Origin of the sequence: Parapedobacter koreensis, from assembly GCF_900109365.1 — a bacterium.
GTDB lineage: Bacteria > Bacteroidota > Bacteroidia > Sphingobacteriales > Sphingobacteriaceae > Parapedobacter > Parapedobacter koreensis.
The window spans coordinates 1-104,007 of the sequence record NZ_FNZR01000013.1; the positions used below are offsets into that span (position 1 = coordinate 1).

General features: G+C 47.0%; 92 protein-coding genes, 2 tRNA genes and 1 CRISPR repeat array. Of the genes, 57 read left to right on the forward strand and 37 right to left on the reverse strand.

The genetic code is table 11. From position 1 onward, the window contains the following. Positions 1-90 precede the first annotated feature (90 nt). The 9 genes from BMW65_RS22120 to cas2 all read left to right on the forward strand — a co-directional run bounded on the left by BMW65_RS22120 (position 91) and on the right by cas2 (position 10,151). A complete protein-coding gene (locus BMW65_RS22120) occupies positions 91-441 on the forward strand; it encodes a hypothetical protein (RefSeq protein ID WP_143053977.1) in 351 nt (116 codons plus the stop codon). Between the two features lie 212 nt (positions 442-653). Next, positions 654-2,552 carry a type 1 periplasmic-binding domain-containing protein gene (locus BMW65_RS22125; RefSeq protein ID WP_090609011.1) on the forward strand — a complete coding sequence of 633 codons (1,899 nt, stop codon included), beginning with the start codon at positions 654-656 and terminating at the stop codon, positions 2,550-2,552. Between the two features lie 25 nt (positions 2,553-2,577). After that, entirely contained in the window at positions 2,578-3,516 is a 939-nt protein-coding gene (locus BMW65_RS22130; RefSeq protein ID WP_090609012.1) for a type I CRISPR-associated protein Cas7, read from the forward strand. A gap of 5 nt (positions 3,517-3,521) precedes the next feature. Continuing rightward, on the forward strand, positions 3,522-4,298 hold the full coding sequence (gene cas5b / locus BMW65_RS22135) for a type I-B CRISPR-associated protein Cas5b (protein ID WP_090609139.1): 777 nt from the start codon (positions 3,522-3,524) through the stop codon (positions 4,296-4,298). 2 nt (positions 4,299-4,300) lie between these two features. Next, positions 4,301-7,066 (forward strand): CRISPR-associated helicase/endonuclease Cas3, encoded by a 2,766-nt coding sequence (locus BMW65_RS22140; protein ID WP_090609014.1) that lies wholly within the window; start codon positions 4,301-4,303, stop codon positions 7,064-7,066. 144 nt (positions 7,067-7,210) lie between these two features. Beyond that, positions 7,211-8,365: an ATP-binding protein gene (locus tag BMW65_RS22145; RefSeq protein ID WP_090609015.1), complete on the forward strand. Its 1,155-nt coding sequence runs from the start codon at positions 7,211-7,213 to the stop codon at positions 8,363-8,365. Beyond that, entirely contained in the window at positions 8,362-8,874 is a 513-nt protein-coding gene (cas4, locus tag BMW65_RS22150) for a CRISPR-associated protein Cas4 (protein WP_090609017.1), read from the forward strand. The genes BMW65_RS22145 and cas4 overlap by 4 nt, the downstream gene beginning before the upstream one ends. 6 nt (positions 8,875-8,880) lie before the next feature. Continuing rightward, a complete protein-coding gene (cas1b, locus tag BMW65_RS22155; RefSeq protein ID WP_090609019.1) occupies positions 8,881-9,888 on the forward strand; it encodes a type I-B CRISPR-associated endonuclease Cas1b in 1,008 nt (335 codons plus the stop codon). Next, complete coding sequence (gene cas2 / locus BMW65_RS22160; protein ID WP_090609020.1) at positions 9,888-10,151, forward strand: CRISPR-associated endonuclease Cas2; 264 nt, start codon at positions 9,888-9,890, stop codon at positions 10,149-10,151. The genes cas1b and cas2 overlap by 1 nt, the downstream gene beginning before the upstream one ends. A 211-nt stretch (positions 10,152-10,362) precedes the next feature. Further along, positions 10,363-11,119: a CRISPR direct-repeat array (repeat unit 30 nt; unit sequence CCTTTAATCGAACCATACAGGTATTGAAAT). Positions 11,120-11,467: 348 nt separating this feature from the next. Here the strand turns inward: cas2 and BMW65_RS22165 are convergent. The 4 genes from BMW65_RS22165 to BMW65_RS22180 form a co-directional block, all read right to left on the reverse strand. After that, positions 11,468-12,571, reverse strand: coding sequence for a phytase (locus tag BMW65_RS22165; protein ID WP_090609022.1), 1,104 nt, complete (start codon positions 12,569-12,571; stop codon positions 11,468-11,470). A 24-nt stretch (positions 12,572-12,595) separates the two neighbouring features. Beyond that, positions 12,596-13,624, reverse strand: coding sequence for a hypothetical protein (locus tag BMW65_RS22170; protein WP_090609023.1), 1,029 nt, complete (start codon positions 13,622-13,624; stop codon positions 12,596-12,598). A 27-nt stretch (positions 13,625-13,651) separates the two neighbouring features. Next, positions 13,652-16,360, reverse strand: coding sequence for a TonB-dependent receptor (locus BMW65_RS22175; RefSeq protein ID WP_090609024.1), 2,709 nt, complete (start codon positions 16,358-16,360; stop codon positions 13,652-13,654). A 242-nt stretch (positions 16,361-16,602) separates the two neighbouring features. Next, a complete protein-coding gene (locus BMW65_RS22180) occupies positions 16,603-18,099 on the reverse strand; it encodes a tetratricopeptide repeat protein (protein ID WP_177181264.1) in 1,497 nt (498 codons plus the stop codon). A 313-nt stretch (positions 18,100-18,412) separates the two neighbouring features. Between BMW65_RS22180 and BMW65_RS22185 the strand changes: the two genes are divergently transcribed. Further along, entirely contained in the window at positions 18,413-19,333 is a 921-nt protein-coding gene (locus BMW65_RS22185; protein WP_090609027.1) for a PfkB family carbohydrate kinase, read from the forward strand. A gap of 24 nt (positions 19,334-19,357) precedes the next feature. Here BMW65_RS22185 and BMW65_RS22190 read toward each other — a convergent pair whose 3' ends face one another. From BMW65_RS22190 to murB, 3 genes are all read right to left on the reverse strand, one after another. After that, entirely contained in the window at positions 19,358-19,612 is a 255-nt protein-coding gene (locus BMW65_RS22190) for a cytochrome b5 domain-containing protein (protein WP_090609028.1), read from the reverse strand. Then, positions 19,599-20,114, reverse strand: a complete 516-nt coding sequence (locus BMW65_RS22195; RefSeq protein ID WP_090609140.1) for an RNA polymerase sigma factor — start codon at positions 20,112-20,114, stop codon at positions 19,599-19,601. Before BMW65_RS22195 ends, BMW65_RS22190 begins: the two co-directional genes overlap by 14 nt. 202 nt (positions 20,115-20,316) lie before the next feature. Next, positions 20,317-21,339 carry a UDP-N-acetylmuramate dehydrogenase gene (gene murB / locus BMW65_RS22200; RefSeq protein ID WP_143053979.1) on the reverse strand — a complete coding sequence of 341 codons (1,023 nt, stop codon included), beginning with the start codon at positions 21,337-21,339 and terminating at the stop codon, positions 20,317-20,319. A 110-nt stretch (positions 21,340-21,449) separates the two neighbouring features. Here murB and BMW65_RS22205 point away from each other — a divergent pair, with 110 nt between their 5' ends. Beyond that, positions 21,450-22,073 carry a TetR/AcrR family transcriptional regulator gene (locus BMW65_RS22205; protein ID WP_090609030.1) on the forward strand — a complete coding sequence of 208 codons (624 nt, stop codon included), beginning with the start codon at positions 21,450-21,452 and terminating at the stop codon, positions 22,071-22,073. Positions 22,074-22,088: 15 nt separating this feature from the next. On the opposite strand, the gene BMW65_RS22210 is transcribed toward BMW65_RS22205, so the two are convergent. Next, positions 22,089-23,078 (reverse strand): YpdA family putative bacillithiol disulfide reductase, encoded by a 990-nt coding sequence (locus tag BMW65_RS22210; RefSeq protein WP_090609032.1) that lies wholly within the window; start codon positions 23,076-23,078, stop codon positions 22,089-22,091. Between the two features lie 52 nt (positions 23,079-23,130). Continuing rightward, on the reverse strand, positions 23,131-25,308 hold the full coding sequence (locus BMW65_RS22215; protein WP_090609034.1) for an FUSC family membrane protein: 2,178 nt from the start codon (positions 25,306-25,308) through the stop codon (positions 23,131-23,133). Positions 25,309-25,457: 149 nt separating this feature from the next. On the opposite strand from BMW65_RS22215, the gene BMW65_RS22220 reads away from it, so the two are divergent. The 11 genes from BMW65_RS22220 (at position 25,458) to BMW65_RS22270 (ending at position 38,487) form a co-directional block, all read left to right on the forward strand. Further along, positions 25,458-26,138 (forward strand): hypothetical protein, encoded by a 681-nt coding sequence (locus tag BMW65_RS22220; RefSeq protein ID WP_090609035.1) that lies wholly within the window; start codon positions 25,458-25,460, stop codon positions 26,136-26,138. A 33-nt stretch (positions 26,139-26,171) separates the two neighbouring features. Then, positions 26,172-26,942: a hypothetical protein gene (locus BMW65_RS22225; protein WP_090609036.1), complete on the forward strand. Its 771-nt coding sequence runs from the start codon at positions 26,172-26,174 to the stop codon at positions 26,940-26,942. A 274-nt stretch (positions 26,943-27,216) separates the two neighbouring features. After that, complete coding sequence (locus tag BMW65_RS22230; protein ID WP_177181265.1) at positions 27,217-29,343, forward strand: ATP-binding protein; 2,127 nt, start codon at positions 27,217-27,219, stop codon at positions 29,341-29,343. A 123-nt stretch (positions 29,344-29,466) separates the two neighbouring features. Next, entirely contained in the window at positions 29,467-30,108 is a 642-nt protein-coding gene (locus tag BMW65_RS22235; protein ID WP_090609039.1) for a response regulator transcription factor, read from the forward strand. A 169-nt stretch (positions 30,109-30,277) separates the two neighbouring features. Next, positions 30,278-32,854, forward strand: a complete 2,577-nt coding sequence (locus tag BMW65_RS22240) for a phosphoenolpyruvate carboxylase (RefSeq protein ID WP_090609041.1) — start codon at positions 30,278-30,280, stop codon at positions 32,852-32,854. A gap of 102 nt (positions 32,855-32,956) precedes the next feature. Next, the gene (locus BMW65_RS22245; RefSeq protein ID WP_090609043.1) at positions 32,957-33,514 is read left to right on the forward strand and encodes a hypothetical protein; all 558 of its coding nucleotides are present in this window, start codon (positions 32,957-32,959) and stop codon (positions 33,512-33,514) included. 16 nt (positions 33,515-33,530) lie between these two features. Continuing rightward, entirely contained in the window at positions 33,531-34,562 is a 1,032-nt protein-coding gene (locus tag BMW65_RS22250; RefSeq protein ID WP_090609044.1) for a Gfo/Idh/MocA family oxidoreductase, read from the forward strand. Between the two features lie 150 nt (positions 34,563-34,712). Further along, positions 34,713-36,776 (forward strand): polyphosphate kinase 1, encoded by a 2,064-nt coding sequence (ppk1, locus tag BMW65_RS22255; RefSeq protein ID WP_177181266.1) that lies wholly within the window; start codon positions 34,713-34,715, stop codon positions 36,774-36,776. A 6-nt stretch (positions 36,777-36,782) separates the two neighbouring features. Further along, entirely contained in the window at positions 36,783-37,679 is an 897-nt protein-coding gene (locus BMW65_RS22260; protein ID WP_090609046.1) for a Ppx/GppA phosphatase family protein, read from the forward strand. A gap of 121 nt (positions 37,680-37,800) precedes the next feature. After that, positions 37,801-37,883: transfer RNA gene (locus tag BMW65_RS22265), tRNA-Leu, on the forward strand. A 187-nt stretch (positions 37,884-38,070) separates the two neighbouring features. Then, the gene (locus BMW65_RS22270) at positions 38,071-38,487 is read left to right on the forward strand and encodes an SRPBCC family protein (RefSeq protein WP_090609047.1); all 417 of its coding nucleotides are present in this window, start codon (positions 38,071-38,073) and stop codon (positions 38,485-38,487) included. 5 nt (positions 38,488-38,492) lie between these two features. Here the strand turns inward: BMW65_RS22270 and BMW65_RS22275 are convergent, their stop codons facing one another. Further along, positions 38,493-38,924 (reverse strand): hypothetical protein, encoded by a 432-nt coding sequence (locus tag BMW65_RS22275; protein ID WP_090609049.1) that lies wholly within the window; start codon positions 38,922-38,924, stop codon positions 38,493-38,495. A 78-nt stretch (positions 38,925-39,002) separates the two neighbouring features. Further along, on the reverse strand, positions 39,003-39,467 hold the full coding sequence (locus tag BMW65_RS22280) for a hypothetical protein (protein ID WP_090609050.1): 465 nt from the start codon (positions 39,465-39,467) through the stop codon (positions 39,003-39,005). A 175-nt stretch (positions 39,468-39,642) separates the two neighbouring features. Here BMW65_RS22280 and BMW65_RS22285 point away from each other — a divergent pair, with 175 nt between their 5' ends. Beyond that, a complete protein-coding gene (locus BMW65_RS22285; RefSeq protein WP_090609052.1) occupies positions 39,643-39,855 on the forward strand; it encodes a dodecin family protein in 213 nt (70 codons plus the stop codon). Here BMW65_RS22285 and BMW65_RS22290 read toward each other — a convergent pair whose 3' ends face one another. The 4 genes from BMW65_RS22290 to BMW65_RS22305 form a co-directional block, all read right to left on the reverse strand. Next, positions 39,856-40,650, reverse strand: coding sequence for a carboxypeptidase-like regulatory domain-containing protein (locus BMW65_RS22290; protein WP_090609053.1), 795 nt, complete (start codon positions 40,648-40,650; stop codon positions 39,856-39,858). 22 nt (positions 40,651-40,672) lie between these two features. Continuing rightward, the gene (locus tag BMW65_RS22295; RefSeq protein WP_090609055.1) at positions 40,673-42,646 is read right to left on the reverse strand and encodes a M1 family metallopeptidase; all 1,974 of its coding nucleotides are present in this window, start codon (positions 42,644-42,646) and stop codon (positions 40,673-40,675) included. 21 nt (positions 42,647-42,667) lie between these two features. After that, positions 42,668-43,015 (reverse strand): ArsC family reductase, encoded by a 348-nt coding sequence (locus BMW65_RS22300; protein WP_090609056.1) that lies wholly within the window; start codon positions 43,013-43,015, stop codon positions 42,668-42,670. Between the two features lie 61 nt (positions 43,016-43,076). Continuing rightward, positions 43,077-45,521: a TonB-dependent receptor gene (locus BMW65_RS22305; protein WP_177181267.1), complete on the reverse strand. Its 2,445-nt coding sequence runs from the start codon at positions 45,519-45,521 to the stop codon at positions 43,077-43,079. A gap of 182 nt (positions 45,522-45,703) precedes the next feature. Between BMW65_RS22305 and BMW65_RS22310 the strand changes: the two genes are divergently transcribed. The 4 genes from BMW65_RS22310 (at position 45,704) to BMW65_RS22320 (ending at position 50,766) form a co-directional block, all read left to right on the forward strand. Further along, positions 45,704-47,527 carry a DNA polymerase III subunit gamma/tau gene (locus BMW65_RS22310; RefSeq protein ID WP_090609059.1) on the forward strand — a complete coding sequence of 608 codons (1,824 nt, stop codon included), beginning with the start codon at positions 45,704-45,706 and terminating at the stop codon, positions 47,525-47,527. Between the two features lie 66 nt (positions 47,528-47,593). After that, positions 47,594-48,217 (forward strand): endonuclease Q family protein, encoded by a 624-nt coding sequence (locus BMW65_RS23985; RefSeq protein WP_143053980.1) that lies wholly within the window; start codon positions 47,594-47,596, stop codon positions 48,215-48,217. 2 nt (positions 48,218-48,219) lie between these two features. After that, positions 48,220-49,896 carry a UvrD-helicase domain-containing protein gene (locus BMW65_RS22315; RefSeq protein WP_177181268.1) on the forward strand — a complete coding sequence of 559 codons (1,677 nt, stop codon included), beginning with the start codon at positions 48,220-48,222 and terminating at the stop codon, positions 49,894-49,896. Positions 49,897-49,899: 3 nt separating this feature from the next. Continuing rightward, positions 49,900-50,766 (forward strand): 3'-5' exonuclease, encoded by an 867-nt coding sequence (locus BMW65_RS22320; RefSeq protein WP_090609063.1) that lies wholly within the window; start codon positions 49,900-49,902, stop codon positions 50,764-50,766. Here BMW65_RS22320 and BMW65_RS22325 read toward each other — a convergent pair whose 3' ends face one another. The 14 genes from BMW65_RS22325 to BMW65_RS22390 form a co-directional block, all read right to left on the reverse strand. Continuing rightward, positions 50,767-52,509: an ABC transporter ATP-binding protein gene (locus BMW65_RS22325; RefSeq protein WP_090609064.1), complete on the reverse strand. Its 1,743-nt coding sequence runs from the start codon at positions 52,507-52,509 to the stop codon at positions 50,767-50,769. After that, positions 52,506-53,249: an LOG family protein gene (locus BMW65_RS22330; protein ID WP_090609066.1), complete on the reverse strand. Its 744-nt coding sequence runs from the start codon at positions 53,247-53,249 to the stop codon at positions 52,506-52,508. Before BMW65_RS22330 ends, BMW65_RS22325 begins: the two co-directional genes overlap by 4 nt. A gap of 4 nt (positions 53,250-53,253) precedes the next feature. Beyond that, positions 53,254-54,090 carry a restriction endonuclease gene (locus BMW65_RS22335; RefSeq protein WP_090609067.1) on the reverse strand — a complete coding sequence of 279 codons (837 nt, stop codon included), beginning with the start codon at positions 54,088-54,090 and terminating at the stop codon, positions 53,254-53,256. Between the two features lie 93 nt (positions 54,091-54,183). After that, positions 54,184-54,921: an HAD family hydrolase gene (locus BMW65_RS22340; protein ID WP_090609069.1), complete on the reverse strand. Its 738-nt coding sequence runs from the start codon at positions 54,919-54,921 to the stop codon at positions 54,184-54,186. A 159-nt stretch (positions 54,922-55,080) separates the two neighbouring features. Beyond that, positions 55,081-56,199, reverse strand: a complete 1,119-nt coding sequence (locus BMW65_RS22345; RefSeq protein WP_090609070.1) for an ABC transporter permease — start codon at positions 56,197-56,199, stop codon at positions 55,081-55,083. Next, positions 56,196-57,302: an ABC transporter permease gene (locus tag BMW65_RS22350; protein ID WP_090609072.1), complete on the reverse strand. Its 1,107-nt coding sequence runs from the start codon at positions 57,300-57,302 to the stop codon at positions 56,196-56,198. The genes BMW65_RS22345 and BMW65_RS22350 overlap by 4 nt, the downstream gene beginning before the upstream one ends. A 1-nt stretch (position 57,303) precedes the next feature. Continuing rightward, the gene (locus BMW65_RS22355; protein ID WP_090609074.1) at positions 57,304-58,050 is read right to left on the reverse strand and encodes an ABC transporter ATP-binding protein; all 747 of its coding nucleotides are present in this window, start codon (positions 58,048-58,050) and stop codon (positions 57,304-57,306) included. After that, positions 58,040-58,963 carry an ABC transporter ATP-binding protein gene (locus BMW65_RS22360; RefSeq protein WP_090609075.1) on the reverse strand — a complete coding sequence of 308 codons (924 nt, stop codon included), beginning with the start codon at positions 58,961-58,963 and terminating at the stop codon, positions 58,040-58,042. Before BMW65_RS22360 ends, BMW65_RS22355 begins: the two co-directional genes overlap by 11 nt. A gap of 15 nt (positions 58,964-58,978) precedes the next feature. Next, positions 58,979-59,869 (reverse strand): HlyD family secretion protein, encoded by an 891-nt coding sequence (locus BMW65_RS22365; RefSeq protein ID WP_090609077.1) that lies wholly within the window; start codon positions 59,867-59,869, stop codon positions 58,979-58,981. Between the two features lie 43 nt (positions 59,870-59,912). Further along, entirely contained in the window at positions 59,913-61,184 is a 1,272-nt protein-coding gene (locus tag BMW65_RS22370; RefSeq protein ID WP_090609078.1) for a TolC family protein, read from the reverse strand. A gap of 67 nt (positions 61,185-61,251) precedes the next feature. Then, positions 61,252-61,866, reverse strand: coding sequence for a TetR/AcrR family transcriptional regulator (locus BMW65_RS22375; RefSeq protein WP_090609080.1), 615 nt, complete (start codon positions 61,864-61,866; stop codon positions 61,252-61,254). Positions 61,867-61,986: 120 nt separating this feature from the next. Further along, the gene (gene crcB / locus BMW65_RS22380) at positions 61,987-62,364 is read right to left on the reverse strand and encodes a fluoride efflux transporter CrcB (protein WP_090609082.1); all 378 of its coding nucleotides are present in this window, start codon (positions 62,362-62,364) and stop codon (positions 61,987-61,989) included. Between the two features lie 11 nt (positions 62,365-62,375). Next, positions 62,376-62,933: a helix-turn-helix domain-containing protein gene (locus BMW65_RS22385; protein WP_218145496.1), complete on the reverse strand. Its 558-nt coding sequence runs from the start codon at positions 62,931-62,933 to the stop codon at positions 62,376-62,378. Between the two features lie 28 nt (positions 62,934-62,961). Continuing rightward, the gene (locus BMW65_RS22390; RefSeq protein ID WP_245747720.1) at positions 62,962-63,777 is read right to left on the reverse strand and encodes a sulfite exporter TauE/SafE family protein; all 816 of its coding nucleotides are present in this window, start codon (positions 63,775-63,777) and stop codon (positions 62,962-62,964) included. Positions 63,778-63,855: 78 nt separating this feature from the next. Here BMW65_RS22390 and BMW65_RS22395 point away from each other — a divergent pair, with 78 nt between their 5' ends. From BMW65_RS22395 to BMW65_RS22440, 10 genes are all read left to right on the forward strand, one after another. Next, the gene (locus tag BMW65_RS22395; RefSeq protein ID WP_090609086.1) at positions 63,856-64,224 is read left to right on the forward strand and encodes a YgaP family membrane protein; all 369 of its coding nucleotides are present in this window, start codon (positions 63,856-63,858) and stop codon (positions 64,222-64,224) included. 51 nt (positions 64,225-64,275) lie between these two features. Beyond that, positions 64,276-65,850, forward strand: coding sequence for a lipopolysaccharide biosynthesis protein (locus BMW65_RS22400; protein WP_090609088.1), 1,575 nt, complete (start codon positions 64,276-64,278; stop codon positions 65,848-65,850). Next, complete coding sequence (locus tag BMW65_RS22405; protein WP_090609089.1) at positions 65,843-66,790, forward strand: glycosyltransferase family 2 protein; 948 nt, start codon at positions 65,843-65,845, stop codon at positions 66,788-66,790. Before BMW65_RS22400 ends, BMW65_RS22405 begins: the two co-directional genes overlap by 8 nt. 7 nt (positions 66,791-66,797) lie before the next feature. Continuing rightward, a complete protein-coding gene (locus BMW65_RS22410; protein ID WP_090609091.1) occupies positions 66,798-67,868 on the forward strand; it encodes a glycosyltransferase in 1,071 nt (356 codons plus the stop codon). Next, complete coding sequence (locus BMW65_RS22415; RefSeq protein ID WP_090609092.1) at positions 67,865-69,070, forward strand: glycosyltransferase family 4 protein; 1,206 nt, start codon at positions 67,865-67,867, stop codon at positions 69,068-69,070. Before BMW65_RS22410 ends, BMW65_RS22415 begins: the two co-directional genes overlap by 4 nt. Then, on the forward strand, positions 69,054-70,247 hold the full coding sequence (locus BMW65_RS22420) for an O-antigen ligase family protein (RefSeq protein ID WP_245747721.1): 1,194 nt from the start codon (positions 69,054-69,056) through the stop codon (positions 70,245-70,247). Before BMW65_RS22415 ends, BMW65_RS22420 begins: the two co-directional genes overlap by 17 nt. Next, positions 70,232-71,233 carry a glycosyltransferase family 4 protein gene (locus BMW65_RS22425; protein WP_245747722.1) on the forward strand — a complete coding sequence of 334 codons (1,002 nt, stop codon included), beginning with the start codon at positions 70,232-70,234 and terminating at the stop codon, positions 71,231-71,233. The genes BMW65_RS22420 and BMW65_RS22425 overlap by 16 nt, the downstream gene beginning before the upstream one ends. Before the next feature lie 15 nt (positions 71,234-71,248). Further along, positions 71,249-72,802 (forward strand): right-handed parallel beta-helix repeat-containing protein, encoded by a 1,554-nt coding sequence (locus tag BMW65_RS22430; RefSeq protein WP_090609097.1) that lies wholly within the window; start codon positions 71,249-71,251, stop codon positions 72,800-72,802. A gap of 6 nt (positions 72,803-72,808) precedes the next feature. Continuing rightward, on the forward strand, positions 72,809-73,717 hold the full coding sequence (locus BMW65_RS22435) for a glycosyltransferase family 2 protein (protein WP_090609098.1): 909 nt from the start codon (positions 72,809-72,811) through the stop codon (positions 73,715-73,717). Between the two features lie 163 nt (positions 73,718-73,880). Continuing rightward, complete coding sequence (locus tag BMW65_RS22440) at positions 73,881-74,606, forward strand: sugar transferase (protein ID WP_090609100.1); 726 nt, start codon at positions 73,881-73,883, stop codon at positions 74,604-74,606. A gap of 3 nt (positions 74,607-74,609) precedes the next feature. Here BMW65_RS22440 and BMW65_RS22445 read toward each other — a convergent pair whose 3' ends face one another. Further along, positions 74,610-76,565: a sialate O-acetylesterase gene (locus BMW65_RS22445; protein WP_090609101.1), complete on the reverse strand. Its 1,956-nt coding sequence runs from the start codon at positions 76,563-76,565 to the stop codon at positions 74,610-74,612. Positions 76,566-76,647: 82 nt separating this feature from the next. Between BMW65_RS22445 and BMW65_RS22450 the strand changes: the two genes are divergently transcribed. After that, positions 76,648-77,916: an MFS transporter gene (locus BMW65_RS22450; RefSeq protein ID WP_090609103.1), complete on the forward strand. Its 1,269-nt coding sequence runs from the start codon at positions 76,648-76,650 to the stop codon at positions 77,914-77,916. Between the two features lie 20 nt (positions 77,917-77,936). Here the strand turns inward: BMW65_RS22450 and BMW65_RS22455 are convergent, their stop codons facing one another. Together BMW65_RS22455 and BMW65_RS22460 are read right to left on the reverse strand one after the other, a co-directional pair. Further along, positions 77,937-79,655, reverse strand: coding sequence for a tetratricopeptide repeat protein (locus tag BMW65_RS22455; RefSeq protein ID WP_090609104.1), 1,719 nt, complete (start codon positions 79,653-79,655; stop codon positions 77,937-77,939). 198 nt (positions 79,656-79,853) lie between these two features. Next, positions 79,854-79,928: transfer RNA gene (locus BMW65_RS22460), tRNA-Arg, on the reverse strand. A 138-nt stretch (positions 79,929-80,066) separates the two neighbouring features. On the opposite strand from BMW65_RS22460, the gene BMW65_RS23990 reads away from it, so the two are divergent. Continuing rightward, on the forward strand, positions 80,067-80,210 hold the full coding sequence (locus tag BMW65_RS23990; RefSeq protein ID WP_143053981.1) for a cation-transporting P-type ATPase: 144 nt from the start codon (positions 80,067-80,069) through the stop codon (positions 80,208-80,210). A gap of 2 nt (positions 80,211-80,212) precedes the next feature. Here BMW65_RS23990 and BMW65_RS22465 read toward each other — a convergent pair whose 3' ends face one another. Continuing rightward, positions 80,213-80,797 (reverse strand): class I SAM-dependent methyltransferase, encoded by a 585-nt coding sequence (locus BMW65_RS22465; RefSeq protein ID WP_090609106.1) that lies wholly within the window; start codon positions 80,795-80,797, stop codon positions 80,213-80,215. A gap of 147 nt (positions 80,798-80,944) precedes the next feature. Between BMW65_RS22465 and BMW65_RS22470 the strand changes: the two genes are divergently transcribed. Continuing rightward, positions 80,945-81,766 (forward strand): alpha/beta fold hydrolase, encoded by an 822-nt coding sequence (locus tag BMW65_RS22470; RefSeq protein ID WP_245747723.1) that lies wholly within the window; start codon positions 80,945-80,947, stop codon positions 81,764-81,766. A gap of 80 nt (positions 81,767-81,846) precedes the next feature. Here BMW65_RS22470 and BMW65_RS22475 read toward each other — a convergent pair whose 3' ends face one another. After that, entirely contained in the window at positions 81,847-83,748 is a 1,902-nt protein-coding gene (locus BMW65_RS22475; protein WP_090609109.1) for a M14 family metallopeptidase, read from the reverse strand. 176 nt (positions 83,749-83,924) lie between these two features. Continuing rightward, on the reverse strand, positions 83,925-85,025 hold the full coding sequence (ychF, locus tag BMW65_RS22480; RefSeq protein WP_090609111.1) for a redox-regulated ATPase YchF: 1,101 nt from the start codon (positions 85,023-85,025) through the stop codon (positions 83,925-83,927). 123 nt (positions 85,026-85,148) lie between these two features. Between ychF and BMW65_RS22485 the strand changes: the two genes are divergently transcribed. Next, entirely contained in the window at positions 85,149-86,954 is a 1,806-nt protein-coding gene (locus tag BMW65_RS22485) for a serine hydrolase (protein ID WP_090609112.1), read from the forward strand. Between the two features lie 98 nt (positions 86,955-87,052). Here the strand turns inward: BMW65_RS22485 and BMW65_RS22490 are convergent, their stop codons facing one another. Both BMW65_RS22490 and BMW65_RS22495 read right to left on the reverse strand, forming a co-directional pair. Next, positions 87,053-87,262: a helix-turn-helix domain-containing protein gene (locus BMW65_RS22490; RefSeq protein ID WP_090609114.1), complete on the reverse strand. Its 210-nt coding sequence runs from the start codon at positions 87,260-87,262 to the stop codon at positions 87,053-87,055. A 3-nt stretch (positions 87,263-87,265) separates the two neighbouring features. Then, entirely contained in the window at positions 87,266-87,745 is a 480-nt protein-coding gene (locus tag BMW65_RS22495; RefSeq protein WP_090609115.1) for a DUF2975 domain-containing protein, read from the reverse strand. 156 nt (positions 87,746-87,901) lie between these two features. Between BMW65_RS22495 and BMW65_RS22500 the strand changes: the two genes are divergently transcribed. The 16 genes from BMW65_RS22500 (at position 87,902) to BMW65_RS22575 (ending at position 103,921) form a co-directional block, all read left to right on the forward strand. Further along, positions 87,902-88,114 carry a DUF2683 family protein gene (locus tag BMW65_RS22500; protein WP_090609117.1) on the forward strand — a complete coding sequence of 71 codons (213 nt, stop codon included), beginning with the start codon at positions 87,902-87,904 and terminating at the stop codon, positions 88,112-88,114. A gap of 291 nt (positions 88,115-88,405) precedes the next feature. After that, complete coding sequence (locus BMW65_RS22505) at positions 88,406-88,657, forward strand: hypothetical protein (protein WP_143053982.1); 252 nt, start codon at positions 88,406-88,408, stop codon at positions 88,655-88,657. Positions 88,658-88,672: 15 nt separating this feature from the next. Beyond that, entirely contained in the window at positions 88,673-89,305 is a 633-nt protein-coding gene (locus BMW65_RS22510) for an ATPase (protein WP_090609119.1), read from the forward strand. A gap of 240 nt (positions 89,306-89,545) precedes the next feature. Further along, on the forward strand, positions 89,546-89,791 hold the full coding sequence (locus tag BMW65_RS22515) for a hypothetical protein (protein ID WP_090609121.1): 246 nt from the start codon (positions 89,546-89,548) through the stop codon (positions 89,789-89,791). A 496-nt stretch (positions 89,792-90,287) separates the two neighbouring features. After that, positions 90,288-90,674 (forward strand): hypothetical protein, encoded by a 387-nt coding sequence (locus tag BMW65_RS22520; protein ID WP_143053983.1) that lies wholly within the window; start codon positions 90,288-90,290, stop codon positions 90,672-90,674. Positions 90,675-90,699: 25 nt separating this feature from the next. Next, entirely contained in the window at positions 90,700-91,179 is a 480-nt protein-coding gene (locus BMW65_RS22525; RefSeq protein ID WP_090609124.1) for a helix-turn-helix domain-containing protein, read from the forward strand. Further along, positions 91,179-91,667 carry a hypothetical protein gene (locus BMW65_RS22530; protein ID WP_090609125.1) on the forward strand — a complete coding sequence of 163 codons (489 nt, stop codon included), beginning with the start codon at positions 91,179-91,181 and terminating at the stop codon, positions 91,665-91,667. The genes BMW65_RS22525 and BMW65_RS22530 overlap by 1 nt, the downstream gene beginning before the upstream one ends. A 148-nt stretch (positions 91,668-91,815) precedes the next feature. Continuing rightward, positions 91,816-92,112 (forward strand): helix-turn-helix domain-containing protein, encoded by a 297-nt coding sequence (locus BMW65_RS22535; RefSeq protein WP_090609126.1) that lies wholly within the window; start codon positions 91,816-91,818, stop codon positions 92,110-92,112. A 256-nt stretch (positions 92,113-92,368) separates the two neighbouring features. Beyond that, positions 92,369-92,548, forward strand: a complete 180-nt coding sequence (locus tag BMW65_RS22540; protein WP_090609128.1) for a type II toxin-antitoxin system HicA family toxin — start codon at positions 92,369-92,371, stop codon at positions 92,546-92,548. Positions 92,549-92,588: 40 nt separating this feature from the next. Next, positions 92,589-92,990: a type II toxin-antitoxin system HicB family antitoxin gene (locus BMW65_RS22545; RefSeq protein ID WP_090609129.1), complete on the forward strand. Its 402-nt coding sequence runs from the start codon at positions 92,589-92,591 to the stop codon at positions 92,988-92,990. Positions 92,991-93,479: 489 nt separating this feature from the next. Continuing rightward, on the forward strand, positions 93,480-93,725 hold the full coding sequence (locus BMW65_RS22550; protein ID WP_218145497.1) for an endonuclease Q family protein: 246 nt from the start codon (positions 93,480-93,482) through the stop codon (positions 93,723-93,725). Positions 93,726-93,830: 105 nt separating this feature from the next. Further along, positions 93,831-95,084, forward strand: a complete 1,254-nt coding sequence (locus BMW65_RS22555) for an exonuclease SbcCD subunit D (RefSeq protein WP_177181269.1) — start codon at positions 93,831-93,833, stop codon at positions 95,082-95,084. After that, on the forward strand, positions 95,081-98,815 hold the full coding sequence (locus BMW65_RS22560) for an AAA family ATPase (RefSeq protein WP_090609132.1): 3,735 nt from the start codon (positions 95,081-95,083) through the stop codon (positions 98,813-98,815). Before BMW65_RS22555 ends, BMW65_RS22560 begins: the two co-directional genes overlap by 4 nt. Before the next feature lie 46 nt (positions 98,816-98,861). Beyond that, positions 98,862-101,090 (forward strand): AAA family ATPase, encoded by a 2,229-nt coding sequence (locus tag BMW65_RS22565; protein WP_090609134.1) that lies wholly within the window; start codon positions 98,862-98,864, stop codon positions 101,088-101,090. Between the two features lie 31 nt (positions 101,091-101,121). Beyond that, on the forward strand, positions 101,122-103,251 hold the full coding sequence (locus BMW65_RS22570; RefSeq protein ID WP_090609135.1) for an ATP-dependent nuclease: 2,130 nt from the start codon (positions 101,122-101,124) through the stop codon (positions 103,249-103,251). 4 nt (positions 103,252-103,255) lie between these two features. Then, entirely contained in the window at positions 103,256-103,921 is a 666-nt protein-coding gene (locus tag BMW65_RS22575) for a UvrD-helicase domain-containing protein (RefSeq protein ID WP_090609137.1), read from the forward strand. Positions 103,922-104,007: the final 86 nt, after the last annotated feature.

Genomic DNA, 104,007 nt, shown 5'->3' on the forward strand with positions numbered 1-104,007 from the left:
ATGGGACTACGTATGTCTCGACCCCAGAGAGAAAAATGTAAACTGCTCCGAAAAAAAAGTGGCCTGAAAACTTGTAATTCATTAGAGTATATGAATGAGGAGATAGCATTAGCCATCCGTTTTCGGGTGGATGACGAAGGACTTGATAGGGTATTTGAGATGTTGGAATCAAAGTCCATGCAATTTACCGGGGGAGGACGCGGCAGGATCATATTGGGTTACGATAACGAGAATGAAGAGATTCCACCTGTTTTGGAGCCTTTACTGCTGGGTCTGATGAAGGGCGACTTGGATTTCGGGCAGGATATGGTGGGGTACATACGCAACAAAAACCGGGAATCCGTAACCACAGAGCAGGCGAAAGCTGTTGAAAGTTGGTTTGCCGTGAACGTGGAGAGTTTTGAGGTAGGGAATTTGGTGGGTTTGTGGGAGGTGGAGTAATGAAAAAGCCGCAAGCGGTTTGAAATCGTTTTTATCGCATCAGACGGCTCGGGATTAATAGAAGATGACATCAGAAGCAACATGTTGTATTTAAGACAACAAGAGTTCAGTTTTGAATACTGGTTTCCAGAAGATGATTTTCTTAATAAATTGAGTTATAAAAAGCTAAAACAGGAATATGAATCATTATTTACTGTGAAGGAGGAGATATTATGATAAAAGAAATATCAAATTTTATTGATGCCTTGGACACGGATATAAAAGCGCTTGGCATGAAAGCGAAAGATGGTTTGCATGTGCTTTTAAGTCTTAGCCAAGGGAACGAGCAGCTTAGCTTCGAAAAGCTCACGTTGAAACAATATGCTTATACGAAAACAAAAGACCAGACACCAGCGGATATAGAATTTTTGAGTAAAGTCCCTGTTTTATCGCAGCTTTCATGGTGCGTCAATACCAACAAGTGCTTTGACCTGCCTATAAAAGCCATTCACTCGTGTTCACCCTATTGTATTGCCGTGAAGCGGGAAAATCTCACGGATGGGGAGAAGTATAGAGCCAATACTAAATCGCAGGTATATGAACGCATAGATAGCTACTTCGCAAAAGCCCTTGAACTTCTGTCGGACGAAAAAGAAAAAAAAATAGCAGAAATGTTCAGGAACGCTATAAACTCCGAAGAAAAATTCAACTATTGGCTCAATCTAATTCCGGCGTATGGCGATGTGAAAGATTCAGAATATGTGATTTTCTATTTGGATGTTCCCATAGAAAAATACGAGGAGACAAGCAATAGATATCTCGCTGACAAATTATTCAACACGAATGAATTCAATACGGCAATCGGGGACGAGGTGTATGGAACCAGCGACTTCTTTAACGGTTATCCCTCCAAAAAACCATTCCTAACACATCGCTCTGCAGCATTTGATATTGCCGGCAGGGTTTCATCAAAAGAGGCGAAAGCGTTGTTTGAATTTCAGGATATCATGAGCAGAAACATTCTGCCGAAGCCATTGCCCATTTTTATCCATCAGGATGAAATCAGGCAAAAAAGAGGAGCAGATATCAGAACATCCGCTATTAAGATTTTCAAACGAGAGGCCGAAAACGGAACCCGTATTGGTTATCAAGAGATTATGGAGGAATTGTATGAGACACATAATGAAGAGTTGGGCAATTACTACCTATTATTTTATGACCGAGGCATCATTAAAGATTTTGATTATGTGTCCAAATTTGAATACCAATTAAAGGATGATAGGGGAGAGAAATGGGAAATCACGGACCTATTCAACGGTGGCAACGGACAGACCATTAAAAATGTATTTCATCTCCAACAAACTGTTTTAGTACCCATCTTTAACAATGCTTTGGTGACCAAGACCAAATCGGATACGTTTCAATACAAGTATTTCGACGAGATAGACAGCAGATACTGTAAGTCTGACGTTACATACATACAGGTGTTGCAGTATAGAAAGGCTTTTTACGACTTTATTTACAAATCCAAACGCCAGTCTGTGACAGCTCACATGTTTCACAACATATTGCGGGACGCTGTTTTGGAGGATATCAGGCTGGATGAAATAAAAAACGGCTATCATACACAGGACCGTGCCATCAGGCAAAAACTGAATATTTGGTTCAGCGTTACCGAGAATTTCAATAAAACTAAAACCCAAAATAATGAAACCATGGCAAACAAGTTATTAGCAAACCGTGAGTTTATCACAAAATTAGCTAAAGGAAAGGTGGATATTTCATCCGATGATGAATATGCTTTTGCCGTAGGGCAGGTCATCTACTACCTGTTGTCGAAAAGCAAAACCGCAGACCGGAGCTACAAACGGTTAGAACCGTTTATGCAGCAAGTGCAATCCAAAGAACTTAACAAAGCGATTGCCCGCCTGTTCGACTCGTACAAACACGAGAATTTTTCGGGAAATTTCAAGAACCCTTTTGCACAGGTAATGGCCTACGAAGCGAAGACCAGTATAAGGGAACTGATACCTACGATACTATCGGGTGTGTTCTCGAAAAATGAACTCTTTAGCGATAAGGAAGAACAAGAAGATACTGAAACATTGGAAGAATCAGCAACTGAAAATTAAATCATTCAATAAATAAATCTATACCATGAGCAATTCATTTAGTAATCGTGTTTTTGGCTGTGTTATAATCAAGACGATAAATGCCAATTATAATGCAGATTTCACTCACCAGCCCAGAACGCTCCCGGACGGGACAGTATATGCTACGGACAAAGCCCTCAAATACACGGTGCGGAATTATTTGGCCAAAAACTTCCCTGAAGAAAAGGTATTCTATTTCAAAAGCCTGAATGCGGAGATGCAGCCCCGGGACCTAGACCAGTCTTATGTAAAGTATTTTGGAGAGTTTCCGAAGACGGACAAAAAAGAAGCCGTAAAAGCAAGAAAGACGATATTGGGCAACCTACTTACCTGTATTGATGTCCGCCTTTTTGGGGGTACTTTTGCCAGCAAAGATGCCAACCTGTCGCTCCACGGTACTACCCAAATCACTCACGGGGTAAACCGCTTTGACGAAGGTGTTATCTATTCTGAACAAATCTCATCGCCTTTCCGTAACTCCAACGAAAAAAGCGCAGATTCCATGCAAACAACACTTGGAACGCAGTTTAAACTCAAAGAAGGGCACTATGTGCACCACTTTTCCATCAATCCACGCAACTTGGAAGACATGTGCAAAGCTGCCGAAACGGAAGGTCTTTCTGATGGCGATATCGAAAAACTGAAAGAAGCATTGCGAAACGGGGCAACCTTCTATGATTCGGCCGCAAAGGCGGGTGTGGAAAACGAACTGTTGTTTTGGGTACAACTAAAGGAGGGTTCTAAGTTGGTGTTGCCATCGTTCGTCGAACTGGTTTCCATTGCCAATAATGACCAAAGGGAAATTGATTTTGCAAAAGTGACTGCATTATTGGAAAAAGACACTGTGAAGTCCGAAATCGAGAAGGTTGAAATTTACTATAACCGTGCGACCACTACCGTAATAAACCTACCTGTCAATGGGACAATTTTTGAATTAAACTAATGGCTATGGCCCATTGGAAATTAATATCGTTTGACCTTAAAGCCAATTTTGCGTTCTTTAAGAAGCCGGACTACAACGACGGTTTGCAGCTATCTTATAACATGTTGCATAAACCTGGGTTGTTGGGTATATTGGGGGCAATCGTCGGCCTTGAAGGTTATAAGCAGAAAGGTGAACTGCCGATGTATTATCAACAATTTAAGCACTTGTTGGTGAGCATAGAACCATTAGGACATGAGAAAGGCAATTTTCAGAAAACATCGGTGAAGTACACCAACGGTGTAGGCTATGCCAACGCTGATGGCAATCTTCTTGTAGAAGAAACCATGTTGGTAGCTCCGGCTTACCGCTGTTATGTATTACTTGACACCGGTAATGAACTTGAGGCCAAACTGCATGACTATATCATACAAAGAAAGGCAGAATTTATTCCCTATTTGGGGAAGAATGAATTTCAGGCATGGCTAGCTGACATACATGAATGGGACTATTCCCCATTGAACAGTGATCGACCATTCGCCGTCGACAGTCTGTTTGTCAAGTCCGGTAGCATAAAAAACCAAATAGTTGAAACGGAAATAAGTTTTGATTTCAGTGTCCAGTCGGGTTCTTTTACCTATTTTGAGCGGCTGCCGATTGGGTTTGACGAAAAGTTGATGCAATATCAACTGAACGACTTTGCCTACACGGACTGGCGCCTTAAATCATCATCTAAAATCGCCAACCTCTATACCCTTAAGGAGAAGAAAAATGAATTACTGAAAAACATCCAATTGTTTTAAGTTTGAGAACATTTCGTGAAATAGGAACCCAAGCGCCTAACATCGTTGATAATCTCGCCAACTATGAAAAGTATTGGGCACATATCCACGTATCGAAACCGCCAGAATCATTACAAGAGCATATCTTATTGGTCAATGAATACGCGGCAAGATTGGTCGAGGTCCATGGTTTGGACAAGATTATCGACAAACTGCTATTAACCTATGTTGACGGTTGGGGGGATGAAGAAGATGCCGACTTTCTTAAGATGCTGTTTGTACATACGATCGTGTTCCACGATTTTGGAAAAATCAATGAAAACTTCCAAACGGCAAGGTTGCAAAACAACGCTTTTACGGCATTCAGAAACACATCTTTAAAACCACCACATGGGCATTCCTTTTTGGGTGCTTTTATTTTTCTGAGCTACCATATCCATTGGCTTCTCAAAAATGACTGGAAGCAGGAACGGAAAATAACGTTGATTTGCCATTGTTTCTTCCTTGCATATACCATTATGCAACACCACAGTCCGGCATTGTATGACATACAGCAAAAAGAAGGATTCATGTCGCAATTCCGACATTCGGTGAATGAGTTAAGGCGTTTTATTGCAAGCTATTCCATTGTCATTGACGAACCGGTGCTTACAAAGGTATTTGCCAATGTGGAAGACATGTGGCACAAAGCAGTAAAAAACAAATTACCCTACACGCCATTCCCGCTTTTCGCGCTTATCAAACTTAATTTTTCACTGCTTACGGCTGCCGACTATTTGGCTACGCATGAATATATGAATGGCAACGAAAGCAACGAGGCAAAAACAACAGATTTCGGTTTGCTTAATGACCGTAATCGGGTTAATGAAATAATTGGCCATTTACAGAAGCATAAATATAATGCCGATACGTTCAACAGTTTGCACAACTATCAGTTTGTACATCCGACAACCAGATCCAGTAAAAACCTGAACCTGTTGCGTAAGGAAATGTCCATCGAATTGGTTCGCGAAATCCGAGGCCACTTAAGCGAACATCTGTTTTATTTGGAGGCTCCAACCGGTGGAGGTAAAACCAATCTTTCCGCAATTGCCATTGCTGAATTGCTAAGGGCGCATGAGGATATTAATAAGGTCTTTTATGTGTTTCCATTCACTACGCTGATCACTCAAACTTTTGGTGCCTTAAAAGAAAGCATGGGGCTTCATGACGATGAAATCATCGAATTGCATTCAAAAGCGGCTTTTGCCAGTAAAACGGAAGCGCTCGAAGACGGTCTATTTGGTGGCAGCAAGAAGGATTTTATTGACAATCTGTTTGCATTGTATCCTATAACACTGGTATCGCATGTTAAATTCTTCGAGATACTCAAAACCAATCGGAAAGAAGTTAATTATTTGTTGCATCGCTTGGCAAACGCGGTTGTGGTTATCGATGAAATACAGTCGTACAATCCCGCCATTTGGGATAAGATGCTTTATTTTATTAGTAACTCTGCACGTTTTTTTAATATCCGCTTTATCTTAATGTCTGCCACCTTGCCCAAGATCAGTGAACTCAAAGTCGGTCTCACGCAGACATTGCCTTTTGTAGAGTTGCTGCCTAATGCACGTAAGTACATGACCAACCCAAACTTCTCGGATAGGGTATCCTTTAACTTTGAATTGTTTGAACAAGGGGAGATATCACTGGAAACACTTGCGGCATCGGTGTTGGAGAAGTCCGAAAATTATGCACAGCAACACGGTGCGGTCCGGACAATTGTTGAATTTATTTATAAGAGATCAGCATCCGCATTTCAGCGGCTGTTTGAAAACAATGGCTTTTTTGATGAGGTGTTTGTCCTTTCAGGAACCATACTCGAATCCCGTAGAAGAGAAATCATCAATTTCATCAAACGGACGACCAAACAATCCAAGAATATTTTGCTCATCACCACTCAGGTAGTGGAAGCGGGTGTGGACATTGATATGGATTTGGGTTTTAAGAACGTGTCTCTTTTGGATTCGGACGAGCAATTGGCTGGCCGAGTAAATAGAAATGCAAGTAAAGATGGATGTGAAGTGTACTTATTCCGGGTAGATGATGCTCATGTGCTCTACGGGAAAGACTATCGTTATGCAAAAACAAAAGAATATATTAATCAACAGTTGTATCAGGAAATTCTGAAGACAAAAGATTTCAAACAGCTTTATGAAAAGGTCTTATTGTACATTGATGATTCAAACAATCCGTTGTTCAAAAATTCCATCAGCGATTATGAAAACTGTGTCGATGCACTCCGTTACACAGATGTAGATAAAGGATTTCAAATTATCGACCAGGAGAACAGTCTGGTGTTTGTACCGTTGAAAGTTCCAATTCTGATTGATGGAATGGATAGCGATGCAGTTGATGAGATTTTCACGCCCGATGATTTGCGTTTTTTGGAGCGATTCGGTGTATTGCCGCAAGAAGATGTATGCCATGGCAAACAAAGAGGATTCATTGATGGGGAAAAAGTTTGGGACATTTATCGGCAACTTATTGAACAACAGGTAAAAGAACACGTTGGTTTTAACATTAATCGCAAAATTGATTTTAAGGTGTTGCAGTCAATTATGGCTAAGTTCAGTTTTTCACTGGTTTCTTATTCAAAAGATTATAGGAAAATACAAGAAGGTTTTGGCGTGGAAGAATATGGCTTCATGTATTTTTCCCATTGGAACGAAGAAAGGGAAAAGGGAAAACCATATGACTATGTAACTGGCTTGAATAGTGAGGCGTTTAGTGATTCATTTTTTATTTAACTACGGAGCAAGAGTTCTTAAAAAGTAATACAACTCATAAAATTAATCTCAGGCCAATGCGTGAAGAATTATCGATGCTTACAATATGGAATCAAATTATTGTTTAATTTACCATGAAAATCGTAAATTTGATTTTCGTTTTTCATGGAAATAAAGAGAAATATCACGGAGCCGTTCGAGGAATATAGGCAGATATTCCCCGCCGTTGGCTTATTAGGGCCTCGGCAAGTAGGCAAAACGACATTTGTAAAGGGGCTTACCAAGGTGGATGATTTTATTTATCTGGATTTGGAGCGCTTGGCCGATCGGGAGAAGCTTAAAGACCCCGGGTTTTATTTTTCGCAGTACCCAAATAAATGCTTCATTTTGGATGAAGTGCAGTTCATGCCGGAGATTTTTGCGGAATTGAGAGGAATTATCGATGCCGATCGCAAACCGGGCAGGTTTTTATTACTGGGATCGGCTTCACCGGATTTAATCCGCAATGCCTCGGATTCGCTCGCCGGAAGAATTGGATACTTGCAATTGACACCCTTTACAATGCCAGAAGTGGATAATAATGCGCAACAGTTGTGGTTGCGAGGCGGTTTTCCGCTCGCCTACTTAGCAACATCCCAACGAGCAAGTGTTTTGTGGCGAAGAAATTTCATCCAAACGTATATTAACAGAGATTTGGGATTGCTGGGCCTGCAAGCCGATCCCCAATTGATGGAGCGCTTTTGGCGGATGTTGGCCTCCGTACATGGGAATCTGTGGAATGCGGAAGGCTTCGCCCGCTCCTTGGGGATTACACGTCCCACGGTAAACCGATATCTTGATTTTATGGAAGGGGCTTTTATGGTCCGTGTGTTACAACCATGGTTCAGGAACATCAAAAAGCGCTTGGTCAAATCGCCTAAAGTTTACATTAGAGATAGTGGCCTGCTACATACTTTACTTGGGCTGGATGACTTAGGAACGCTAATTAATCATATTCAGGTAGGCGCTTCGTGGGAAGGATTTGTATTGGAGCAGATTATCAACTCATTGGACGACAATACACATCCTTGGTTTTATCGAACACAGCAAGGTGCAGAATGCGATCTCTTACTCGAGAAGAATGGTAAAATCGTAGCTGCTGTAGAGATTAAATATGCAGCTGTGCCGAGCATCAGTAAAGGATTCCGGATTTCTATGGAAGATACTGAAGCCCTTAAGGGATACATTATAGCTAATGTGGATGAAGCATATACTCCGGAAGCAGGGATAACTGTAGTTGGTATTGCTGCATTTATTAGGGAAGAATTACCAAAGCTATGAACATCACCGCCACCCATATCAATCTTTATCATGTATGTCGCCGCGAATTGTGGCTCCATGCCAACGGCATCCGAATGGAACATACATCAGACGTGGTGGCAGAAGGCAAGCTCATCGGCGAATTGTCTTATCCTGAACGGGCTGAGCGGTATACGGAAATCGAGATTGACGGCGTGAAGATAGACTTCTATGATGCCCGCAACAAAGTGGTTCACGAAGTAAAGAAATCTGATGGCGTAGAAAATGCGCATATCGCACAAGTGAAGTACTACCTGTATAAACTGCAACAACATGGAGTGGTTGATGCGACAGGCATTATTGAATATCCAAAGTTGCGACAGCGGGAATTGGTGGAATTAAAAGAAGAAGATATTAATGCTATAAAAGGATGGGAAGCCGATATTACTGATATTGTGTCGGCAAACACGTGTCCGCCTGTTATCCATTCCAGGATATGCCGCCGATGCAGCTATTACGATTTTTGCTATGTGGGTGAAGCAATCGATTGAATAATCATGAAGAAGACCTATTACCTCTTCAATCCCGGCCGCATGAGCCGAAAGGACAATACGCTTAAATTTACCCCTGTGGATGAACAGGGTAGGGAAGGGATGCCCAAGTATATCCCCGTTGAGGGCGTTTCGGATTTGTTTTGTTTCGGCAGTCTTGATGCAAACAGTGCGTTGTACAACTTTTTAGGAAAGGCAGGGATTGCTGTCCATTTTTTCGATTATTACGAGCATTATACCGGTTCGTTTACCCCAAAGGAGTACCTGTTGGCTGGAAAGATGCAGATTGAGCAGACGAAACAATATATCGATAAAAGAAAGCGGCTGGCATTGGCACGGAAGTTTGTTTTGGGTGCTGCATTTAATATGACGAAAAATCTCCGCTATTATATCAATAGGGAGAAGGATCTGACAATGGCGTTAGCCGCTATTGAGCAATATGCTTTGCTGATAGATGGTGCCACTGCCGTTGATGAACTTATGGGCGTCGAAGGCAATATCCGGCAGGCGTATTATGATGCTTTTGATGGCATCATCGGAGCAGACTTCGCTATGGGTAATCGCAGTAAACGACCTCCGCAGAATGAAATCAATGCGTTGATCTCCTTTGGCAATATGATGTGCTACACACTCTGCCTGAGCCAACTATATCACACACAACTCAATCCTACAATTAGTTTTTTGCACGAGCCGGGCTATCGCCGCTATTCGCTGGCGCTTGATTTGGCGGAAATATTTAAGCCTGTGCTGGTAGATAGGCTGATATTCCGCGTATTGAATAAAAAGGAAATCCAAGCGAAAGATTTTGACCGCCAGCTCAATGGCTGTCTGCTGAAGGAGTCGGGGAGAAAGACGTTTGTAAGGATATGGGAAGAACGGGTGAATGAAACATTTAAGCATCCGGTGCTGAAACGGCATGTGAGTTATAAGCATTTAGTGAAATTGGAGTGCTACAAATTGAGCAAGCATATCTTGAGCATGGAAGAGTATAAACCTTTTAAAGCGCGCTGGTAATGTATGTGATCCTAGTATATGACATAGGGGAAAAGCGTGTTGGAAAGATGCTTAAATTATGTAGGCGATACCTGCACTGGATACAAAATTCCGTGTTTGAGGGCGAAATTACTCCGGTAAAGCTAAAAGAGTTACTTGCGTTTGCCAAGGAAATTATGGACTTAGAAGATGATAGCATAATCGTATTCAAAAGTCGGGAGGAAAAGTGGCTGGATAAAGAAGTGATGGGCAAAGAACGGAATGAGCTGGGAAATTTTCTTTAACACGTCGTCGATGAAGACGAAAACGTAGGTTCTTTGACATCTTAGGCCTGACATGGTGCCGTAAATTCCGTTTAAAACTCCATTGAAGAGGGTTGTCGATCCCCAAGGGTTTTCGGCTTATTGACGGTCGACTAATGTCACGGCCAATTTCATAGGCAAAAGTTTCGCTATTCGGTCCAAAATAGGCATATTTGTATGCCGTTTATTACGGCCTTTAATCGAACCATACAGGTATTGAAATTTTCTTTAGTGCTTTTTGAACATACTTTATACCCTCCCTTTAATCGAACCATACAGGTATTGAAATACATAAATGTGATGTGTTTTTACTTCCATTGGCCGACCTTTAATCGAACCATACAGGTATTGAAATTGTATTTTATTTAGTCGGCCTTTATAGTTGTCGAAATCCTTTAATCGAACCATACAGGTATTGAAATTGAACTCCGTTGACTTATCCATTACGTCGCAGTACCCTTTAATCGAACCATACAGGTATTGAAATGGCGTTTTTACGGCTATTCGTTGGTAAACGCCTATCCTTTAATCGAACCATACAGGTATTGAAATACTGGAGGCGGGGGGATATCCGTTGTTGAGGATAACTCCTTTAATCGAACCATACAGGTATTGAAATTGGTTACCTATACTGCCGGACATGATCGCCGTGGCCTTTAATCGAACCATACAGGTATTGAAATCGGAGGAGTCAAGCCCGCTGTTCACGGAGTAGTTGTTCCTTTAATCGAACCATACAGGTATTGAAATTCTTATTTGCCTCCAATTATTTTCCCCAACAATAAGCCCTTTAATCGAACCATACAGGTATTGAAATCATATGAGCCAAAAACAAGACAGGCTCATGTGGCTAACCTTTAATCGAACCATACAGGTATTGAAATATTAGGTACATGGCCTTTTGCATCTGATATTCGATGCATTTAATCGCACCATACAGGTATTGAAAATGTCTTTACGATTGTAAATATAAATGCGTTAGTGGCTTTTAATCACACCATACAGGCATCGGACTTCCTATAACACTTGGCGTTATTAACATCCTGGTGCATCGCCCGAAACATTGCATATCCACCCGATATGCACATGTAAAGCACCACCTAAGCACATATAAAGCACGGTCATGAATTAGTGAATATCATACCTTATACGCGCTTTTTCCCGCCTTTCTTCTGCCGTAATGCGGGGTTTATCCGTAAGTAATGCGATACTGATCTTACTTTTTCCCGGATACACCCTGGATTAGCTCCGTATCACGCACGGGAGATGGCAGAAGAAAGGCAGAAGAAAGTGGCCAATTAATCCGGTTGATTTATCGTCAATTTGTCCTTAGCCAAATCTTCCCAACGGTAGTATTGGAATGTTTTATCATCGCTCATCGCTACAAAGAAGCCGTGTTTGAAATCGTTATTCAAGGGGATAGAAACAATATCCGAGCCGTCGCTCTCGCTGGTGGATGTGCGGATACTGGTGATGAGGGGGTGATCGTGTGGATTTCCCGCCGTTCCTTCCCGACTATAGACGTTAAAACGGTTTGCCGCTTGGTCTGATACCAAGATGTAACCTGTACTATCGGAGGTCTTATAGATACTAATTCCTTCGTTGTCGTCCGTGAATCCTTCGGTAGCAAATAGAGCAAGTTGTTCGTTTCCTTTAGCCGGGTCTGCATGATATTTTCGCACCCCTACCTGTTCGTCGGAATAATAAACATAACCCAATTCGTTGTCTACAGCAATGGATTCAATTTCCTTGTGGCCGCTGTATTGACCAAATTTGCGTGTAAGGGTAGCTTTTACGGTACCACTGCCATCGTCTTCCAGCAGGTATTGCCATAGGTACGTGCCGTCCGTAGGGCCGTTTTTCCGGCCCACTATGGCATAAATATGTTTGGCAGAATCCGTGTATAAAGCAATTCCCATCAAGTCGCGGTATTCTGGGCCGCTTTCGCCTTCAAAGACCGCTATACCAACACCATCTATCGCTTTCATGTCTGGCAATGCGAAAATACGGAGTTTGTGCGTCATCCGTTCGGTAGCGACCACAATGTCTACCGTACGGCCGCCCAACTGAAGACCGTAAGCGATATCCACATTATTCGGCCTTTTCAATCCCTTGATGGTCTTTTCGGGAATGATTTTTCCTTTAAGGTCATATACATATAAGCCGCCGTCTTCATCTTTATCGGTACCGATGATGAGCGATTGTGCAGGGTCTGCCGGATTTATCCATATTGCCGGATCATCGGTGTCGTGTTCGACGGGTTCGGTGACGTATAGGGGCACGGCAACACTATCCCCGCTTGCCGAGGTGACTGGCGTTTGTTGGGTGTTGCGATTCATGCATGCTGTAAAGAGGGTAAATGTGACAGCAACTGCTGCGATAGGTTTGATGACGCTGTTCATGGTGTTCTTATTTTGTTTGTCTGGTTATTTATTCAATATCAGGGTGATTTCTTCCGTTTCTTCTCCATCAAATTCACCCTGTAAAATCAATGTCAGCCGGTCGCCGTCCAGTTGGAAGGTGCCTTGGTAGGTAAATTCTGCCTCTGCACCGCTTTCGAGTTCTACATCGCCAACAAATTCGAGTGCGCCTTCCAGTTGGTCGTCTTCCAGTTCTTCAAATTCGCCCTCGATTTCGATTTCTTTATTTACCGTTTCAATTTCTCCGCATTCGTCTATCTCTTCTGTTTCCTTTAATACAACGACTGCCTTAAATTCTCCGTATTCGACTTCGATCTCAATGGCTTCTACGTCAGCTACGGACAATCCTGCCACGTCTTCGTTGACCAGGCCAAAGAGGGATATGAAATGTGCAAACTGCTCAGCGTCCGTAATAGCCAATTCGTATGCGCCATAAATGCCTTCATCATCAAGTGCTTGGTATTCAAATGTGTTAGCCGTATTTATCACTACGTTTTGCGTACCAGCATCAACCGATACCAAGCGTATTTCCAAGCCGCGCGCAGTCGTGTTAAATTCGTCATCGTCGAATAAATCCGGGCTGGTCTCAAAAACGACTTCTACTTCTTCCACACCCTGTGGGAACGTGACACTCCCCAGTCCAGTGCCGGGATCAAAGACCAAGTTGAGGTCTACATCGGTATCTTCGGAAGTCGTGCAATCGTCTAGCTCGTAGAATGCTGTAGCACCCAAGACATAGGCAGGTAGCTCATCGAAACCTTCGAGATTGCCTACTTCGAAATGGACGGTCACATCTGCCGTCAGCGGAACGATTTTCCCGCCAAGTTCTTCCCGGTCGGGATCTATGCGATCAGCGAGCGTAATGACAAAACTGAATTCCTCTTCGTCTTCCAATTCGCCGTCTCCTTCGTCTGCAAGGAGGAGGATTTGTGGGAAATCATTCTCCACGACAGGGGAAATCACGTTATCGTTTTTCTTGTCGCATGCTGCCAACATTATCAGCAAAGCACATGCATAATATTTCAGTGTATTCATTGTCTGTAAGCTAAGTTAATAGGTTGGCTACAAATTGAACTTCAGTCCGAAGCGTGCCCAAAATGAGTAAAATTCCTTTTGGATGGTTTGTGATTGATTGCCTTGGTACACCTCCAACGGTTGGTCGGTGAGGTTCATCAATTCAACGAACAACCTCATCCTGCTGATGACGGCGTAGCTGGCGCTGACATCCAGTTGCAGGCGATTCTGCACGTACAAGTCGTCTGCTTTGCTACCACCCACTTCTGAAAGGTATGCCCCATTGAAGTTCAACGATGGCCGGATGGTGAATCGACGCCCTTCGTACGCCAGTGAAACGTTGCCCATGTGCGTGGTTTGCCCGGGTAGTTTGATGGACTCTGTGGCGTTGGCGTTGTCCTCATCGGCATCGCGGCTTTGGATATTTGCCTTGGAGTGGGTATATGTATAGTTGAGGTATAGGCTGAAATCTTTCAAAGCCGGGATGAAATTGAGCCTCCGTTGGAAAGCAAATTCCACGCCGGTGAGGTTGGCGTTGTCGCCGTTTTGTGCCTGCACGACATCAATGTCGTTGATGACGGGCGTGCCGGTCAGCGGATAGGGAGAGTTGAAGAGGATACGCCGGTAGATAAAATCATCCAACCGTTTATGAAACACGCCAGCAGAGACGATACCCACGGAGCCGAAGTAATGCTCAAACATCAAGTCATAGTTAATCGCACTTACGGGACGTAGTGCCGCATTGCCGACAGTGGCTACGCGATCTTCACGGTTGATTTCCTGCGCCGGAATGATTTCCGAAAAATTGGGCCGTGCGTAGGAGTATGTGGCTGCAGCCCTGATGTTGGTAAAATTGTCCAACTCGTATTTGATGTTGAGTTGCGGCAGTATAAAGTCATAATTGCTGCTGCCCCTCACCGGAAGAATGGCATCGAGGTCACCGGCTTCGTTGATAATGACATCGCTGGAGCGGTAGTCTACGTTGGTGCGCTCGTACCGGACACCACCCAACACCATCAACCGCCTGATTTGCTGACGTGCCATAATATAGGCGGCAATCACGTCTTCACTTGCTTCAAAAGATTCCAATGCTTCATCGATGGCTTTGTCTTCTACTTGCAATTCGAATTGTGCCGGATTGGCGTTGTAATAGCGGATGAGTTTGGAGACATCCAAGGGCCTTCCTAAGGTATATTCTCCCGACAAAAAATCGTCTTTGACCGGATTGCCATCAAATGAATCAAGGTTGGGCACGCCACCGAGGTTTTCGTAGGTGTTTTGCTGGATGTCGAAATCTTTGTTTTTCGAACGCACTTTTGCCCCGAATTTTATCAGTCCGTCATTGCCGTTTATTTTATAGGGGATGCCTACATTGAATTTGGCGGTCAGGTTTCGATCTTTGGCGAGTGTTTTTCCATACCCGACAGCGTCAAATTCGTATAATGTATTGTTGGTATAGTCTCCTGCATCTAAGCGTGGGAAACGGGGCGTATTGAAGTCTATCGTGCTTGGTAAGCCTGCGATAAATCCACCTTCATTGTCATAAGGCGTATCCTGCTCGCCGTAGCTGTATTGTGCCTCATAATCCAGGAAGAAGGAGCGAAACGTATGTTTTGCCCCCGCATTGAGTGTCAATACCGATTGCGATTCGAAACGATCCTTGGTTTGCCGCTCGATTTCCTCATCTTCGGGCTTAAAGACAAAAGCTCTGCGCCATTCGCGGTCGGTAAACCGGGAATAGAGCCCTTTGAAGTATACTTCATGGTTGGTGTTAAATTCATAGTCAAGCGTGGAACTCAATCCCATGCGTGTGCGCGTAAGCTCGTAATCTCGCAACTCCAATTCATTGTCGTCGACAGCGCGTTCATAATTGTCCGAACCCAAATCATTATGGTAATAATTTCCATTGAGCAGCAAACCCAGCTTTTCGTTACTTCCGAAGCGCTGTCCGTATTGGAGCTGCCCTTGTAGGTTGGCCCGGCCCATCAGCCGATTATATCCGCTGCCCAACGAGCCGATAATTTCGGGCGTACGGCTATGGGCCGTGCGTGTTATCAAGTTGATGGAACCGGCAATCGCATCTCCATCCATATCGGGGGTCAATGCCTTGCTCACTTCGATGGAAGCCAACTGGTCCGACGGTATGGCGTCCAATGCCACGAAGCGTACGTCGGCCTCCGGTGATGGGATCTGCTCGCCGTTGACACTGATGTTGGTAAACTGGGGGGCCAGCCCCCTGACCAACACATAGCGCCCTTCTCCTTGATCCCTTTCGATATTCACACCGGGGACACGTTGCAGGGCTTCAGCGGCATTCGGGTCGGGAAAGCGGCCTATTTGGTCTGCGGCGATGATGTTTTTAATGTTATCGGCATTCTTTTGCTGATTGAGGGCCCGCGCTTGGCCTTGCGTGTACCCGGTGATGACGACATCACTGAGCGTTTGTTGACGGCTCGCAAGCTGGATATTAATGGTCTTGGATTCGCCGGCAGCGATTTGTATGCTGACAGTGGTATCCTGGAAACCAAGGTACCTCACCGTCAAGCTGATGCTGCCGGTATTGACATAAAGCAGGTATTCGCCACTGAGGTCAGTCGATGTGCTATTGTTCGTGCCGGAAATGGAAATGACGGCACCGGCGAGCGGTTCTTGGTTTTCCTGTCCCATGATTTTGCCGCTGATGATTCCACGCTGCGCCATTGCTGAAGTGGCAAGGAACGTGAGCGGCAAACAGAAAAGTAAAGTAATCAGTCTCATAGAAATTCTGTTTTTGTTTTGCTGGGACAAAGATTGCCGCAGATGGGTCGTTCGCCAAGTTAGGGGCGTATACAAAACATATACAGCGGAGATGATAGCATAGACAGGAGGGCAACATGCTCGATTTTTGCTTTGTAATTTGTTTGTTTATAGGTGATTAATAGTTTTTTTGATAGCCATTAAGTTTGTGTTATCCCGACGTTACGTCAAGCTTAAACAGCGGAGCTTGAATCAACGGGGCTTTAAAGCCGTTGGATGAAGGCACCGAGGTTTTCGCCTTCTTCGAGCTCCAGTTTTTTTCGGAGCCGGTACCGGGATATCCGCAGGCTATCTTGGGAGATTCCCAGCATCGTCGCGATATCAGCTGAATTGAGGTTCATCTTTAATAAGGCGGCCAGCCGGAAGTCTGCAGAAGTGAGTGTATTGCTGTATTTTTTGAGGCTGTCAAAGAAATGTTCATGTACCCGTTCGAATACAATCCGGAAATCGTCCCAGTTTTTGTCTTGATTGCTGTTGAAATTGATAAGGCTGATGAGCTGTTTCAATTCCTTCCGTTGATCCCTTTTGTCATCCTTAATCATTCGATTAAGCTTGTCTTTCAGGTCTTCGAGAAGCTGGTTTTTTTGGATGAGGTGCAGGGTATGGGCGGTGAGCTCCTTGCTTTTCAGCTCCAATTCTCCCTTTAGGTTTTCTTCTTTAAGCTGTTTATTGTGTAAATCGGCTTCCAAGGCTTTTTTTTGTGCCTCATAAAGCATGTTGTTTTGTTCATTGAGCTTTTGCTCGTTTTTTAGCTTCAGGCGCTGGCGACTGATGATGCTGAAGCCCAGGCTGATTAATAGGATGATGATGAGGACGGAACCGGCCGTCAGAATACCGTATGTGCGGCGATCTTTTCGAAACTGGTTAATGGCATCGTCTTTTTGTTCCATCTCAAAAAGTGTCTGCAAGATGGTAAGCTGTTTCTTGTTTTCTTCTGAAAAAATATTGACGAAGATTTCCCTTCCCGCTTCACTGTAGTAATACGCACTATCGTGCTGCCCCATTAAATTGAATGTCAGTGAAATGTCTCTGTAAGCGCTGGCCAATTGGTAGTGTTCGTTCATAGCCTCGGCCAACTGGGCAGCTTGACGGGTATATTGCAGGGCCGGTGCATACCGCCCTGTTTTTCGGTATACATCGCCGAGGTTGTTGATGATTTCGATTTGGGCCATCTGGTTGTTATCTCGTTTGTTCAACTCCAACGCCAAGTTGAAATAATGCAATGCGGTATCCAATTGGAGTTTGTCTTCATAAATGCTGCCGATATTTTCATAGATTTTGGCGATGCCCGACTGGCCTTCCACATGGCTGAGCTGTTGCAGGGCAAGGTTCTGGAAATAGGTGGCTTGTTCATAATTTTGGCTTTTCTCGTAAGTTTGGCCGATATGGCCGTAAGCATCGGCCATCCCCTGAGGACGGTTTAAATCTGCATAAATGGCCAGCGCTTCCTGGAAAATTTCCAATGCGGCTGGATATTGGCGATTGTAATAATGGGTTTCGCCAATTTTGATCAGGGTGTTGGCCAATTCAGCGGGGTGTTTTTCTCGCCCGAAGATCTTTACCGCTTTGTAATAATTATCTAAAGCCTGGGAATAAGCCGCCTGGTAATAGTATACCTCGCCGATTTGCTCATAACACATGGCCATGATGTAATCGTCTTGGTCTTCCAGCGCTTCATTCAGTATTCGTTTAATTTGCAAAAAGGCTGCATCGGGATTTTGCCTAATTAGGGTACGTGTATGCTCCAACGGATTACGGTTACTTTTCTGAGCAAGTGTCGCTAAAGGAACACATACCCAAAATAGTAAACATATTTTTGGGAAAAAAGGAGGCATAAGTCCCGATAACGCTAATTTAGCTGCCAAATAAAAGCGATCAAAGCTAATACTCAGTTATTAAGTGTATGTTAAGTTTAGGTTGGCTTGGTGTCAATATTCTCGTCAAATACCCGGAGGAAGTTTTATATGCCCTTTAAAAGCCATACCTTTGCGCCCAAAATTGATAAATAACACTATGAGCTTAGTCATCATCGGAACCATTGCGTACGACGCAATAGAAACACCTTTCGGAAAAACAGATAAAATAGTAGGCGGAGCGGCCACTTTTGCAGGACTGGCTGCAGCTTATTTATACGATCAGGTGAAATTGGTTGGTGTCGTTGGCGACGACTTTGGTGATGAAAACTTGAATGTATTGAAGTCCAGGGGTATAAGTCTCGATGGCGTACAAGTCAAAAAAGGGGAAAAGACCTTTTTTTGGTCGGGCAGGTACCACAACGACATGAATAGCCGCGATACCTTAGCTACCGAACTGAATGTGTTGGCCGATTTCGATCCGATAGTTCCCGACAGTTACCAGGATTGCCAATACCTCCTTTTGGGCAATCTCACGCCGCAGGTACAGCTCACCACGCTTAGCCGATTGCGCCACAAACCGAAATTGGTGGTACTGGATACCATGAATTTTTGGATGGACACGGCATGGGATGATTTGATGCAGGTATTAAGCAGCGTAGACGTACTTACCATCAATGATGCGGAAGCCAGGCAGCTATCCGGAGAGTATGGCCTGGTGAAGGCAGCGGAGAAAATCTTACAGCTTGGCCCAAAATACCTCATCATCAAAAAGGGTGAACATGGTGCATTGTTGTTCGGTGACGGCCGGATTTTTTCAGCTCCCGCCCTTCCGCTTACTGATGTTTATGACCCAACTGGGGCAGGAGACACCTTTGCAGGTGGCTTTATCGGCTACTTGGCTAAAGTGGGAACCTTGACATTCCACAATATGAAAAACGCTGTCATTTTTGGCTCTGCTTTAGCCTCCTTCTGCGTGGAAAAATTCGGCACCGAACGGTTGAAAGAACTGGATAGTGCATTGATAAGCGAACGCCTTAGCCGCTTTACTGAACTTACCAAGTTTGACATTGAGGATTAAGACTCCTTAAACGCATAAATAGCCTTACCGTAGCGTACCGATAATTTCAAATCGCGAGAATACGCTATCAGTGTGCGGGGCACCCACCAGCTCATCGGTAAGGTCTTGCCCTGCCCAATGCTCGTAATGTGTGCCTTTGAACCATAAGCGACTTTTGGAAACATCGTAGATGTATCCCTGGTAAGCTACCCAGACTTCCGGCTTATCCTGGCCGTTTCTCAACGCTAATTGTGATTTTGAATACGTGGGAAGATCCGGAGGCCTATTATGCCCGCTCATATTTGTAGGCGTTCAATGCTTTTTTCATGATGCGCCGCGCCACATGGATACGCGTTTTTACGGTGCCTATCGGGATTTGCAAATGATCGGAAATCTCATGGTATTTGTAGCCTTCAAAATACATGCTGAAGGGGATGTAATACTCATCGGCTAACCTAGTCATGGCATCTTTAATATCCTCCATGATGAACTTGCTTTCTCCGGCATTCGTTGCTGCGCTATGGGCGAGGTGCGCACTTGGAATCTCCGTAGATTGAGACACCAATGCGTTTGTTTTTACAAACCGCCTATAGTTGTTGATGAAGGTATTTTTCATGATGGTATACAACCACCCTTTCAGGTTAGTGCCTTCTTTAAATTTACCGTGATACGTGACCGCTTTGAGCACGGTATCCTGTACAAGATCATTGGCATCCTCATCGTCACGGGTAAAATGCAATGCGTATCCCCTTAAGGATTCTGTGTGCTGTACCACTAATGTGTTAAATTCAAATCTCGTCATTTTTTTACGGTTTAAGGGGGTCCAGGTTACGGCCTGAATCTCCAAGTTAAACAATTTTATGATACAAATAAGTGTATGCTTAATGAAAGAACCTGACGTTTGCTTTAGTTTATTAGTGTCACGGCAATTGCTGCAAGTATCGTGCTAAAAGAATAATTGGTCGTTTAATAGTATGCTAATGTATAATAATTTTTTGATAATTTTATATAATATTTACTTCCCGCTCCAAGGTGATACCGAATCGCTCTTTTACGTCTTGGATGATTTGCTCTGAAAGGTTGTAAACTTCTGTGCCTGAGGCGTTTTTGTGATTTACAAGTACGAGTGCTTGATTTTTCCATGTTCCGGCGTCACCCACTTTTTTCCCCTTCCATCCGCATTGTTCGATAAGCCAGCCAGCGCCCATTTTTACCCGTCCTTCGTCGACCGGATAATAGACGAAGTTCGTGTCCGGTAAAGTAGACTGCAACTGCTTTAAATACTGTACGGACACAATGGGATTTTTGAAAAAACTCCCTGCATTGCCAATGGTTGATGGATCAGGCAGCTTATCGGTACGAATGGCCGATACAACCTCAGCAATGTCCTTAATGGTAGGCTGTGTGATGTTTCGCGCGGACAGTTCGGCATTGATTGCACCATAAGATGTGTTAATGGTTGGTTTTAACGGCAGTTGGAGTGTCACAGATGTAATGATATAGCGACCTTTTTCTTCATTTTTAAATATGCTTTCACGATAAGAAAATTTACATGCCGTTTTATCGAATGTAGAAATCTTTCTACGTAATGTATCAAATGCGCGACAGCTTACAAATACATCTTTTAGCTCTACGCCATAGGCACCTATATTCTGGACGGGCGCAGCCCCTACTGTACCCGGGATGAGTGCCATATTCTCCAAACCTGAAAATTGGCGATCCACACAGTAGCTTACCAAATCATTCCACACGACACCCGCTCCGGCTACTACCGTGGCAGTGGTTTCGGAAATCACATGGCTTATGCCTTGAATATTCATTTTGATGACCAATCCTTCAAAGTCTTTGGTAAACAGCATATTGCTGCCACCCCCCAGTACGAGGATGGGCTGCCGGACGATATCTCGGCTAAATAAAAAGGCGAGCTCCTCTTCGGTATGGATTTCCACAAACTGGCGGGCAAATGCCACTACACCAAACGTATTGTAATGCTTTAATGAGAAATGTTCCTTAACCGAAAGTTCCATAGAATTTTGACCCAAGTTTTCAATTATTCAAACAAATGTGTACCTTTAGCGTATTAACTTCAGCGACCAAATATAAGTGATTGACCTGACAGCATCGTTAAATTGATTGTATGATTAATGCAGATAAAAAGCGCACGCAGATATTAGAAGCAGCCACCCGCCGGTTTGCCCATTTCGGTTTGGCGAAAACTACCATGTCAGAAATCGCCCAGGATCTTTCATTTTCCAAGGCTTTACTCTATTATTATTTTCCCGATAAAAACACCTTGTATGCGGCTGTATTGGAGCATGTGATCAATCAATCGTTTGAAGAAATCGAGGAGGCGTTAGCCACGATTGGCAATTGCCAGGAAGCCGTGATGTTTATATTGGATAGGCGAATTGCATTCATAACCAAATATTATAATTTGTTGGAGCATTCCATATCCGCAGTACAGCAGATGCCTGATGAGATGGCCTGTGTGATGGCGGAGTCTAAGGTAAAGGAAATAACGATTATCAGCAAAATATTGCAAAAAGGCGTCGATACCGGCCAGTTATATGTCGAGCATGTCGAGGAGACCGCAGAAATCATGTTATTCGCGTTGGTGGGCATGCGGTTTAGCATCCTGAAAGACCTCAATGGCATGTTGTTTCCTACAAAAGAAGAATTTGACCGGATATTGAACTTGCAGAAGAAAATGGCAACCATATTTTTGAAAGGGCTGGAGGTAGAAAAGGCACCAAGCCACTGAGTCAATACCGTACGGCTACTGTTCGGATTTTTCCATCGCTAAAATCCGCTTGACCACCTGCGTGGCATGTACGCGGGAGTTTTCGATAAACCAAAGGTGTGTATTCATGCCCCCGCATACGACTCCGGCGAGAAAAAGACCGGGAATGTTGGTTTCCATCGTCTCCGGATTGTGATAGGGTTCCCGCGATGCGTCTTCGGCCAATGTAATGCCTATCTTTTCCAAAAAAGTAAAGTTAGGTTGGTAGCCAGTGAGCGCCAGCACGAAATCATTTTCAAGGGTAATGAGGCCATCCGGCGTCTGGATATCTACTTCCGTGGGCCGTATTGCCGTCAGCCTGCTGTTGAATAATGCCCTTACTTCACCCGCAGCAATGCGGTTTTCCATATCGGGGCGAACCCAGTATTTGACCCGGGGACCGATGCTTTCCTTGCGCACCACAAGCGTGACGTCCGCACCTTTGCGATAAGTTTCCAACGCTGCATCGACCGACGAATTGCTGGCACCTACGACGACCACTTTTTGCCCGGCATAGTAGTGAGGGTCGTTGTAATAATGGCTCACTTTGGGTAGGTCTTCTCCCGGAATATCCATCAGGCAAGGGATATCATAAAACCCTGTGGCAACAACCACATACCGGGAGTGATATGTTGATTTTGATGTGGTGATTCCAAATCCAGGGTCTTGCTGGCGTACCATGGTCACCTCCTCAAATAAATGAATGTTCAACGTAAATTTCTGCTGTATGCGCCGGTAATATTCCAAGGCTTCTGCACGTTTGGGCTTTGGATTGGTAGAAACGAACGGTACGTCGCCTATTTCCAAGCGCTCTGACGTGGAAAAGAATGTCATATGCTGGGGATAATGATATAGGGAATTGACCAGGCATCCCTTTTCGACGATGAGGTAGGTCAGCCCCGCTTCCTGGGCCGCAAGGCCACAAGCCAGCCCAATAGGGCCGCCACCGATAATGAGTAAGTCGTACTGTGTTGAAGGAAGTTCCATGTGGCACAAAGATACAAGACAGCCGGTTCAAAACAGCAACTAACGTTGGATTTTACGGCGAATTGACGTTTTCAGGCTGGAGCTGGTTCATCAGCCGCTCGCAGGTCTTGTTTAAATCAATGACAATCCGATTCAGGAAATGAAGCTGTTCGGTAATCAACCGGGATTCTTCAGAGTCAATATTGTTATTATCAAGATCGGAAGGTGTGCTTCGTTCTATTTCCTTAAACTCGTCTTCTTCATCTTCCGGTTCGAAGAGCCTGATGGTTTGTGCCAGCAGGAACAGGGTTTTCCGGATGACACGCACGTGCTCACCCGTAAGGGACGCATTATCAGCCCCCATGACGTTGTTGAGCAACGTGACAGAATAGGAGGAAAGGATGTGATTAAAAACGACGAATTTATTCACTTCCTTTGCGTCCTTTTGCTTGCTTTTGGGTTCGGTGATCATCCGCTGGAATGCGGAGGCCATATTGGCCGTGGTGATGTATACTTCTTTCCGAGCCAGCTTATAGTCGGTCACGCTCAAGGATTGGCCGGCGATGATTTTCAATGCTTGCGCAATGTAATTATAGTTGGCGATGAGCAATTTGCGCATAGTGCCATGTACCTGCGTGCTTTCCCAATTGGGCAATACAACATAGTTGGAAAAGAAGGCTAGTCCCGATCCGATGAGCGTATCAATGATGCGTTCCCTGAGAATAGACAAGGTATTCATATCAAGGAAACTGAACATGATGAGAATATAAGGCGTCATAAACATGACGCTGACAATATAATTGATGCGGATGAGGCTATAGGTGGCCACCATGAATAGTAGCAGGAGAATGAAAAGTGAAGTTTCATCCTTGACCAATATCAGGATGAGCGCACCGCCGATGCCACCAATGATAGTGCCGATGAGCCGTTGGAAATTCCGTTGTTTGGTCAGGCTGAATCCGGGTTTGAGGATGACCATGATGGTCAGCAGTATCCAATAGCTGTGGTTGCCCACATTGATGGCCAACGATAGCAAATAGCCGATGCCCATGACGGCAGCCATCCGTACCGCATGTCTGAACAGGGTAGATTTCAATGTCAGGTTTTCGCGCAGCTGTTTTAAATCAATTTCTTTATGTTCAACAAAGCGGCTATGATCCGGCTCTTCCTTCTTGAAGGAGTTTTTGGGCTCCATTTCAAAATATCCGTAGATGTTATTGATGCGTTGGATAAGGCTACGTATGTTTATCAGGACTTTTTTCAAGGCAAGCGTGTTGATTTGATGGGTTTTTTCCACCTTGTCAATCGCCGTTCGTATTCGTTCCAAATCGGTTTTGAAGTTGTATAACGCTCTTGGCCTTTTGTTTGCATTGACTTGATAAGCAAGGTGATCCAATTCATTGCTTATTCGCTGTATCGTCAAGTTGAAATGCTGTAATATCCCAGTGGCTCCAAACTGTTCCCGGATGGAATTATAGTCATAGTGGGTAGCCATGCTCTGTTCGAATAGGTCGACAACATCGGTGAAAATCAGAATGAGCAGCCGACCGATTTTGGTGGTGTCTTTGATGATTTTCTTGCTCCGGAACAGTTGGTCACGTACATTATCCTGGTGCTCGCTCACCACAATTTGCTGCTCAATCAGGTCGCGGTAATTTTTTTCGGTATCTGATTTGGTATCATAGAACCTGGCTTTAATACGGATATAGTCCGCTACATTATGGATAGATTCCGCCAGCTCCTGCTGGGCTTGCCGGTAAGGCCTTACCTGATAGAGTGATAAGCTTAGCAGCATGTACCAAATACAGCCTGCTAAAATATAAGCAATATGTACGATGACATCCAGTGAGGTATGGTCTGCGGCATCGATATTCAGCACCATGATGAGGATGCCCAGTGTACCCACAGATGATGCGCGGGCGCCATACACGGCAAACATCGAAAAAAAGAAGCTCAACAGGATAATGACCAAGGTAAGTAGCCACGGTATACCATTGACCAGGTTGGTGATAAGTGCTGAAATCAGCACCGCAGCCGTGCATATCAGCATGCCGTTCCTACGATGGCTTGGTGGACCGGGTGTATCGGATAAGCCCACGACCATCGCGCCCAATGAAACGGTGATGCCCAACTGGAGATTGCCAAACCAGGAGAAAACCAAGGCTGGAATTATCGTGCCGAATGTAATGCGCAAGCCATCTGTAAAATACTGGCTGTATAAAAAATTCTGGATTTCTTTCGCCTTGTTCATGCACAGCAGGATGGTAACTGCAAAGATACACAAAAGATTTTGCCGCTTTTGGCCAGGTAAAATTTTTTGAAAAATACCGACAAGTGAGTATTTGAGGGTACCTGTCCGCTGATTAGGTTTGTGCCTGTCAATATTTTAATTTAATTACCATGAAACAACAGCTACTATGCATTATCGCCATCATTGCAGCGATCACTTCGGCAACAACATGGCCTCTTTATGGCCAAAAGGCCAAAAACCGAACCATCACCATCAACACAGAGAGCGGATCGAGTATGTATGTGGATGGTAGTCAAGTGACTGCCCCTGCCAAAATCAAGATCCCTAAGCATGCCACGGTAAATATACGTGTGGAGAAGGTAGGTTTTGTGACCGAAATCCGTAACTATGAAAACAACGGTATTAATATTATTCCCAAAACCGATTTTATCCAATTGACGAAGGATGAAGCCTATGAAAATTCTTTTGTGACAAATCTGGCCAACCAAGATATTGATATCAGGCCGTCCAGAAGCAACGATGAATCCTGGATATTGCTCAACCGTATCGTGACCGGCTCTTTCGATGTTATTGCCATTATGGACAAGGCTACAGGATATATGGCTACCGCTTGGTCTGCAAAATCATTTAATTCAGGCGTGGTACGTACGCGTTTGATCGTCAAAACCAGCAACACCGATCCCTTGGAATACAAAGCGAAACTGGTCTCAGAAATCGCCCCCCCGGGTACCAGCGTAAACGCGGATGAGTCTTTCCGCAGGTGGGATCGCATTTTGCGCACGTACGAAAATGTGGTGCCTGACTTGCAAAGCCGATTGGGCGTCAATTAACCAAACTTTTTTTAGGATAACGACCATCTAGCTATGAAAATCATTAAATGTTGCATCGCAGCCTATCTGGTGTTTGCGCTTGGCCAGGCTTATGCCCAACAAGCTTCGGTAGCAGGCCAGGGCTATTACGATGAATCTGATTTTGGTAAATTCTACCTCAGGATTGGAATCAACCTTCCCCAAGGACACCTCAAAAACAAATTCGACCCTGCTATCCCAGTTTATGAAAATATGGGGAAGAATGGGGGAATGCAGGCCAGCACCGGGTTCAATTTTGAATTGGGAAGGTATTTTTTCTTTCACGAAGATCCCATTCATGATCTATTCAAGGTGGGGCTGGATGCGACCTTCCTTTCGCTGGGCTATAATGCGTTTGAATGGCCCGCCTTACCGAGCTCATCGGGGTCGGGCAAGTACGACCTGACGACCATTGCCGTGAAATTCGGCCCAGTGGTTTCGTTCAATGTATTCGAAGACGTTTATGCTGACGTCTTTGCCAAGTTTGCACCTACCGTGGTATCGTCTTTTGAGGCACCGGATTTTTATATTGAAGATGGCAGCGGAAATTATACAGAATTTAGTTTTTATAGTGACAATCCCATTTTATTTGGTTGGAAAGGCGATTTTGGTGTCAATCTACGTTACAAGAAAGGTACGCTTACATTGGGCTATGAGTCTGGTTCCTTTAATACCAAGTCGTACTACTATGTGTCTGACGGAGCGGGGACAGAGGATGGTGGCATTTTTGAGCAGAAAATGCCGATGGGGATTTTTCAAGTGAGGCTGGGCGTACAATTCCAGTGATAACTTTTTGCGGCAATAAATCGTATTCCTTTAACACGTTATAACATTCAAGAAGGTGCGCGCCTTTAGTGGCGCGGCCTTTTTGTAGGTAATTGATTTTGTCTTCGCAAAGTCTTATTATTACGCAAAAATATAGCTGTAAGGTGCAACTTACTAATCTCTTGAATCTCCTATGTCCGTTTTCAAAAAAATTGCGTTCGTTTTTGTTTTAACCCATGTTGTTTTTAACCTAAGTGTCGGTCAAACGAATGGTACAAAAAGCGTTGTTGATAGCTTGAACGAGCTTTTACAAAAAGAGAAGAATACCAATGTACATTGGCGGCTGTTGCTTGAGCGGGCGGTACAACGACCTGCCAGTAATTATGAGCAGGCCGTCATGGAAGCGACGAGCGTTTTGGATCATTATCGCGAGGAAAATGACGAAGAAGGAACAACCGACGCCTACATTGCATTAGGAAACATCCATAACCAACAGAAGGACTACAAGAAGGCACTGCATTACGATTCGTTAGCTTTGGCGCTGGCGGAAAAAGCAAATTTTGCCAAAGGAAAAGTATTGGCATACCGGAATCTGGGGCGGGAATCCGTGGCTGCGGGAAATATCTTGGAGGCAAAAACGAACTACGAGAAAGCGCTTGAACTGGAACTTACCTTTAACGATAAAGACAGCGATTTAGAACGCCTGCTTTCCTATTATAATCAACTTGGCATCACCAATCGTATCCTTGGGAAATTTGAAGCATCAGCAACGTACTTAAATGAAGGAATACGGTTGGCAGAAAAGAACGGCCGAGATCGCGCATTAGCGCAACTATATATGAATTTGGGCAACACCTTCAGCGAAACATCGCGGTATGAAGAAGCAGTAACGATGCACCTTAGAAGTGTAAAAATAAAGGAGCACCTAAATGATAGCTTGGGACTGGGCCAATCATTTACTAATCTTTCGATTGTTTTCCGCGCCGCTAAGGAGTTTGACAAAGCCATAGCCTATTTGCGCAAAAGCCAGCAAATCAATTCGGCCTTCAAAAACCATAAAGGATCCGGACTTAACGCTGCCAACCTCGCCGTCATTTATATTGAAAAAAAGGAGTTGGATTCTGTCCCGGTGTTTTTTGAGCAGGCAATTGCCAATTTTAGTCGTGCATCGGATAACCGGGGTTTAGCATTAGCTTTTCATAACTACGGAAAGTTTTTGTTTGATATGAATAGACTGGATACCGCGGAAATCATGATGGAGAAAGCATTGGCGCTAAGGAAAAAAGCGGGATCGGACACGGAAATCAGCACCACATTGGCCAATCTGGGCCAGCTCGAAATGAGCCGTGGTAATTTTGCCAAAGCTGAGCATTACTTGCTTGATGCACAGCATCGCATCGATACGACTAAGACGACACGGGCGCTTTCGGATTTGTACACCTATTTGAGTGAACTGTATCGTCATCAAAAAAATTACGAGAAAGCATTTGCCTACTTGAAAAAGGTATTGATGCTCGAAAAGAATAGCTTTACGGAGAACGAACGGGTAGCTCTCCTAAAAGCTGAATCCAAATATGAATTGGAAAAACGCGATCTTGAGCTGGCATTGGAAAGAGAAAAGCAGCGTGATCATCAGTTTAGGCTATTCCTTATTGGCGTGTTGATTGCCATGGCGTTGATAGCCATAATAAGTGTCCTCTGGATCCGCCGCAAACAAGTCAAAGAACGCCATCAATCCCAATTGCAGCAACTTACCCAAACGCATCGGATAGCGACGGCACAGGCGCTACGGAAAGTGGAAGAGGAAGAACGGAAAAAAATCGCCAATAAATTGCATGACGAGGTGGGTGCCTTGCTTTCCATCGCCAAACTCAATGTCGATCAGCTTGAAGCAGATGTTTTTGCCAAAGACAGCGAGGCTGTTCTGAAACTCCAGACAGCAAAGAAATTATTGGGCGATATGGGAGAGACGGTCAGAGCGATAAGCCACTCGCTTGTACCGGTAGCCTTGGAAAAATATGGTCTTAAACCAGCAATCCTTGATTTGATAAATGCCGTGAATATTTCGGGTAAAATTAAAGTGGAAGAAGTCATCGAAGGGCTGGATCGGGCGGATGATTGGAGCGATGAATTTCGCTTCGGTTTATACCGTATCCTGCAAGAAGTACTTAATAACATTATCAAACACGCACAGGCCACTCATGTATTGGTGCAGCTGGTGGAACTTGAGCGGTCGCTCACCATCTATGTGGAAGACAATGGCAAGGGGCTCGATATGGCTACGGGGGCTAATGGGATGGGGCTCAACCTGCTGAAACGTAACATTGAATATTTTAATGGGGTTATCGAAATCAACGGCCGCCAAAATCAGGGAACATTTGTGTTGATTGAATTGCCGTTGGATACGGCTTCGGCGCATTAGGAAGTTTGTTTTAGAAGCTCAAAGTTGCTGCTTGCTTTTCAATTTGCCTAATAAACAATTGTGGTATTTATAAAAAAAAGTTAGTATTGCGAAACGATACTAACACTACCAGTCTATCATACCATGAAAACACGCGTAATTATAGCCGACGACCACCCGGTAGTTATACAAGGCATCAGGGATATCTTAGAAAAAAATGGGCAGTTTGACGTGATTGCTACGTTTAATGATGGAAAATCATTGCTGCGATCTCCCTTATTGGCGAAGGCCGACGTGCTACTGCTGGATCTGAATATGCCTGCTGTCGATGGATTACAAACGTTGGAAAGGTTGAATAGGACTGAGCTCTCCTGTAAAATCATTGTCATTACCAGTTACTTATCCTCCCAGCTTGCCGAGCAATGCAAACAAGCGGGTGTGCATGGCTATTTGGTTAAATCCGAAGATTTGTATCTGCTGGTCAAACGTATACAAGATGTGTTGGCCGGTGAATCGCCGTTTCCTGATTTTTCCCAGCCTGACCAACCTATGGGAAACGATTTTTCATACTTTGACGAATTCCTGAAAAAATACAAACTGACCAAACGCGAGGTGGAGATCATCCGCATGGTGTGCAACGATTACAGTTCCAAAGAAATAGCCGATAAATTGTATCTTTCTACGTTTACCATCCAGACCCATCGGCGCAATATCATCAAAAAATTAGGCTTAGACGATTCAAAAATCTCGTTGTACCGGTTTGCGATGGATAATGGGGTGATTTGAACACGCTAATCGGTGTTGACTTGGGCGATTGTCTTATTTTTAATTTTTTGCTTAAATTATTGTTATTATTTCAATAAATAACGAATTTTTTAGCGGAATGTTTATATATTTGACAGCCTTCCGTTAATAGGCAATAAATCCTATATTCGTTTCTTTATTTTTCCGTGGCATGAAATTAAGTAAAAAACAAGCAGCCTTTGAAAATGAAGTGCTTATGCGCTTTGAGTTGTTCAACAGCCTGTTTATGACATTGCCGTTTTACCAAGTGAAACATACAGGCACATTGCTGCCTTTTTTCACCACACATTGTGAACGCGGCGTTGCTGAAAAGCTCGATCCGGAAGCGATTATTGAAAGTTTTTTCGGGCAGTATGAACAATATGTGGGGGAGTCGGATCGAACAGACTTGCTCTTCCGCATCATCCAATATATCGAGCGGCAAGTGGTGCTGTTTGACGCGGTAGAAGATGCTGCTTTCCGCAAAACCGGCCGTTCGGATGAAGCGGGCTTACTGGATTCAGTTTTTAAGCAGACGGAAAACAACAAAGAGCTTCGGGACAAGCTGGTTAAGAAATTGAATGATTTTTCATTAAGGCTGGTTTTGACAGCCCATCCCACGCAGTTCTACCCGGGGCCTGTTTTGGCGATTATCACGGATTTGACGGAAGCATTGAAGAAGAATGATATCCACAACATCCACCTGCTGCTGCAGCAATTGGGCAAGACACCGTTTATGAAGAAGAATAAACCGACACCGGTTGATGAAGCAAATAGCTTGGTGTGGTTTCTTGAAAACGTGTTTTATCCGGTGGCGTCGGCTATTCAATCGAAAATCGACGATGAGTTTGACTTTCCTATTGATGAGAATAAGCAATTGGTTGAACTGGGGTTTTGGCCGGGCGGCGATCGTGACGGGAATCCCAATGTAACCGTAGACAGTACCCGGCGCGTGGCGCTCTTGCTGCGTACCATTCTATTCCGCTGTTATTACCGGGACTTCCGGATGCTCAGAAGGCGGATTACATTCTCCGGCGTTGAGAAATATATGGATGTGCTGCAAGATCTGTTTTACGAAAACAGCTTCAACCCTTCGGACAGCCCTGAAAATGAAAAGCCCGCAATCATTTACAACTTGAAAGAAATCAAGCGTGTACTGAACGAGTATCACGATGGGTTGTTCGTAGAGTTGGTAGATGACTTGCTTCGCAAAGTAAAGACCTTCGGTTGCTTTTTCGCCACATTGGATATCCGGCAAGACAGCAGTGTCATCCGGCAAACACATGCTTACTTTCGCGAGAAATATGCGACAACCATTGGCATTGCCGATGGGTTCGAGCAACTGGATGAAGAGGCCAAGCAACGGGCGTTTAAATTTGAGGCGCATGATTTGCTGCATGGTGAAGATGCCCATGCCCTTGTTGCGGATACCCTTGGTGTCATCCGCCTAATTAAAGCGATCCAGCGGTTTGGTGGTGAACGCGCTGCCCAGCGCTTTATCATCAGTAATTGCCAGCAGGTTTCAGATATTTTGGCATTGATGGAATTGTTTTTGTGGAGCGATTGGGATCCCCAATCGTTGCATATCGATTTTGTGCCGCTATTTGAAACCGTGGATGATCTCACCCGTGCCGCAGCTGTGATGCAGGCGCTATATACCCATCCTTATTACATGGCACACCTGAAACGTCGGGGAAACAAGCAGACCATCATGCTCGGTTTTTCAGACAGCACGAAAGACGGGGGATACTTGATGGCCAATTGGTCCATTTACAAGGCAAAAATAGAGTTGACAACCATTGCACGTCAATATGATGTTGATTTGGTGTTTTTTGATGGCAGGGGCGGCCCACCCGCACGTGGGGGAGGGAAGACCCAACGCTTCTATGCGTCCATGGGAAAAGAGATTGCCAATGACCATATCCAGTTGACCATACAGGGGCAGACCATCAGCAGCCAGTACGGATCATTAGACACCGCCCGCTATAACATCGAGCAGTTGCTTCATGCGGGGCTCACTTCGCACATCGGTCAGAAAGATGGGGATACGCTATCCACAGAGAAAAAACAACTAATTGAATACATGGCACATGTAAGCCATGAACAGTTTTTGGCACTGCGGAAAGACCCTTTGTTTCTTAAATATCTCGAACGGTTCAGTCCCCTTAAATTGTTGTCACAGATAAATATCAGCAGTAGACCTGTGAAGCGAAATTCGGATAAGGAACTGCGTTTGGAAGATCTGCGAGCAATTAGCTTTGTTACCGCTTGGAGCCAGCTGAAGCAGAACATACCTGGGTTTTACGGTGTGGGATCGGCCCTTAAGCAAGCTGAAGAAGCGGGTAAATGGGAGCAGGTGAAGGAGCTGTATGAAACCTCAGGGATGTTCAAAACGGTCATTGACAACTGCATGATGTCCATGTCCAAATCAAACTTTGATCTGACTTCTTACATCCAAAGCGATGAGGTTTTCGGGGATTTCTGGAAAAAAATGCGCAGCGAGTACGAGCGTACCAAGCAGTACGTGTTAAAACTGAGCGGAAGCAGGGTGTTAATGGAAAATTATCCCGTAGAGCGGGAGTCAATCGCGGTGCGTGAGAAAATTATATTGCCTCTTTTGATTATCCAGCATTATGCCATCAGAAAGTTGCAAAAGGGCGGGCTGGGAGAACAGGATAGCGAGGTGTTTTCCAAACTGGTGACACGGACCATCTACGGGGTAGTAAATGCCGGTAGAAATTTGGCTTAATTAGGTGTTTGATATGACAAAATTGTTGATGGACATCACATTTTTAACTATGTTTGTTGCATGAAATAAACAGCTAAATAGCCTTTTAAAAAAATATAACATATGAATTTTAAGCATATTTCCTGGGTTGTAGCATCGTTGTTGGTTGTGGGCCTGAGCTCGTGTTCAAGGCATGCCGGTGAAGAAGTAAGTAGAAACAAGCTCTATAGCAATGCAACAGATGTAGACGCCGAAGGGTTTACGTTCTTTAAGTCTGTATATACAAAAGCGGTATTCGAGACGCAATTGGCCGAGTACGTTCAATCCGCTCCGGCTTCACCGGCAGCGAAGGAACTGGCAGGGAATGTGGTCGCAACTTATGAAGAAGCCATTCCCGAGTTGGAAAACCTTGCTACGGCATTTTACGTCATCTTGCCTGATCCTGGGGCACCGGTGTTTGCGGTACCGCATCACTTTACTACCGACAGCTTGGGAAGTTTCAACAGCGAAGCGTATATTGCACATGTGCAGCACGAGCAAGGGGCGATCTTGGAACAGCTTGGTCGCGCAGAGCGGAATACCGTTAAACCGTTGAGGGCATATGCCCACGAAAAGCTACCCGCAGTTGAAGAACTCTTCGCACTTGCAGGTGGCGAAGCGGATCACGGCGCACACCATTGATTAAATACACATTGCCATGTCTAAGAAAAACATCGTCACAGGTATTTTGTCGTATGGAATGTCCGGCAGGGTCTTCCATGCGCCATTTATCCATCAAAAGTCACGGTTTGAACTGCGGGCTGTTGTAGAACGGCATGAAAAGCGGGCACACCAACGCTACCCGGCTGTCATCAGTTACGATACCGTCGATGATTTGCTTAATGATGATAAAATAGAGCTGGTCATTGTCAATACACCCAATGATACCCACGTTGACTATGCAACGAAAGCATTAAAGGCAGGCAAACATATTTTAGTAGAGAAGCCATTTGCACCCAATAGTGAAGATGCAAAGCGGCTATTCGATTTGGGCAAGGAAGTAGGCAAGCATGTCATGGTTTTCCAAAACCGCCGGTGGGATAGCGACTTTAAATTGCTTAAACGTGTGGTCGAACGCGAGACATTGGGCGAATTGATAGAATTGCATGTCCGGTTTGACCGTTACCGACTGGAAAAAAGCCCGAAGATATTTAAGGAACAACGAATCCCCGGGAGTGGCGTGTTGTATGACCTTGGCCCACATCTTCTCGATCAAGTGATTAGCTTGTTTGGCAAGCCGGATAAAAGCATTAAAATTGTGTCTACACACCGCCCGGAATCGGAGGTGGATGATTTTTCCACGATTGTGCTTACTTATCCCCAAGGATTTACCGTATTTATCCATGCAAGCTTGCTGGTTGCCCATCCGCTGCCCGCTTATGTCCTGCATGGCACGAAAGGTTCGTTTCAAAAAGTAAGGGCAGACGTACAGGAAGACCAATTGCAAGCAGGGATTTCCCCTAAGGATCCGGCATATGGGATAGAACCTCCGGGTAAAGAAGGCCTGATCACCATCATCAAGCCTAACGGCGATCGAGAATTGCGGTATCGGGAAGCATTGAAAGGCGACTATAATGATCTTTTCAATGCCATATATGGGCAACTACGGAAAGGTGAGCCTTTCCCCGTGAAACAAGAAGAAATTCTTTGGCAAATGGAAATCTTGGAACAGCCAGCTTGGAACGGTTGATGGTACAGTATAGTATTACGAGTTTAAATTCCCGTCATAAAACGTTAAGCCTATTATCAATACGATGTTTGGTCATGGTGAATTAACACACGATTAACACTAACAAAACTTTGCATTGTTATTATTGGCCCATTAACTTAAGACGGCCGTATGTTAACAGTTGTGAAGCGAAAAATCCCCCTTATAAATCGTGAGATAAGCTGGTTGTATTTCAACGAGCGCGTGTTGCAGGAAGCTGCAGATAAGGCTGTTCCGCTCATGGAGCGCCTTCGGTTTTTGGCTATTTTTTCTTCCAATTTAGATGAGTTTTATCGGGTACGGGTAGCTACGCTCAATCGGCTTGTAGACATCAATAATAAGACCAAAACCATGCTCGGGTTTAATCCGAAAAAGATTCTGAACGAAATTAAGAACATCGTTGTCCGGCTCGAAAAGCGGTTTGATTACCTCTATGAACAGGAGATTATCAAAGAACTGGAAGCACAGAAAATTTTCATTATCAATGAGCAACAACTGAATGTAGGGCGCGGCACGTACGTGCGCGAATATTTTAGGCGGCAAGTGCTGCCTACGCTCGTTCCCATCATGTTGGAGGATAATGCCACGAAACCTTTTCCCGAACTGAAAGATAGGCATATTTACTTTATTGTCAAGCTGACCTTTCGCAAAAAGGTAAAGTATGCATTGGTGGAAATCCCCACGGCCATTATGTCCCGGTTTCTGATATTGCCAGAAAACAAGGGGTTGAAATTCATTATTTTGCTGGATGACATCATCCGTTATTGCCTCGACGACTTGTTTTTTATCTTTGAGTATGACACGGTGGAGGCATATGGCATCCAGCTGACACGCGATGCAGAGCTGGATATCGACGCCAATGTGAGCGAGAAGTTTGTGGACGCCTTGTTGCAGAGTTTGCAGCGTAGAGATAAAGGCCGGCCCATGCGGTTGCTGTATGATAGCGACATCCCATTGGACACGCTTAATTACTTGGTTTCGCGGATGTTGTTGGATCCGGAAGCGCTCATCCCCGGGGGCAGGTATCACAATTTCAAGGATTTTATTGATTTCCCAAATGTAGGCGGGCCATCGCTGGAGTACCCGTCTATGCCGCAATTGCGGGTGAATAACCTGGATTTGGGACGGAGCATATTCAGCCAAATGGCACAACGTGACTATTTGGTGAGTTTGCCCTACCAATCATTTGATTATATTGTCCATTTCCTTCGGGAAGCGGCAATAGACCCCAAGGTCAAGGAAATCAATATCTGCTTGTATCGGTTGGCCGAAAATTCCAGTGTCATCAATGCACTCATCAATGCGGCGCAAAATGGCAAAAAAGTCAATTGCCTGCTCGAATTGAAAGCTCGTTTTGATGAGGAAGCCAATATCTATTGGCGCAACCGCTTGGAAGAAGGCGGCGTGAATGTAAATATCGGCGTGGTGCAATACAAAGTACACGCCAAAATCTGCCTTATCGCACGTCGCGAAAAAAGAGGACTGGTCTATTATGCCACTCTTGCCACGGGCAATTTCAACGAGAAAACAGCCAAAATTTATTGTGATCACAGCTTGTTTACTGTTAATCCATTAATTACCAAAGATCTCAAACGTCTTTTCAAAGGACTGGAGAAGCAGACGTTTCATCGTGGCTATAAATCCATCATCGCCTCGCCGTTGGAAACCCGCCAGCGTCTTTATCAACTCATTGCTAATGAAATATCCATGACCAAATCCGGGAAGAGAGGTTACATGATTCTAAAAATGAATAGCTTATCGGATGAGGAGATGATTGAAAGGCTTTATGAGGCGAATAACGCGGGGGTGACCATCCAGCTCATCGTGCGTGGTATGTGTTGCTTGGTGCCGGGGCAGGCGGGCTTCAGCGATCGCATCACGGTGAGGAGCATTGTTGATCGGTATTTGGAACATGCACGTATCTGGATCTTTGGAAACGGGGGAGACGAACTGGTTTACCTATCGTCTGCCGATCTGATGGCGCGTAATATCGACCGTAGGGTAGAGGTGGCATTTCCGATAATTGATGCCCGCGTCAAAAAGGAAGTCCGCGATATTATCGATATCCAACTCAAGGACAACAGCAAGGCCCGTGAAATCAATCAGTTGAATAATAACCGATATATCGGTGCCAAGAACAAAATCAGGCACCGTGCACAGGAGGACATTTACAATTATCTGAAATATAAATCATAATCAATCGTGAGGTACGCAGCTATTGACATCGGATCGAATGCAGTGAGGCTATTGATAGCCGATATTATCCAGAATAACGACATCATATCATTTAAAAAGAATACGTTGGTGCGGGTACCGCTGCGCCTAGGTGATGACGCATTTATTGATCGAAAAATATCCGAACCGAAAGTGGGAGATCTGGTGAAGACGATGTCTGCGTTCCGTAGTTTGATGGATGTATATCGAGTAAGTGCGTATATGGCGTGTGCCACGTCTGCCATGCGCGAAGCCGAAAATGGCAACGCGTTGGTCAAGGAAATTAAAGATGCAGGTATTGACTTGCAAATTATCGACGGTAGCGAGGAAGCCAGGATCATTTACAACAGCCATATCGAACAGCACCTTGGAAATAAAAAAGCGTATTTGTACATCGACGTGGGCGGGGGCAGCACAGAGTTGTCGGTATTTGCCGATACCAAGCTGGTCGCCTCAGCCTCGTTCAATATCGGCACTATCCGTATCTTGGATAATCAGGATAAAGAAGAAACGTGGGATGAAATGAAAACGTGGGTAAAAACGCATACCCGTATGTTTAAAGCGGTATATGGTATTGGCACCGGTGGCAATATCAATAAGTTGTCGCGGCTCGCCAGCGATAAGGAGGACAAACCCATCTCCTATGCCAAATTAAAATCATTGTATGAATACCTCAGTTCGTTTTCGTTAAAAGATCGCATCAATGTATTGGGATTGAATAATGATCGTGCTGACGTCATTATCCCAGCCTGTGAAATTTTCCTGACGTTGATGAAATACGGCCATTTACGGCAGGTTATTGTGCCCCGGGTAGGCTTGGTGGATGGAATTATCCAAACATTGATTGATAAACACCTTTCGCCAACTTTGGGCGAAACGGAATGAGCTACCTCGCAAAAGCAACTGGATAGGTCGTTCAAGAGGACGACAAAATTGTTTTATATGCAGTTTCTTTAAACTTGCATATAAATACAATTTTATCTAAGTTTGCGCCAGAAAATCCTCTGCGGAAGTGGCGAAATTGGTAGACGCACCATCTTGAGGGGGTGGCGCCTTATGGGCGTGGCAGTTCGAATCTGCTCTTCCGCACAGCCAGTATAGAACCCTTGCTTTAGCAAGGGTTTTTTCATTTAAGCAGCCAACCTATTCTTGAAATCTTAAAGAAGACATACCTTGAAAATAGAAAACAGAACGAAGGTTGGCTCGTTTGCCCCTGTATGTTGGCATATCGGCCACCCATTGATTGGTCGAATTGTGACGAACTTAGTTTCGTCGTATGGATAGAAACAACATATTGATCGAGCGGCTATTCGATGTCCCGGTAGCACGGCTGTGGGAAATTTGGACCAAGCCCGAGTTTATTAACCAATGGTTTGGTTCGGATCCGAAGGGGATCGTCATTTCATCAGATATTGACCTGGCAGTAGGAGGGCAATACCGGATTATTTTTCAAGACTCAGATGGCAGTATCCATACTGCATTTGGTGAGTATACAGAGGTCGTTGAGTTGGAGAAACTGCGGTACACGTGGCAGTGGGAAAGCGAAGCGGGCTATATTTCGACCGTCATCGTAGCGTTTATTCCCAAGGCGGAAAAGACCCTATTGATATTCGAGCACGTTAATCTTAATCCAAACTCGGCTCACGAGTACTTTATGGGTTGGAATGGAGCTATGGATAAAATTGTTAAGTAATGCTCTTATTCTGCTATCCGTAGAAAAACAATATAGGTATGGGCATTATGGAAAAGCAGAAATAGGCAGCATACGGACAATACTAACCATCTGCCGAAAGGCAGGCCAAAGAAAAATGAACGTCCGATATATGCGATACCGAGCATCCACAAAGCTGGCGTCCATGCGGGCGCGGTGAAGCCCAATAAGCTATTGCTCCAACCGCTTTCCGGCCGATAGATGAGCATCAGCCAACTAGCAAAGTAAGCAAACAACCCAAAACCATAGGATAGCCATGCCCATCGGGCTTGCAGGTTGTCCTTGTTCAGCGGCATCATAAACGTCAAGATAAAAAACAGCATGCGGAAGGTCTGCTCACCGTAGCTTACCACAGGTGGAATCTCCTTCGAAAACGTATCCGGCAAAAAGGCCACAGGCAGTTGATTTGCCCAACCCATATTCCAAGCAAGAATAGGGATGGTCAGGATAAAGCAGTTAATGAAATATTTACGGAAAGGTTCCAATTGAAGTCCGTCTCAACGTTTGCTTGTCGTCCGTTGCTTCGCCTTGTCTGTCAGCGCAAAGTCTTCCCTTCTGGTGATGTGTTTGATGTTGTCCACATTCCGGAAGCGTAGGGCACTCCAATCCTCATCTATTGCTACTTGGCGAACGGGTTCGAGGTCGTATCGGCCGAGACTTGCCCATCCAGTGTCCCGGTTGAAATCGCATTTATATTTTTTTGATGTACCTTTTGGGTAACAAAACCAAAGAACCGCATCTGTTTCCAGTTTTGTGGCGACCTGTTCGATGATGCGATCAATTTCGGTTTGTTTGGTGACGAAAGCGACCATAAAGGAGATGCTTTCCACTTGATCTGCATTAGTAAGGATATGTGCAACGGAGGCCATATCATTCAATTCCTGCTGGAAACTATCCGGATGATTGATGGATAGGATAGTGGGTTGATTTTTGAAATTGAGCTTTTTGAACAATGTATTCATGCGTTTTGTGCTCTTGGGGCCAATTTACATAAAAATTCAATAAAAAGGGCATCCCGTTTAAAAATTCTTAAAAATGGTAAATTCCTTATCGATATATTTTATGAAACAAACCTTTTCTCCAGCGTGTTAGTATACCATAGTATTAAACAAGAGGGTAAAATTAAAAAACAATGTCATGGCTATTGTAAAAGTAATCGAAGTCATCGCGTCATCAGATACCAGTTTTGATGATGCCATCCGCAGCGCCGTAAAGGAAGTATCAGCCACTGTAAAAAATATAGACTCCGTGTATGTGAAGGATTTTAAGGTGCATGTAAAAGATGGTGAAGTAGCTTCTTATGGGGCTATCTGTAAAGTCTCTTTCCGGGTCGAACGCGGTGAAGCCTAATTAGCGGTTGTTCTGTTCGGGGACTTTTATTTCAGCGCGTTGTTGAGGTGTCAATTCCTTGAACTTGGCATACGTATCCATGATGTAGAGACGCAAGTCAGCTTCATCGGCAGTAGCGAGGAATTCCACCGTAGGGCGGTATTTGGTCATGTACAGTTCAAGTTCTTCTCCTGCTAAGGGTGTGACGGCTGTGACGGCTTCTCGGGTGAAGCGTGCGTCTATTTTGCGGCGATCCTGCTCCGCGAGCAACAATTTATAGCGCATGCGGGCCTGCCGCCCCTCCTCTCCAAACCAGCGCGAGGGTGAGATACGTATACCGCCCCGGTATTGCGACGCCTCTTCGACTTTGCCTTCTTTCTGTGCCCGTTCGATTTCTGTAGCCAATCGGCTATCTGTCATGGCTTGTATTTGTACTTCATCGATTTGGATCGCACTGCCATCCGGCGTCATGTATACCCGTTTGATATCAAATTCAATGACCACCACGGTATCTGTACGATAACCGGGATATTCAAACTGTAACCGTTCATTTTTTTTAGCCGGGATGGTGAATTTGCCATCTCCCATACTTGCCGACAGTGCACCGGTATTCAGGTTTTTAATTTCTACATAGGGTAGTGGCTCGCCGCTGTTCAATTCGAGCACATATCCGGTGAGCACCGTATCTTGTGTCTCAGGTATATTGCCTTGTGCAGCTACGGTATGCGCAAAAATCGTTATTAGTATAAAATGCAGCGCACCAATTAAGCGTATTACGGTCTTGGATGTGGATCTTAATTTCGTGCACTGCATCATATTTCCAACTTATTATTTTTGCTTATTGTATAACACTGGCTTCCCAGCGATTGTTATCCGGATTATGGTCAGGATATACTTTGTCAGGATCTAGTTGTACCGCAACGACTTCCTCGGTCGATGGATATTTAAATGTCCAAGATGTGTTGCGCTCCCATACTTCTACAGGTAATTTTACACGGTGTGTGTCGCCGCTCTTCGTGGTAATGTCCACGACAATGGGCATGGGCAATTTTTCTAAGTTGTCGACGGTAATAAGCACTCCTTTGCTTGGATCGTTGTCATAGTATACGACATTGCGTACAGCTTGGTCAAACCGCCAATTGTATTTGAACCAGCCACGCCAAAACCAATTGAGATTTTCGCCCGCTACATTTTCAATGGTACGGAAGAAATCTTCCGGCGTAGGATGTTTATAGGCCCAACGATGAAGATAAGCCTTGAAAGCGCGGTCAAACCGTTCAGGACCAAGGATTTCATTGCGGAGCAGCGTGAGGCCAAATCCGGGTTTGAGATAGGCTAATATACCGATGTTGCGCTCCTGCATGTTCTGGGGGGTACTCATCACCGGTTCAAGATCGGGTCTCGTAAGTGCCTGTGCCAGCCGGTTGGCATCACCCCTGGGGCGGTAATATTCTCCACCGTTGAATGCTTCTGTAGACAGGTCGTTGATAAACGTGTTAAAACCTTCATCCATCCAAGCATGCAGGCGCTCATTGCTGCCCACAATCATCGGAAACCAAATGTGGCCGAATTCATGATCCGTCACGCCCCATAATCCGGATCCTTTGGATTTGAAGCTACAGAAGACAATGCCGGGATATTCCATGCCGCCGATGTCGGCCGCTACATTTACCGCAACCGGGTAGGGATACTCCATCAGTGTTTTCGAATAAAACTCGATAGCTGCCTTGGTGTATTCCGTGGAACGCTCCCAAGCGTTGTTTCCATTGCTCTCGACAGGGTAGGCAGATAATGCCAGGGAACTGGCTCCACTGGGGAGGTTGATTTTTGCCCCGTCGACGATGAATGCTGGTGAGGAAGCCCATGCTACGTCATGGGATTTATTGAGCCTGAATTTCCAAGTCAGCTCTTTTTTCCCTTGCGGACGGGAAGCAGGTTGTGCTATTTCTTCCGCCGAGCGGATAATGACAGTTTTGTCGCTTGTTTTCGCTTGTTCCAGCCGCTTGGCTTGCTCAGGCGTATATACTTCGTTGGGATTAAGAAGTTCGCCACCCATGACCACGATGTGGTTGGCTGGGGCGGTGATAGCCACTTCATAGTTGCCATATTCGAGGTAAAACTCGCCGGGGCCTGTGTAGGGTTGCACATTCCAGCCGAGGATATCATCATACACCGCTACCCTTGGAAACCACTGCGCGATGGCGAAAATTTTACCATTTTGGGTTTCAAGCACACCCGTACGGTCGGCACCATGCGTAGGCACGATGTAAGAATAGGCAATGCTGATGGTTGTTTTGCCGCCATTAGGCCGCAGGGGCTCAGGCAAGAATACCTGCATGCGCGTGTCCGTGATGAGGTGCTCTGCATCATTGCCGTTGCCGAATTTGACGGACTCGATGTCATAGCCGCCATCGAAATCCGATTGGGCATCGCCATACCGGCTTCGGGTAAGTGGTACGATGAGGTGCCCGCGGCCGTCCTGCGAAAACATGTTCTGGTCGAGCTGCAACCAGATGAAATCAAGCTCATCTGGACTGTTATTCGTGTATTCGAGTGTGACAGTGGCCGTGATTTCATTGGTCTCGTCATTTAGTTTGGCTGCAATTTTATAGTCAACAGCGTTCTGCCAATAGTTTGGCCCCGGCATTCCGCTCGCCGAACGGTATTCATTGCCATTGTTGGTGTAAAAGAAAGGATTGAAGGCTTCCTTGTAATCGTATTTGCTTGCTATGGTCTGTGACTGTACTGCAGATGGCAAAATGGCCATCAGCAATGCAGCACCAATGATATTCGAAATAACCAATTTATTCATATGTGTTGTGTTTGGTGTGAACTATTTCAATTTGGCCGTGTATTCCGCTTCGTCAAATCCCAGGATGATACCACCTTTAGGGTTTTCGATGACGGGACGTTTGATGACGCTGGTTTTGGCACCCATGAGCTGGTTGGCAGAGGAAGCGTCGACCACCGCACTTTGTTCTGCAGGTGAAAGCTGCCGCCACGTGGTACCCCGCTTATTTACCAAGGGTTCCCATCCGGTCTGTTCTTCCCAAGCATGAAGCTTATCTTCTGAAACCCCTTCTTTCTTGAAATCATGGAAGGTATAGGAGATGTTGTTTTCTTCCAGCCATGTTAGGGCTTTTTTTACTGTATTGCAATTTTTGATTCCGTAAATGTGCATAATTGAATGATATCCGAGCAAACTTAAAATTAATATCCAAATTTACCGAAAAAAAGCCAGTTTAATTTCCGCCTTGCTGGCCACCACCACCGGACGCGTCGTCGTTTTTGATGCCACGCCGATTTTTCCGTATCTCATCCTTCAATCGCCCGAAGCGATAGGAGAGGCTCATGTTGAAATAGCGGTAATAATTCTGAGAAAATGAAGACTGGGTGAAATTAGGTCCCGTCATATCGTTGATATAGCTGCGGAATTTGTTGAATGGATTGGATATGGAGCCCGAAAGGCTCAGTTTGTCCTTGATTAAATCCTTGGAAGCACTGATCCCGTAGTAAGGAAATGCATTGCTTTGTCCCTGCAACATGATGTAGGGTGAGCTGTAGCTGAAATTACCATTGATGCGCCATCCGTCTTCAAACAGGTAGCCCAGCCCACCATAGATATAGCCGCGCATGCCTGAATTGCTCGTTTTCTGGCCATCCACCACACCTTCCAGCCATACGTAACTCATGTCGCCGCTTACATTGAAATTGAGTTTCTTAGTGATGGGGTAGTTGATGCTGATGTTTGTGCCGAGGGATCTGTCCTTGCCGATATTCTCAAATGTAAATCGTGAGACACCGGTTTCCGCGTTGTAATTGATGAGCTGCTGGATGGTATTATTGGCAAAGGAATAGTTCAGCCCCACGTTGATGCTGGCTTTACCGAAGCTGCTGTAGCGCAGGTTAAAGTTGTTATTCAGCACCGGTCTTAGGTCGGGATTCCCGGAATACTCGAAATTGGGGTTCGAGCGGTTGACAAACGGATTGAGGTTCCATATTCCCGGACGCTGTATCCGTTGCGTGTAGCCCAAGTTTAAGGTCTTGCCTTGTTTGAGTATGTGATTGATAGCTATTGAAGGGATGAAATTGAAATAATTTTGGTCGACATTAGCATCGTTGGAAATGAAGTCCGCCTTGACGATGGTCTGCTCGGCACGCATGCCTGCGCTGAATCCCCATTTCTCTAATTTGTATTGGTATGAATTGTAGGCGCTGAGAATGTATTGGTTGTTTTCATAGGTGTTTGTCTGTGTGGGATCCTCAATGAACGAATCACTTGCCTCATCAAAGTTTGCCGAACGGAAGTCGCTATGGTTTAGCCGGAAAATTCCTTTTACGCCACCTTCAATATTTAGTTTACTGACCGGGTGCACGTAGTCGAGCTGGATAGTGTGTTCATCTTGCGTGCCATCGTTTGTTTGGTTGTAATCTGGTACTTGGTAGTTGAGCCTATCCGTGATGCGCATCCGGTTATCTTGCCCGTCTGAGTAGCTGCTGAAGCGGTAGGAAAAGGTAAGGAGCTGTTCTTTATTGCGTTTGAATCCTTTTTGATAGTTGAGTCCGCCATTATATCCATCCCACCGATTTTTCCCCCTGTTATACATGTTGAACCCCTGTAGAGGTGCACCGTCCAGCGTATTGGTATTGGAAAATTGACTCAAGTCGTTATCAAACTGGCCCAAGTTGAAGCCGATTTCTCCCGTGATGAGGTTGAGGCTATCAATATCATAGCTGAGTTCCGTGCCGAGGTAGGTAAAGTTGCTGCGTCCTTCGTTGAAGCCGTTCTGAAGCAAGATATTGGGCTGGCCTACGTGTGTTATCCGTTCATAGTTGCTTTGGGTCTGTGGGCGCTGCGACAAGCTGCCCCCAAAATAGGCCGATGCACCAAATTTCCCTTGCTTGATGGTGAATGACCCACCTACGCCAGGCCCGCCTGCCGGTGCGCGGTAATTGAGATTAGCCGAACCGCGGTATCCATTGTCTACATTCCTATTGGTTACGATGTTGATAATCCCTGCCAGGCCTTCGCTTTCATACCTGGCGGGCGGCGTCGTGATGACTTCTATTTTTTGAATGGACTCCGCAGGCATTGCTTTCAAAACCTCCTTTGGATTGCGTGCGATCATGTCAGACGGTTTGTTGTTGATGAAAATCCGGTAGTTGGCATTCCCTTGCAGCAGTACATTCTCATCGCCATCTACAGACAGCAGCGGGACTTTGCGCAGTAAATCCAATGCTGTGAGTATCTTGCTTTCCGGATCGGCCTGCACGTCATACGTCAGCCTATCGATATCTTGTTTGACAATCGGTCGGGTAGCGGTGACAACCACTTCATCGAGGGCTTCCGCACCGGCTGCGAGGGGGATATCTCCCAGGTCTAACACAGGTGCATTGTTGGTCAATTCAATTGGGAGGTCTTTGGTTTCATAACCTACGGCAACAAAAGTCAGCATATATTTCCCGGGGGTTAAACCTGTCCATTCGAATTTGCCCATTGCATCCGTTAGGATGGATCGGATTGCCGTACTATCTGTGCGAATATTGATGGTTACATATTCCAAAGCCTTATTGTCGGCCGAATCCACAACCTTGCCTTTCAAGCCGGAAGATGGTTGCTGGGCCATTGATGTAAAAAAGGTAACGATTAGAAACAAGCTGGTAACGGATAGCGATTTACGTGTCATGGTTGCCGTCTGGTGTAGTATGAATTGTTGTTTTAGTTTATTAAGCAAAGAAAACGGTTTATGCAGTCCATAGATGTTAATAAAAGTTAAAAGATAGTTGACCACGTGCTTGTTGCTGATTTTTGTCGACACCATGACGTGAAAGCGCTTGCTTTTCGTCCGAAATCCCTATCTTCGTACCGATGGATAATTTTATCGTTTCGGCCCGTAAATACCGCCCAGCCACGTTTGACACGGTAGTTGGTCAGCAGCATATCACCGTTACCCTCAAAAACGCCATAAAAAACAATCAACTGGCACAGGCTTTTTTGTTCTGTGGTCCGCGTGGCGTGGGTAAGACTACCTGTGCGCGTATCCTGGCAAAGACCATCAATTGCGGGCATTTGACGGCTGACGTTGAGGCTTGCGGTGAATGCGATAGCTGCAAGTCGTTCCAAAATGGTAATTCCTTCAGTATACACGAGTTGGATGCGGCTTCAAACAACTCGGTAGACGATATCCGTAACTTAATTGATCAGGTACGTATACCGCCACAAACGGGAAAATACAAGATATACATCATCGATGAGGTGCACATGTTGTCACAGGCGGCATTCAACGCTTTCCTAAAGACGCTTGAAGAGCCACCTTCCTATGCCATTTTTATCTTGGCGACCACGGAGAAACATAAAATTCTGCCCACTATCCTGTCGCGGTGCCAGATTTTTGATTTCAACCGCATTAAGGTTGCCGATATGGCCAATCACCTGGCTTCCATCGCCACAAAAGAAGGTGTATCTTACGACACTGATGGGCTGCATGTCATTGCCCAGAAAGCGGATGGCGGCTTGCGGGACGCCTTATCCATGTTTGACCAGATTGTCAGCTTCTCCAATAAGCAGGTGACTTACCAATCGGTCATTGACAACCTGAATATCCTGGATTACGATTACTATTTCAGGCTCACCGATGCCGTCATCAAGGAGGATTCGCCATCGGCTTTGCTGATACTCGACGAGATATTGTCCCATGGTTTCGACGGCAGCCATTTCATCAGCGGACTGGGTTCACATTTTCGTGATTTGTTGGTCGCGAAGGAACCGGCCACACTGAAACTATTGGATACGAGCGATACCATTCGTCAGCGATACCTGCGACAATCCCACGCGATTTCATCGGGCCTGTTGCTTTCGGCACTCAATATTGCCAACCAGTGCGAGGTCAATTACCGCACCAGCAAAAACCAACGGCTGCAAGTGGAATTGGCCTTGCTGAAAATGTGCCATATCGCTTCAGCCATCCAATTGGCAAAAAACGGAAGCGCGACGATAGTGGCTGAAAAAAAAAAGCCCAGTGAGTCTGTAATACCGGCTAACACGCCGGTGCAGCCCGTTGCTGGGGCTATTCCTGTGCAAGCTACTGCGGCGGAGGTTCCAGCCGCAATCGTGTCACCCCCTCAATCTTCGGTTTCCAGCCCGCCCTCGCCAATAATCGAACGCTCGTCGCCGGCCACCGGCCAGCCGTCGCCAACCACGCAAAACAGCCGCTCCTGGGGCAAGGTAAAGCTGAGTAATGCCATCCCCGATTTGAATACCATCTTTGACGATAAACAAGCCGTGGTGCAGGCCGATGAACCCGAATTGCTGACAGGGGACGAACGCGAGCCATTCAGCCATGATGACTTGCTGAAACACTGGCATGCCTTTGCTGACAAGCTGAAAGCAGACAACAAAATTAACCTGTTTACATTGATGACGGCCAATCCACCCCAATTACTGGCCGACTACCAGATAGGGGTGGTGGTGGAAAATCCCATCCAACAGGATTTATTGAACGCTTCGAAAATCGATATCCTTAATGAGCTCCGCTTCAAATTGCGGAATTTCGCTGTCAATTTAGTTCCCAAGCAGGTGGCGAATGACGCGGCGCGCAAACCCTATACGGCACAGGAAAAATACCAAGCGATGGCGGCGAAGAACCCGGCGCTTGATACGTTGCGCAAAGCCTTCAACCTTGGGTTGGAATAGGGACTGTGAGTTGGCGAGTTCTCCAAAACTTTATTAAATTAGTGGCTGCATAATGACTACCTTATCATGTTCTACATTGCTGATCTCCATCTGCACTCACACTATTCCCGGGCCACAAGTAAGGATCTCAACTTGGAGACCCTGTATCAATGGGCGCGCATCAAGGGCATTCATGTCGTAGGAACGGGTGATTTCACCCATCCGCTGTGGTTCAAGGAACTGAAAGCAAAGTTGGAGCCGGATGGCACGGGGTTATTCCGCTTGAAGCATCCTCCACAGGGGGACGTCCCCGGGTTTAAGTGCCACGATATCGATGTGCGGTTTTGTCTTACATCGGAGATAAGTTCCATCTATAAATATGGCGATAGGGTACGCAAAAATCACAATTGTGTATATGCGCCAGACTTTGATACGGTGGCTCGCCTCAATGCGCGGCTGTCGCAGATTGGAAACCTGGAAGCTGATGGGCGCCCCATCTTAGGATTGTCCGCTCGCGACCTGCTGGAAATCGTGCTTGAAACCCACGAGCATGCACACTTGATTCCGGCGCACATCTGGACACCGTGGTTTTCCATGTTTGGCTCCAAGTCGGGTTATGACAGTGTGCAGGAATGCTTTCGCGACTTATCCAGCCATATCTTTGCACTGGAAACAGGGTTATCTTCCGACCCGGAGATGATTGGCGGCTAAGTATGCTCGATAGTTATACGTTGGTATCCAATTCTGATGCTCATTCTCCCCAAAAGCTTGGAAGGGAGGCCAACCTTTTCGAGACCGAACGGAGCTATTATGCGCTGTTTGATGCGCTGAAGACGAAGCAGGGTTTTTTGGGTACTTATGAGTTTTTCCCAGAAGAGGGTAAGTACCATATGGATGGCCACCGCAAGTGTGACGTCTGCTTGGAGCCGGAGGAAAGCAGGCGGCATGGCAACCGCTGCCCGAAATGTGGGCAGCCGCTCACGATAGGTGTATTGCATCGGGTCACAGAGCTTGCAGACCGCCAGCAGCCGCAGCGGCCGGCCGGTGCGGCAGATTTCCACTACATCATTCCCCTGCCCGAGATCCTTGCTGAAGTGCGAAAAGCGTCGTCCACAAGTAAGGCTGTCAGTCAGGCTTTCCAGCAGGCCATTTCTTCGTTCGGCAATGAGTTTACCCTGCTTAATGAAACCCCTATAGAAGATATTGAGAAGCGCGTTGGGGTCGTATTGGCTGAAGCCATCAGAAGGATGCGTTCCCATCAGGTAAGTCCCCAAGGCGGTTATGATGGGGAATATGGTACCATCCGGATTTTCAATGATGGGGAGATTGCACGCCTGACCGGACAGATGAATTTTTTCGGCCTGACGGCCGAACACCGTCCCGCTAAGCGCAAAAGTAAGGACGCGGTGCTGGATGGGCCTCGGCCCGTCCAGCCACCGGTCGGAAGACCGGCAGCAGCGGTCCTCAATCCGGAGCAACTGATCGCCTGCGAGACGCCAGGGACTGTACTGGTGACAGCAGGCCCCGGCACAGGCAAAACACGTACACTCATCCACTGGATTGCGCGTTGCATCCGCAAATGCCATGCCCAGCCCCATGAAGTGATGGCTGTAACCTTTACCAATAAAGCTGCCGATGAGGTGAAGGCACGTTTGACGGCTGAACTGGGCGAACGTGCAAACGATGTGGTATTGGGAACGTTTCACGCCCTTTGTTTCGGCATCCTGCAGGCCTATGATGAACACCTTGCCCATGTGTATGATGCGGAAAGCCGCTGCATCATTTTGGGCATGCTCTTCTCGGAGACGGATGAAAAAGCGCTGAAAAAATTAGCAGCCCAATTAGGCGATTATTTTGAGACCAACAACACAGGTAGCACCGATGAAATCCAGCGTATGGCCGTTGAATACCGGCAATTCACTGCACAGCAGGGAGGCGTCGATGTAGCCGATATTATCGGATCGGTGATCCGGTTGTGGAAGGTTTACCCCGAACGCTTGGAAAGCTACCGGAAGCGCATCCAATATGTGGCCATCGACGAACTGCAAGACATCAGCCCTGTGCAGTATGCATTTTTAGCCTTGTTGGCCCAGGGCAAGCAAGTGTTTGCCATCGGAGACCCTAACCAGAGTATCTATGGTTTCCGTGGAGCAGACGTGGGGCTATTCTTCCGTTTCGGTGAGGATTTCCGGGCTACTGAAGTGGCCCTGGGATACAATTATCGGGCGACCGATACATTGGTCAGGGCAGCCGGTCAGGTCATCCGCTACAATGTCGTACGTAAGGATGCCGATTTGGTGACCTACCGGCCTGCAGGGGAGCGTATCCGTGTATGTACGACTGCAGACGCACAGGCGGAAGCTTTGTTTGTCATCAATGAAATCGAATAGCTAGTGGGTGGGTTCAGCAACCTCACCAACAATACCACGCGCCATCCCGATGGTGGGTATGGATTTTCGGATATTGCCGTGCTGTTCCGTACACGTGCCATTGGCAAATCCCTGTTGGCTGCATTCCGAAAGGCGGGTATACCTGTGCACTTCGGTGACGCTACGCCTTTTCTGGCCGCTTATCCGTTCCACCTCGTCGCCGACGTCATCAAGCTGTACTTCAACCCGGGAGATGTGATAGCGCTGGATAGCGTGCTTACCCATGGATTCGGCATGGACAGACAAAAAAAGCGGGCCTTCCTTGAGCGCTATCCTGAAGGTGAACGTTTTGCCGGGCTCTTTGGCCCTACGGCTGCGGAGGTCTTTGCCGGGCAGGGTGCTGCGGGCGCCGTCAGGTTTGTTTTTGAGCGGCTGATTCCCGATGCGTTGTTGGATGAAGTGGGGTTGTTTCAGAAAGAAATAATGATCAGCCTGGTAGAAGAACACGGATCGGACATCCGGCAGTTGCTACATAAACTTTCGGTAGATACTTATACCGATGTGGCTCGGTTTAAATCGGATGCGGTAAATCTACTGACATTCCATGCGGCCAAAGGACTCGAATTTCCTGTTGTCTTTATCGTGGGGGCTGAGGAGGGTGTCATACCCCTGATCAGTAGTAATGCAGACATCGAAGAAGAGCGAAGGTTGTTTTATGTGGCATTGACACGGGCAAAAGATAAGCTGTTGATAACGCATGCGGCCCGTAGGCAACTGGTTGACAAGACAGTGGATAGAGGGGGCTCACGGTTTGTGGGCGAAATTCCAGTGGCTTTGCGGGAAAAGGTACACATCAAACAACCGAAGGCCGCGCAGATGCGACTGTTTTAACTAACGCCGCTCGCCGATTTGCTGCCGCCACATGGCGTAGTACAACCCTTTTGCGGCCACCAATTCGTCATGGGTACCGGTCTCGGCAATCCTGCCCTTTTCCAATACGATGATGCGATCAGCATGCATGATGGTGGACAGCCGGTGTGCAATCAGCACGGTGATCTGCTGGCGTTCGCCCGATATGGCTCGTACGGTCTCCGTGATGACCTCTTCGGTGAGGGAGTCCAATGCGCTGGTTGCCTCATCGAAAATCAGCAGGCGTGGATTCCGTATCAATGCCCGGGCAATGGAAATGCGTTGTTTTTCGCCCCCGGATAATTTCAAACCACTTTCCCCGAGCAGGGTATGGATGCCCTTTTCGCTGCGCGCCAGCAAGGGCGTGCAACTGGCCTTGTGCAGCGCAGCAATAATTTCATCATCAGTGGCATCGGGCTTTACAAACAGCAGATTATCCTTGATGGTACCCGCGAAGAGTTGCGTATCTTGCGTCACAAAGCCAATCTGGCGGCGCATCTCATTCAGCCGTATTTTTTCGGCGGGCGTGTCATTGAACCAGATACTGCCCGATACGGGCCGGTACAATCCCACCAGGAGTTTCACCAAGGTCGATTTCCCCGATCCTGATGGGCCGACAAATGCGATCGTCTCACCCGTTTTTACGGCAAAGGAGATGCCATCGATGGCGTTTTGCGAAGCTGTTTTGTGGCGGAAGACGACATTATCGAATACAACCTCCTCTACGGGGCCTATAGGTATAGGATTTTCAGGGCGCCGTTCAATGGGTTTCTGCATCAGGTTGTCGAATAACTGGATGGAGGCTTCTGCTTCGCGATACTGCACGATGATGTTGCCGATATCCTGCAAAGGCATGAAAATGGCCGTAGAGATAAATTGCATGGCAATCAGTTCACCGGGTGTGAGCACCTCGCGGAAAATAAGCCACAGCAAGGTGAATAAGATGGATTGCCGCAGGAGGTTGAGCGTGGAGCCCTGAAGAAAGGAGAGGAACCGTACACGCCGCGTTTTGGTCATTTCCAAATCGTATATGGTCTGCGTATGTTCCCGCATGCGCCGGATTTCGGGAAAAGTAAGCCCCAAACTTTTGACCAGCTCGATATTCCGGAGCGACTCGGTGATGATGCCTGACATCCGGGTGGTTTCGCGGTTGATGCTACGCTGGGTCGTCTTGATTTTGCGGCTCAGCATGCCCGTGATGGTACCAATGACCACGAAGCCGATCACGAAAATCGGGATTAATGCCCAATGTTTGGTAATGGCATACCAAATGAGGAAACCAAAGCCCACCAAGGAAGAAAACAGGATGTTGATGGCCGATCCGATGAAACGTTCCGTATCGGTACGCACTTTTTGCAAGATGGCCAGTGTTTCACCACTGCGCTGCTCCTCAAACTCCTGAAACGACAGGCGCAAGGTCTGCCGTAGCCCGTCATTGAAAATCTGCATACCGAAGCGCTGTACGGCAAGGCGCATCACGTATTCCTGAAACGAGCGGCTCAAGCGCGCAAGTAGCGCGATAACAATGGCCACGAATAGCCAGAATAATACACCTTGTACCAATTCTTCTGCGCTTCGGCCGCCCATATTATTGGCATAGTCATCAATGATTTTTCCGAAAATGAGGGGATCTATCATGGATAATAGTTGGGCGACCGCAGCAAGGAACAGCGCCACGTAAATGTATTTACGCTGCGGCTTGAGGTATTTCCACAGGATTTTCACGCCCTTTTTAGCTTGCGTTCACCCAATAACCAGGCTGCTTTTCTCGGTGGTTCCAATTTGATGCTGGGCGATCCTTCGGCATGTTTGCGGATATGGGATACGACCTCTTCCACCGAATCCGTAAAGAGCAGGAGATCCATGTCTTCGGGACTGATGGTTTCTTCCTCCATCATGCGTTGCACATGGGCGATGATTTCCTTATGGAACCCGACGCCCATGACCACAATCGGAAACCGCTGGATCTTGCCGGTTTGGATAAGCGTCAGGGTTTCAAAAAACTCATCCAGCGTACCAAAACCACCGGGCAACACCACGAAGGCGAAGGAATATTTGCGCAGGAGTTCTTTGCGCACAAAGAAATATTCCATGGTCACAAACCGGTCGAGGTAAGGGTTATGTTTTTGCTCGTGGGGCAGCAAGATATTACAGCCCACGGAAAGCGCACCGACATCCTTGGCCCCACGGTTTGCCGCTTCCATGATGCCGGGACCGCCACCGGTCATGATGGCGAAACCCAGCTTGCCGACCTCAGCCGATACGTTACGGGCGAGCTCATAATAGGGATGGTCTTCTTTAAAACGGGCCGAGCCAAATACGGTGACACAAGGCCCGATGAAATGCAGCTCCCTAAATCCCTTGAGAAACTGCATGACCACCCCACCAACGTATTTGAGCTCTTTCCAGCGGGCACGTGCGCCCTCCATGAATTTCTTTTCTTCCCTAAAAAACGCATTGCTCATGGTGTCATGTGTTTTGATAATTTACCAATTCGGTAGCTTCCTGAATGATTCTTCGCTTTTTGCGGGGGGCGCAATCCAGTGCCGCCAGGTGTGTTTCATCCTCAAGCAAGTCTTTTACCAGGATACACCTGCGGACCAGGAGCTGGTCTTTTTCGGCCTTATTGAGGGTCGTCAGACACGTGACCGGGTATAAACCTGCATTATCCACGCGGCGTTTGATACTGCTTTCCTCGGGATAATCCCAAGCAAGGAGGTTCAGGCCATAATATTGTGAAAAACGGATGGAATCCGTCGTCATATAGGCATTGGTGACCAGCCATCCCGCTGTAAACGATAGCTGCCTGCCGAAGAAAGTGAATTCACGGCCTTCGAAATCCTTCACCCGCGATAGAAAATACATGGGTGTCGTCACCGTGATTTTTGCGTCGTCCGTATTGCGGAATTTACATTCTATCAATAGCAGTTCGTCATCTTTTTGTGCCACTACGTCCACTTCGTGGGTTACCGCATTGCCGACCAGCAATTGGCCGGTGATCGTTTGGTAATGCGCATGCCGAAAGAGCCTGGCCACCCATTGCTCGAAGTAGTAACCCGCTGGTCCCAAATCTTTAAGGGCCCGTTTCAAGCTGTAGCGGGCAGCAAAGGAGTCGGCTTCCCTTTTCAGTAAGCGGAAAGCAAGCCGGTAAAGATCGCTGGTGCTCATCCCATCGTAGACCATGGGCTTCATGGTGTCCCATACCCCGTCCACCACATCAGGCGAGGCCCCCGATTTGGAAAGAGAGCCTTTTAAACGGTTGACGTCAAACGTTACGAGTTCACCGGAATATTTCTTCACTTGCATAAGCCAGCCGTGTTTCGATGGTGGCAATATGCATATTTTTTAGGGGGATGCCAAATTTTGCATTACAACGCTTTGTTTACGCATTGGGTAGCTTCAGGCAATACCACCGATTAGTGGGGCCTGCGGTTGCCAACTTTCCAATAAGGCGGGCAACTGGCTGAAATCGCCAATTTCAGCATCCGATATTTCCAGCTCGTCGATACCCCATTCTTCCCAGCCCATGACGTTGAGCCAAATGGTCTTGCAACCCACGGCCTTTGAAGGCAAGATATCCCGGTTGTAGGAGTCGCCCACGGCCACACACTCTTCGGGCGAATATCCCAAGCGACTAACGCCCTTTTCGTAAATCTCTGTATTGAAATGCATCACAGAGGTGCTGGATTCTACAACGTCTGCAAAATACTGTTTAATGCCAAATTCAGTGAGTACGGCGTCTAAGTTGCCATAAAAATCGGAGACCAAAACAATGGGAAATGTACTCGACAACCGTTCGAGGATACGCTTCGTGCCCCTCAGCGTGCGCAGTGCCAAGTTGTTGCATTCCTTTGCCATCGTCTGCACATTGCCATAGTCCAGCTGATAACCTTGCGCCGTCAGGTAGTCGAATTGCTGGGTGATTTTATGCACCAGTACGTCCAAGAAGACATGGGTAGGTTTGATCACTTCCTCGGTAGCCAATACATTTTCGGAATAGGTGTACGCCCGGTTAAACATTGATTTATCTAATCCAATAATGTGCTTTTGGAATTTGTGCCATAGAATAGCCCCCCAATGTTGCCCATTGGTGTCAATGGTGCCTTCATAGTTTAATAGAATCCCTCTTGTTTGCATGTTGTAATTGTTTAATCGATAACAGACGTTTTGACTTTTTATTTTTATAAGTCAAAAGTATAAAATAATTCGGGTGTTAAATTTAATTTCTTCAAGTAGACGATAATAATGACCCATAAATTACAATCTGGAATGTTAAAACATGTAAACTATTGTATTTCAGTTTGTTTTGCGGTAATTTAATGTTGCCCATCCATTCAGTATAACGGCAAATCCCAGCATGGCACATAAATGTGGGAAGACGTCGGCCCAGCCGCTTCCTTTGAGCACAATCATGCGCATGACCTCCACCAGGTAGCTCACCGGATTCAGCCGGGATAGGGCTTTGGCCCACGGGGGCATGCTATCGATGGAAGTAAACAGCCCACCCATCAGGATAAAAATCATCATGAAGAAAAACATAATGAACATGGCTTGCTGCTGCGTATCCGTATAGGTAGATATCAGCAAACCGAAGCCCAATACCGCCAATAGGTAAATGCCTACAAAACCATACATGGCTGATATGCTGCCCTGGGGAAAAATGCCGTAGATCACCCATGAAACCAGCAAGCCAACGGTAAAGACCACATTGCCCAATACCCAAAAGGGAATGAGCTTGCCAAGGATGAAATGGTGCTTTTTGATGGGGGTTACGTTGATTTGTTCGATGGTGCCGATTTCTTTTTCTTTGACAATGTTCAGTGCGGAGAGGAATCCGCCCACCATGGTCAGCAGAATGGCCAAGATCCCCGGCACCATGAAAAACTGGTAGTTCAGCAGGGGATTGAAGCGGTTGGATGGTACTACTTCAATGGTGGAAACCGGCTGGAAACGTGTAGGTGTCATCCATTCCATGCGGATATCCTCGTTGTAGTCGCGCAGGATGCGGGTAAGGTAAGCACTTCCCAAACCCGCCTTGGTGCCGTTGATGGCGTTGACGGCAATGAACAATTGCTGGTGGCCGTCGCGGATAAGCTCGCGCTCGAAACCGCGTGGTATCTCCAGCGTGAGGTCGGCTTTGTCCTGCTCAATGAGGTGATAGGCTTCCTTGAGTGATGCAGGATACCCTTGTAGCCTGAAATAGCCCGAAGCGGTAATCTTCGAAACCAACTGCCGGGAGTAGGGCGAATGGTCGTGATCTACCACCGACAGGTTGATGTTTTTGACCTCGTAGTCGGCGGCAAGCGGCAGGATGATGAGCTGCATCACGGGCATCACCAGGATAAGCGCGAGGATGGCCCGGTTCCTGAAAATCTGTCGGAACTCTTTTTGGAGTAAAAATTTAAGGATTCTCATTCCAGTCGTATCTTAAAACTCTTTAAACTGATGAGGAAGAAAAACAATGTAATGCCGCACAGTACCAGCGTCTCTTTCCAAATCCCCTCCAAGCCTACACCCTTTATCATGATGGATTTCACGATGATGTAAAACCACTTGGCGGGGACGATGTTGGAAAAAACCTGTAACGGCATAGGCATGTTTTCAATGGGAAACATGAACCCACTGAACATCATGGTGGGCAGCAGCATCCCCATCAAGGAAATGAGCATGGCCACTTGCTGGGATTGGGCCTTGATGGAGATAAAAATTCCTAAGGTGAGGCAGGTGATGATGAACAATGTACTTTCGGCAAACAGCAGCAGCCAGCTGCCCGCCACGGGGAGTTGCAACACCCATACACTCATCGACAAGATGGAAAGCACGTTGACCAATGACAGCAACAGGTAGGGGACAGCCTTGGCGAGGATGACCCACATCGGCTTGAACGGTGAGACCAGCAAAACTTCCATGGTACCGGTTTCTTTTTCGCGCACAATGGAGATGGCCGTCATCATTACCGATACCAGCATCAGCACCAGTGCCATCACGCCCGGCACAAAATTGGGCGCTCCTTTGAGCTGCGGGTTGTACAGCATGTGGACTTCGGGTGTGATGCGATAAGGCAATCCATTACCCTCATTCAACTCCGTCTGGTAATCCTGAATGATGGACGAGACGTAGCTGGTCAGGGTTGTTGCGGTGTTGGGGTCTGACGCATCCGCGATGACCTGTATTTGCGCATGGTTTTGATGGATGAGGTCGTTTCGGAATTGGGCGGGAAATACAATAGCCAGTTTGATGTTGCCCTCTTTGAATGCGGCTTCCATGCGGTTTTGATCCATCACATCCTCTTGGATTTCAAAATAGTTGCTGGCCGCAAGGCGGTTGGTGATGCGCCGGGATGCCTCATCCTTGGCTTGATCTATCACGATAATCCGCGCGTTCTTGATTTCGTTGGTAAGCGCAAACCCAAAAATAAGGATCTGTGCAAGCGGCATACCAAAGAGAATCAGCAGCGTTCTTCTGTCGCGCAGCACATGGAAAAATTCTTTTTTGACAAATGTGATAAATTGCTTCATGTTAATCTCCTCTTTTCGCGCCACGGGCCAATTGATAGAACACGCCGTCCATGGAAGGCTCATTGAATTGTCGTTTCAGTTCTCCGGGAGTACCCAAGGCGTTGATGCGACCATCCACCATAATGGAGATGCGGTTGCAATATTCGGCTTCATCCATATAATGCGTGGTCACGAATACCGTGATACCGCTTTCGGCGGCCTCATAAATCATGGCCCAGAACTGCCTGCGGGTCACCGGGTCGACCCCGCCGGTGGGTTCGTCCAGGAATACGATACGTGGTTCATGCAATATCGACACGGAAAATGCGAGCTTCTGTTTCCAACCCAGCGGCAGTTCGCCGACGAGCTTTTTGCGCTCGGCTTGCAGCCCCAGGCGCTCAATCAACACTTCGCTTTTTGATTTGAGCTGGTGGTTGTCCAGTCCGTATATTCCGCCGAAAAAGCGGATGTTTTCGAGTACCGTGAGGTCTTCGTACAGGGAAAACTTCTGGCTCATGTAGCCGATGTGGCGTTTGATTTGCTCGGTTTGCCGGTAAATGTCAAATCCGGCAATCGTTGCCCGGCCGGAAGAGGGGATAGACAGGCCGCAGAGCATGCGCATGGCTGTGGTCTTACCGGCTCCGTTGGCTCCCAAAAAACCGAATATCTCTCCCTTATACACCTCAAAGGTGATTTCGTTTGTGGCGATGAAATCGCCGAACCGCTTGGTCAGTTTTTCGGCGGAGATGACAGGTTCCCTATGTGTCATGGCGTATCAGCATGTTAATGAAACAATCTTCGATGGTAGGCGCAATCGGCTTTACTTCGATGTCCCCGAAACCTTCGGCTGCGAGGAACCGCGTCAGTTCTTCCGGCAGGTCATGCCCGCCCATGCCCCGCGTATCCAAGTGGATATATTCGCCGAACAAATAGCTGTGCATATGTGGGTGATACGTGGGTAATACGTGGATAAGACGTGGCAAATCATTGGCTTGGACGGCATACAGACTGCTGGGATAAGCGTCTGCAATCCCCTGTGGCGAGTCGATCGAGAGGATGCTCCCGTTTTGAATAAGCGCAATGCGGTCGCATAAGGAGGCCTCATCCATATAGGGCGTGGAAACCAAGATGGTAATGCCCTGTTGCCGGAGGCGCTTCAGCATCTCCCAAAACTCCCGGCGGGATACCGGATCCACGCCGGTGGTGGGCTCATCGAGGAAAAGCACGGTGGGTTTGTGTATCAATGCACAGCAAAGCGCCAGCTTTTGTTTCATTCCACCTGACAGCTTGCCTGCCCGGCGTTTGCCAAAAGGGGCAATCTGCACGTAAATGTCCTCGATGAGGTGATAGTTTTCCTTGACGGTGGTGTTGAAGACAGTGGCAAAGAAATGGAGATTTTCCTCAATGCTGAGATCCGGGTAGAGCGAAAAGCGACCCGGCATATACCCCACCTTGCTGCGTATCCGCTGATAATCGGTTACGATATCATGCCCGGCTACCGTGGCTGAGCCACTATCCGGTAGCAATAGGGTGGTGAGCATGCGAAAAATGCTGCTCTTGCCAGCTCCGTCCGGCCCGATGAGGCCAAACAATTCGCCCTTCTCCACCGAAAAGGATACGTTGTCCACGGCTTTTACTGTGCCTTTTTGGTACGTCTTGGTGATGTTTGTTGTAGTGACCATATTGGGAGCTGTTCATTAAAACCTGACGTCCGCATACATGCCGATTTTCAGCAGACCATCGTTTTTTACACGGATTTTGGTCGCATACACCAAGTTTTCCCGTTCGTCCTTGGTCTGGATGGTCTTGGGGGTAAACTCGGCTTTATCGCTGATCCATTCCACTACACCTCGGTATTCCCGGTAGCCACCGTCCACATCATCCACAAGCACGGTCACTTGCTGGTTCAATTTGAGTTGGGCAAATTGAGGGCCGGTCACATATGCACGGAGGATGATGGCGGAGAGGTCTGCGATTTTATACAGCGGTTTACCGACGGTGGCCACTTCGTTTGCTTCGGCATATTTCACGAGCACCGTGCCTTCCACGGGATTGACAATACGGCTTTTGGCCAGCTGGTCTTCCAATTGGGCAACCTGGATTTCGAGTGGCGAAGCCTCTTGGGTGATGCTGGCAGCCGTGATTCCGAGCGACGATTGCTGGGCCGCGATCTGTTTCTTGATGATGGCTACCTGTGCATCGGCGTCATCCAGTTGTTTGGGTGTGGCGGCATCGGCTTTCACCAGGTTGGCTATTCGCTGCTGTTCCCGGATGGCTTGGCTCAGCTGTTCTTGCAGCGCAGCCACTTGTGCGGCGATGTCGGGCCGTTTGCTGAGCACCGCACCGATCTGCGACTGGAGCTGGCGTTTTCTCAGGTATAGCTGCGTACTGTCTATATAGCCCACGGTCTGCCCGGCATGGAGCTGTTGCCCTTCCTGGATGTCCAGCGCTTTAATGGCACCGTTGGCCTCAGCTGATACGATGGTTTCCACGGCTTCGAATGTGCCGGAAGCATCATATCCGTTCTGGTTGGGGGTGCAAGCGGTCAGCAGGAGTGCTACGATTGCGAATGTTGTTGTATTGTTCATGGCATTGGTGTTGGGTTATTGATTTATCCGGCTCATTGGCACGTCATTCGTTGCCGGTGGTGTGTTGTATCGCATATAGGGTCATCAATCGCTGAATCTCATGACGGATTTTGGCCACTTTGGCAGTATCCTCGGCATTCACCTCCCGTAGGTAGTCGGCCGTATTGATGACACCATTTTCCAATTGGGCAAGTGCGGCATTTTTTACCGATGTACGGAGCGCGATGATGGTATCATCCGTTGCCAGCAGTTGTTCGTATTTCTGCAATTCCGTCGTTTGTTGTCGGACGGCCAGATCCGTATTGAACAGGAAGGTCTCCCGTTGTACATCGATGGTCTTGTGGCGCATGCCCAGTAGCGCCCGTTCTTTCCTAAGGGTATAGAAACCACTGATGGGAATGGAGAGGCGGACGCCGCCGTAATAATAAGCTTCCATGTTGTTGCTCAGCATGTTCAATGCTGGCCGGCCGACACCTCCCTGTAGGAATAAGCCCACCATGGGCAGGTTTTTTGCCGTGAGCATTTTTCCTTCGATGCCCAGCCCCTGTTGTCGGCTGGCATACCAGTCCAGCTCCGGCCGATTGATATCGGGATTCGGTGATATATCTTCCGGTTGCTGCAACACCGTGTGTTCGTTTAGCGACCGGTTGATGAATAGGCCAAGCACCTGGATATAGGCCTTGCGGGATGCCTGCAATTCGGCTGTTTGCTGTTTTGCCTTGAGTAACTCCGCTTCAAGCAGGTCGGCACTGCTTTTCAGTGCAGAGCCATTGGCAATGGCCGCCCTGGCCTTGGCCAGTCCGGTGGTCAGATCCTTTTGCAGCAGGTCGTTCTGTGCCAATTGAGCATCAAGCAGCAACACACCGAAAAACAATTGATTGATGCGCTGTTTAAGGTCATGCAATTGCACTTCGAGGGCTTGTTCCTCCACTGCGGCGTTGGCTTCGATGGCTTCTTTTTGCAGCCTTATGCTGCCCCCATCGTACAAACGTTGGTTTACCTCGCCGAATAGTTTGTACTGGTCTTTGCTCAAAGACGGTACGTCGATTCCCGGTATTTGTAGGGGGATTTGCGTGACCGCCGATTGGTAAGTGGCTTGCCCGTTGATGTTGATTTGCGGCAGGTAGCCGGTATGTGCTTGCTCGATAGCATATTGGGCACTTTTGGCAATTAAATCATGCTGCTTTATCATGGGATAATTTGCGATGGCTAATGCATGGCTTTCCTGTAGGGTCAGTGACGGCGTCTGGGCTTGGAGCGATTGCTGCATGGCGAGCAACCAACAGCAAAAAAGGATGACAACGTATTTAATCATATTATTTATTATTTTGAATTAATCATTTGATTAATGTTGGTATAAAAAATATAACCCCGCTATACTACTATTTGGCGTCCAGCATGGCTTGAAACCATGTTTTAATTAATTTTTTCCGTTCATTCATCAGCACGACCGCCCGTTCGGATGGGATGCCTGTAATCAACTGTATAAGCGGCTTGCCGATAAAGGGGAAGATAATCAATCCCAACATATTGAATATGAAGTGCAATGGATCGATATCAGGACGCCTTGCCGCCAATTGCTTGAAGAATGCGGAATTAACGATCTTCGTTTTGGTCATGATTAAATTGGCAAACTTCTCCGGGTTATTCCGGATTTCGCCCAACACGAACAAGGGAATATCGGGATTGGCTATAAGGGTACTGATGTAGTGCTCGGATATATCTTCCACTTTTTCTTCGATGGTGGTCTTTTCATCCGTGAGGACAGGGCCTATTTTGCCCAGCAGTAGCTGCATCTTCTCCATGATGACGATTTCGAAGAGCTTTTCCTTGCTGCGGAAGTAGTAGTTCAGGAGTGCCAGGTTGATGCCCGCTTCTTCGGCAATGTCGCGTGTTCGCGTAGCAGCATAGCCTTTTTTGGTAAATACCTGACGAGCAGCTTCCTTGATTTTTTCTTCCGTGCTTAAATCGCCCGTGATGTCCTTTTTCTTTGCCATGGATGGTTATTGTACCGAGCAAAACTAAAAAGGATTTTTGATTTAACCAAATATTTTAATCATTTGATTAAAAATTGCAAAAGAGCAATTTTCATGGCACATCATCATTCAAATCTGTTGTCAAACTGTTTTGCCGACCGCCATTCCCACCCATACCAGCGCGATGCCCAGTACGACGCTGAGTAAGGTATAAGCAACCGCCAGGAATGCTTGTTGCTGCTCGATGAGGAGCAGGTTTTCATTGGCAAACGTCGAAAAAGTGGTGTATCCGCCACAGAATCCCGTGACAAGCAGTAGACGCAGGTTGCTATTGTCATAGGGGGGCTGGCTGAAAATGCCCAGCAGCAAGCCGATAAGGAAGCAACCCGAAAGGTTGATCAATAAGGTAGGGATAGGAAATGCACCATGAACAAGCCTGCCGGTCAATATCGATACCAGAAACCGGAGCATGCTCCCCACTGCTCCGCCTATACCCACTGCGATAAGTTGTTTGAACATAAAGGGCGATTTTACAATTTATCAATCGGCTTACGCAGATTGATACCAAGATTTTTGAATTGGGAAGGGGTGAGGCCCGTCGTTTTTTTAAATTGTGTCGAAAGGTAAGCTACGCTGCTGTACCCCAGTCGGTATGCGATTTCGCTCAATGTCAGCTCATTGTAAGAGAGCAATTCCTTGACTTTCTCCATACGTTGCAGGATAACGTATTGCTCGATGGTGATGCCCTCTTTTTCGGAAAAAAGTTTGCTGAGCTGGGAATACTCTTTGTTGAGTGCTTTTTGCAGGACGTTGGTGAAGACAAAATGATTGTCCTCCAATTGATGCACATGTTCAATGATAATGGACTTGATTTTTTCGACCAATTGCTGTTGTTGGTCATCCAGCAGTACGAAACCAAGCGCATCCAGTTCCCGCTGCAAATCCGCGTGCTGCTGATCCGTCAGTGGCTGGCCTACAACCACTTCGCCAAGCCGCACATCCAGGGGTGTAATGCCCATGGAGGCGAATACCTGTGAAACGGCCTGAATACACCGCGGACATACCATGTTTTTGATGGCGATTTTCATTATACAAAGGTAATAAAATAGGCCTTTCTCAAAACAACTCCCTGCTTAGGATATAAATCCCCATAGTGAGTACACACCAGCCAAAACCGGAGCGCAGCCGTTCGCCGGGTATGTGCCTGCCAATCGCACTGCCGATAATCACCCCGCAGATGGTAATGCCTAAAATCCTAAGCAGGAATGGCCAGTCGATAGCAACATGCCCGATATCGCCAATGAAGCCTATTACTGAATTGATGGTAATGATGAATAGTGAGGTGCCGATGGCTTCTTTTATGGGGATGTGGACGAGCAATACCAGTACCGGGATAATTAGGAAACCTCCACCGGCTCCCAAAAGGCCCGTCACCAGTCCAATGCCTAATCCAATAATCAGGAGTTTGGGTAAGTTGGCTTGCTGGTTCCGATGTTTTTCCCGATGCCCAAGAATCATGGATACGGACGCCGCCAACATCAGCGCTGCGAAAAATACCATCATTGCGCTGGATTTGGTTACCGTGAAGGTTCCAAACCGCATGAGCTGATCTGGAATTGCCGGTAATAAATATTTTCGCACCACAAACACGGTTGCTACGGAAGTGAGGCCAAATGACAAGGCAGCCTTGATATTAACGTATCCTTTGCTGTATTGGTATATCGTCCCTGCAAGGCTGGTCAGTCCGACGATAAATAGCGAATAAGAAGTAGCCAGCGCCGGCTCGAAATGAAATAAATAGACCAATACGGGTACGGTGAGGATAGAACCGCCGCCACCGATGAGACCAAGGGAAATCCCAATAAATACGGACAAGATATAGCCGATAATCTCCATCAATGGTGCCTCACGAAATTGGATATCATGGAGCAAAGTACGTTTAATTTGGCAACTCAGTCAAGCTATAGGCGAAATATCATCATTAATTGCGGCTGACAAGCGCCGACAAAGATGTTTCCCAAAACCAAATGCATTGCCGGTTGTTTGTATAGCAATGAACAGAAACAACATTTTATCAAGACACAGGAAGATATGAACGCCAAGACCAAAGAAATACTGGACGACGTAAAAGAACGGCTCCAAGAAGCCAGTGACCACCGCAATATTGCCAACTCCGAGCGATTGCTCTCTGTAGGCGCGGGCGCTTTCGTGCTATACACCGGCATCAGCCGCATGTTTAAGACGCCGCTGACGTCACTTGCAGAAGTGGCGTTGGGAAGTGCACTTATTCTGCGCGGGGCGACAGGTTACTGTCCGCTAAAAGATTCCGTATACCCTGAACGGGAAGTGGCTATCGTAGAGCGGATTGTCGAAGAATAAGGATGGGTATTTTGGCCAGTCGGCGTTTTTGTCGATATTAGGTGGCTGAATATGCATTCCAACACCACTGCACCAACTGACAGGACAACGGAGGTTGCCAACCGGACTAAGCGGGTTTTTTCAGGATCGGTATGGGGCATTTTGGCCAAAACACTTGATGCGCTGGCCAAATTTGTGACCATTCCCATGCTGGTGGGCTTCTATGGCAAGGCAGACTATGGCCTTATTGCGCTGGCATTTTCCCTTAATGCCTACCTCCGGCTGATGGATTTAGGGTTCAACGTGGGGGCTGTCCGTTACTTTTCCATGTGGACGGCCAATAGCGAATGGGACAAAATCGGTGCAGTATCCCGTTCAAGCATGGTCTTCTATGGCGTCATAGGCTTGGCCAATGCAGCCATATTTCTTATCATGTCCGCCTATGGGCAGCAATTCTTCAACCTTACCGATGCGCAGGTGCCGTTGTACCGCCAAATCATGTATATCCTGTCTTTTTCCACAGTGCTCAACTGGGTTTCCGGCGTAGCCATCCAACTGCTCAGTGCCAAGGATGAATTGGGATATGTCAACCGCGTGACCGTCATCAGCAGCCTATTGAACTTCGTGGTTGCTTTGCTGGCCATCCAACTGCAATGGACGCTCATTACATACTTTGTTTATTATACACTCTCCACACTCGTACCCATACCGTTTTATGTACGGCGTTTGGGGGTATTTCCCATGCCCCGGAAATCCTTGCTGGCACCGCGATGGCACGGCAGGGCATTCAAGGAAATACTGCACTATAGCCTCGCGATATTCGTCATGGGCCTGTTCCAACTGACCGCCAATAACCTCAGACCGTTGCTGCTGGGTAAATTTGCCAGTGGCACCGAGGTGCTTACCGATTATCGCGTTATCCAGACCATTGCCATGCTCATTGTGGCATTCGGCGGGGTATTCATGCAGGTCTTGCTGCCCTCGGCTTCCAAAGCTTATGCCGAAGGCAACCAGGCGCGTATCGAGCGCATGGTATTCGAAGCCACCAAATACATCTCTGTATTTTTGGGGTTCATGGTCTTTGTACTGATATTGAATGCTGACGACATCCTGCTGCTGTACATGGGCGAAGGGTATGGCCATCTTTCCCTGTGGCTGTCGCTCTGGTTACTCACGGTGTTGCTATCCATGCACAATACACCCGTGGCCAGCTTGGTGCTTTCCACGGGCAGGACACGTTTTCTGGTGTATTCGTCGGCCATTGCCTGCATCGTGTCGCTGCCCATTACGGTTATTTTCGCCAGCACGTTGCAGGTAGGGGCTGCGGTGGTGGGATACTTGGTGTATATGGTGCTGCAAATTGGCTTTTTCTATGTTTATTACATACCGAAGGTGTTACATTTGGATGGGGGCAGGCTGTTTGCCCGGGCTTTCCTGCCAGCTGCGGTCGGCGGTGGACTGGCACTGCTCATCAGCCGGTATGCAGGCGGGCTACTGGCTCTTCCCCATGGATATGGCACGGTAATCGCCAATACGGCTATATTTGCGGTGGTGTATGGGCTATACCTGCTGGTTTTTGTGGTCAAGCCGGCGGATATCCGCCAACTAAAAAAAACACTTATGGGGAAAGGAACGGGCAATGCCTAAATTTTCGGTCTGCATACCAGCCTATAAAAGCCGGTTTTTAGAGGAATGCATCGGGAGTATCCTGGCGCAGTCCGTTACCGATTTCGAATTGATTATCCTGAATGACTGTTCGCCGGAACCTGTAGCACAAATTGCAGCGACGTTTACAGATAGCCGTATCCGGTATAACGAGAATGAGCACAACGTCGGTGCCGTACGGCTTACCGACAATTGGAACAAATGCCTGGCCCTGGCCGAAGGGGAGTACATCGTGATGATGGGCGATGACGACCGCATGGAACCCGACTACCTGGCGGAATTTTCGGCGTTGATAGCCGCTTATCCGGAATTGGATGTGTACCACTGCCGGAGCCTCGTCATCGATGACGAAGGCCGGCCACGGCAGCTGACACCGTCCTGCCCGGCGTATGAGCGCGTATGCGACAACATCTGGCACCGCCTCAGCCAATGGCGGTCGCAATACATTTCTGATTTTATGTACCGCACGGAAGCATTGCGGCAGCAGGGCGGTTTTTATGCGTTGCCGCTGGCCTGGGGCTCGGACGACATTACCGCTTACATTGCCTGTAGAGACAAGGGTATCGCACATACCAATAGGCCCGTATTTAACTATCGGAGCAATAGCCTCTCGATCTCGTCGTCTGGGAGCGACCTGGAGAAGATGAGGGCCAACCTGGGCTATGCCCAATGGCTAAAGGATTTTCTGGAGACCCATGTGCCCCACGAGACCGAGCGGGTGGTCTACGCCACCCTGTTGGAGCAGGAGACCCTGTTCATGCAGCAGCGCAAACGGTATACCATGGCCTTGTCCATGCGGTATCGCATGGCCAGCAAGTGTTGGCTATGGTACCGGCACAGCAAGGAATTTGGCCTTGGGCTCAGCGATATCGTTATCGCAGCGGTGAAGGCACGGGGCTTACGGAAACGTTTATCGAATTAACGGCACTATGGATATCATTTTCAACCCACCGGTCAACGAGGAAAACCAATATATCCAGCTGGTGGTGGGCGAATTGCGTGCCAAAGGTTACCGGATCCATCCGTTGGATACGTTCTTTTCCAGCGTCAGGCATTTCCGGTCCATCAAGCTGGTACACCTCAATTGGTTTGAGAATGTAGACGATAGCAGTTTTTTTGTGGCGTTGCGAAGTTTCGTGCGCAAGCTGACGGTATTAGTTATTATCAAGCTGAGCGGGAAACCCTTGGTATGGACGATGCACAACCGCACGTCGCACGAAAAAGGGTTGGCTTTTTTCAGCCGTACCCTTACGCGGCTGTTGGTCCGCTGGTCGTGGCGCGTTGTGATCCATAGCCACCAGTCGACCGAGCTGCTCCTCGCGGCCCATGGTGCCAAAGCGAGCAGGAAGGCGGTGTATATTCCTCATCCGAATTTTATAGGCGTATATGGAGCCGTGCAACCTGCCACCCATCAGGGTGATGAGGCGCTGCACCTGTTGTTTACCGGCATGGTCAAGCCCTATAAAAACCTGGAGCTGCTCATCGATGTGGTCAGCACATTTGGCCCGGAAGTACAGCTGACGATTGCAGGCAAAGCCATAGACGGACAGTACCAACAGCAGGTAGCACGGCAGGCGGCAAAGGCGGGCAATGTACAGTTTTTGCCCTACTTTGTGCCCGATAGCGAGCTGGCCACGTTGTTGGCCAGTGCCGATGCGATGGCGCTGCCTTACGATTTGTCGAGCAGCCTCAATTCCGGCACGATTATCTTGGCGTTTTCTTATCAGCGGACGGTTATCTGTCCGGATATCGGTACTGTTGCAGATTTAGGCACGTATCGCCAGTATGTGTTCCATTACGAGTATGTGACCGAGGACGAACATCGCACGGCGCTGAAGGAGCAGGTAGCGCGGGCCGTAGCGATGAAGCGGCAAGACCCGACTGCGTTGGAAAGGATGGGAGCGCAGTTGCAAGACTATATGGCTGAAGCATACAACCCACACCAGGTAGGCGTTGAATTGGATGGGATATACCACGAATTATTGGGGAGGCAAGCATGAAGATTCTTTACATCAATGCCCTTTATACCCCGTATGTGGCTGGGGGAGCCGAAATCTCGCTCAAGCTCATCGTGGAAGGTATGCAGGCCAATGGGCATGAGGTGGTGGTGCTGAGCCTCGTACCCGAAGGCGATTTGCAGCACGACTGGGTGGATGGAGTGAAGGTATACCGCGTCGGGCTGAAAAATCGGTATTGGCCCTTTTCAAAATCACGGCCCGGCAAGTTCAGTCGGTTGGCTTGGCATCTCCGCGACCGGTATAATCCCGCTATGCGCGCTGATGTGAAGGAAGTGCTTCATCTTGAACAGCCCACGGTCGTATCGTGCCACAACCTGGTTGGCTGGTCGATAGCCGTATGGGATGAGGTGCGGCAGGCTGGCATCCCGATTGTGCAGGTGTTGCATGATATGTACCTGCTGAGTCCGGATAGCACCCTGTTTAAAAACGGCAGGCCCCGTACCCGCCAAGGCCTGATAGCTGGGTTGTTGCGGCACAACCATCGGCAAATGTCAAAAAAAATCAGCGCAGTGGTGGGCATTAGCCACCATATATTGCAGCGCTTCGTGGCGCATGGATATTTTGACGGTATCCCGCACTATGTGATTCACAATGCCCGCCGCATTCCAGAGGCAAGGGCGCTGCGCCTGCGCGAGGAAGGGCAGGCGCTGGTATTAGGCTATATTGGTACGTTGTCTGCCGTCAAGGGGCTGGAGTGGCTCATTGCGCAGTTCAAGATATCGGGCATTACAGGGCAACTGCTCATTGCCGGCCGGGGCAAGGAAGAAGACGAGCAGCACTTCCGAAAGCTTGCAGCCGATGATCGACGCATTGTTTTCCGGGGGTACGCAGATCCCGTCGACTTTTATCCCGATATCGACGTTTTGGTAGTGCCCTCGTTGTGGGAAGAACCGCTGGGCATGGTCGCCGTGGAAGGTTTGGCAAACCATTTGCCGGTCATTGCGAGCAATCGTGGTGGACTGCTGGAAACCGTTGCCGATGGTCGGAATGGCATCCTTTGCGACCCCGATGAGCCAGACTCTCTTGGAAGGGCTATCTTCATGCTTTGGAAAGATGTCGCATATTACAACCGGCTGGCCAGCGAGGCAAGGTCATCCGCAAGTGAATACCTCAGTATAGCACGCATGGTCAATGAATACGAACAGGTACTTCTTGCTGTAACGAAGAATGATGGAAAGGTTTAAGACGATAGCAGCCAGCCAACGGGCAATACTTTGCGAAGTATTGTTCTGCCTCGCTTTGCTGGCGGTTTTCGTGCCCTTGAAAGGCTATCCCTTGGTGTTTTTGTTGGCGTCGTTGGTTTTTTTCTTCGATACGCCGAGGCTGCTTCGCCACCCGTGGGTGTGGTTCCTGTCCGTGTTCACCGGGTACGCATCGTTCGTTTTTCTTGCGGGCTTACCCGCAGACCAGCGGGAGATGACCAATTTTCTCAAACTGCCTATCAATTTTACCTACTTGTATTTCGCAGTAGGGTGGAGTGCGCAGCGGGATAATACCCGCCTGTTGCGCTGGGTGGATATTACCCTGCACATCGCGCTTGGTCTCTCCTTGCTGCAATTGCTGGTGTATCATCAGGCCGCAGGATTCCGTTGGCTGGACGGGGCGCCCACTTCGGCGCAGGGTAGTGCACTCTACCGGCCCTCGCTCTATTTCTGGGGCCTGGACGACAAGAATATGTTCGGTGCACGTATTGCCTTGCTGGGCTTTGCCTACGTGCTGTTGCCCATCGTCAGGCGACAGGCCATCGTATGGTGGCGCGTCGTGGCTGTCTTGTTATTGGCATGGCTCTCCCTGTCCCGTACGCCCCTGGTGGCGTTGTTCCTCGGTTTGTTTGCGCTGTTGTGGATGGCAGCCAATGTGAGGTGGCGGGTAGTGCTTGCCGTGGCTGCATTGGCGGCCCTTCCGTTTGTGGCCGAAAAGGTTGTCCGTATAGACACGATTACCGCCTCCAACGATGGCATGGGTGTCCGCTTGGTGTATTGGAAGGCTTTTTTCCAGCATTTCTTCGCCATCTCGCCGTTGGGCAATGGGTTTATGGCAGGGAAGGACTTCCTGGGCCGTTATGCCGCGTTTTACCATGGCGAACCGCACATCCATAATACATTTTTAAGTTGTTACCTCGATTTCGGTATCATCGGGTTCGTCGCGTATGTATTGTTTTTGGTTTATTTTTTCCGGTTCTGCGGCCAGCAGCAACCCAATCGTGCGTTCTGGGCGGTGGCATGGCTGCCACTGTTGGCCATCATGATGATTCTCTACTCCGGATATGACAACGATATCATCCTATACCTGGGCGTGATACTCATGTTGGGCAGTGCTCGGTCCATCGATTTAAAGGTATTAAAATGGAGGGTAGCGTAATGGCGGTGCGTGTACTGATAGATAGCCGCTGGGATGGCGATACAGGTATCGGCAAATTGTACCGGGAAGTGATGGCACGGATGCCGGCAGGTGTCTCGCCTGCCTATGTGCAAAATCAGCTGGGGTTGGGCAACTTGCTCACGCCGCTGATGCTGGCGCGCGAAATCAGCAGGGCGGATGCGGATGTGTTTTACAGTCCGTCGTTCATGCCACCGTTATACAGCCGCATCCCGTTTGTGTTTACCATCCACGACCTCATGCACCTCTTTTATTACACGTCCTTGCACCGGCTGTATTATAAGCAGGTGATTGCACGGCTGGCGGCAAGGGCAAAAAAGGTCATCACCGTGTCTCATTTCAGTAAGCATCAGTTGGTGGAATTGCTCGGTATCGACGAGCAACGGATTGCCGTGGTATATAATGGCGTAGACGTACGCTATCAGGAAAACACGCGCTCATTCCCCTCCGAGCGGCCATATTTCCTGTATGTGGGCAACCGGCGCAAAAACAAAAACATCCCCAATATGCTGTCTGCATTTGCGCAGGCGCGTATTCCGCAGGAATTTATGTTTTACCTTTCGGGCCATCCCGACGGGGAGTTGGCGGCCCACATCGACCGCCTGGGGATTGGCGGCCGGGTACGCTTTCTGGGATTTGTCGCCGAGGAAGATATGCCGGCCTTATATAAAGGTGCATTTGCCACGCTTTTTGTCTCCCTGATGGAAGGTTTCGGCCTGCCGGTCATTGAGTCCATGGCCTCCGGTACGCCCGTCATTACATCGTCGGTAAGTGCGCTGCCGGAGGTGGCAGGCGAAGCGGGTATCTGCGTAGATCCCACTGCCCCGGACGCGATTGCTGTAGCCATGGAGGAATTGGTGGCTGATACCGCACGCTACGATGCGCTGCGCCATCAAGGAATCCAGCGTGCCGCGCAGTTTTCCTGGGATAAAACGGCAGCAGAAACATGGTCAATACTAGTAGGATAATCAACGGATTAAGGTATGCAATATAGGAATGGTTCGCTAAAAATGGTATTTGCTGCACTGGCGGCATTGATAGTCACTGTCGCTGGTTGCCAGCCGGATAAACCGGCGGCGGAGAAAGAAGAGACGGGACTCGGCCAACGGCTGGATGTACGTAGCTTGGGAGCTAAGGGCGATGGTAAGGCAGACGACTCAAAGGCCATACAGGCCGTCATCGACAGCGCCTCGCCGGGCGATACCGTTTACCTGCCTAAGGGGGAGTACCTCGTCCGTTCCCTACGCCTCGTGCCCAATGTGCATTTGGTAGCCGATGGTGTGCTGAAACAGCCCAAGGAATTGTCCGAATCCTTCTCGGTGGAAAACCAGCATTCTACCGCACCGTTGTTCCGCGCACACCGTGTATCCAACATTTACCTTTCTTTTCATGCCGAGACGGTCAATGAGGCGATTTACGCCTCGCAAAGCAGCAACATCACCATCGCGGGCAGCCGGATAGCCGGCGATTCCACGAATAGACGGTCATTTCCGGGAATATTATGGTACAGCTGCTCCGCCTGCCGTGTCATCGGCAGCACCGTTAGCCATTATGGCGGTGCCCGTGAGTCCGCGAAAACGTATCATCCCGGCACGGCGATTCGGGTACTATCCAGTCGGGGCGTGACGTTTTCCGGTAATGAGTTGCACCACAATGGCGAAAACGGCATCTTTATCCACGACAGCGGTGACGTGGAAATCGACGGAAATTACATTCATCATAACGGCATGAGTGGCATACAGGTCGCGTTTAACTCGGCGGAGCTCGTGCGTAATTACCGGATCACCAATAACCGGTTGGAATACAACGCTGCCGATGCCGTCGATATCAACAACCGAGCACATGGCGTGGTAATGCCCATCCAGGCACTCATCGCGGGCAACTATAGTTGGAAAAATGGCTTTGTAGGCGGCGAGTCCACGCCGGATGGATCGGGCATCGGCACGCTTATTGGCATTTCAGAGGTGACGCTGAGCGGCAACCGGGCTTTTGGCAACAACAGGCCAGCGCTCTACATCGAAGGGTGCGGAGCGATTACCGCTAATCGGAATGTCACCGATGGCGCATTTGAACTGGTGGGCCGGTGGGACAGCATACGCATGGAAGGCAATACCTTCCCGACCCTGCGGTTGCTGGCCAATGCCGACGGCCGTGTGCTCCACCTGAAGGCAAACCGGGTGACCCGTGCCTTGCTGCCCAATGATATCCGCATCGATTCGCTGCTGCTGGAAGAAAACGAAATCGAAAGCGGGCCAGTAAACATCAACATGGAAGGAAATCTGCGGTTTGAAGATAATATACTAACCAGCGGACACGATGCGGGTGGCTTGCTGCTGGTGAAGGTAGGGAGTGCATTCCTGAAAGGCAATCGCATTACGAACGCCAAAAATGCAGCCATCTCCATCAGTGAAACCGCCCGGCAGGTCGTGATAGACAGCAATTTTGTATCCTCAGGAGGCGCTGCGCTGCACAACGCGGGTTCAGTGGGACTCCAACAGACGCGCAATACTTTTGACGAACAGGTAAAACAACCCTAAACACCGATGAAGGTCAATCTTTATATCCCAACGCTGAATGCCGGGCCCCGTTTTGCCGAGCTGCTGGGTGCCCTTGAGCAGCAGACCTATCCGATAGCGGTACGTGTACTGGTGGATTCTGGTTCCAAAGACCATACGGTGGAGCTGGCGCGCGAAAAAGGTTTTGGAGTTATCGGCCTTGGCCCAGAAGGGTTTGACCATGGCGGTACCCGCCAGTGGGCCATTGCTAATTTCCCGGATGCGGATATTTATGTGTTCCTTACACAGGATGCGATTCCGGCCCACCCGGCCATGCTGGCGAATATTGTGGCGGCCTTTGCTGACGGAAAGATTGGCATGGCCTACGGCAGGCAGCTTCCCCATAAAGGGGCTACCGTTATGGAAGCTCATGCCCGGCTGTTCAACTATCCGGCTGAAAATCAGGTAAGGGGACTTGCAGACGCACCCACATATGGCATCAAAACCATTTCATGCTCCAATTCATTCGCGGCCTACCGCCGCACGGCCCTTGAGGAGGTAGGGGGCTTTCCCTCCGGCACCATTATGGGCGAAGATGTCATCGTCGCAGGCAAGCTTTTACTACAGGGATGGAAGATGGCTTATGTCAGCGATGCTTGTGTATACCACTCCCATGATTACCGTATCCGCGAAGAATTTGAACGGTATTTCGATATTGGCGTGTTTCATAGTGACAATCCATGGATATTCGAATCGTTCGGTCGTGCCGGTGGCGAAGGGTTCCGGTATGCCAAATCTGAAATCCGCTATGTAGCGCGTCGCAACCCGTTTTTACTGCCACGGGTTTTCTGCTCGTTCGCAGCCAAATGGCTGGGCTATAAATTAGGCCTTGCTTATCGAAACTTGCCGGCCCGATGGCGGCGTACCTTCTCCATGTACAAAGGTTATTGGAATTAGCTGGGCCTACCTTTACCCTAAATTGTGGAATTTTTCCCCAGTATCACAATCGTCTTTTTGGGGCTGAAGCCTGCTAATAGGCACTGGAACGCATCATAAGCGTTTTTGGTCAATGTGGCACTTAATTGGCATTAGTAGTCATGTTCAATAAGTGCTAAGTACCATGATAAGAGAGAATCAAGTTCAGCAGATAGCGTATAAAGTAGACAATAGCCTATACGAGTTGATAAACTATCAACCAACATTTCAGCCGGCTATTCGGATAGACCTTCAAGCCGTGAAGCGGAAACTGCTGGTTTACCAGGAGACCATTTTCCTCAAACGCATATTTGATATCCTGTTTTCCTCGGTGGTGTTGCTTGCAGGAGTCCCCGTATTTTTGGTGTTGATGTTGATTACCAAGGCCACGTCTAAGGGCCCTGCATTTTACCGTCAGGAACGCATTGGCAAGGATCAAAAGCCCTTCTATATCTACAAGTTCAGAAGCATGCGTGTCGATGCCGAGAAAGATGGCCGTCCGCAATTGGCATCGGATGACGACCCCCGGATTACAAAATGGGGGAAATTCATGCGCAAGACACACCTCGATGAGTTGCCCCAGTTTTGGAACGTATTGAAAGGTGATATGGCCATCGTCGGCCCCCGGCCGGAACGCCGCCATTTCATCAACGAGATTAAAGAACGGAGACCCGAATACACGCAGCTTTTTCGGCTAAAGCCGGGCATCACTTCCATCGGGCAGGTGCATTATGGTTATGCCGAAAATGTAGACCAAATGTGTGAGCGGGTTAACTACGATTTGAGCTACCTGTCTACCATGAGTCTGAAAACAGATATCGGTATTATTCTGGAGACCGTAAAAGCCATGACACAAGGAAAAGGGAAATAAAAGTTAGGGCTGGTATTTCACAGCCTCGGTAATGCCCGGCCAATCGTCTGTACGAAAAGGGACTGCCGGTAATCCCGCCCCATTGAAGAGGTTACTTTCTCCCGCATCATCCGCCCACGCATAACGCACCGCTACCGGTTTGCTTACCCCTTCACTTTGAAGAATGACGGTATGGCCACTGATGGTGGCCCGGGCGGGTTTGAACTGGCGATCCTTGCCAGCAAGCTCGAAGCCCATCACCTGCGCTCCGTGGGCCGACAACCCATCTTCCGCATGGTCAAACGTCACCATAGCCTGGCTGCCTTTGATTTGGAATGCGTTGTAAGTTGGCCCGCTGTACGGTGCCATCTTGCCATAGGCATCATGAAGGGCCACAAGCGCCAGCCGTGCACCCACATCTTGTTTATTGCGGGGATGGATATCATCCGTATTCCCGATGTCTGTGGTCACTGCCATGCCGGTATGGGGCAGCGATAACGTCATGGTTTGCGCCTCGCGCAATTCAGCCCAGCCACTACCTGTCGCGCTGGTGCCCCCTTCGGCCTTGAAGCTGGCCAGCTGCACGAAGTAGAACGGAAAATCGCCCAACCCCCAGCGTTTCCGCCAATCGTTGATAAGCAACGGGAAAGCCTTGCGGTATTGGTATGCCCTGCCGGCATTGGTCTCACCCTGGTACCAAATGGCACCTTTGATCGTATACGGTATCAACGGGTTTACCATCGCATTGAACAATAAGGTCGGATAAGCATTTGGGCCTACACTTTGGTCGCTGTTGTGGATGGCCGCGACCCGAAACTTCCATTCACCGGCCAGTGGCACGGTATTGTTTCCGATGGTGAGCTTGATATCATCGGCGCTGCCGGTGAACCCCCCGCCTCCGCCGGTATCTTCTATCCGTACAGCCATCCAATTTTGCCCGGTTTTCAATAGTCCTGCCGGAACAGCATATTGCCGCTTGATGTTATATCCATTGGTATTGCCCACCTTGGTACCGTTGAGGTATACCTCATCATTATCATCGATTTCCCCCAGTTCCAACACCGCTGCTGCTCCCGCTTGGTTTGCCGCCAGGGCAAAGGCCGTCCTGAACCAAACCACGCCGTCGAACTCCACCAACTGCTGTCCCTCCCAAGCGTCCGGCACATTCATGGTGAGCCATCGTTGGTCATCGAAGGACGGAGATGCCCAAGACGGCACTTCGTCGGCATTGGGAAGCTTGCCCTGTAGCTGTTCTACGCGCTGTAATGCACGGGCTGCATAAGCCGCTTGGAGCGAATCAATATCCAACCGGGGTAGCTGGGCGATCATTCCGGCAAACTCCGGATCCTGTTCGAATGCTTCCCTGCTGGTCCATGTCTCTACCATTGTGCCACCCCACGATGTATTGATAAGTCCGATGGGGATATCCAATGTTTCCTGCAATTTGCGTGCGTAGAAGTAGCCTACGGCCGTAAACCCGCCTGCGGTAGCCGGACTGGCCGCTTGCCACGTAGCCTCGCCGTCGATATCCGATTGCGGAGCTCCGGCGACGGTATTGGGGATCTTGATGTGCCGTATTTGCGGATAGTTTGCCGCAGCGATTTCCTGCTCGGCATTGGCGGCGGCATTTAGCGGCCATTCCATGTTGGACTGGCCGGAACAAATCCAAACATCTCCAACCAACACATCGGTGAATGTGAGGGTATTTGTGCTTTTTACAGTCAGCTCATAAGGGCCGCCCGCTTTTTCAACGCCGAGCTGTACGTGCCACTTGCCGTCACTTGCAGCATTGGTGGTTTTGGTCTGCTTGTTCAACGATACCGACACCCGTTCACCCGGGTTAGCCCAGCCCCATACCGAGATGGGAGCGTCACGTTGCAGTACCATACCGTTGCCAAAAATTTTCGGCAGGTGTACATCGGCAAATGCCGCCGTATTTAGCCAAAGCGAGAGCATGGTGAGTAAGATAGCTTGTTTCATCGTATACGTTATAATGGGTCATTTTGTCTGATTGATTCAAAGTTAAGATTTTTCACCGACAATAATCGTTAAGTTTGCAGCGATGAAAGCACAGGAATCGACAATATCGTTTAGCCGTTATCAAATAATGGTTATCATTATTTTGGCCATTACCCAGTTTACCATCATCCTTGATTTCATGATCATGTCGCCTTTGGGAGACATTTTGATGAAATCGATGCATTTGACCCCCGGGGAATTTGGCTTGGCAGTGTCCGCTTACGCATTCAGTGCTGGTTTTTCCGGTTTCTTTACCGCTGGTTTTGCAGATAAATTTGATCGGAAAAAGCTGCTGTTGTTTTTTTACACGGGCTTTGTCATCGGGACATTGCTGTGTAGCATCGCGCATACCTACCTGTTTTTAGTGGTAGCCCGCATTATCACCGGTCTTTTCGGCGGTGTTATCGGCTCCATATCCATGGCTATCGTTGCGGACTTATTCGCGTTACAGCAACGGGGTCGTGTAATGGGTTTTATACAAATGGCGTTTGGGGCAAGCCAGGTATTAGGGATACCCATTGGCCTCTATATCGCAAACGGCTGGGGATGGGAAGCCCCCTTCCTCATGGTGGCTGTATTGGGGATACTTATCGCCATCATCCTTGCCTTTTATTTAAAACCGGTCACCGCGCATTTGGGTGTCAAGAGTGAAAAATCTCCTTTTGAGCACTTGTGGCATACCTTTGCCCAACGGGACTACCGCATTGGGTTCATGGCTACGGCGTTGCTTTCGGTGGGTGGCTTCATGATGATGCCTTTTGGTAGTGCGTTTGCGGTAAACAACATGCACATCACGGTACACCAGTTGCCCATCCTGTTTATGGTCTCTGGCCTGAGCACCCTGGTGATTATGCCTTTTGTAGGCCGTTTCAGTGATAAAATAGACAAGTATAAGCTGTTTGTGATAGCTACGCTGTGGATGATGGCCATGTGTATTTGGTATACGCATCTTGCCGTCACACCGCTGTGGATAGCTATTGCCATCAATATATTGATGATGGCTGGTGTGATGAGCCGCATGGTGCCTTCCTCGGCACTCACCAGCGCCGTACCCGAATTGAAAGATCGTGGTGCGTTCATGAGTATCAATGCATCCTTACAACAGCTGGCTGGCGGCATAGGCGCCGTGGTAGCCGGCAAAATCGTCATTCAAAAAAGCAGCTTCGGTCCGCTTGAAAATTATGACGTGTTGGGTTATGTGGTGGTGATTCTCTCTATACTGAGCCTGTTCCTCATGTATCGGGTAGATCGTGTGGTAAAACGCGGTTCAGGTGGTTCAGTATCGTTTCAAGCTGCTGGAAAGCACCAGTAGGCCGCTTTCATTTCAGTAATTCATTTTACGACAGATGATTTCAATTCGATATCTGAGGTCATCCATGCGTCATGAAATTTGCTTTCCGTTTCTTTTTGACTGGATAAATCTCCCAATTTTGAATAAGCAATACTGAGTCCTTTTAATGCCCATCCATTTTTAGGTAATTTAGTCAAATCTTCATGATACGTATTGATTGCATCTTCGTATTGCCCAGCCGCCAATTGTAGGGCGCCCAGGTTATGCCTTACCGAGAAAAACCAGTCGGGTGGCTCATTGTAGTTGAGGGCATCCTCGATGGCAACGGCTTCTTCCAATAACGTTATACTTTGCGCAAAGTGGTTTTCCTGCGAAAGCAGTTCGGCCTTGAGCACTTTATAGGCAATTTGCACCAACTCGTAAACCGAATTGATGTCCCAAATGGTGATTTCTTTTAGTTGTTCTTTTGAGGCAATTTTTTCCAGTGCTTGGAGTTCGCTTTTAGCGGCTTCCCTATTGCCTTTGCCCAAGTGAGCCATGCCTTTAGCATAATGTAAGATTGCTGTTGGATAATCCAAATCGGGGAGTTCATTTTCCAGGGTTAAGATATCATCCCATTGGCCAAATTTGACGTACACATAATAGGGAATGGTAAAATAATGTTGAACAGTTCCCCAGCCGGGTTCCTTCATCAAGTGTTTGTTGACGTTTTTCCGCAACGCATCTGCCACATGAAGCGCCCATTTACTGTTGCCTTCAAGCGTGGCCGTGGCAGCCATGAAATGCTGGTTGTGTGGATAATAGGCCAAGGGGTAAACTCCTTGCGCATGGCAGGCGGTCACATACGCACTATCCACTTTTATCGCTTGGATGTTGGCTAACGTTCCATGATGATAATCTCCCGTTCGGATATAGATATGAGACGGCATGTGTACAAGATGTCCGGCGTTGGGGACCAGCCCTTTGTCAAATAATCTTGCGCTTTCGAGTGCCCGTTCAGGGGTACTTGACGCTTCCACAGCATGAATGTAGAAATGATGCGCCCCCGGATGTGTCGGGTGTTTTTCGATGATATCTTCCAGGAGTGCTGTGATTTCCGGGGTCCATTCCTTGTCATTTCCTTCCTTGTCCTGCAGATCCCACGGATGGAGATTCATTAACGACTCGGCAAAAAGGACGCCCACTTCAGCATCGTTGGGATATTTGGCGTGTAATGCCTCCATGGCATCGGCATAGGCCCTATCCAAAGGCGTGCGGTCTTCTACCGCATCTTTCACATATCGCGTTGAAAGCGCTGTGATAAGATCCCTTTCTTTCTCGGTCGTATTGGTTTCTGAGTGTTTCAGGGCTTTTTGTACAGCTTCGTAGGCGCGCTCATAATTGTCGCTTTCCATACCGGCATTATAGTTGGGGCCGAGTACGTAAGCATATCCCCAAAAAGCCATAGCACAGCTGGAATCTATGCGGGTGGCATAATAAAAAGATCGGGCCGCTTCAGCATGATTAAATCCATAGGCCAAAATTAAACCTTGGTCGAAATACCGTTGAACCAGCGTATCATCGGTTGATACAGGAAAATGCAAATCTCCGAGACCTTCAAATAATGGCGCTTTATTATCGTTATTGTACCATTCCCGATCTGTCGTAGCGGGAGCACACGTAACGGAGGATAAAGTGGCTTCTCTTTTTTGTTGATTGATGGTGTTTTGACACCCCAACAGATGCAAAAAAAGCCCTATTAATAGGATGCTTTGTTTCATGCTGTTTTTGTTTTAATTGGTCTTTCAAACTTAAGGAAAAAGTAGGAATTATAATCGCGTCCAACAAAAAAAAGCACATCATCCATCCTTAGGAACCGCTACCCCGCACCTGTGGCCGCAGCGAGAATGTTCGAACCCCGGCCAACGCTTCGGTTCTCATCCCTTAGAAACACAAAAAGCGCCGTATTGGCGCTTCATTGGTGTTCCCGAAGGGATTCGAACCCCTATCTTCAGAACCGGAATCTGAAATTCTATCCATTGAACTACGGGAACGGGGATGCAAAGATATTCAAATTTTCGAAATCAAAGCATCGCTTGGCAAGAATTTTGACGTTCTCGAACAAAACTAACGGCCTCCGATTTCCGGATCCGTTCAAACACACCAATGGAAGTCGTGCTTAATTTTTCAAAATGCCCAAGATCAAAAAATATCGACGATACGGCTACAACCAGTTGGATCCGCCGCGTAAGAGCTCCTGGTCTGCGCTGCTCATCGATATCCTGAAAGAACCGATGCTGATCGTCAATCGGACGTTTTTTTCACTGGGGATTTGAAATTATTCAAGAACCCTGGAATGGAAATAATGGTTCTCACCTTCATCTTCGAATTCCTCCACCATTGACAATCTGGATGCAGCCAATAGTGCTTTGTATTTCGCAGTACCGAGCGATACTGAACGCAAGCCGGTCATTACATCCTCCCATTCAACCGCCATGGACGGAGCGGTGAACAATAACCTCCCGCCGGGTCGCAAGGCATTGGCCATTTTCTGAATCACGGCCGCCTGCTCGTCTTCTGAGAGCAGAAATAATAAGCCCCAGGCGACAATTGCATCAAACTTGAGGTTGAAAAATGGCGACGTCACCACTGATTCGCAGCAGACAGGCGTACCGGGAAAATTACGCCGGAAAGCCTTGACCAATGTCGGCGATGCATCCACGCCGTAGACGTTCATGCCCTCACTAATCAATGTGCCGGAAATCGGGATGCCCGTGCCGCACCCGAGGTCCAGCACGGTAGCGCCCGGAGGCAATGTACGTGCCCAGTGGCGGATGGAAGCTGCGCCGATACCGTCGGCAGCCTGCCCACGTACAGTGATGAAACTTGCCGCTATGCGCTCGTAGCCGTTTGAATTGTCCATTGTCAATCCTTGAAGGTGCAACAAAAATAGGTATAAATCAAATTTCTGCCCCGCAATTTTAGGTGTAAATGCCTAAATTAGCCCAAGTGGCCAATAAACTAGTCCATGATAACGCAACGGACAAGGACTAAACAAGTAATTGATAATATGGAAAATACGACAACCGATACCCCGACTTTCAAAAGCGGTTATTCCGATGTGAATGGGCTAAATATGTATTATGAAATTTATTCACCTACCGGCCAGCCCTCCCGAATAGGCAAACCCCTTGTTTTAATTCATGGTGGTGGCTCCACCATCCAGACCAGTTTTGGAAGGATAATACCGCTTCTTGCCAAACATAGGCAAGTCATTGGCGTCGAGCTGCAAGCACATGGACGCACCAGCGATAGGGACACCGATCTTTCTTTTGAACAGGATGCAGACGATGTAGCGACGCTTCTTAAAAACCTGCGCATTGGCAAAGCGGATTTCCTGGGTTTCAGCAATGGCGGCACGACGGCCCTGCAAGTTGCCATCCGCTATCCTGATTTGGTGGGCAGTATCATTGCCGCTTCCGCGCTCTGCAAGCGTAGCGGAGTGCCATTCCAATTCTGGGACTTCATGAAACAAGCGCGGTTAGAAAATATGCCAACACCGTTGAAAGAAGCCTATAAAGAAGTTGCGCCGGATCCGGATGGTTTGCAAATCATGCACGATAGGGATGCCAAACGGATGGTTGACTTCAAGGACATACCAGACGAACAGCTCCAATCCATCAAAGCCCCCACCTTAATCCTCATTGGAGACCAGGATGTGATAACACCGGAGCATGCCATTGAAATGCACAAGTTGATTGCCCATACACGACTAGCGATTATTCCGGGTAGGCATGGAGAATATATTGGAGAAGTTACCACATTGAAACCCAATTACAGGGACGACAATTTTGTGGTTCCGATAATCGAAAACTTCCTTGAACAGCAGTAAGGAGAAGATATTTTTGGCACCTTTCCCTCGATATCCGCCCTGGATATCGAGGGAAAGGAAACCAATTGGTGTTTTTAAGGTCAGTTGCCGATGGTGATTTCCCTTTCCAGGTACCCACCCCTCGTAGACGACAACTTGATCTTCGCTTTGACGGGCTGTTGCTGTTTCAGCTGTACCTTGAAAGAGGCCGTCTTGGATTCCCCGGCTTTTGTATAACCCGCATAAAAAGTCTTATCGCGTGTCTCCGGACTGGTGATCACTACCGCTGCATTTTCGCCCCCGCTTAAGAGCTTACGGTCGATGTCGAGCAATACCTGATCTTCCTGTACGATTTTCACCAGTTTTGCCTGTTCCAAGGCAACAGGCAGTTTTCCCGTATTGGTCCAGGATACCGTTACCTCGTATTCGTTGTTGCTCAGTGCTTTCACCGCTACATCATCAAACTGGAGTTGCGGCAACTCAAATGACATGGCCAGGTTGAACAGCGCCTGGTTCTTTGCCCATTTTTCCAACACACTTGGCGGCGCATTCTGGGAGAAAAATTTGGGGTGAGCACCACCTATTTCCACCTCACCCAGATCCGGATGGATGAATTTAGTCCACGGTTTATAGCCTCTGCCACCATTGTTTTTCTGATCCCATAAGTACCCGTCATAGACATCTATTTCGCCATCGCCATCCAAGTCCTCATGCCGTCCGCCGTTCCACAATTCATCGCCGTACCAGATAGCACCGTAATAGAAGTAGCCGAAATCCGGCCCATGGCCAAATAGGGGAGAAGGTTTGGGGGGATCTCCCGGCCCGCCGGAGTTGCGCGTAGCATAAGTTTCATAGACATCCCCAGCCCACGGGTAGCCGGTGAATGACAATCCCAGGCTGTCCATGTGTTTATAAATAGCCAAGTCTTCCGGAAACATGCTTTCAGCACTTTTTGAAGTGGAGGGCGGCCTCAAGTGCATGGGCACACTGGTATCCATGGAGTTGACCACCGAAATGTTGGGATGCGAGAGCAACCACAGGACGACCGAACGGGTTTCCGTCTCGCTCAATGGGAATGGCCCCGCCCCACGTTGTGTATATCCACGGCCCGTGGCTTCCACGCCCGGCTCCGGACGCCAGTTTTCAGGGTAATTGCGGTGTAAGTCCAATCCGCCTATTCCGTCTTCATTGTAGCGGCCATCTTTGTCATTGTCTACACCTTCGGGATACACCAGCCATTCACCCTCACCTTCGGGGACACGTTTCATCAGCTGGCCAGAAGCATCCCGTTCATCGATGACGTAGTTCGCCCGTTTCAGTTCATCACCCACGGCTTTTTTCCGCATCTGGTAAATGACGCCATCGCCATCGAGGTCCTCTTCCGGATCCTCATCATAAAGTCCATCGCCGTCATTATCATCGGGCCGTGTCGTGCTCCGGTTGCGTTGGGCCGTGTGCATGTATAGATTTACACCGTCCGGATTGTTTATAGGCCTCAGGTAGATGGTTTTGGTATCAATCAATGCCGTGATTTGCGGATCCTTGCCGTAGTTTTCAATAAGGTGTTTGGTCAGCCACAGCACACTTTCGCTGCTGGTGATTTCACCACTATGCCGTACACCTTCAAAGTAAGCGGCGGGTTTATCCGTGTCTTTGCCGGTTTTTTTGTTGGTGAGCGTCATCTGGTAGATGGGCCTGCCCTCAAAACTGCGGGCCACTTCATAGAAATCAATGAGGTCGGGATATTGATCTGCCCACTTTTTATACCAATGGTAAATGACGTCAGGCGTGTGGAATTTATCAAATGTCAAGGTTCCCTTGGGGACATACTCTACCTCCTCAAATTGATGTTTCTTGAAATAGCTGATGCCGGATCGTTCACCCTTCACGGTGTAGAACGTGGTGGTCGTGTCCGATTCCGGCCATACCTCCAGCGAACGCTGGCCCCTGGTCAGAAAGGAGAAAAAGACCAATAAAAACAAAGTAATTGATGTACTTTTCATGGTTAGTTAATAAAATGTCTATTATTGTTTCCGCTGTTTGGGGCAAATTCGAGTTTGCCCATTATGCAATAGGTGTAAGCCTGTTATTGCCTTGCAATCTTATAGCATTTTGCTTGATATCACAATAAAAATGTGAAAAAAAAACAGGATTGTTACGGAGCGGATGCGCCCGGCTGCTATACGTTGAACCGGAAGTGCATGATATCGCCGTCCTGTACGATATAGGTTTTGCCTTCAACGGTCAATTTTCCAGCTTCCTTCACCGCGGTTTCCGAACCGTATTTCACGAAATCCTCATATTTGATCACCTCCGCACGGATAAAGCCCTTTTCAAAATCAGTATGGATGACACCAGCAGCTTGCGGTGCCGTAAAGCCGTTTTCGATGGTCCAGGCGCGCACTTCCTGCACACCCGCCGTGAAATACGTGGCCAGGTTCAGCAGTTTGTAAGCCGCCCGGATAAGCTTGTATACCCCCGATTCATTCAAACCCAAATCTTCTAAGAAAAGCTGGCGTTCTTCATAACTTTCCAATTGGGCAATTTCCGATTCAATTTGTGCAGAGATGATGAGTACTTCGGCATCTTCGTCTTTCACGGCTTCCCGTACGCGGTCTACATACGCATTTCCGGTATTCACCGACGCCTCATCCACGTTGCACACATAAAGGATAGGTTTTACGGTCAGTAGCGAGAGATCTTCGATAAACTCAAAATCTTCCTCGGCAATGGCGGCCGTGCGAGCAGATTTGCCGGATTCCAAATGGTTTTTGATGACGGACAGAATTTCATACGTGCGCTTTGCCTCTTTATCGCCGCCGGTCTTGGCTTGTTTTTCAACCCGCTGGATACGTTTTGCTACCGTATCCAAATCTTTCAATTGCAATTCGGTATCGATGATTTCCTTATCGCGCACCGGATCGACCGACCCATCCACGTGGATGACATTCCCGTCGTCAAAGCAACGCAGCACGTGGATGATGGCATCCGTATTGCGGATATTGGCCAAGAATTGGTTGCCCAGGCCTTCACCTTTGCTGGCCCCTTTCACCAGTCCTGCGATGTCCACGATTTCGATGGTATTGGGCACTATCCGCTGTGGTTTTACCAGTTCGGCCAGCTTATTCAACCGCTCATCCGGCACGGTGATGACCCCTACATTGGGTTCAATGGTGCAAAAAGGGAAGTTAGCTGCCTGCGCTTTAGCGTTTGAAAGGCAGTTGAATAACGTGGATTTGCCTACATTAGGAAGGCCTACGATGCCGCACTGTAATGCCATGAATTGTCGATTTAAAAAACGGTGCAAAGATAAGAATAAGTATGATATCCGTAACCATTTGCTTAATTTGGCGTCTTAGTATAGACAACAGCTTATTTACACCTTAAACAAGTACATCATACCATGCGCATCTGTTTCATCCTATTTGCCGCATTATGGCTTACATCACCTACAATTCGTGCACAGTCTCCCTCGTCAAGCAATCGCCTCCAAGGCATTGATTCATTGCTGGAAAAACTGCTTGATGACTACCATGTCGCGGGCTTTTCCGTAGCCGTCGTGCATAAAGACAGCGTCGTTTATGCCAAAGGCTTCGGTTATCGGGATTATGAAAAACGGCTGCCCGCCACTCCCAATACACTCTATGCCATTGGGTCGTCCAGCAAGGCCTTTACGGCAGCATTGCTGGGCAAGCTGTTTGGCGACAGCCTTTCACTGGATGATAAAGTAGGGAAGCACCTTCCCCAGCTCCATTTTCAGGATGGGCGGGAAGCGCAAGTGACGGTACGCGACCTGATGACCCACCGCACGGGCTTGTCGCGCTATGACTATGCATGGTATGTGTTTAATTCCGACGATCGGGATAGCCTGTTGCAGCGGGTGAGCCATATGAAACCCAATGCAGACCTACGCGCAAAGTGGCAGTACAACAATTTCATGTACCTTGCCCAAGGGATGATTGCCGAACGGATGACCGGCAGGACGTGGGAGGAAAACATCAAGCAGTATTTCTTGGCACCCCTGGGAATGGCGCGTACCAACTTCGATGTGAAGGATATGGCGGCCGATGCCGATGCTTCACTGGGGTATACCGTCACGGAGAAGGATTCCATCAAGCACGTGCCTTATTTTGAAATCCGTGGCATGGGCCCCGCTGGCAGCATCAACAGCAGTGCACTGGAAATGACTGGCTGGCTCAAGACGTGGCTCCATGGCGGCAAATCCGGCAATGCGCAGCTTATTCCGGCCGCCTACGTTGGCGAGGCCATGACGCCGCAGATGGTCATGGGCAGCGGCCTTCCGGGCACGAAATATCCCGATATCCACGTTGAAGACTATGGCCTCGGCTGGATGATCGGTTCCTATCGCGGGCATTACCAAGTGGAGCATGGTGGCAATATCGATGGGTTTTCGGCGAGCGTCTGTCTATTCCCCAGTGATTCCCTGGGCATCGTGGTGCTCACCAACCAAAATGGTTCGGCCGTACCTACCGTGGTATCCCATTTCATCGCCGACCGCTTTTTGGATCTGCCCTTTATCAATTGGAATGCCCGTGCGGTCGATAAGCCAACGGAGACCACCACACCGGATACCACCGAGCAGGAAGATGTAGCACGCATACAGGGCACGAATCCTTCGCATGTCTTGGGTGACTATACCGGTAGCTATGCTAATCCCGCGTATGGCAAGTTCAATGTCAACCTTCGCAACGATACCTTGGTGGCCAATATCGGCAAAGACCGGGTTTGGCTGCGCCACTACCACTACGATGTGTTTGAGCTGAAAGAGTTTCCGCATGATGGCAAATCGGATACGACCGAAGGAGGACTCAAAATCAATTTCCGTACCGGCCTCGACGGGCAGATAGAAGGAGCGTCCATCCCGATGGACGAACCTACCGGCGATCCGGCCCTATTTAAGAGGCAGCCTTTCGGGACGGAGGTTTCCGCCGAACAGTTGCAGGCCTACGTCGGCACGTATGAAGTGGGCGGGATGAAGATTAAGATTACCGTGGATAAAGGGGTGGTCTTCATGGATGTGCCGGGGCAGACCAATTACGAGACCATTGCACAGGGCAACCACTATTTCAAACTCAAGGTGCTGAGCGGCTTTGCCATCCGCTTCGAAGTGGATGAGGCCACAGGTAAGGCCACGGCGCTTTATGCCATCCAGCCCAATGGTACATTCAAGGCGGTAAGGGTGGAGTAATAATGACGGGGTTTATATGGTAAAAGAAAGTCTGAAATTTCTGCTTTCAATTCGTGAGCATACCGAAGGCGTCTTGGGGGTTTAATGCGGTGGACTACTTATTCATCATCTACATATTCCAGAATGTCGCCCGGCTGGCAGTCCAAAGCTTTGCAAATTGCCGCTAAGGTGCTAAAGCGAATGGCTTTCGCTTTCCCTGTCTTTAAGATAGAAAGGTTGGATAATGTCAGATCAACCCGTTCAGAAAGTTCATTCAGGGAAATCTTGCGCTTTGCCATCATCACGTCTAAGTTTACAATAATCGGCATAGCTTAAATTGTTAGGTCATTTTCAGATTTCATATCCACGGCATTTTGCAATAGTCTCTCAAATATGGCCGCAGCAGTGGCAACTACAATAGAAGCAAGCGTAGTCACCATACACATAGCAAGAAAACCCGCAGGGTCGTCTTCTTTACTATGGAATATCCGTATATACAGTCCCGCCGTCACTATGGCAATACTTAGTACGATGGCGCAATATTTTATACCCCTTAGTGCCTTAACAGCGTTTGGGGAGAATACCTTATTTTGTCCGATGTAGCCAAGTAACCTGAACGCCTTGTAGAGCGCAATAAAAAAAGCGATTGATACAGCGTAGCCATACAGGATGAGCGGGTCAGCGTAAATGCTCAACAAATCCAAGTTTGCGGCCCTTCCCTCAGTCAGGGGAAACCAAATCAAAATGGCAAGTGCCACCATACCGATCAGCACGATAACTGCCTGGAGAAATACGATTGAAATACTTTTCATAACGATTTTATGAATCTATTTTACTCCGCAAACATAATAAATATTTATTGATAAACAATAAAAATTTGTTGTTTTTGAAAAATGACATTGAAGGCTATATAAGATTTGTAACAATGAAAATTGAAATGAAAAAAGAAAAACCCTCTATTTGTTTTTATGGAAGCCTACGTAGTATATCCAGAAAATAAAGAACAGCTTTCTGCATTGAAGGCGGTTTTAAAGGCACTTAAAATCAATTTTGAACCTCAGGTCGCCGCCCCTTTGCCTCCCCATGCCGTGGAAGGAATGAAACGCGGGATCGAAGACTTGGACAATGGGCGGAAAATCCCTTTCAGCGAATTTGAGGAATTGCTGACCCGCAACCCATAATGGCAGATTATAAGCTCTACTTTTCTCAGGAAGCGAAAAACAGTTTAAGAAAGATACCCGTCGAGTATTAGGTATCGTTTCCAAATTCCTATTTGCTTTTCAAACCGTTCAGGAAGATACGCGTGTAAGGCGCGCCATCGTGACACCCAAGACTTTTCCAGCCGCACGACCAATTAGACAAGCGGATCTTTGCTGCCTTCGGCGTTGGGTGCACAGCATAGGGAGTATCTTGAGCGGGCGGTATTGTTTGTTATTCAGAATATGCGTATCTTTGGGTGTAAAATTAGCCGCATGAGTAAATTGGAAGTATTGGAGAATATCGGTACGGCAGCTGTAAGGCGCCTGAGGGATAGTAAGCTATCTGCAGGCAAACCGTTTATGATCAACTCCGATGAACTGCCGTCTGGGCAAAGTTATTTGGAGTATCCAGATGGCAAGGTTTGCATTGTGCAAGTGTCGGCTGATTCACGTTCATTTGTCATATTGGATACCTTAGCTGCGTCAGTGGCTGATTCTGTTCGCTTGCGCCACGGAATTGGTTAAACCTAATATAGTCCGATGCCAGACCTATATATCATTACCGGTTCGAACGGCGCGGGCAAATCTTCCATTGGGCCGGAGTATTTGCCGCCAAATATCCGAAGCCGATTCTCTGTTTTTGATGGAGATCTCTTATTCGTTAAGAAGCGTCGTGAATTATTTCCAGCTCAGGTTCCTTCTCCAAAGGAAGCGCGTAAGTTAGCTTATGAATATGTTTCCGACACTTTCGATAGGTTGGTAGAAGAATCTCTTCGTCGAAATGAAACGTTTGTTTATGAAGGTCATTTCACCAATGACGCCACTTGGCTTACGCCGAGGCGATTCAAAGATGCAGGCTTTCGCATTCATTTGATTTTTCTTGGATTGAAGGATCCTGACATATCCCATCTTCGGGTAACCGACCGTGTCAATGATGGGGGGCACTATGTAGATCGACTTACCATCGAGGCCAATTTTTATGGAAATTTAGAAAAGTTGAACCAATACCTCCACTTGATTGACCATTTAACTATTATAGACGCATCGGGAGTCAAGCACAACACATTAGCTATTGTATTAGATGGCAAAATCACGTCAGCGGTGGCCGTTGACGAATTGCCAAAGTGGTTCATCGATTATTTACCAAATGTTGTGGCTTTGATTTCTGATTAAAGTTAATCGCGGCAATTTGAAAGATAAATCTAACCAGCACAGTTGGCCAACAATCCGTTGACTAATTTCATATTGAGAAGTCAAACGTTCACCCCCTCCCCCTCAAAAATACCCCAAAATAGGTATTGCAGCGGTGGCTTCTGAACGATATCTTCGCTTATACGAAGCGCAGAAAAAGCCACCGTTTTACGGAAAGCCGTAAGGCCGTTGTTTTGCACCGACTACCGACCCACAACCGCCATGCATAAGCGTATACTTTACCTATTCCTTGTCTTCGGATTTTTGTTGCCTGCTGCTTCGGGTGTGCAGGGTAGGGCAGTAGCCTATACAGCCACGCAGCAAAAGGATACTGTGGTATACATCACCAAGACGTGGGCGAAATACCATAGGGCGGGGCGCCGGTATCTGTCGCGGAGCCGGATTAAGACTACGAAGAAGGAGGCGATCAATAGTGGATATGGGGCGTGTAAGATTTGTAAGCCGTGAGGGCAAATTAGGGTAGAGAAGAAAATATTAATTACGGCATGAAAGATAGGTTTCGTACATTTTTGATACGTAATGGAATCACAAACTGTAAGCCGAACGTGTCATCCAATTATTTTCTAAGAGCAAAGCGACAATTAACGCGAATACTTGGTTGGGCCACCATTTCTTATCTAGGCGTTCTGATAGCCCTGCTTTCATATTTTAAAGATTTGTCGTTGGTTTATTATATTTTGTTTGTGTGATTTTGCTAAAAATATTATCCAAGTATGAGTCGAATTACTTATATTTGAAAATCAATTTTGTGTAATAAATTAATTATCAACCCGCGCAAAATATTGTTTGTTTCAATATTAGCATTATATTTGCGCTTAACTTATATGTTAAGTTGTTTGTCCGATTAGTCAGATTCAGAAGGTTATCCTTTAGGAAGGTCTACTATTATACAGCGCATATAGAAGGTGCTGATAATATCGAGTTTCAGGATTTTCTGGTTCGTATGAGCGATAATATTGAGTATCGCGAACAACTTGGTATGATATTACAATATATCGAAGAAATAGGAGAGAAGTATGGTGCACTTAGGGGACATTTCAAGCATGAGCGGAGTGCGGATGCTTTGCCGCCACCATATTACATTCAACCGGGCAAACCAAATAGATATGGTTTACGCCTGTACTGTATAAGGCTTAGCAATGATATCGTCGTCTTGTTGAATGGCGATTTGAAAACGGAGAATAATCCAGAAGACTGCCCGAATTGCCGTCGTCATTTCCGGTTTGCCAATGCGCTGGCTCGCAAACTTGATGAAGCAATCCGTGCTAAGGATATTATTTTAAATGGAAGAGAACTCGAAATGGATGAAGATTTCGAAGTGGAATTGTAAAAACAACTAAAACCAACAGAATAAAATGAAACGCCCAGAAGTAATAAACGATTTACCGCTGTTTGACGAAATTCTTAACAGTACCAGTCAGGAGTCTAAGCTTTATGTCACACGGTCGCTGGCTATTGCCAATCAGATTATTATGATTCTGGAGAAGAAAGGGATGAAACAAAAAGATCTTGCCTTATTACTGGGAAAGAAGGAGGCAGAAGTGAGCCGTTGGCTAGCGGGATTTCATAATTTTACCATCAAGTCTATAGCAAAGATTGAATCCGCACTGGGTGAGCAACTCATTTTCACCGAATCAGAAATCCGAGCAGGGCAAACATCACCGGCTGCGATAGCTGTGCATTCCGATCTGGATGTGAAGGAAGTCGATATCCAAGCATTCATCAAGATGAAGTACCCCACTCCAGATGGACTCTGGATATTCCACCCGAACAAGCCGGAGGAGGCCGAAATCACATATAGCCAGCCAAGGCAGAAACGACAAATTGTAGCCTAATGATAGTTAAGCGCTCTCCATTGGATTTAGCTGAGTTTGCGTTAGTCAATCAGCAATACAAGTTTACGCCACCTGATGAAGATAAGATAGACGTTGGTGCCTTGGTGGACCAATATGAGATTGACATCGATTTCTCAATAAATACCCAAGATAATATACGTTTCCAAGTATATGTGGCTATCGGTGTCAATAAGAACGGTGCATTGCCAGGATATGCCATTTCGTCCGAAGGGGTTGGTTTTTTTGATTTCTCCAAAGCGGCAGACATTTCAAAAAAGGAAAAGGGGGAGTTTCTGCAGTTTTCAGGAATCAGTATTTGTATCAATCAAATGCGTGGCATCATTGCTACACTTACGTCTAATGGGCCGTTTGGCAAGTACCTCTTGCCTTCCATTGATGTAAATGATTTGCTGAGCGAAAAACTGAAGGCAATATCGAAAGGTGGCGCGAAATCCCCCAAGGCATCGAAGACATCCCCCAAAAAATAATTGTAGGCGTTTCAGGGGAGATTACAGAGGAAGCCAGTCGTATCGCATATCCGGATATCTCATGCTATTATAGCCCGGCTGAAATCCGGAGATATCGAATGGTCCCGCGATGGCTCGGAATTGGAAGGGGATTTAAACTTTGGTGAAGATGAAGACTATTAAAAAAGCAAGGAAAATCGGCAGTCCGCTGATCAGCGGAATTATGGACGAATTGACCCCCGTAGAAAAAGTACAAACAGCGGTCAAAATGCGACTGGCAGCCAAATTGGACGATTTGATCAAGCAACGAGGTTGGAGCAAAGGGGATTTTGCCGACCGTGTAGGCAAGCATCCATCGGAAATTACCAAGTGGCTGAGCGGTACGCACAATTTTTTACCCAACTTCTACCCAACTTCCACCCAACTTTTTCACCCAATATTACCCGTTTTCCTTTTTAGTTTTTAAAGTGTGTGTTAGGCTTTTTTGCAATACATAATCGGTTTATCAGTCGAAAGCCAGTTTTTGCTTTGTAAGAGTAGGGAAGGAAGTGGTTTAGCGGGATACTAGATTTTCCTTAGTCAATTAGTAAACTGAAAACTGGTATAAATTTATTTTGCCTAACAGTAGTGTTTTTACTACCTTTGTATCGAAGATGGGCTCAATGGTGTGAGACCTATTATTTGAGGCTTAAAATAATTGTTCACACTAAAATTGGTTCCTTATGAAATCGAGCGAGTTCCATCGGTTTCTGCGGAAGAATGGCTGGAATCATATCCGTACCAGTGGTAGTCATTACATATATGAAAAGGATGGGAGGACTTATCCCGTTCCGTATCATGGTAACAAGGAAATGGGAGAAGGTCTCCGTAGAAAAATCATCAAGGATTTGGGGCTGAAATAATCCCCAAATTCTTATTTGTCACACATCGTATTTTTATATTATGAAAACACTGAAAATTATCATTGAGCGGAGTGCTGATATGTTCAGTGCTTATGCAGAGAATGTTCCAGGTATTTATGGGGGCGGGGATACTGTGGAAGAAGCAAAACAATCCATATTGGAAAGTATCGCATTATTAAAGGAATACAATACTCCGGAAAATATCCCTCCTTTTCTTAAAGGGGATTACAGTATTGTTTATCATTTCGATGCCGAAAGTTTCTTGAATTATTACAAGGGTATATTTACCAATGCAGCTTTGGAAAAAATCACGGGTATCAACCAGCGCCAGCTTCAACACTATTCTTCCGGTCTTAAGAAACCTCGGCAACCCCAACTGAAAAAAATCGAAGACGGTCTTCATAGGTTGGCGGCCGAGTTACAGTCGGTGGAATTGGTTTGAGACTTCTTTTAGTTGTTTGATTAGTTTTGGGACAACGGTTCCTTTCGGAGCGATGCTTTGCAAGAATTGAAGAACTTTTCTGTCTGATTAAAAAGGCCTGAGCTGTACCGAAATAAAGAAATTTTCCTTTTATTAGTTGCGTTTGGTCAATAATAATCCATGCCCCAACTTTGACGATTAATTAACTTATGTCTTATGCAAAAAAAGATAGTAAACGTTTCACCTCCCCTCAAAAATACCCCAAAATAGGTATTGCAGCGATCCCTGCTGAGCGATATCTTCGCTTATACGAAGCGCAGAAAAAGCCACCGCTTTACGGAAAACCGTAAGGCCGTTGTTTTGCACCGATTACCTTTGCGTAGCGGGCATTTGCAATTTTCATCACAATGGCTTATCTTAGATTTCGCAACGACCAATATAAACTCCAGTACCGGATTAAAACGATTAAAGAAAAGAAACAAATCAATCTTAACCATTCATTCAACCGCCATGTATAAGCGTATACTTTACCTATTTCTTGTCTTCGGATTTTTGTTGCCTGCTGCTTCAGGTGTGCAGGGTAGGGCAGTAGCCTATACAGCCACGCAGCAAAAAGATACGGTGGTGTACATCACCAAGACGGGGGCGAAGTACCATCGGACGGGATGCCGATATCTCTCGCGGAGCCAGATTAAGACGACGAAGAAGGAGGCTGTCAAGAATGGGTATGGGGCATGTAAGGTGTGTGGACCCTAATCACGTAAAATATCAACAGTGAGAGTTCGAGTCTCTCTCGGGACGTCACTAATAAAATTGAAAAAAGCAAACTAAAAAATAGCATAAAACAACACAAAGATACGAATGAACATCCTCCACACCGCCGACTGGCACTTGGGCCAGCTCTTCCACGAGTATGACCGCACCTATGAGCACCAGCAATTCCTTGATTGGCTGGTGCAGACGTTGCAGCGGGAAGCAGTGGATGTGTTGCTCATCAGTGGCGATGTGTTCGATCTGTCCAATCCGTCCGCGGCCACCATCCGGCAATTCTATACGTTTCTCAATAAGGCCAGTAAGGCCTGCCCGGATATCCAGATCGTCGTTACAGCTGGTAATCACGACTCCGCCTCGCGGCTGGAGGCACCGAAGCCGCTGCTCGAATCGTCCAATATTCACATCATCGGCACGGTGGCGAAAGATGATCAGGGCAATATCGATGCCGACAAGCTCATTATCCCACTCTCCAAAGATGGCGATATCAAAGCCTGGTGCCTGGCCGTCCCGTTCCTGCGCATGGGCGACTATCCCGCCATTGCTGATTGCGACAATCCCTATGCGGAAGGTGTAACTGCGCTATACCGCGATCTGTACGAAGCCGCTAAAAGCAACCAGCAACCCGGTCAGGCTATCATTGCCATGGGCCATCTCCATGCCCGGGGTGCCGAGACGTCCGATATGGACAAGGCCGAGCGGCTCATCATGGGTGGAGTTGAATGCATTTCCGCAGCCGCATTTCCTGAAGACATCGCCTATGTGGCCCTGGGCCACATCCACAAGGCACAGCGGCTCGGCGGAAAGGAGCATATCCGGTATTGCGGCAGTCCGCTGCCGATGTCATTTTCGGAAATCAACTACAAGCATCAGGTCATCCTGTTTACTATTGAAGACGGACAGGTAACGCCGCCCCGAGGCATCGAGGTACCGGTCACCGTGCCATTGCTCAAAGTACCAAGCATACACAGCCGTGTGGAGGAAGTATTGCTTGCCTTGCAACAGCTGCACTCCGGAATCGGCAAAGATCGCTCTAAAGCACCCTACATACAGGTATGTGTATTAGCCGAAGGTCCCGAACCGGGCCTCCGCCATAAGGTCGAGCAGGCCCTTGCTGACAAGCATGTCCGTTTCGCGCGCATCGATACCCGATATCCGGCACAGAAAGATCCTACTGAGCGGGATCAAGCTGTTTCTTCCGACCAACTCCAAGCGTTGAAGCCGGTGGACGTATTCAAGCAAGTATACCAGTCGCGCTATAGCGATGAAGTGCCCAAGGCGTTGATGGCGCTGTTCAACGAGGTCGCCCAGCAGGTCTACGAAAAAGAAGGAGGCGATGCATGAAGATACTGGCCATCTGCATTAAAAACTTAGCCTCGCTGGAAGGCACCACGGAGATCGACTTCACGCAGGAACCGTTATGTTCCGCTGGTATCTTCACCATCACGGGGCCTACCGGTGCGGGCAAATCCACCATTCTCGATGCACTGTGCTTGGCGCTCTACGCCAAAACCCCGCGTTATGTACAAGCGCGCGAAACCGGCATCGAAATCACCGACGTACAGGGCAGCACCATCAACCAAAGCGATGTACGCGCCATCCTGCGTGATGGTACGGCCGAGGGCTATGCAGAGGTTGATTTCGTTGGCATCGACGGCCAGCACTACCGTGCCAATTGGAGCGTACGCCGGGCGCGGAATAAGATAGAAGGCAGCCTCCAGCAGGCCAGTACCACCTTACGAAACCTCACCACCGGTAGCGACATCGGTGGCAAAAAAACCGAGCTGCTGCCCGAGATCGCCCGACTGGTCGGCCTCAACTACGAGCAGTTCATCCGTTCGGTACTGCTGGCACAGGGCGATTTTACCGCATTCCTTAAGGCCGATAAAGACCAGAAAGCGTCGCTGCTCGAAAAGCTTACCGGCACGCACATCTATTCCGAGCTATCCAAGAAGGTCTTCGAGCGTTACCGCGAAGAAGAGCAGCAGCTCAAATTGATCCAACAGCGACAGGAAGGCATTGCTATCCTCACCACTGAAGAACTGGCTGATCTCAAAGCGCGGGAAGACGCATTGGCAGCCACGCTTGATCAGCTCCAAGCACAAATCGATGCAACCGTCAAAGAAATCAAATGGCATGAAGATTTAAGCAATCACCAAGCACAGGTATATGAAGCCCAGCAAGTCCTACAGGCGCACTTTGCTGAAAAAACACAGTCCACCGAACGTGAAATGTACCTAAGGCAGGTGGAACAGGTACAACCCACCCGTACATGGATGGATGCGCTGGCAGAAGCATCCGGCCTTCTCCATCAACGGCGAGCAGGGCTCGAAGAAGTCAGCAGCCAGCAGCAGCTCTTGGCGCAACAGGTAAACGATATCGCAGCTGCAGTAGCCGCAGCCACCCAACACCTCGAAGCACAAGTCAGCGCTCAGGAATCGGCAAAGCCCCAATTGGCCGAAGCCAACAAGTTGGACATCCGGCTACAAGCCCAACAAGCCGACCTCGCCGCCGCACAGCGACAATTGCAAGCCCGGCAAGCAAAATGGAGGGAGAGCAAGCAACGGCTGGCAGACAAACAGAAAGAAGCCGACACTCTGGAGCAACGGATCGAGACCCATCGCCAATGGATAGAAAAGCGTACCAGCCGCCATCCTGTAGCCGAGCACCACACGCTCATCGTCACTAAGCTAGCAGAGGCCCGCAAACAATTGGAAGCCATCGACCGGGCGGCTAACGATATCGTCCAATACGAGACACAAATCCAAACCAAAACCACTGAACAAACAGAGGTCATCCAACGTTCAGGAAGCCTCGCTAAGCAGGTCAGTGACACCCAGGCAGAAATTGCCACACTACGCAAAGACATGGCTGCCCTACCCGTCGGCCAACTCCGCGAAGAAAACAAGGCCGTGACTGCACAGTTAGAAGCGTTACTTATGGCCACGGCCCATTGGCGGCAACTTTACCGGGCGCAACAAGATGCCCAGCAGCTACGGCAAAAGATTGAAGACAATCAGCTTGGACTGAAGGAAAAAGAAATCCAACTCCAAGATACAGCCACCGCCTTACAAGCCATCACGGAGCAGCGTAAAGCATCAACTGCTATGCTCGAGAAAGCCATGATTGCTGCTTCGGCCGATGTCGAAACCCTGCGCAGCCAATTAACGGATGGCCAGCCATGCCCCGTGTGCGGCAGCGAATCCCATCCCTACGCCCACGAAAATCCCCAGCTCAACCACGTACTGGATGAATTGCGGAAGGCGCACGATGCCATCGAACATACCTACGGCGAGCACGTTGCCAGTCACAGCCAGTTGTCGCAAACCGTATTCCTGCTGCGACAAGCCATCGAACAGCTCGATAATGAACTGGCCGCAAAACAACGTGAACTAAACGAGCATACGAGTCAATGGGAGCAGTATCCCATCAGTCAGGCTTGCGCGGATATTGAGGCGGCACACAAAGACACCTGGTTGGCCAATCATGCGCAAAAGCTATCCGTGACCCAAGAAAAGGTTGGCAAGCAATTAGAGCAACACCAACATGCGCAGGATACATTGGATCAGCTCCAGCAGACATTGCAGCGTTTGCAGGCCGAGCACACCGCATCGGCCGATGCTGCAAAAGACTTAGGTCACCACATGCAGACGCTGGCAGAGCGCCTCACAAGAGCCGGGGAAGAACACGCATCCGGCAATGCCAATTTGGAAACTATATTGGTCGCCATACAGCAACATTTTCCAGACGACCAGTGGATTGCCAATTGGAAGAGCCAGCCCGAAGCCTTTCTGCAAAGCGTCAACGACTTTGCTGCCGAATGGAAGCAAACCACCGAAGCGTTGGAAGCTGATCGCAATAGCCTCAAGGTATTACAAGCTACCATCATAGGCATCCAAAAGGAAGAACAAGACCTCGCCTCAGAGGTTGCCCTTGCCGAGCGCGATTACGCCGATAGGGAGGCAGCCCTCGAAACCTTGAAAGCAAGCCGCCTGTCCCTGTTCAATGGCGAAGCCGTCGAAGCCATTGAAGCCCGGTTGAAGCAGCAAGTTGCCGAAGCACAGGAGCAGCTAAATGCCAAGAAGCGATCGCAAGAGCGCCTGCAAACCGAAAAGGCCAAATTAGACGCAACGGCCAAGGAAACGGAGCACGAAATCATCAGGCTGGAAAAGCGTACGACGGAGCTATTCGGCAAAATCGAACAGTGGCTCAGCGATTACAACGCCAAACAGCAAAATGCCTTGGATCGATCAACGCTGCAAAAACTGCTTACCCATCCCACAGAATGGATATCCGAAGAGCGGGAGGCCCTATTGGCCATCGAACGCGCTGTTACCCAAGCCACGTCGGTATTGGGTGAGCGCAAGCGGCAACTAACCCAACACGAGCAGCAACGACCGTATGATGAACCCTTGGATATGCTGAAACAAGGATTACAACAGCGGCAAACCGACAGGTTCGAATCCCTTCGGGAACACAACGAAATCGGCTTCCGGTTGAGGCAAGATGAGGACAATAAGAAGCAATTGGGCGACCTGATCGCCACCATACAAGCCAAGCAACTCGTGGTGGATAATTGGTCCAAACTCAACGATATTATCGGTTCCGCCGATGGCAAGAAATTCCGGCAGGTGGCGCAGGAGTACACGCTGGATGTACTGCTCAGTTATGCCAACGTGCATTTGGAAGTGCTGTCCAAGCGCTACCGCCTGCAACGGATACCGAATACACTCGGTCTGCAGGTGCTGGATCAGGACATGGGCGACGAAGTTCGTACCGTTTATTCCCTTTCCGGCGGAGAATCGTTCCTCGTATCGCTTGCCTTGGCGTTGGGGCTAGCATCCTTGTCGTCCAGCCGGATGAATGTCGAGTCCTTGTTTATCGACGAGGGCTTTGGTTCGCTGGACCCGAATACGCTTAACATCGCGATGGACGCGCTGGAGCGGTTGCATAACCAAGGGCGCAAGGTGGGGGTGATTTCCCATGTGCAGGAAATGACCGAGCGAATACCGGTACAGATTAAAGTGAATAAGCAACGAAGCGGGAGGAGTGGGGTAGAGGTTATTGGACTATAAGGGCCGAACAGAGGATAAATATTACTCATACTAAAACTGATACGATATGCTTGAATCAATAACGGTTAAGAGTATTGCAACCTATGATGCGAAGGGTGTTCAAATAGATAATTTGAGAAAAATCAATTTTATCTACGGAACTAATGGTTGCGGGAAAACTACCCTTTCAAAGCTGATTTATAATCCTACTGATGCAGCTTATTCCGATTGCTGCTTGCGATGGAAAGGTAACTTGCCTGTTAATGTGCTTGTGTATAACAAAGACTTTCGTGAAAGAAATTTTGGCAAGGGAAAGATGGATGGTGTCTTCACCTTGGGACAGGCGACTAAGGAGGATATTGAAGCTATTGAGAAAATGCAATCGAAATTAGCTGAAATTAGGGATAAGGGGATAGAGAAGAAAGAAACACTTGAAAAACAGCAGAAAAAAAAATCCCAAGAAGACAATGAGTTTAAGGAGGCTATCTGGCTTGATATATACAAGGAAAACGAAGACGAGTTTAAAGAAGCCTTTAGAGGCTTCATGAAAAAAGATTCTTTTAGGGATAAAATACTGGATGAGTTCAAGAGCAACAAAGAAACTCTATTGACAATTGAAGAACTGAAAGAAAAATCACAAACAATTTTTGGTAAAACGCCTACTATATTGCCATTTCTTTCCACAATAGAGTTTAAAAGATTATTAGAAATAGAATCGGATAAGATTTGGAATAAAAAGATCATTGGGAAAGCAGATGTACCAATTGCAGGATTAATTCAAAAGCTGAATCTGAACGATTGGGTTAACGAAGGAAGAAGTTATATAACTGAAGATGAAACCTGTCCGTTCTGTCAGCAGAAAACGATTTCGGAAAGTTTTAAAAAGCAACTTGAAGATTTTTTTGACGAATCTTTTCTTCAGGATATAACCCAAGTCAAGTTTTTGTCTGAGGAGTATAATCGAGATTGTCGCAATCTGCAGAATATTTTGGAGCAAATAGAATTACAGCAGAAAGGCAATCCTGAGTCTAAGCTTAATATCGAGCAATTCTCTGCTTTTTTAAAAACACTGGTAAGTCAATTTATAACTAACAAGGAGCTCTTGAGTAATAAAGCGAAAGAACCAAGTAGAAGTACAGAGTTGATTTCAACGAAAGTGCAATTAGAAAATATTGAAAATCTGATTGTTGAATGCAATGACGAGATAAAAACACATAATGATATTGTCAATGATTACACAAACCAAAGAAACAATCTGATTAGAGCCATTTGGAAATACCTGATTGAAGGGCATCGGGGAATCATTGAAGCATTTATAAAAAAGCAAGATGGCTTGGAGAAAGGAATACAAGCATTGCAACTACAGCATAAGGATTTACAAGACAAATATGTAGAACTAAATAAAAAAATAAAAGAAGCCAATAAAAATGTCACCAGCGTTCAACCTTCTGTTGATGAAATTAATCGTATACTCAAATCATACGGATTTTTGAACTTCGAGATAGTTCCTTCCAAGAAGGAATCTAATCAGTATCAAATACAAAGGGAGGACGGTTCAATTGCAGAATCAACATTAAGTGAAGGTGAGGCGACTTTTATTACTTTTTTATATTATCTGCAATTGGCAAAAGGAAGCACCAAAGAGGAATCTATTTCAGAAGAGCGTATCCTAGTCATTGACGATCCGATTTCAAGCCTGGATAGCAATGTGCTCTTTGTCGTAAGCTCACTTATAAAAGAAATCATCAAATCAGTAAAGCAAAACACAGGTAATATTAAACAACTCATCCTATTGACCCACAACGTGTATTTTCATAAAGAGGTTTCTTTTGTTGATGGAAGAACACTCAAAAACGGAAATACGCATTATTGGATTATTCGAAAGAATAATAGTGTATCGTCAATTCAAGCCTTCAAAATGGAAAACCCAATTCAAAGTTCATATGAATTATTATGGAAAGAACTTAGCAATTCCTCTAAAAACTCTGGAATCACCGTCCAGAATACCATGCGAAGAATTATTGAAAACTATTTTAAAATACTGGGTAAATATGCCGATGATGACCTAATAACAAGTTTTGATAATCCTCAGGAGCAGGAAATATGTCGGTCATTGGTGTGTTGGATAAACGATGGATCCCATGGATTACCTGACGATCTTTACGTGGAACAACAGGATGCCATCATCGACCGTTACTTTGAGGTATTCAAACAAATATTCATAAAAATGAACCATGAGGAACATTATAAGATGATGTATAGAATTCCAGAGGATGAAAAAATTGCTGTTGCATAATATAAGTATTCTATTGATAAAAATAAAGTAAATGTATATATCCAAGCTATCAATCCGTAATTTTCGAAATTTCAGAAATATTAGTTTAGATTTTCAAAAAGGCGTCAACACTATAATTGGTGAAAATGGCTCGGGCAAGACAAATATTCTTTATGCCTTAAGATTGTTAATTGATGAAAATCTTCCAAGAAATATCCGGTTCTATGAGTCTGATTTTAATCGTTCTTTGAACCAATGGAAAGGACATTGGATAATCATTCAGATTGAGTTCTCGGAATTAGATGTAAGTGAGGAGGCCCAAGCAATTGCTATGCACAAAGCTGGAACTATGGATGAATATGATTCTACTAAAGGAACCTACTCTCTAATATTCCGGCCAAGAGAAAATAAGAGAAGAGAACTGTATGAATGTTCACAGGATTTGGCGGCGTCAGAGGTTGAGCTACAAGCCATACTTGATTCAATTACTTTGAACGATTATGAACTTACTTATCGAGGACGAGGCAACACTGATTTTTCTATCGAAGAGAATTACCGCAAATATGTTGGGGATTTTGACAAGATAGCGTTTCCTGATCCGGACGAATTGGAAGACATATATGGTATTCGTTTGTATGGCTTCTCAATTCCCAATGAGCTCTCCTGTACATTTATAAAAGCATTAAGAGATGTAGAAGCAGACCTTCGTTCCTATAAAGACAATCCATTATTAAGTTTATTAAGAGGTAAAGAAAAAAGTATTGATGTTGTCAAAAAAGACAGTATAACAAAGAAAGTAATAGAACTGAATGAGGAGATAAGTGAATTAGAGGAAGTGAGAGATATTTCAGGCGGTATTGCTAATAGCATTAAACAAGCGGTTGGTGAGACATATGCACCTAATATCGAAATCAAATCGGAAGTGCCATCAGAAATAGAACGTCTATTACAATCCTTGAAATTGTGGGTTGGAGATTCAGATGAGCCTGATTATAAAGGGCGAGTTGGAGAATTAAGTTTAGGAGGAGCAAATCTCATTTATTTATCCATGAAATTATTGGAATACGAAAAAGTAAAAGCACTAAATAAGATTGCTAATTTTTTACTGATAGAAGAACCGGAAGCACATATACACACACATATTCAAAAGACACTTTTTGATAAACTTCACAGTCATAATACACAAGTAATCATTACTACACATTCAACACATATTTCATCAGTAAGTAAAATCAGTTCTGTAAACATACTAAGTCGCTCTAATAAAGAGGCGTTAGTATTTAATCCTTCTAACGGATTAGAACCGTCACGAATTACAGCACTTGAAAGGTACTTAGATGCTGTAAGGACTAATCTGTTATTTGCTAAAGGCGTGGCATTGGTAGAAGGAGATGCCGAACAAATATTGATACCTGTACTCTTTAAAAAGGTGTTTGGTATTTCTCTTGATGAAATCGGAGTAAGCTTGATTAATATAGGTAGTACAGGATTTCAAAATATTGCTACTTTATTTCATAACGACCGAGTAAGAAAAAACTGTGCAATTATTACCGACCTTGACACATCAATTCTTGAACTTCCAAAAGATGAAGTGAGCGATAATGTAGAAGAGCGAGCTTACAGAAATTCTCAAAAATCAGGTGCTTTAAGAAAGAATTTATTGGATAATTTTTGTAAAGACAATAACTGGGTTAGTCCATTTTATGGAAAATATACATTTGAGGTTGAGTTTGTTAAAGCAGGAAATTCATTTGAAGTTACGCAATTAGTAAACAAACAATATAACCGAGAAGCAGATAAAAACAGAATCAATGGCTTATTGGAAAACAATGAGGTAAATGTATACGGTAAAGAAGTTCTAAGATTGGCAAATTCTTTCGGAAAGGGTTGGTTTGCATTAATGTTAGAAGAGCATATTGACCACTTAACCTATATCCCTCCTTATATTCTTGAAGCTATAGCGTTTGCAAGTCCTCATGTTACCAATCAAACGTTGTACAGTATTGCCAAATATAGATTAAAATCACTTATAAAGAACAAATTTGAATCAGATAAAAATGATTATTCAGACTTATCTCAACAATTTGAAGCCAATGAAAATAGTGAGAAGGCAATAGATTTTTGTATCAAGAAGCTTCCTGAAGATCAATTAAGCAAGTTTATCAAACTCCAAAAATTATGAAGGTATGTTAGAAGGCTTAAATGATCAACAAAGAGATGCAGTACTTGCTTCTGGTAATATTTTATTAACTGCTTGTCCTGGCAGTGGTAAAACCAGAGTTTTAGCACATAAAGTTGCATACGAATTAGACAAAATCAAAGGGAGCAAAAAGACTATTGTTGCACTAACATTTACGAATAGAGCTGCTGAAGAAATAAAAAAGAGGCTCATAAAAATGGATTTTAATCCCGATAAATTATGGGCTGGAACGATTCACTCTTTCTGTCTGGAATGGATACTTCGACCATACGCAGGTTATATAGCTGAAATTAAAAACGGATTTGTAATTGCTGATGAATATAAATCCGAAGAACTACTTTCTACATTAAAAGAAGATTATGGTTTTGAATGGTGGGAAAGAATTACCACAAGAAGAAATACTGATGGCTCATTCGCAGAGCCCAATCTAAAATTTCATGATCTCTTGGAAGAATATCATGAAAGCCTAACGAGCGAGAAATTAATTGATTTTGATCTGATGCTCTATTATGCCTATAAGGTTTTGGATGAATATCCTAAAATTGGCAAGACATTAAATAACCTGTTCCATTTAATCGCGGTAGATGAGTATCAGGATACTCAGGAATTGCAGTACGCCATTTTATCAAAGATAATTAATGTTAATCGTTAGTTTGTACTCAGAAGAATAAAGACAAGCAATGAGAATAAGCCGTGAGTTATACCTTTGGCTAAAAAGCTCCATCTGCTGCCCTAACT

Coding starts and splice junctions, on each gene's coding strand:
- BMW65_RS22215 (WP_090609034.1), bottom strand. CDS start 25,308: ATGAACAAGGCGAAAGAAATCCAGAATTTTTTATACAGCCAGTATTTT.
- BMW65_RS22340 (WP_090609069.1), bottom strand. CDS start 54,921: ATGCAAACAAGAGGGATTCTATTAAACTATGAAGGCACCATTGACACC.
- BMW65_RS22395 (WP_090609086.1), top strand. CDS start 63,856: ATGTTTCCCAAAACCAAATGCATTGCCGGTTGTTTGTATAGCAATGAA.
- BMW65_RS22450 (WP_090609103.1), top strand. CDS start 76,648: ATGAAAGCACAGGAATCGACAATATCGTTTAGCCGTTATCAAATAATG.
- cas2 (WP_090609020.1), top strand. CDS start 9,888: ATGTATGTGATCCTAGTATATGACATAGGGGAAAAGCGTGTTGGAAAG.
- BMW65_RS22525 (WP_090609124.1), top strand. CDS start 90,700: ATGAAACGCCCAGAAGTAATAAACGATTTACCGCTGTTTGACGAAATT.
- BMW65_RS22570 (WP_090609135.1), top strand. CDS start 101,122: ATGTATATATCCAAGCTATCAATCCGTAATTTTCGAAATTTCAGAAAT.
- BMW65_RS22360 (WP_090609075.1), bottom strand. CDS start 58,963: ATGGTCACTACAACAAACATCACCAAGACGTACCAAAAAGGCACAGTA.
- BMW65_RS22500 (WP_090609117.1), top strand. CDS start 87,902: ATGGAAGCCTACGTAGTATATCCAGAAAATAAAGAACAGCTTTCTGCA.
- BMW65_RS22165 (WP_090609022.1), bottom strand. CDS start 12,571: ATGAACAGCGTCATCAAACCTATCGCAGCAGTTGCTGTCACATTTACC.
- BMW65_RS22275 (WP_090609049.1), bottom strand. CDS start 38,924: ATGGGTTGGGCAAATCAACTGCCTGTGGCCTTTTTGCCGGATACGTTT.
- BMW65_RS22370 (WP_090609078.1), bottom strand. CDS start 61,184: ATGATTAAATACGTTGTCATCCTTTTTTGCTGTTGGTTGCTCGCCATG.
- BMW65_RS22555 (WP_177181269.1), top strand. CDS start 93,831: ATGAACATCCTCCACACCGCCGACTGGCACTTGGGCCAGCTCTTCCAC.
- BMW65_RS22315 (WP_177181268.1), top strand. CDS start 48,220: ATGCTCGATAGTTATACGTTGGTATCCAATTCTGATGCTCATTCTCCC.
- BMW65_RS22175 (WP_090609024.1), bottom strand. CDS start 16,360: ATGAGACTGATTACTTTACTTTTCTGTTTGCCGCTCACGTTCCTTGCC.
- BMW65_RS22245 (WP_090609043.1), top strand. CDS start 32,957: ATGAATTTTAAGCATATTTCCTGGGTTGTAGCATCGTTGTTGGTTGTG.
- BMW65_RS22430 (WP_090609097.1), top strand. CDS start 71,249: ATGCAATATAGGAATGGTTCGCTAAAAATGGTATTTGCTGCACTGGCG.
- BMW65_RS22575 (WP_090609137.1), top strand. CDS start 103,256: ATGTTAGAAGGCTTAAATGATCAACAAAGAGATGCAGTACTTGCTTCT.
- BMW65_RS22300 (WP_090609056.1), bottom strand. CDS start 43,015: ATGCACATTTACGGAATCAAAAATTGCAATACAGTAAAAAAAGCCCTA.
- ppk1 (WP_177181266.1), top strand. CDS start 34,713: ATGTTAACAGTTGTGAAGCGAAAAATCCCCCTTATAAATCGTGAGATA.
- BMW65_RS22405 (WP_090609089.1), top strand. CDS start 65,843: ATGCCTAAATTTTCGGTCTGCATACCAGCCTATAAAAGCCGGTTTTTA.
- BMW65_RS22350 (WP_090609072.1), bottom strand. CDS start 57,302: ATGAAGCAATTTATCACATTTGTCAAAAAAGAATTTTTCCATGTGCTG.
- BMW65_RS22290 (WP_090609053.1), bottom strand. CDS start 40,650: ATGATGCAGTGCACGAAATTAAGATCCACATCCAAGACCGTAATACGC.
- BMW65_RS22375 (WP_090609080.1), bottom strand. CDS start 61,866: ATGGCAAAGAAAAAGGACATCACGGGCGATTTAAGCACGGAAGAAAAA.
- BMW65_RS23990 (WP_143053981.1), top strand. CDS start 80,067: ATGCCCAAGATCAAAAAATATCGACGATACGGCTACAACCAGTTGGAT.
- BMW65_RS22185 (WP_090609027.1), top strand. CDS start 18,413: ATGAGCTTAGTCATCATCGGAACCATTGCGTACGACGCAATAGAAACA.
- BMW65_RS22425 (WP_245747722.1), top strand. CDS start 70,232: ATGGAGGGTAGCGTAATGGCGGTGCGTGTACTGATAGATAGCCGCTGG.
- BMW65_RS22240 (WP_090609041.1), top strand. CDS start 30,278: ATGAAATTAAGTAAAAAACAAGCAGCCTTTGAAAATGAAGTGCTTATG.
- crcB (WP_090609082.1), bottom strand. CDS start 62,364: ATGTTCAAACAACTTATCGCAGTGGGTATAGGCGGAGCAGTGGGGAGC.
- BMW65_RS22145 (WP_090609015.1), top strand. CDS start 7,211: ATGGAAATAAAGAGAAATATCACGGAGCCGTTCGAGGAATATAGGCAG.
- BMW65_RS22365 (WP_090609077.1), bottom strand. CDS start 59,869: ATGAACAATACAACAACATTCGCAATCGTAGCACTCCTGCTGACCGCT.
- BMW65_RS22220 (WP_090609035.1), top strand. CDS start 25,458: ATGAAACAACAGCTACTATGCATTATCGCCATCATTGCAGCGATCACT.
- murB (WP_143053979.1), bottom strand. CDS start 21,339: ATGGAACTTTCGGTTAAGGAACATTTCTCATTAAAGCATTACAATACG.
- BMW65_RS22330 (WP_090609066.1), bottom strand. CDS start 53,249: ATGAGCAATGCGTTTTTTAGGGAAGAAAAGAAATTCATGGAGGGCGCA.
- BMW65_RS22280 (WP_090609050.1), bottom strand. CDS start 39,467: ATGAATACATTGTTCAAAAAGCTCAATTTCAAAAATCAACCCACTATC.
- BMW65_RS22545 (WP_090609129.1), top strand. CDS start 92,589: ATGAAAACACTGAAAATTATCATTGAGCGGAGTGCTGATATGTTCAGT.
- BMW65_RS22170 (WP_090609023.1), bottom strand. CDS start 13,624: ATGAATACACTGAAATATTATGCATGTGCTTTGCTGATAATGTTGGCA.
- BMW65_RS22490 (WP_090609114.1), bottom strand. CDS start 87,262: ATGCCGATTATTGTAAACTTAGACGTGATGATGGCAAAGCGCAAGATT.
- BMW65_RS22420 (WP_245747721.1), top strand. CDS start 69,054: ATGATGGAAAGGTTTAAGACGATAGCAGCCAGCCAACGGGCAATACTT.
- BMW65_RS22355 (WP_090609074.1), bottom strand. CDS start 58,050: ATGACACATAGGGAACCTGTCATCTCCGCCGAAAAACTGACCAAGCGG.
- BMW65_RS22235 (WP_090609039.1), top strand. CDS start 29,467: ATGAAAACACGCGTAATTATAGCCGACGACCACCCGGTAGTTATACAA.
- BMW65_RS22485 (WP_090609112.1), top strand. CDS start 85,149: ATGCGCATCTGTTTCATCCTATTTGCCGCATTATGGCTTACATCACCT.
- BMW65_RS22250 (WP_090609044.1), top strand. CDS start 33,531: ATGTCTAAGAAAAACATCGTCACAGGTATTTTGTCGTATGGAATGTCC.
- BMW65_RS22530 (WP_090609125.1), top strand. CDS start 91,179: ATGATAGTTAAGCGCTCTCCATTGGATTTAGCTGAGTTTGCGTTAGTC.
- BMW65_RS22400 (WP_090609088.1), top strand. CDS start 64,276: ATGCATTCCAACACCACTGCACCAACTGACAGGACAACGGAGGTTGCC.
- BMW65_RS22515 (WP_090609121.1), top strand. CDS start 89,546: ATGCATAAGCGTATACTTTACCTATTCCTTGTCTTCGGATTTTTGTTG.
- BMW65_RS22445 (WP_090609101.1), bottom strand. CDS start 76,565: ATGAAACAAGCTATCTTACTCACCATGCTCTCGCTTTGGCTAAATACG.
- cas4 (WP_090609017.1), top strand. CDS start 8,362: ATGAACATCACCGCCACCCATATCAATCTTTATCATGTATGTCGCCGC.
- BMW65_RS22410 (WP_090609091.1), top strand. CDS start 66,798: ATGGATATCATTTTCAACCCACCGGTCAACGAGGAAAACCAATATATC.
- BMW65_RS22225 (WP_090609036.1), top strand. CDS start 26,172: ATGAAAATCATTAAATGTTGCATCGCAGCCTATCTGGTGTTTGCGCTT.
- BMW65_RS22465 (WP_090609106.1), bottom strand. CDS start 80,797: ATGGACAATTCAAACGGCTACGAGCGCATAGCGGCAAGTTTCATCACT.
- BMW65_RS22205 (WP_090609030.1), top strand. CDS start 21,450: ATGATTAATGCAGATAAAAAGCGCACGCAGATATTAGAAGCAGCCACC.
- BMW65_RS22120 (WP_143053977.1), top strand. CDS start 91: ATGAATGAGGAGATAGCATTAGCCATCCGTTTTCGGGTGGATGACGAA.
- BMW65_RS22505 (WP_143053982.1), top strand. CDS start 88,406: ATGAGTAAATTGGAAGTATTGGAGAATATCGGTACGGCAGCTGTAAGG.
- BMW65_RS22550 (WP_218145497.1), top strand. CDS start 93,480: ATGTATAAGCGTATACTTTACCTATTTCTTGTCTTCGGATTTTTGTTG.
- BMW65_RS22345 (WP_090609070.1), bottom strand. CDS start 56,199: ATGAGAATCCTTAAATTTTTACTCCAAAAAGAGTTCCGACAGATTTTC.
- BMW65_RS22475 (WP_090609109.1), bottom strand. CDS start 83,748: ATGAAAAGTACATCAATTACTTTGTTTTTATTGGTCTTTTTCTCCTTT.
- BMW65_RS22565 (WP_090609134.1), top strand. CDS start 98,862: ATGCTTGAATCAATAACGGTTAAGAGTATTGCAACCTATGATGCGAAG.
- BMW65_RS22455 (WP_090609104.1), bottom strand. CDS start 79,655: ATGAAACAAAGCATCCTATTAATAGGGCTTTTTTTGCATCTGTTGGGG.
- BMW65_RS22305 (WP_177181267.1), bottom strand. CDS start 45,521: ATGACACGTAAATCGCTATCCGTTACCAGCTTGTTTCTAATCGTTACC.
- BMW65_RS22310 (WP_090609059.1), top strand. CDS start 45,704: ATGGATAATTTTATCGTTTCGGCCCGTAAATACCGCCCAGCCACGTTT.
- BMW65_RS22560 (WP_090609132.1), top strand. CDS start 95,081: ATGAAGATACTGGCCATCTGCATTAAAAACTTAGCCTCGCTGGAAGGC.
- BMW65_RS22295 (WP_090609055.1), bottom strand. CDS start 42,646: ATGAATAAATTGGTTATTTCGAATATCATTGGTGCTGCATTGCTGATG.
- BMW65_RS22435 (WP_090609098.1), top strand. CDS start 72,809: ATGAAGGTCAATCTTTATATCCCAACGCTGAATGCCGGGCCCCGTTTT.
- BMW65_RS22495 (WP_090609115.1), bottom strand. CDS start 87,745: ATGAAAAGTATTTCAATCGTATTTCTCCAGGCAGTTATCGTGCTGATC.
- cas5b (WP_090609139.1), top strand. CDS start 3,522: ATGGCCCATTGGAAATTAATATCGTTTGACCTTAAAGCCAATTTTGCG.
- BMW65_RS22440 (WP_090609100.1), top strand. CDS start 73,881: ATGATAAGAGAGAATCAAGTTCAGCAGATAGCGTATAAAGTAGACAAT.
- BMW65_RS22130 (WP_090609012.1), top strand. CDS start 2,578: ATGAGCAATTCATTTAGTAATCGTGTTTTTGGCTGTGTTATAATCAAG.
- BMW65_RS22270 (WP_090609047.1), top strand. CDS start 38,071: ATGGATAGAAACAACATATTGATCGAGCGGCTATTCGATGTCCCGGTA.
- BMW65_RS22335 (WP_090609067.1), bottom strand. CDS start 54,090: ATGCAAGTGAAGAAATATTCCGGTGAACTCGTAACGTTTGACGTCAAC.
- BMW65_RS23985 (WP_143053980.1), top strand. CDS start 47,594: ATGTTCTACATTGCTGATCTCCATCTGCACTCACACTATTCCCGGGCC.
- cas1b (WP_090609019.1), top strand. CDS start 8,881: ATGAAGAAGACCTATTACCTCTTCAATCCCGGCCGCATGAGCCGAAAG.
- BMW65_RS22470 (WP_245747723.1), top strand. CDS start 80,945: ATGGAAAATACGACAACCGATACCCCGACTTTCAAAAGCGGTTATTCC.
- BMW65_RS22535 (WP_090609126.1), top strand. CDS start 91,816: ATGAAGACTATTAAAAAAGCAAGGAAAATCGGCAGTCCGCTGATCAGC.
- BMW65_RS22385 (WP_218145496.1), bottom strand. CDS start 62,933: ATGAAAATCGCCATCAAAAACATGGTATGTCCGCGGTGTATTCAGGCC.
- BMW65_RS22520 (WP_143053983.1), top strand. CDS start 90,288: ATGAGCGATAATATTGAGTATCGCGAACAACTTGGTATGATATTACAA.
- BMW65_RS22540 (WP_090609128.1), top strand. CDS start 92,369: ATGAAATCGAGCGAGTTCCATCGGTTTCTGCGGAAGAATGGCTGGAAT.
- BMW65_RS22195 (WP_090609140.1), bottom strand. CDS start 20,114: ATGACGAGATTTGAATTTAACACATTAGTGGTACAGCACACAGAATCC.
- BMW65_RS22510 (WP_090609119.1), top strand. CDS start 88,673: ATGCCAGACCTATATATCATTACCGGTTCGAACGGCGCGGGCAAATCT.
- BMW65_RS22125 (WP_090609011.1), top strand. CDS start 654: ATGATAAAAGAAATATCAAATTTTATTGATGCCTTGGACACGGATATA.
- ychF (WP_090609111.1), bottom strand. CDS start 85,025: ATGGCATTACAGTGCGGCATCGTAGGCCTTCCTAATGTAGGCAAATCC.
- BMW65_RS22285 (WP_090609052.1), top strand. CDS start 39,643: ATGGCTATTGTAAAAGTAATCGAAGTCATCGCGTCATCAGATACCAGT.
- BMW65_RS22190 (WP_090609028.1), bottom strand. CDS start 19,612: ATGAGCGGGCATAATAGGCCTCCGGATCTTCCCACGTATTCAAAATCA.
- BMW65_RS22210 (WP_090609032.1), bottom strand. CDS start 23,078: ATGGAACTTCCTTCAACACAGTACGACTTACTCATTATCGGTGGCGGC.
- BMW65_RS22415 (WP_090609092.1), top strand. CDS start 67,865: ATGAAGATTCTTTACATCAATGCCCTTTATACCCCGTATGTGGCTGGG.